This window comes from Nonomuraea sp. B10E15, from assembly GCF_039871615.1.
Lineage (GTDB): Bacteria > Actinomycetota > Actinomycetes > Streptosporangiales > Streptosporangiaceae > Nonomuraea.
Window position 1 is genome coordinate 110,139 of record NZ_JBDPMB010000014.1, and the last position, 111,787, is coordinate 221,925.

The following is a 111,787-nucleotide window of genomic DNA, read 5'->3' on the forward strand; positions in this document are numbered from 1 at the left end:
CTCCGTCGCGCAGCCGTACGAGCGCGTCCAGGATGATCGTGGCGTCGTGGTCGTGCACGCCCCGCTCGTAGCCCTCGTCGTACCGCGACTCGGCCGCCTGCCTGACCAGGTCGGCCAGGGGCGCGCCGGCCGTGACCGAGTCGAGCAGCGAGGCGGCCAGGTGCTCGGACCGGTAGACGTCGGGAGTTTCCGAGACCAGCAACTGGTCCCAGAAGGGCCGGGTGTCGGCGAACGACTCGGGTACGGGCGCGCGGTAGTCGGTGCCGGTGATCGCGAAGTACATGGAGGTGCGGTCGTCGTCGCGCTCCACGTGCGGCACCAGCGTCAGGTCGATCGGCTGGGTGTTGACGGCGAACCGGTGGTGGCCGAGTCGCAGGGTCTCGCCGCCGTCCGAGAACAGGTCCAGCCGGTCCCGCAGGGAACGCGCGGCCTCCTGCTGGGCCGACTTGATCCGCCCGTCCAGCTCCTCCGCGCGTACGGCGTCCCCCAGCGCGCGCAGCTCGCCGGCGACCGAGCGGATCTTGGCCACCATCGGGTCGGTCGCGAAGTAGGTGTTCACCTCGTCGAGCGACGACAACGAGCCGAGGCGGCGGGTGACGCTGACGAGGACCCGCTCGGCGGAGGCGAAGATGCGGTCGGCGCGCCGGGCCAGCTCGTCCAGCTGCGCCTGCTTGCGGGACGAGAACGCCTCATAGACGTCGTCCCGCTTGGCCGACAGCTGCGCGGCGAAGTCGTCGAACTCGCCGAAGCGCGACTCCAGGTTCTCCAGCTGGAGCATCAGCCGGCCGAGCTGCTCGTCGCACTTCTCCGGGCTGTCGGCGATCGCCAGCGCACCCGTGATGGCCTGCCCCAGCAGGGCGAACTCGGCGGCGAACGCGGCCCGCCCCTCGGCCCCCAGCAGCTCGCGGCGGCGGCCGTCCAGCACGGCCCTGGCGCGGTTGACACCGCCGAGGACCTCGGCGATGCGGCCCAGGATGGAGGTGCGCACGGTGGCGTCGGCGATCTCCAGGGAGCCGACGACCTCCGTCACCACCTCCAGCCCCTCCGACTGCTCGGCCAGCCGGTCGGCGACGGGCTCGGCCTCGGCGGCCGTGGTGATCGCGGCGGCTTCGGCGGCCAGCTGCTCGACGGCGGCGTGGTAGGCGGTGAACGCGTCCGCGCCCTCCAGGAACGCGACCGCCCGTCGGCCCACCGAGTCCAGTTCCTCCGCCACCGACGTGGCCAGCGCGTCGAGCGCGGCCAGGTCGACGTAGCGGACCTCGCGCAGCGTCACCAGGTGGCCCTGGGCCCTGCGCAGCGTGGCCAGCAGGCTCACCCAGGCGTCGGCGGTGACCGGGTCGTCGGCCTGGGCACGGCGGACCAGGCGGGTGGTCTCCTCCGTCGCGGTGGCGAGCGTCTGCTCGGCCTGCCTGGTGAGCTGCTCGACGTTCTCGTACTCGTCGAGGACCTGCTCGGCGGTGGCGCGTACGTCGGAGAGCGGGCCGCGCAGGCCGTGGTCGCCGAGCCAGTGGTAGGAGTCGAACGCCCGCGTGCACGCGGCGATGAGCCCTTCGAACGTCCCGGCGGACGGCGCCATCTCCTCGACCATGCGGGACACCGACAGGCAGTCGGAGATGCCGCGCACCAGCTCGGCGTTGCCGATGCGCTCCAGCGGCCCGGTGCCGGCGGGCTGGGCGGCGGCGTAGGTGTCGGAGACGTACGGGGTCTGCCAGACCTGCATGGGGTGGACCCGGGTCGGCTCCTCGGAGGTGGCGCGGAAGACCACCATCGTGCCGTCCTCGAACAACGAGTATCCGTGGCAGACGATGGGCGTGGCCACCTCCTTCCTGATCACGTTGTACGGCAGCAGCAGCGAGCGCCCGTCGCCTCTGGCGTGGAAGACGTACAGGACGTCCTCGCCGTTGGGGGAGCGGACCACCCGCTCGAACTCCAGGTCGGTCACGTCCGTGTCGAACGTCTTGCTGACCCCGGTCGCCAGGTAGTAGCCGCCGGGGAAGATCAGTCCCTGGTCCTCGGGCAGCCGCTGGCAGGCCTGCCCGATGCCGTCGAGCCGCACGACGGATCTGGTGCGCACGTTGAAGACGAGGTGCCGCCAGTCGGTCTCCTTGTACGGCTTGATCCGCATGAGGATGAGGGGCCCGACCCGGGAGTACTCGACGTCGGCGTCGGCGAGGCTCTGGAGGGGTTCGGTGACCGGCTCGGAGTAGATGCCGGCGCCGGTCTCCGTGTTGTCCTCGATCTTGATGGTGAGGTCGCCGCCGACGGTCTCGACGAACACCTCGCCGTCGATGGATATGTGCGGGTGGCGGCCGAGCACGTGGTCGTCGCGGGTGGTGGGGGTCCACTCGAAGTCGTGGGACGGGGGGAAGACGTGGTCACGCTCACCCCTGTTATCCAGATATTTCGGGGCTCCGCCGGTGCTGACTGCCCAGCGGAGCACCCGCAGATCCGCGGGACCCGTCTGGAACACCGCCAGCAGCTTGCCCTCCACCCGCCGCAGCTGCTGCAGCCGCGTCTCCTTGTAGTACCGGTAGAGCTCGGCGAAGTCCTTCCTGAACGCCGGATCCTCCAGCGCCTCCAGCTTGTCGGCGTCGAACCGGAAGGCGTCGCCGTCCCTGGAGAACCGGTGCACCGCGAACACGTCGGCCACCGTCGTCTCCGGCTTGAGCCCGATGAAGACGTTGTAGCCGAACAACATCACGTCACCCAGGGAGACGATGTCCCTGGGGACGCAGTTGTTCTCCGTACGGATCCGCTCGGTGCCCAGCAGGCGCAGCTCCGCGCCGCCGAACACGCGCAGCCGCTCCTGGTTGACCGCCTCGGCCTTCGCCGCGAGGGCCTCGGCCTGGGCCTGGAGCCGGTTCCTGAGGACTTCGTAGGTCCCCGCCTCCAGCTCGGGCCCGGCTTCGAGCGCAGTCACAGACGGTCAGCCCCTCGCCCCGGCGAGCGCGGCCACCGGCGAGTCGGCCACCCCCAGCCGGCGGGCCGTCTCCAGCAACTCGCCGAGCGCCGACGACTGCGGGCCGCCGTTGTTGATGAGCTGCATGAGCAGGGCGGACACGGTCAGGTTCTTCAGATCCTCGGTACGCACGCCCCTCACCACGTCGGCGAGGTCGGCCGCCAGGCTGGCCGTCCCGTTGACGTACGGCTCGGCCAGGGCGCCCGCGACCTGGGAGTGCCCGATGAACCCGTCGACCGCCTTGCCCGCGGTGATCGAGCCGACCACCTTGTCGAAGAACATCGTGTCGCCGCCGACGATGTCGATGTTGGCCTTGGCCAGCCCGGCGGCCAGGACGCTCGCCTGCGACTCGGCCACGTGCCGCGACACGTCGATGTGCTTGAGACGGATCTCCTTGTCGGCCTCCAGGCGCAGGCGGTACTCCTCGTGCTCCCTGCTGGCCTCGTCGAGCGCGGCCATCGCGGCCGCCTTCTCGGTGAGACCCTCGGCCTCGGCCTTGAGCTTCTCGCCGACCGCGGCGGCGTCGGCCAGCGCCATCGCCTGCTCGCCCTCTGCCCGCGCCTTGAGCCGGTCGCCCTCGACCAGCGCCATGGCCCTGGCGCCGTCGGCCTCGGCGGCCAGCTTCTCCTTCAGCGCCAGCGCCTCGGCGCGGCCGATCTTCTCGATGGCGTCCGCGTCGCGCTCCTTGACCTGGACCTGCGCCAGGCCGTCGGCGGCGGACTCGGCCTGGATGCCCTCGGCCAGTCGGATCTTGGCCCGCGCGTCCAGATCGGCGGCCTGCTGCCTGGCCTCGGCCAGCACGAGCTCCTCGCGGGCCTTGAACTTGCTGGCGGCCTCCGCGGCCTCGGCGGCCTTGATGTCCTTGACCAGGTTCTCCTGCGCCTCGGCCTCGGCGGCGATGATCACCTGCTGGCGGGTGCGCTCGGCCTCCTCGACCACGCGCAGCCGCTTGATGCTCTCCTCCTGCTCGGCCACGGTCCTGTCGACCGCGATGCGCTCGCGGATGACCTCGGCGATCGAGCGCTTCTCGGTCTCGACCTCCTTGTCCTTCGCGATGCGGGACAGCTCGGTCTCACGCTCCTTGGCGATGACCTCGAGCAGGCGGTCCTTGTCGATCCGCTCGGTCTCGATGGCGATCACGCGCTCGCGGTTCTTCTCGGCGACCGCGATCTCGCGGTGCTGGTTCTCCCGCTGCACGCCGATCTGCTCGTCGGTCTTGATGCCGGCGGTCTGGGCGCGCAGCCGCTCCTCGGCCTGCACGCGGGCGATCTCCGCCTCCTCGCGGGCCTTGACGGTCTCGATCTCGCGGCGCTGCTTGAGCTCGGCGTCGGCCTGGCGGCGCTCCAGTTCGAGGATGGCCTCGCGGGCGTCCACGTTCTGGCGGGTGATCTCCTTCTCCTCGTTGCGCCGGAACTCGTTCGTCCGCACGTGCTCGAGGGCCGTCAGCTCGGTGATCTTGCGGATGCCCTGCGCGTCGAGGATGTTGCTCTTGTCGAGCTGGGCCAGGGAGGTCTGCTCCAGGTAGTCGATGGCGGCGTCTTCGAGGCTGTAGCCGTTGAGGTCCGTGCCGATGAGCCGGATGATCTCGTCACGGAACTCGTCGCGCTTGGTGTAGAGGTCGACGAAGTCCAGGTGCTTGCCGGCCGTCTTCAGCGCTTCTGAGAACTTCGCGTTGAACAGCTCCTGCAGCGTCTGCTCGTCGCTGGCCCTGGCCGTGCCGATGGCCTGGGCGACCTTGATGACGTCTTCCGTGGTCTTGTTCACGCGTACGAAGAACGTGATCTTGATGTCGGCCCTGATGTTGTCGCGGCAGATCAGGCCCTCGCGACCGGTGCGGTGGATCTCGATCGTCTTCACCGAGATGTCCATGACCTCGGCCTTGTGGACGACGGGCAGGACGATCTTGCCGGTGAACGTCACGTCGACCTTGTTGATCTTGGAAACGATCAGTGCCTTGCCCTGTTCGACCTTACGGAAAAGGCGGCCGATGAGGACGAGCAGCCCGATGGCAATGATCGCGATAACCGCTATGAGTATGCCGAGTCCGGTAGAGATGACGTCCATCAATGCTCACTTTCATACGGCATGACCAAGAAGAATTCGCCGTCTTTGTCGTAGTCGAAGATGAGTGCGGTGGCGCCGCGGTCGAGGCGGTCCAGCCCGGTCGTGCGCACCTGCACGATCGCGGACGCGCCGTCCGCGGCGCTGACCTCGGCCTGGCCGAAGTCGGGCGTGGCCTCGCCGGTGCGGATCACGCACATCTGGCCGATGAAGTCCTTCCGCGAGGACCTGTCCCCTTCGCGGAAGAGCGGCCGCAGCGGAAGCAGCAGGCCACGGGCGGCGAACCAGCCGCCGGCCACGGCGACGACCGGCACGGCGAACAGCAGGTCGCCCCCCACCGTCTGGCTGCCGATCAAGCACAGCGTCCATGCCACCGCGATCAGCACCGAGAGCGTGATCCCTGCGGGAACTCCCCCGAGCCCCAGCCAGGCCGCGTCGTCGTCCACGTGGAACAGGCCGGTGATGACAGCCAGCCAATACCCCACGACCACGATGAGAAGGATGCTGAAAATGACAGTTGGAAAGCTGAATGCGGCGTCTGTGAACTCGGTCATCCCACCTAGGTGCCCCGTCCCCGTGTGTGTCCCTGTCGCACTATATCTAGATAAAGACCGAGTAAATGGAAAAGTTCCCATAACAGTATGTGACTTGACCTCAACTTCGCTTGAGGTAGCAGGCTCTGTCCCATGAGCGAACTGATGAGGGCCGCGGCCTTCGCCGAGCCCGGCGGCCCTGACGTGCTGAAGGTGATGGAGCTGCCCGCACCGCAGGCGGGCCAGGGAGAGGTACGGGTGCGGGTGCGGGCGGCCGGCGTACAGCCGTTCGACGCGGCCGTACGAGCGGGGTGGCTTCCTCCGTACATGTCGGACATCGGCTACCCCCGTATCCCCGGCAACGAGTTCGCCGGCGTGGTGGACCAGGTGGGACCCGGCGTGACGGGGGTGGCGCCGGGCAGCGAGGTGCTCGGGTTCTCGCGGCTGCACGCCTACGCCGAGTACATCGTCGTGCCCGCCGCGGACGTGGCCCCCAAACCCGCGAAAGTGCCCTGGGAGGTGGCCGGCGGGATGACCGCGGGCGTGCAGACCGCCGAGCTGGCCCTCGACGGCCTGCGTGTCACGGCGGGTGAGACGCTGCTCGTGCACGGCGCGGCCGGATCGGTGGGCACCGCGGCCGTGCAGATCGCCAGGAGGCGTGGGGCCACCGTGATCGGCACCGCCCGCGAGGTCAACCACGACCATCTACGCGAACTCGGCGCCATCCCCGTCGCCTACGGGGAGGGGCTGTCCGGTCGGGTGCGCGAGCTCGCGCCCGGCGGGATCGACGCCACCCTGGACGGGGCAGGAGGCCACGCGCTGGAGGTGTCGATCGAGCTGGTCGAAGACCGCACCCGCATCGTCACGCTGGTCGAGCACGGCAAGGCCGCCGAGCTGGGAGTCCAGGTCGTCCAGGGGGAGCGCACGGCCGAACGGCTCGGGCGCTACGCCGCGCTGTACGCCGCGGGCGAGTTCGCGTTCCCGGTGCGGCGGGCGTACCGGCTGGAGGAGGCCGCGGACGCCCACCGGGAGATCGAGACCGGCCACGGCCGCGGGAAGGTCGTGCTGACCCTGTGAGTCACTGCCGGTGCCGTACGGCCTCGGCCACCGCGAGCTGGATGCGCATCCACTCGCTCTCGGCATGGGTGCCGTCCTCGACCTCCCAGAGGAAGTTCTGCAGCACCCGGCCCAGGGTCCAGCCCGCCGCGCGCCGGGGGTCGAGCCCGAGCCGGTCGACCATCAGGTCGAAGCGCCTGAGCACCGTCCGCGTCACGTCACCCGACGCGACCACGTCGTCCCACCGGTTGTCCAGGGCGGGCATCAGGTCGAACCCGGGGTCGCCGGCCAGCGGCTTGGGATCGATGCTCAGCCACGGCTCCCGCCCGGCCGCCAGCACGTTGTCGTAGTGCAGGTCCCAGTGCAGCAGGCGGTCGCCGGGCTCGTGGACGAGCTCGGCGACCGCCGAGGCGCACCACGTCATCCAGTGGCGGTGGTGCTCGTCCGTCAGCCGCGTGAGCGCCTTGTCCACGTCGTCGAGCATGGCCTGCGCGATGTCGCCCAGCCGGCGCATCCCCGCGGGGGCGGGATGGGCCACCAGACGGGCCAGCAGGTCGGTGAGGATGCCCAGCGCCTCAATGTCGTCCGGCACCGCGGACAACGACCGGTCGGCCTCCAGCCGTTCGAGCAGCATGGTGCCGGTCGCCGGGTCGGATTCGAGCAGCAACACCGACGCGTCGCCCGCCCACGCGGCCAGCCCCATGGCTTCGGTGGCGTTCTCGTCGGTGACGGGCTGCAGCTTGAGGGCTGCCTTCGTGCCGTCGTCACGGACGACGGGCAGCACGAGCGACACCACGCCGTGCCTGGGCCCGCCGTCGAGCCGCAGCCGCCACTCCTCCAGGTAACGATCGGCGAGCGCGGGCAGCCCGGCCGACCAGGCACGCCCGGCCTCCCCGTCGTACTTCACATGAGAGGCGGTCAGCGCCTCCGGCACCGTGATCCGCATCGGCTCAGTAGTGCCAGGGGAACGGCGACCAGTCGGGCTCGCGCTTCTGCAGGAACGAGTCGCGCCCCTCGGCCGCCTCGTCCGTCATGTAGGCCAGCCGCGTGGCCTCGCCGGCGAACACCTGCTGCCCCACCATGCCGTCGTCGATCGCGTTGAAGGCGAACTTGAGCATCCGCTGCGCCGTCGGCGACTTTCCGTTGATCTTCCGGCCCCACTCCAGGGCCGTGGCCTCCAGCTCGGCGTGCGGGACCACGGCGTTGACCATGCCCATGCGGTGGGCGTCGGCCGCGGAGTAGGTGTCGCCGAGGAAGAAGATCTCGCGGGCGAACTTCTGTCCGACCTGCCTCGCGAGGTAGGCCGAGCCGAATCCGCCGTCGAAGCTGGCCACGTCGGCGTCGGTCTGCTTGAACCGGGCGTGCTCCGCGCTGGCCAGTGTGAGATCGGCCACAACGTGCAGGCTGTGGCCGCCGCCCGCGGCCCAGCCGGGCACCACGCAGATCACGACCTTGGGCATGAAGCGGATCAGCCGCTGCACCTCGAGGATGTGCAGGCGCCCGGTGGCCGGCGTGCCGTCGGCGTACTGGTAGCCGTCCTTGCCCCTGATGCGCTGGTCGCCGCCCGAGCAGAAGGCCCAGCCGCCGTCCTTGGGCGACGGGCCGTTGCCGGTGAGCAGCACGCAGCCGACGTCGGTGGTCTGCCGGGCGTGATCGAGCGCGCGGTAGAGCTCGTCGACCGTCTGCGGGCGGAAGGCGTTGCGCACGTCGGGGCGGTCGAACGCGATGCGCACGGTGCCCTGGTCGACGGCTCGGTGGTAGGTGATGTCGGTGAACTCGAATCCCTCGACCGCCTGCCACGCCTTGGGATCGAACAGCTCGGAGACCATGCCCGCAGCCTAACGGATCTGTCCTTTCCGCCCGCCTTGTCGATCCCGGGCCGGCTAGGTGACCTCGGCTCTCAGCTCCGCGAGGAGCTCGCCCTGGTCGGCCAGCATGTCGGTGAGGATGCGCCGGGCGGCGCCGAGCAGGTCGGCGAGCTCTGGAGTGGCCAGGGTGTAGACCACCGTGCTGCCTTCGCGGATGGCGCTCACGATCCCCGCCCGGCGCAGGACAGCGAGCTGTTGTGAGAGGCTCGAAGCCTCGATGTCGATCTGGGCCAGCAGGTCCCTGACGGGAAGTGGCCCTTCCTGGAGCAGCTCCAACACTCGGATGCGAGCGGGGTGGCCGAGCGTTCGGAAGAAGTCGGCCTTGGCCTGATGGACCTCCACGTGCATGTTGCCAGAGTAATCGAGTTCAGTTGCATAATTCTTCAAGTCGTAACGTTGTTGGATAGCATGGCAGCGGGGACGAGGGAGAGTAGCCATGGGCCGAGGTAGAGCCAAGGCGAAGCAGACGAAGGTCGCTCGCCAGCTGAAGTACACCAACCATCACATCGACTACGACCGGCTCCGCGAGGAGCTGGGCGCCGACCCGCGACGCGAGGACTCTCCTACTCCGTCCGAGCAGGAGTCCGAGCGCGGGCGATGACCCGGGTCAGCCGCGCGGGCGCGAGCGTCACGTTCGCCAGCCGCCTGGCCTCCGGCGCCTGATCGGGCGCCGCGAGTTCCAGGCGGCGCAGCACCTCCCGGATGATGACGCGCATCTCCAGGAGCGCCAGCTGCGCTCCGACGCAAAAGCGCCGCCCGCCGCCGAAGGGCATCCAGCCCCTGTTCTGGTGCCCCGCCAGGAAACGTTCCGGGCGAAACGCCCCGGGCTCGGCGAAGGCGGCGGGATCGCGGTGCACGAGCGGGATGTACGGTCCCGCGTACCACCCGGCCGGGATCTCGTAGTCGCCCAGCCGCAGGGGTGAGTCGAGCAGCCGTGGCGCCTCATAGACGACGGGCCGGACGCGCAGCACCTCCTTGACCACCGCGTCGAGATAGGGCTCGTCGTCCGGCAGGCGTTCCAGCACCTCGGGCATCCGCAGGATCCGCTCGAACGCCCAGGCCAGGCCGGTCGCGGTCGTCTCATGACCGGCGATCAGCATGGTGATCAGCTCGTCGCGGATCTCCTGGTCGTCCAGCCCGGTGTCCAGCAGCCGGCCGAGCACGTCGGTGCCGCCGGAAGTGCCGCGCCGGCGGCCGATCTCGTCGAACAGGATCGTGTCCACGGCGGCGCGCAGCCGCAGGAAGCGCGCGTACGGCGTGATCGGCACCCGTGCGGCGGGGCCGCGCAACCGGTCGGGCAGCATCGCCACCTGCATGGAGCCGCCGGTCTGGATCAGCGCCGGCAGCAGCGCCCGCAGCCTGCCGACGCGCTCGGCGTCGCTGATCCCGAAGATCAGCCGGATGATGATCTCCAGCGTGATCTCCTGCATGCGATCGCGCAGCGCGAAGGGCCTGCCCAGCGGCCACGTCGCGATCTTCTCCGCCGCGATCGTGGCGATGTCGTCGTGGTAGCCGGCGACCTGCCTGGCGCGGAGCGGCGGGTTGAGCGTCTTGCGGTGCCGCCACCACGGGTCACCGTCCAGCGTGAGCACGGAATGCTCGCCGACCAGATGCGCGAGGAAGTCGCGGCGCGCCGCGCCGGCGTGCCCGCCGCCCTGGTCGGTCCGGTAGACCTGCTCCGCCAGCTCCGCGGTCGTCACGTAGACCTCCGGGGGGAAGCCGGCGTAGCGAACCGTGAAGATCGGGCCGTACCTGCGGTGATAGGCCTCGAACGCGCTCGGCGCCGCGGCCATGAAACGCGCGGTCTGCGCCAGCGCGGGAACTCTCGGTCCCGGAGGGATCACTGTTCGTCCTCCATCTAGATATACGTACGTCATATACGGACGTATATCTGGATACCATGGATCGCGTGGCGCGAACAGAGGCCGGTGGATACCGGGAGAGACTGCTGGCGGGAGCCGTGAGCTGCCTGCAGGAGAAGGGCTACGCCCGCACGACCGCACGAGACCTGGTCGCCGCCTCCGGCACCAACCTGGCCTCCATCGGCTACCACTTCGGCGGCAAGGACGCGCTGCTCAACGAGGCCATCGCCGAGATCTTCGAGCAGTGGACGGAGCGGGTCGAGCGATCCATGTTCGGCACCGAGCCCGGCACCGGCAGGGAGATGCTCGAACGCGCCATGAGGGAGCTGATCGACGTCTTCGAGGAGCTCGGGCCGCAGCTCGTGCTCCTCGTCGAGGGCTATCCCGCGGCGCTGCGCGAGCCCGTGCTGCGGGAGAAGCTGGCCCAGGCCTACGCCCGCGCCCGCACCGCCGGGGCCGGCATGCTGCGCAGGGCCGCCGGCGAGCTCGGGGTCGAGCTGCCGATGAACCCCGAGGTGTTCGTGTCGGTGGTGGTGGCGATCGCCGACGGGCTGATGCTCCAGTGGCTGCTCGACCCATCGGCCACCCCCGACGCCCACCAGGTCGTCGACGCCCTCGCCGCGCTCTCCACCATCATCACCTGACGCCCGCGCCGTCCGTGCCCGTGGCGCTCGGACGGCGCGGGAGCCGCGTGTGGCGCGGATCGCTCCACCGCTTGGGGGGCGCCGGCCGGCCCGCCTTGGCCTGGCCGGCCTTGACGTCCCGAACGTTCCGTTCCGGGGCCAGGGCCTGGGATGACCTGCTGGCCCGGATGCACCGCATAAGGACGGTTAGAGGACGGTTCGAGGACCGGCGTGGCTAGCGTGTGCTGACGGTTCGTTCTGGCCGGTGGCCGCAGGCAACAGGCCGAAGCGCGTTGCCAGGGCGCACACGCACTCATGGTGATCTTGGAGGACGAATGAAGAAGGAAATGCCCGAAGAGGTACGACCGGAGGCCGAGGGCGAGAAGCTCGAGCTGCGCATCCGCCGGCTCGAGAAGCTTGAGACCACGATCTGGCGTGACATCAGCGGCGGCTGAATCTGAGCGCTACGGGAGCCGACCGGAATTGTCCGGCCGGCTCCCTCGTCTCCGTAACGCCGAAGAAAGGACGTCACGATGCGGATGCCAGCGATCAAACAGGTTCACCGGCCGATGGCGCTGCCCGGCAACCGGATTCTCATCGGGACCAAGCAGTTCGGCGTGGGCGCGGAGATACAGGATCATGCGGATGGCCGGATCGAGCGGCTACTCGCTCTGATGGACGGCACGAGAACCGTCGAGGAGATCATCGACGAGTTCACCGCGGCGTTTCCCTCCATGGATCGGCAGAGCGTCGGCGACGTCATCAACTCCGTCATCGACGGCGGCTTCGCAGAGGAGGCCGACGCGCCGCTGCCGGCCAACCTCACCGTCGAGGAAGCGGCGCGCTACAGGACGGCCCGCGACTTCTTCTCCTGGATCGATCTCGTCCCGCGCGAGTCGCCGTACGCGGTGCAGTCCGCCATCAAGGAAGCGGAAATCGCCCTGCTCGGCGTCGGCGGCACGGGGTCGGCGGTGGCTTCCGGGCTGGTCGCGGGAGGTGTCGGAGCGCTGCATCTCGCCGACTACGACCTGATCGAGGAGTCCAACCTCACCCGCCAGCTGCTCTACTCCGAGAGCGACATCGGCCGCTCCAAGGTGGACACCGCGGTCGCCTCCCTATCCTCGATGAACCGGCTGGTCGAAGTCACGGGAAGCGACGTGAAGGCGACCGGCCCCGACGACATCGCCGAGCTGATGACAGGCCGCGACGTGTTCGTGCTCTGCGCCGACAAGCCGTTCCCCGACATCATGCGGTGGACCAATGTGGCCGCGCTCCGGACAGGCACGCCGTGGTTCTTCAGCTTGTACGCGGGACCGATGGCCGTGGTCGGCTCCTTCCACCCCGGCGAGACCGGCTGCTGGACGTGCCTGGACCGCAGCGAGGCGCAGCGTGAGCACAAACGGGACGGCCGTTCTCTGATGCGGGAGGATCAGCCCAACGCGGTGGTCGCTGCCAGCGCCAATATCGGCGGGCACCTCTGCGCCCTTGACGTGCTGTATCACCTCGGTGGGCTGCCCCGCCAAACCCGTGGGCAGGTTTTCCACTGGAACTACGCTCGCTGGGACCACTCCTACGCCATCGAAGTCCCTTTCGACGCGGATTGCCCTGACTGCGGGTCGGCGAGGTGACACCGGCGGCCGCCGTCGGTGATCGGAGCGTCGTCGGACTGCATCCCCTGCTTGTCCGGCCCGATGACGACGACCCTCAGTACATCGTGGCCGGACGGCCCGAGATCGGTGAGTTCGCCGAGATGCCCGCCCTGTGCGGTGAGATCATCCGGTTGCTCGGCGACGGCTTGACGGTCGCCGCCGTGGAGGAGGAGATCGCCAGGAGACACGGGGTCGGCGTGGGCGTGGCCGGCGTCGTGGACACCATGCGGGAGATGGGATTCGTCGCGTCGATCGACGGACAGCCGCTGCCCGACCCGGCGCAGGGTGCGCCACGCCCTCATCTTGGCTCGCTCTCCCGGACGAGCGTGTCCTGGCTGTTCAGCAGGCCGGTCGTGCTGCTGTGGTGGGCGATCGTCGCCGCGGCCGTGCTCACCCTGCTCACCCGTCCTGATGTGTTCCCCGGCTACGAGGACTTCTTCTGGAACGAGCACGTGGGATTCGTGGTGCTGGTCAACACCGCGATGTTCTCGGTCGTCGTCACCGTCCACGAGCTCATGCATCTTTTCGCGGCGCGCTCGCTCGACGCGCCGGCGCGCATCAGCTTCGGCACCCGGCTCCACCACCTGGTCATGCAGACGGACGTCACGGCGATCTGGGGCGTGCCGCGGCGGGCGCGCTACCGCGTGTACCTCGCCGGCATGGCGTGGGACGTCCTGCTCATCGCCGCGCTGGTCCTGCTCCTCGCGCACGCCCCGCCACCCGAGCCGGTGGCCGCCCTGCTGCGCGCGCTCATGCTGGCCGTGCTGCTGAGCGTCGCCCTCCAGGCGCACGTGTACATGCGATCGGACCTGTATTTCGTGCTGCGCGATTTGCTTCGCTGCCGCAACCTGTTCGACCAGGGGTTGGCGTACGCGCGGTACCTGCTTGCGCGGGCCGTGTCCGCGGTGCGAGGGAGAGGCCGCCCGGCGGACCCGTCGACCGTCCTGCCCCCTCACGAGCGGCGGGCAACCCGGCTGTACAGCGTCTTCCTCGCCGGGGGCGCCGGCGTGGCTCTGGCCATGTACGCGTTCTACGGCGTACCGATCGTGGTCTCCTCGCTTGTGCGGGCGGTCACGGCGCTCGCCGCCGGTTTCCAGGGCGGTCCTCTGCTGACGGCGGTGGACGCGGCCATGTTCCTCCTCGTCGAGGGCGGCCTGCAGCTGTTGTACGTGGTGACGTTCCTTCGCAGCCACCGGCACTGGTTCCGGCGGCCAGCGCGGACCGGCTAGCGTGGCGTGACGATCAGGCGGCGCAGGAGTCGTGGGTCGCGTCGAAGCCCTTGATCGCCTCGTGGTCGTCGACGCGCAGCGGCTTGACCCCCTTCCAGTCGTCGCCGATCACCAGCACCAGCCGGTTGGTCTCGGCGGCGGGCACGTGCCTGGGCGCGGCCGTCACGAGGTCGCGGGCGAGGGTGGGCACGCGGGTCTCGCCGTTCGGGCCGTAGAGGATCGTGGTCCTCGCCTGCGGCTTGCGGGCCGTGTCGCCGATCTTGGCGATGTGGTAGCCGCGCTGTTCGAGGGAGGCGGCCACCTCACGGGCCAGCCCGCTGCGCCAGGTGCCGTTGCGGAGCTCGACCTGCACCTTCGACCGGGCGACCTTGGCCTGGCCGCCCTTGACGCCCTCCACGCTCTGGTCTCTGGCCACCACCCGGAACAAGCTGTCGGCCTGGGGCTGCACCCACTCGACCCGGCCCGGCTGGGTGACGGAGTAGTGCCACGGCGTGGTGATGAAACGGATGCGCCCGGCGTCCAGCCCGCGCAGGCTGAGCGCGAGATCCCTCATGACGGACGGGGTCAGGCCGCGGTCCGTCGTCACCGCCCTGGTGCCGGCGTCGAGGACGGCGAACAACCTGGCCGGGTCGGCCAGCGTCTCGCCGCTCATCACCTTCTTGACCATCGAGGCGATGAACATCTGCTGCCGCTGGATCCGCCCGATGTCGGAGCCGTCACCCATGCTGTAGCGGGCGCGCACGTAGCCGAGCGCCTGCTCGCCGTTGAGGGTCTGCCGGCCCGCGGGCAGGTGCAGCAGGGCCTTCTTGTCGCGCACGGGCTCGGGCAGGCACACCTCCACGCCGCCGACGGCGTCGACCAGGCTCTTGAAGCCGGAGAAGTCGACCTTCACGAAGTGGTCGATGTGGATGCGGGTGAGCGCCTCGATCGTCTTCCAGGTGCAGCCGATGCCGCCGGAGTTGAACGACTCGTTGATCATGCCGAGGTGCGGCCGCTGCCCCGGCAGGTCGCCGGTGGCCCGGCAGGCGGGCAGCTGCACGAGCGAGTCGCGCGGGAAGCTGACGACCATCGCATGGTCGCGCCGGGACGACACGTGGACCAGCATGATCGTGTCGGTGCGCTCACCCGCGACGCGGCCGTATTTCGCGTTGGCGCCGTCGCGCTGGTCCGAGCCGACGACCAGGATGTTGAGCGCGGTGCCGGCCACCTTGGCCGGCCGGGCGGTGCCGAGGTCGTCGGCGGTCACGTCGACGTGCTTGACGTTGCCGGTCAGCCTGGCCCAGACGCCCACGACCACGCCGACCACCAGCAGGACGACCGCCGCGGTGATGGCGATCGCCCCGCGCAGCCAGGGACGACGCCGCCGGCGGTGCGATCGTTTGCTCCGGTGGGAGGGCGGCACATCGCTCACGTGACTCCAGAGGGACGGGGCCGAGGGGCGCCGCCCATGGCCAAGAACCTCGCCGTTCAGATCTCGGCCGGTTGGACGTGCCTGAGTGTACTCAGACGAACACGCTCCGGGGCTCAGTCGGGAACGTTCCTTCGCGGGGTCACCAGCCCCGACTCGTAGGCGAACACCACGAGCTGGGCGCGGTCGCGGGCGCGCAACTTGGTCATCGCCCTGCTGACGTGCGTCTTGGCGGTGGTCGGGCTGATCACCATGTGGGCGGCGATCTCGTCGTTGGACAGGCCGCGGGCCACCAGGGCGGTCACCTCGCGCTCGCGGTTGGTGAGCGCGCCGAGGCCCTCCGGCCGCGGCTCGGGGCGGCGGGCGACGTACTCGCCGATCAGCCGGCGGGTGATGGCGGGGGAGAGCAGGGCGTCGCCGCGGGCCGCCACCCTGACACCCTGCAGCAGGTCGGCGGGCTCGGTGTCCTTGACCAGGAAGCCGCCGGCGCCCGCCCTGAGCGCGTCGTAGACGTACTCGTCGAGGCCGTAGTTGGTGAGGATCACGACGTGGACGTCGCTCAACCGCTCGTCGGAGGCGATCTGGCGGGTCGCCTCGATGCCGTCCATGATCGGCATCTGGATGTCGATGAGCGCGACGTCCGGCCGGTGCTCCAGGGCCAGGGCCACGGCCTGCCGGCCGTCTGCGGCCTCGGCCACCACCTCGATGTCGTCCTCCGCCTCCAGCAGGGCCCGGAAGCCGCCCCTGATGAGCGCCTGGTCGTCCACGAGCAGCACGCGGATCACGATGGTTCCCCCAGCGGTAGTTCTGCGCGTACGGTGAATCCGCCCTCGGGGCGCGGGCCTGCCCGCAGCCGGCCGCCGAGCGCCGTGACGCGCTCGCGCATGCCGCGCAGCCCCACGCCGGGCGTGGGCGCCGTGCCGGGGCCGGCCGTGCCGTCGTCGTCCACCTGCACGACCAGCTCGCCGCCGCCGTAGTCGATGCGCACCGCCGCCGCGGCCCCGCCCGCGTGCCGTGAGACGTTCGTCAGCGCCTCCTGCACGATCCGGTACGCCGCCCTGTCGACCTCGCGGGGCAGCTCGTGCCGCTCGCCGGAGATCGTCACCGTGGTGCGCAGGCCGGTCGAGCGGGCCCGCTCCACCAGGTCTCCGAGCCGGTCGAGGCCGCTGGCCGCGGGCTCGCCGCCGGCGTCGCGCAGCACTTCCAGCGTGGCGCGCAGCTCGCGCATGGCGTCGCCGCCCGCCTCCTGGATGGCCAGCAGCGCCGCGGGCACCTCCTCGCCCCGCTTGCGCGCCAGGTGGATGGCCACGCCCGCCTGCACCTTGATGATCGAGATGCTGTGGGTGAGCGAGTCGTGCAGCTCTCTGGCGATGCGCAGCCGCTCCTCGCTCGCGCGGCGGAGCGCGGCCTCCTCGCGGGTCCGCTCGGCCTCGGCGGCGCGCTCCTCCACCTGCTTCAGGTACGCCTGCCGGTGTCTGGCCACGGTCGCCGCCACCCCGGCCGCCAGGAACCAGCCGAGCAGCAGCGTCGTCGACTGGGTGATGGCCTGGGCGTCCTGCGGGGCGGCGGTGGCCAGGTTCGCAGCCAGGTCGACGCCCAGGTAGAGCGCGCCGGCCAGCGCCGCGAGCAGCCGGTGGCCGGCCCTGACCGCGCCGAAGACCGACACGAGCACGGGGAAGGCGGCCGACGGCCCCGGGTCGGCGTACTCGGAGAAGACGAGCATGCAGACCGTGGTCAGGGGCAGCGCGACCAGCGGCGCGCGGCGCCAGGCGACCAGCGCCAGCGAGCCGGCCAGGACCGCGGCCAGTCCGAGCGCGCCGGTGCCGGGGGCGACCAGCGCGGTGGGCGTCAGGATGGCGGCCACGGTCACGGCGAGCGCGCCGTCCATGGCCATGGGGCGCCATCGGGGCACAGAGCTCACTCCTGCACAGTAGGGCGTCGCCGCGGCCGGTTCGTCGGCGCCTGGTCGCACTTCGACGCTACTGCCGGGGAAGTAGGGGCGTCGATCCTGCTTCCCGGGGCGTAGCCGCAGGAGTCTCCGCAGCCACGACGACCGATGACCGGCCGGATACCACCATGGGGTGTCATGGATCCCATCAGAGACAGGAGCTGATGATGGCCGGCTCGTTCCGTTACGTCACCCCGGTGGAGCCGAAGGGCGCCACCGGGCGGGTGGGTGAGGTCTACGCGCAGCTCGCGGAGGACTTCGGCATGGCCCGCATGGCGGTGTTCCTGACGTTGTCGCCGTCTCCGGAGGTGCTCGCCGCGACCTGGGCCCTGCTGCGCGAGTCGCTGCTCGCGGGCGACGCGCCGAGGACCGCCAAGGAGGTTGTGGCGCTGGGGGTGTCGCTGGCCAACCGATGCCCGTTCTGCGTGGCCGCGCACACGACCCTGCTGCACGCGACCGGCGACCACCACCTCGCTGAGACCGTCGCCGCCGGTGGCACGCCCCGCGATCCCGAACTCGCCGGACTGCTGGCCTGGACCAGGAGCCGGGGCCCGGGGCCCTTCCCCGTCGTGCTCGCGCACGAGTACATCGGCACCGCGCTGACGTTCCACTTCGTCAACCGCATCGCCTCGGCGCTGCTCACCGAGAACCTGCTGCCCGCGAATCTGCAGAGGTCGCGCCTGGTGCGGAGCATGGGCGGCCGGATGATGTCCGGCGCGGTGCGCCGCACGCCGGCCGCGGGCGGAGGCCTGCCGCTGGTGGCGGACCTGCCCGTGGGGCCCGAGCCGGCCTGGGCGGCGGGCACGCCCGTCGGCGCCGCGTACGCCGCGCTGCGCGCCGCGGCGCAGGCGGGCGGCGAGCTGCTCGGGCCGGCCGCCCGCTCCGCCGTGACCCGGGCCGTCGCCGCCTGGGACGGCGAACATCCGCCGATGGGCGGCGCCTGGCTGGCCGGGCCGCTGGCCGGTCTTCCCGCCGGGGAACGGGCCGGGGCCAGGCTCGCGCTGCTCGTCGCGCTCGCGCCGTACCGGGTGACCGACGCCGACGTCGCCGCCTGGCGCGGTTCGGCGACGGACGAGGACCTGGTACGGCTCTGCGCGTTCGGCGCCATGACGGCCACGGAACGCGCCGAGGCCCTCATCACCGTCACACCCGCACTCAGGGAGGGTCGTTGACCGCGTCCCGCACCCTCGCCGTTCGGGGCCGGCGGGACTTTGGAAGGCGACCGGACTCGGCCGTCGCCTGATCAGGGTGGCAGGCGGTCCGAACGCGGCCAGACATAGTCGAGGTCGTCGGGCTCCTCGTCGCCGAAGACGGGCCGGTAGAAGCTCGGGTCCTTGCGCAGGAGCGCGGAGCGGTGGCTGAGGTGCAGCGACGGGTCGCCCAGCCAGGGCGGCAACTCGCCCGCCGCGCCGAGCTCGTCCTGCCCGCGTACGGTCGTCGTGCCGCGGGACCGGGCCAGGTCGTCCTGGATGGTGGCCGCGCAGGTGTCGGACCGGCCGAGGGCGCACCAGCGCGCGCACACCTCGAGGCCGTACCTGACGAGCGCCTCCTCGTAGCCGGCCCACATCTTCACGACCGGGTGGTGGCGCCAGCCGTAGCCGGGGACGGTGAGGGCGCGCAGGACCTGGAGCGCCTCCACGCGCTGCTTGCCGAGCCGGAGCGGGTCGAGGACCGCCGCTGTCGCGGAGAAGTCCGCATAAGGCAGGAACGTTTGCATCTATACCCCCGCTGACGTGCGCCTTCTCGCGGATGGTATGGACCGTCCGGCGGGCGGCGCGCACAATCGGGGCATGGGAGACGCGTATGTCGGCGCCAGCACGCCGCGACGGGAAGACGCCAGGCTGCTCACCGGAAGAGGAAAGTACGTCGGCGCGGTTCGTCTGCCCGGCATGGCCCACGCCCACGTGATCCGCAGCCCCATCGCCCACGGCAGGCTGCTCGGCTGCGACGCCAAGGCGGCCTGGGCGGCCGACGACGTGCTCGACATCATCACCCCCGCCGACGCCCCCGATCTTCGTCTTCCCTGCGTGAGCCTGTCGCCCGGCCAGCGCCTCCTGTCCTACCGGGCGCTGGACGACACGATCCGATACGCGGGACAACCCCTCGCCGTCGTCGTCGCCCGCACCGCGGAAGCCGCCAGGGACGCCGCCGACCTCATCGAACTGGAGCTGGACGAGCTGCCCGCGACGGTCGGGATCGAACATGCCCTGGAGGACCCCGCACCTCTGCTCTACCCCGACTGGGGCACCAACCTCTTCACCGACTTCACGCTCGGCGACGACGACTGCGCCGCCGCCGTCGAGCAGGCCGAGCACGTCGTCGAGATGACCTTCAGGATGGGCCGCCTCTCGCCGTACCCGCTCGAACCGCGTGGCGTGGTCGCGGTGTACGCCGACGACGAGCTGACCGTGCACACCTCGTCCCAGGCTCCGCACCACGTGCGCGAGCACCTGGCGGACGCGTTCGGGCTCACGCACGATCGGGTGCGCGTCGTCAGCGGCGACACGGGCGGCGGGTTCGGCGGCAAGGAGCACGTCTACCCCGACGAGGCGATCGTCTGCCTGGCCGCGATGCGCCTGGGCCGCCCCGTGAGCTGGTCGGAGACGCCGGGCGACCGGGTGCTCGCCACCCTGCCCGCGCGGGCGGCCGTGCACCGGGGGCGGCTGGCGCTCGACGGCGACGGGCGGTTCGTGGCCCTTTATGTCGACGTGCTCGGCGACATCGGCGCGCACCCGTCGAACGTCGGCGCCTCGACGTTCGCGGTGACGGCCACGACGCTGCCGGGCCCGTACCGGTTCGACCGGGCCGCGGTGCGCGTGCGCGGCGTCGTCACCAACACCACGCCGACCGGCTCCTACCGCGGCTTCGGCCAGCCGGAGGGCACCCTCACCAGGGAACGCCTGATCGACGAGGCCGCCCGCAGGCTGGGCATCGACCGGGTCGAGCTGCGGCTGCGCAACATGGTGGGGCCGGACGAGCTGCCGTACACGTCGCGCGTCCACCAGCCGTACGACTCCGGCGACTACCCGCTCGCCCTGACGACCCTGCGCGACCTGGTCACACCGGTGGAGAAGGACGACGGGCGGCGGCGCGGCATCGGCTTCTCCTGCCACGTCGAGTCCACCGGCATGGGCCCTTCGATGGACCTCAAGGCCAGCGGCATCCAGGCGGGCGGCTACGAGACGGCGATCCTGCGCATGGAACAGGACGCGTCCGTCGTCGTGTCGTCGGGGGTGGTCTCGATCGGCCAGGGCATCGAGACGGCGCTGGCCCAGGTCGCCGCCGACCGCGTGGGCGTGCCCATCGACCGGGTGCGGGTGGTGCTGGGCGACACGGCGGCGACACCGTACTCGTCGGTCGGGTCGGTCGCCAGCCGGTCGATGGCGATCGGCGGCGGGGCGCTCACCCAGGCCGCCGCCCGCCTGCGCGACAAACTCGTCGCCATCGCCGCGCACCGGCTGGAGGCGGCGCCCGACGACCTGGAGCTCGCCGGCGAGGCGGTGCGCGTGAAGGGCGACCCGCAGTCGTCGGTGACGCTGCGCGAGCTGGCCACGGCGGCCTGGCGCGGCTGGGACCTGCCGGACGGCGTCACGCCCGGGCTCGAGGAGCGCGTCAGCTACGACCCGAAGGCGTACACCTTCGCGTACGGCGCGCACGCCGCGGCGGTGGCCGTCGACCCCGAGACCGGGAAGGTCGAGCTGGAAGGCTACTGGGTGGTCAACGACTCCGGCGTGCTGGTCAACCCCACCCTGGTGGAGGGGCAGATCAGGGGCGGCGTGGCGCAGGGCATCGGCATGGCGCTGACCGAGGAGATCGTCTACTCCGAGGACGGCCAGCCGATCACCGACTATCTGCTGCCGACCACGCGCGAGGTGCCGGACATCGAGGTCGTGATGACCCAGACGCCGTCGCCGCTGACGCCCGGCGGCATGAAAGGCGTGGGCGAGTCGGGCACGATCGGCCCGCCCGCCGCCATCGCCAACGCCGTCGCGGCCGCCCTGCCGGAGATCGCAGACAAGATCACGGGCGTTCCCCTGACGCCCGCCGCTCTGTGGTCGTTGTGGTAGGCGCTGCCTCTAGGTGAGGTCTTTCAACTCCTTGCCCGCTTCGAGAAGTGCCTGCTCCAGGGCCTTCCGGCCGGCGGGCTTGGGCGCCTCCGGCCGCGCCGCGCGCCTGCGGGGCCGCTCGGCGGCGTCGAGGCGCGGTTCGGTGTCGGTCTTCGGTGCGTTCTCGTCTGGACTGCTCATGGCACAGTCCGTACCCCGTGCCGCACGCACCGTTTCCGCTCGGGCGGAAAAAGAATTCTGATTTATCGCCGAGGATTCGACCCGAACGGCCTTCTCGTGCGTACACGTTTCGACGGCGCCGAACGTCCACCCATAGGCAGGCCCTCGTGTCGAGTGAAACGTGCATTCGTTGCCCCGCCGCACCGGAAAGAGATGTCATGACCTCGCTGCGATCAGCTCGCCGGAGCCGTGTGCAGTACGCGTGGCCGCTGGTCGAAGACGTGCGCACGGTCGGCCAGGCGCGGTCGATCATTCGCGATGAATTAATCTCCCTGACGCTTTCCGACGATCTTATCGACGACGCCGTTCTCATGGTGAGCGAATTGATCACCAATGCGTTCATGTACGGCGACGGCCCCTACGAACTCGCGCTGCACGTGGACGCCAGAGAGATCATGATCGTGGTCGTGGACGGCAGCCCGTTGTTGCCCTCCCCGTCGCCGGACGACGTGTCGGCCGAGCACGGCCACGGGCTGCGGATCGTGGCCAGGCTCTCCGACGGCTTCTACGGTTGCCACCCCCAGCGCTACATCACCCATCCCGACCTCGTCGGCAAGGCCACCTGGTTCGCGCTGCCGCGCCGGGGCGCGCCCGGCAACGTGGTGCCGATCAGGTCGGGAACCTGACCGGCGGGCGATGAGTTCCGCCGCCGGCGGCGGTCTTTCCTCCGTCACCGTGACATCCGAGGAAGGACCTTCGCCATGACGACCACGCACATCCTCGAAGTCCCCGGCGTGCGGCTGCGTTACGAGGTGCGCGGCACCGGACCGCTGCTGCTCCTGCTGGGCGCGCCGATGGCCGCCGCGTACTTCGCCCCGCTGGCCGACGCGCTGGCCGGCGACCACACCGTGGTCACCCACGACCCGCGCGGCATCGCGGGCAGCGTGCTCGACGACCCCGCCGAGGACTCCACTCCCGAGCTGCGCGCCGACGACGCCGCCGCCCTCATGGACGCGCTCGGCGCCGAGTCGGCCGACGTGTTCGGCAGCAGCGGCGGCGCGGTGACGGGGCTGGCCCTGGCCGCCCGGCACCCGAAGAGGGTGCGCACCCTTGTCGCGCACGAGCCTCCCTGCCTGGAACTGCTGCCCGACGCCGCCGAGCGGCGGGCCGCGACCGAGGACATCATCGAGACCTTCCACCGCGAGGGTGTCGGGCCGGCGTTCGCGAAGTTCATGGCCACTGCCGGCTTCGACGGCGACGAGGTTCCCGACGGGGCTCCGGAGGAGCCGAGCGAGCAGGACCTGGCCGACAGCGCCCGCTTCTTCGCCCACGAGCTGCGCGGCACCACCCGTTACGTGCCCGACGCCGGCGCGCTCAGGGCCGGCCCGCCCCGGGTCGTGGTGGGCGTCGGCGCCGACTCGGGCCGGCTGCTCACCTACCGCACGTCCGTGGCGCTGGCCGGCCTGCTGGGCACGGCGCCCGTCGTCTTCCCCGGCGACCACGGCGGCTTCACGTACCAGCCGGGGGAGTTCGCGCAGACGCTGCGCAAGGCGCTGGCCGCTTCCTGACGGGCCGCCCGACGCGCGGACGCCCAGGCCGGCGCGGGGGCCTGGCCTGGGCGTCCGACTCGTACGAGTCGCGCCGCGGCTGTCAGCCGACGGGCGTGAAGTCGCGCGCGGCGATGAAGTCGGGCCGGCGCGAGGACGCGGCGTACGGCTCCACGCAGGTGTTCTCGACGCTGTTGAACACGACGAAGATGTTCGAGCGCGGGAACGGCGTGATGTTGCTGTTGGAGCCGTGCATGCAGTTGCAGTCGAACATGGTCGCCGAACCGGCGGCTCCGGTGAACACCTCGATGCCGTGCTTGTCGGCGAGGACGGACAGGCTGCTGGGGTCGGGGGTGCCGATCTCCTGCTGCTTCAGCGACGCCTTGTAGTGGTCGTCAGGAGTCTGCCCCACGCAGGACACGAAGCTCTTGTGCGACCCCGGCATGATCATCAGCGCGCCGTTGTGCAGGAAGTTCTCCGTCAACGCGATGGAGATGCTCACCGCGCGCATCCTGGGCATGCCGTCCTCGGCGTGCCAGGTCTCGAAGTCGGAGTGCCAGTAGAAGTCCTTGCCGTTGAATCCGGGCTTGAAGTTCACCCGGCTCTGGTGCACGTAGACGTCGGAGCCGAGGATCTGCCGGGCCCGGCCCACCACGCGCGGGTTGGCCACCAGGTCGGCGAAGACCTGACTGGTCTTGTGCACCTCGAAGATCGACCGGATCTCGTTCGACCCGGGCTCGGTGATCGTGCGCTCGTCCGAGAGGATCTTCTGGTCCTCCGACAGCCGGCGCAGCTCGGCGCGGTAGAGCTCGACCTCGTCGGGCTCTAGGAGCCGGTCGACGGACAGGAAGCCGTTCTCCCCGTAGGAGTTCAGCGTCTCGGCGTCGATGGGCCCGTCGTCCGGTCCGCCGTACACCACCGGGTCCTGCCGGTACAGCAGGGCGGGCTCCTTGGCGCTCCTGGTGGGGTACGGGTCGCGCTGGGTCGGGTTGAGTCCTTCGGTCAAGGTCATGCTTCCTCCTTGATCAATGGGTAGACGCCGTTCTCGTCGTGCACTTCCCTGCCGGTGCAGGGCGGGTTGAAGACGCAGACAGTGCGTACGTCGGTGTGCGCGCGGAGGGTGTGACGCTCGTGGCCGTCGAGGAGGTACATGGTGCCCGGTTCGATCCGGTGCTTCTCACCCGTCTCCTCGTTGGTGAGCTCGCCCTCGCCCTCGACGCAGAAGACGGCTTCGATGTGGTTCGCGTACCACATCGAGGTTTCGGTGCCGGCGTACAGAACGGTCTCGTGCAGCGAGAAGCCGACCTTCTCCCGGGCCAGCACCAGCCGCTTGCTGCGCCAGGTCGGCGCCTCCACGTCGCGTTCGGTCCCGGTGATGTCCTTCAGCGAGCGAACGATCATATTCTCTCCTTTCAGCCGGTTTCGGATTCTCAGACCAGGACGGCTTCGACCGAGTCGGCGATGATGTCCAGACCTTGCGCGAGTTCGTCGGGGGTCGAGGTGAGCGGCGGCAGGAGCTTCACCACTTCGCTCTCCGGGCCGGAGGTCTCCAGCAGGAGTTTCCGCTCGAAGGCCGCCGCGCAGACCGCGGAGGCGTGCGCGGGTTCGGTGAAGGCGATCCCCTGCGCCAGCCCGCGGCCCCGGGTGCCGCTCACTCCCTCGGGGTAGGCCGCCGCGAGCCGGTCCAGCGACTCCTGCACCTGCTCGCCCTTGGTGATGGTCTCCTTCTCCATCCCCTCGTCGGCCCAGAAGTGCCGCATCGCGGCGGTCGCCGTGACGAAGGCCGGGTTCGGGCCGCGGAACGTTCCGTTGTGCTCGCCCGGGTCCCATACGTCCAGCTCGGGCTTGAGCAGGGTGACGGCGAACGGCAGCCCGTAGCCGCTCAGGGACTTCGACAGGCAGACGATGTCGGGCGTGATCCCGGCCTGCTCGAAACTGAAGAACGGCCCGGTGCGCCCGCATCCCATCTGGATGTCGTCCACGATGAGCAGGATCTCGTGCTGCTTGCAGAGCTCGGCGAGGCCACCCAGCCATTCCGGGCTGGCCGCGTTCAGGCCGCCCTCTCCTTGCACGGTCTCGACGATGACCGCGGCCGGGGTGTCCAGCCCGCTGCCGCTGTCGGCGAGCAGCCGCTCGAAGAGCAGGAAGTCGGGCGTCTGGCCGTCGAGATAGTTGTCGAACGGCATCGTGAGGGTCTGCAGGGGGATCCCCGCGCTCTTGCGCTTCATCGAGTTGCCCGTCACCGCGAGCGCCCCGAGCGACATGCCGTGGAAGGCGTTGGTGAAGCTCACGATGGTGTTGCGGCCGGTGTATTTCCTGGCCAGCTTCAGCGCCGCCTCGACGGCGTTGGCGCCACCGGGCCCGGGGAACTGGACGCGGTAGTCGAGGCCGCGAGGTTTCAGGATCACATCCCGGAACGTCTCCAGGAACTCCCGTTTGGCCACGGTGTACATGTCGAGGCTGTGGACGATGTTGTCGCCGCTCAGGTACTGGAGCAGGTCCTCTTTCAGCTGCGGGTTGTTGTGGCCGTAGTTGAGCGTGCCGGCGCCCGCGAAGAAGTCGAGGAACGGACGCCCATCCTCGTCGTAGAGGTGGCTTCCCGTGGCCTTGCGGAACGTGGCGGGCCAGCCCCGGCAGTAGCTGCGGACCTCTGACTCGGTGCTTTCGAAAACGTCCATTATTTCAGCTGTCTCCTAATGGGCTTGCTGATCGAGGGGCCCGATTCGATAGAGCACCTCTGCTTGGTGATCCAGGGGGAACAACTCCTCGCCGAGGAGCGGCCGTCTCTCCAGATCCGCCCCTCGGTCACGGGCGAAGGCGGTGAACAGCCGGTCCGAGGCGAGGTTGTCCGGCGTGACGGTGGCCTCCATGAACCGGCACCCGCTGCCGGCCAGGTAGCCGAGCATGCGGCTGGCCAAGGAGCGGCCTCGCCACTTCTCGTCCACCGCGACCTGCCACACGAAGAGCGTCTGCGGCTCCTGGGGGCGGGTGAACCCGGTGATGAAGCCCCGCACGCCGTTCTCGCCGCGCGCCACGACCGAGGTGTCCGCGAAGTCCCGGCACCAGAGGACGTAGCTGTAAGGGGAATTGAGGTCAAGGATCTTTGATTCACGGGTGATGCGCCACAACTCCCGGCCGTCCTCGAGGCGGGGTGGTCCCAGTTCCTCCGTGGAGGGCGGAGAATCCGCTTGCGGTCGTGGGTGTGCTGACGACATGGACTCCGAATTTACGCGAAGAGGTAACACGGATTACCAGGCCGCCACAGCCTGACAGTTTGAGCTCCAGGTTCCGGGGTACGCCAGTTGGCTTTCCCGTTTTGGCTGGTCGGCGGGGTGGCGGAAGCCCGGCCGGCGGCTCCGCCATCGTCGCAACCGAGCAGCGAGTGCACCCTTTCGCGCGCCTTCGTGAGGAACGCCGCCGACGCCCGCCGGAGCGCCGGGGACATCGCTTGTACCGCTTGTTCGGTGCAATTTGGGGTGAAAACTATTGAGAGATTAGTCACACCCTACGTTTCATCGTGATAACAGATGGCGTGCTATCGGTTTGAATTCTCGCCATCGGTGATCGTTCCCGTTCTCCGCTGCCCACGCCGCGGGGACGCACACCTCACCGGTCCCCGCACCAGCCGGCGACGCCGTCGAGCAAGGACCGTTCGAGGACGATTCGAGGACCGGCACGGCTAGCCTCTGCTGGCGCTGCACTTGGCCGCGAAGGTGTCATCAACGGGGGAGGCTCGATGAGATCGCGCGGAGGCGCCGCCGTGCCCGGACCAGCGGAGGTCCTGGTGGCCGTCGGCGACGGGGTTCGTCTGCTGGACGTGGCAGGTCCCATGGACGTGTTCGAGGGGGTGACACGGCTGACGGCCGGCGGTTACCACGTACGCCTCGCCTCTCCTGGCGGGACGTACGTCCGCACGTCCTGCGGCGTACGGCTGGGTACCGACGTCGATCCGGCGGACATCCGGCACGAGTTCGACACGCTGCTGCTCATCGGCTGTTCCGGAGCCGCGACCGGTGAACCCGGCGCGGCCCGCCACGTACGGCGCCTGGCCAGGCTGGCCCGCCGGGTCGCCTCCATCGGCGCCGGGGCGCCGGCACTCGACGGCGTCCCGCTCCAGGGCGGCCGGCCCGCGGAACCGGGCGGATCCCGGCAGGTCGTCAAGGTGGTGCCGCACCCGATCCGCGACGGCAGGGTGCGGAGCGCGCAGGGCATCGCCTCGGCCGTCGACCTCGCGCTCACGTTCGTCGAGGACGACCACGGCGGGGACGTCGCCCACCGGGTGGCCCAATGGCTCGTACGCCGCCCCGACGGCCGGCCCGACAGCGTCGCGCGCCTGCCGCGCCTGGCGCGTGACCCCGCGCTGCGGAGCCTGCTCGGCGACATCGTGATGCGCCCGGAAGGCGAGTTCACCGTGCCCGCCATGGCGGACCGCCTGTCGATGAGCGTGCGGCACTTCAGCCGCCGCTTCTCCCGCGAGGTCGGAATGAGCCCGGGACGGTTCGTGGAACGCGCGCGGGTCGAGGCGGCACGGGCGGCCATCGAGGAGGGGAACGATCCGCTGGAGCTGATCGCGCGCCGCCACGGCTTCCTCACGGGCGAGACCATGCGGCGCTCGTTCCTCCGCCTGCTCGGAGCGCCGCCGAGCGCCTACCGCGCGCGCGACGACGCCGTCGTTTCATGGGGATGAACCCGGCGCGACCACCCTGAAACCTGCCAGGTCTCCTTTCGGGTTTCGGGCGATATGGTGTGCGAAATTCCGGGGAGGCACGGTGCATCGACGACCACATCGGCAACTCGCGTGTGGGATGCTCGCGCTCCTCGCGACGGCCTGCAGCGGGGGCGGCACTCCCGCGGAGACGGCGCCCAGCGCCCCCGTACGCACGATCGTCCCCGGCACCCCGCCACCGTCGCCCACACCCCCGCCCGCGACCGACACCGACTGGTCGATCACCATGGAGGACGACGGGGAGGCGCGATGGCGGGACGCCCAGCTCTTCGCCGCGGGTGGCCGCTTCATGGTGGCCGCCGGCAACCAGCTGCGCGCGATCACGGACAAGGGCAAGCAGGCCTGGAAGCGCACCTTCCGCGGTGACGCGGAGGTCTCGGTCGCCGACGGCGTGGTGATCGTCACCCACCGGAAGGGCGGCGCGTCCACGTGGCCGCCGCCCAACGTGGTCATGGGCCTCGATCCCGCGAACGGCAGGACGTTGTGGAAGGCCACCTCCTCGCCGTACGGGTCGGTGGTCGGCGAGATGGTGTACACCCCTGTCTGCCGCGGGGAGCAGACCGAGCGGCACGACGACTGCCGGCTCAGCGCCAGGGACGCGCGCACCGGGCAGGTCCGCTGGACGATCCTCGCCGAGCACGTCGCCACCGTGACCGGCAGGGCCGGCGGCGTGCTCACCATGACCACCCGGCCGAAGGGCTACCGGGGCAAACACTGGCTCATGACCCTCGACGCCTCGTCGGGCGGGCGGCTCGGCGTACGCGTCGAGAAGGAGCGGTTCGGCGGAGAGCTGCTCTACCCCCGCGGCCAGCAGCGGGTCTCCGGGCCCACCTACCTCACCGGCGGGTTGTTGATCATGAGCAGCAAGAAGGACCAGGTCAAGACGTTCAAGGAGATGTGCCGGCTGGACCTGGTCGCGCTGAACGCCAGGACCGGGGCCAGGAAGTGGAAGGGGCGCGTCAGGCTGGCCGACGCCGAGCGGGACAGGCAGTGCAGGTACGGCCTGCCCGACGTCTCGGCCGACGGCGGCGGCCTCTTCGGGGTCGACGAGCGCGGCCGCCCGCGGGTCGTGGACCTGGCCACCGGCCGGACCCGCTGGACGGGCGGCAAACCGGGCACGATCCTGACCGGCGACTCCAGGACGGTGCTGGTCAAGGAACTGGTCGACGAGAAGGAGACGCTCACCCTCTACGACCTCTCCTCGGGCAAGGCCCGCTGGAGCGACGGCGAGCCGCTCAAGGTCTGGGGCAGGCTCGGCGCCGTTCTCCTCGGAGACCGGCTCCTCGTCCGTCCCGCCGACTGCTACCGCGACAACTGCTACGTCCGGGTCTACGACCTGTCCAAGGGCCCTCTCGACACCGCGCCCGCCGGTGAGTACGCCGGCGCCGGCGACGGCTGGGTCGCCACCCGGGAGACCTCCGGCACGACCACGACGTTCAGCCTCAGCCGTACCGGCTGACGCTCAGCCCAACCCGCTGACCACCCCGGCGACGATCCGCTGGAGATCGTCTTCCTGCCGCGACTGCACCTTGACGACGAAGCGGCCCTTGCGCACGAGGACGACCTCGTCGCTGCTCTTCTGCACCTCGTCGGCGCCGTGGAGGCCCGCCTCGCCGTTGACCAGGCCGTCGGCCTCGGCGGCGGTCGCGGCCACCCACAGCACCTCGGCGATGGCCTGCCCGTCCTTTCCGTGCGCGGAGTAGTTCACGTGGCACCGGCTCCTGGCCAGCTCCTGGGAGCCGATCCTGACCGGCCCCTCCACCATGGGCGTGCGCGCTGTCGTCCTGCCCGGCACGTCCTTCAGCAGGTCGCACGCCTGCGGCCACTCGTCCTTGGCCACGCCGCCCAGCTCCAGCGGGCCGTCCGTGGGGGTGGAGGCGTACGCGACGAGGTCGTCCCCCTTCGACGTGGCCACCAGCAGGTGACCGCCGGCGGTCCCGAGCCACCGCAGGCCGCCGACGTCCGAGTCGAGGCTGAGGGGCAGGGGCATCGTGGCGACCTGTTCCGTCGCCGCGTCGAGGACGGTCAGGCGGGCGGGCAGCAGGGTGCCCCCGAGTTTGGCGCTGACGCCGTACAGCCGCCCGCCGGCCGTGACGGACATGGTGTCGTGGGGCGTGGTCAGGGTGCGTAGCTGCCCGCCGGTCACGTCGATCACCGACAGGGTCACGTCGCGCGACTCGTCGAGATGCATCAGCCCCAGGTCGTCTCCCACGCTCCGCAGCGAGCAGGGAGCAAGGCACCGGCCGATCCCGTTCAGGTTGGCGATCTCGCGGTCGTCGCGGCCGACCAGGGCGCGCGTGTGCTCGTCGAGCTCGATCAGGGTGGCGCCGGCGCGTACGGAGATCCCCACCAGGGAGTCGTCGGACGTGCCGGTGCGCGACCAGAGCGGCTTCCCGTCCGAGGGGTTGAAGGCGTACAGGTAGTGGTCGTCGCGGCAGGACTCCCTGAATACCAGGACGCTGCCGTCGGTGTCGGTGGCCGCCGACCGGGTGCCGACGTCACAGCCGCTCGGCGCGTGGTGCGGCCGGCGCCAGCGTTCCTCGCCCGTGGCGGCGTCGAGGGCCAGGAACTCGTCCGGCTCCTCCTCCTCGTCACGTCCGGAAGGCTCGGCTCTGACCAGGAGTGGTACGACTCCCTCGCCCACGGCCAGGCGCCGGCCGGGCCCGCCGGTGAACGGCTTGCCCTCGTCGTCGCCGCGCTCCCACCGCAGCCGGCCGGTGCCCGCCGCCAGCCCGGTCAGGTGGCTGCCTTCTTCGGATCGCGAGGCGACGACCAGGTCATCCTTGGTGACGGCGAACCCGGTCAGCTCGCGGCCCGGCTCGCGGTAGTGCCACCTCTTCCGGCCGGTGCCCGCGTCGTAGACGTCGAAGCCGTCGGCGCCGGCGACGAAGAGCTGGCCGCCCTCCAGCCTGATCTGGCGATCATCCCCCTGCCCGAGCCCTTTGACGCGCCAGGCCTCCCGCATGACGCCGGGAGCCGGGCCCGCGTCGGTGAGCTGCCGGGGGCCCGCCGTGGCGAACGTCTGCTCGCGCCTGACGTCGGGGACGTCCTCGGCGTCCTCGCCGAGGAGCGAGCAGCCGGTGGTCAGCAGCAGCAGGCCCGCCGCCGCGTATATCCGCCACGATGACATACGTCGAGAGGGTAGCGGCGGGGGAGCACCCTCAGTGCCTGTCACCTTCCGGGGAGGCGGCGAGCCGGCGCGCGACTTCGATCACCGTGTCGCGGCGGCGGGTCAGGGCGGCCCGGTCGCTCTCCTCGTCCAGGATGGAGCGGCACATCCGGGGCACGGCGAAGTTCCAGGCGATCAGTCCCATGATGGTGAACAGCAGGTCCTGGGCGGCGCGGACGCGCTCTTCCTCAGGGAGGTGGTGGCCCACGCCCCCTTCCACGAGGTGGTGCACCTTCCGGCGGAAGCCGTCATGGCGCTCGCGCTCGCCCTCCTCGTGTTCGCATGGGGCCTCGAGCGCCTCCCACAGCAGCAGCCTGATCAGCTCCGGGTGTTCCTGATACCAGTCGAACATCTGCCCGGCCGACTCGGCCACCGCGTCGGGGGTGATGGAGATGGATATGCGCACCTCGTCCAGCTTCGCCCGCAGAACGGCGGCGAACAGCTTCTCCTTGCCGCCGTAATAGAGGTAGATGGCCTGCTTGTTGGCCCTGGCGTTCGTCGCGATCCGGTCGACCCTGGCTCCCGCCAGACCGTGCTCCGCGAACTCTGCGGCGGCGGCGTCGAAGATCCGCCGTCTGGTGTCCTCCGCGTCGTAGGCCATGGAGGAATTAAACCATCCAGTTGACTTCGGGCGGCCCTGGCGGCAGGATCAGTAAAACAACTGGATGGTTTATTTACTGAAGGGTCTTTCCATGAGCGCTGCGCCTCCCATCCCCGTCCGTTCCCCGCTGCCCGGCTCCCTCTCCGGCGCCACCGCCGTCCTCATCGGCGCGAGCTCGGGCATCGGGCTGGCCGCGGGCGCCCTGCTGCGTTCCGTCGGCGCCAGGGTCGTGCTGGTCGGCCGCGACCCCGACCGGCTCAAGGCCGCGGTCTCCCGGGTGCGGAGCGCGAGCCGGGCCGACGCCCCCGACGACGCCGTGATGGGCGTTCCCGGCGACGGCGCGGACGAGCAGACCCTCGCCGAGGTCTTCGACCGGGCCGGCCCGGTCGACCACGTGCTCGTCACCGCCGGCGGCATCAGCGGCGCCGGCCCTGTGGCCGGGCTGTCGGCCGACGCCGTCCGCGCAACCTTCGACTCCCGCCTCGGGGCCGCCTTCGCCGCCGCCCGCGCGGCGGCGACCCGGCTTCCCGCGGGTGGCTCGCTCACGTTCAGCTCGGGGATCCTCGTGGTCCGCCCCGCGCCCGGGATGACCGCCCCCCTGGCGGTCACCGGCGCCGTGGAGACCCTCACCCGCGCGCTCGCGGTGGAGCTCGCCCCCGCACGGGTGCGCGTGAACACCGTCCGTTTCGGCCGGATCGACACCCCGCTGCTGCGCTCGCTGCCGGGGCTGGACTCCGACGAGGCGATCGCCGCCGCCGGGTCGACCGCTCCGCTCGGCCGCTTCGGCACCGCGGAGGAAGCCGCCGCCACAGCCCTCTTCCTCATGGCCAACAACTACGTCACCGGCCAGATCATCACCGTCGACGGCGGCGAGGTCCTGACCTGACTTGGCGGCTGCGCCGGCCCCATGCCGTGACGGCGGCCCGCGCCCAGGCCTGTTCGCGTTCCTCGAACCCCTCCGCGGGGAAGGTGCCGTCCACGGCGACGTCCTCGATGGTGACGGCGTAGCCCGTGGGCGGCGCTCCGGCCTCGGGGAACGGCGGCGCCCCCGGGAAGTCCTCGACGACGGGTTTGCGCCCGCCGTACCGGTGTGAGTTGAGCCGCCGGGCCCGCTGGGTGCCGTGATGCATCGCCTCGACCCCGTCACGCAGGTACATGTGCAGCAGGGCCCAGTAGAAGGACGGGCCTCCGTCGACGGCCCGCCCGGGATGCTGGAAGAAGTAGCAGCTCACCGAGACGGCGTGGAGGGGCGACCACGGCTCGCGCCGCGAGAAGTCGAGGATCAGCAGCCGGTGGAACAGCTCCTCACACCGGTCGCCGGCGGCGCCGCACTCCGTACATGTGGCCATCTGTTCACGGTTGCGCATGTCGGACCGGCACGGCAACCAGGTTTTCCGGCGGTCTTGCATCTCAAGTCGCTTGAGCTCCCATAGTGGCGGCATGGACGACAACGAGCTGTACCCGATCGGGGACGTGGCCCGCAGGACCGGGCTGAGCGTCAGCGCCATCCGCTACTACTCCGACGCCGGGATCATCGCGCCCACCCGCGTGACCGAGGCGGGCCACAGGCTGTACGACATCCGCGCCATCGCGCAGCTGGAACTCGTCCGCACCCTCCGCGACCTGGGCACCGGGCTGCACGACGCCCGCCGGCTGCTCGGCGGTGAGACAACCCTGCACGACCTCGTCGTGACGCACCTGGAGCTGGTCGAGCGCCAGGAGCGGGACCTGCGGGCGAGAAGGGCGGTGTTGAGGACGCTGGTCAAGCAGGGCGGCACGGCCGCGCAGGCGGCTCTGATGCACAAGCTCGTCTCGATGTCCGACGAGGAGCGCGAGCGGCTCGTCGACGACTTCTGGAACGAGGTCGGCGACGGTCTCGACGTCAACCCCGACTTCGTCGACCGGTTGCGGGAGGTGCGGCCCCATCTGCCGGAGGATCCAAGCGCCGCCCAGCTCGAAGCCTGGATCGAGCTGGCCGACCTGGTCCGGGACGAGGAGTTCCGCCGCGCGGTCCGCTCCTACCTCCAGGACGCGTTCTCCACGCCCCCGGGACGGCTCATGGCCGCCACACCGGTGCAGGACTTCATCTACGGGTCGGGGACGACGATCATGCGGGAGATCATGGACGCGTACCGTTCCGGGCTGCCCGCGGACGCGCCGCGTTCGCAGGAGCTGGCCGTCCGCCTCGTGGAGGCGGCCGCCCCGCTCGGCGGCCGCCAGGCCACCGTCGAGCTCCGGCGCGAGATGGCCGCGAAGTTCATCGAGGTCGACGAGCTCCTCCGCGAGGAGCCGCCGCTCGACGATTCCCGATTCGACCACACCCATGGCAGGTACCTGTCCCTGGTGTCCGCGATCAACGGGACACCTTCCGCCACGGACGAGCAGGCCATGCCCTTCGCTTGGATCTCGGCGGCCCTCCGCGCTTCGCTCCCGCGTACGAGCCTGCCGGGCGGGGCTTGAGTCTCAAGCCGCTTGAGACTCCATAGTTGCGGCATGGACGACGACGAGCTGTACGCCATCGGGGACGTGGCCCGCAGGACCGGGCTGAACGTCAGCACCATCCGCTACTACTCCGACGCCGGCGTCATCGACCCGACACGTGTGAGCGAGGCGGGCTACCGCCTCTACGACGTCCGCGCCATCGCGCGGCTGGAACTCATCCGCACCCTTCGCGACCTGGACGCCGGGCTGGACGACATCCGCCGGCTGCTCGGCGGTGAGACGTCGCTGCACGATCTTCTCGTGACGCACCTGGAGCTGGTCGAGCGCCAGGAGCGGGACCTGCGGGCGAGAAGGGCGGTGTTGAGGACGCTGGTCAAGCAGGGCGGCACGGCCGCGCAGGCGGCTCTGATGCACAAGCTCGTCTCGATGCCCGACGAGGAGCGCGAGCGGCTCGTCGACGACTTCTGGAACGAGGTCGGCGAGGGCCTCGACGTGCCGTCCGGCTTCGTCGACCGCCTGCGGACGATGCGGCCGCGGCTGCCGGAGGATCCCAGCGCCGCCCAGCTCGAAGCCTGGATCGAGCTGGCCGACCTGGTCCAGGGCGAGGAGTTCCGCCGCGCGGTCCGCTCCTACCTCCAGGACACGTACGGCGCCTTCCCGGGGAGAAGCCTGGCCGCCGCGCCGGTGTGGGACTTCATCCACAAGGACGGCGCGAAGATAGGGGAGGAGCTCGTGGCGGCGTACCGATCGGGGATGGCGCCGGACTCGCCACGGGCGCGGGAGCTGGCCGTCCGCATGGCGAGCGCCGCCGCCGAGGCCATGGACGCGCAGTCCACGACCGAGCAGCGTGAGCGGCTCGCCAGGGCTTTCCTCCTCGTCGAGCAACTGCGGCGCGAGGACTCCCAGGAGGAGGAGCGGTACGACGCCACCCACGGCAGGTACCTGTCCCTGGTGGAGCTGATCAACGACACCCCGCCAAGCACGGGCGAGGACGATCCGGCGATCTTCACGTGGATCGCCTCGGCCCTTCGCGCCTCGGCCCGGTGACCCACGGAGGGTGCGCGGCCCGTCGCAACCCGGGAGAAGCGGCTCAGCCGCCGACGGTGTCGTCAGCCGGCGAGGAGCCCGGGAGTCCACGCGCGTACGGCCGCCGCCACGTCCTCCGTCAGGTGCTGGCGCAGGCTGTCGTCGGGAGCGCCCGACGGGCCGATCAGCGCACCCGTACCGTGCGAGGGGCCGGTGCAGGCGGCGAGAACGGCGGCCGCGGCCTCCGCCACCGGGCGGGTGACCCACTCCTGGACCTGGTCCCAGAGCGGTCGCATCTGAGGCGGCAGGATGTCGATCGTCATCTGCGCCGCGTTGGGCGTCGCGGCGGGTCCCGGGTCGACGGCCACGACCTGCGTGCCCTGGCCGTCCAGCCGCTCGGCGAGGTCCATCGTGTAGGCGAGGTGGGCGAGCTTCGCCCGGCCCGTCGCGGCCATGCCGTAGTAGGGCCCCGGCGGCTCCGCCTCCTCGAACACCGGCACCGCGGCCATGATGGCGGAGGAGGTCACGTTCACGATGCGGCTGGGCGCGCCGGCCTTGAGCGCGTCCAGAAGGGCCTCGGTCAGCACGTACGGCGACAGGTGGTTGAGCATCAGGCTCGCCTCGATGCCGTCGGCGCCCTCCCAGCGCCGGGTCCACATGCCGCCCACGTTGTTGACCAGCAGGTGCAGGGGGCCTTCCGCGGCCAGCCGATCCGCGAGCGCGCGGGTGCCGGACAGGGAGGAGAGGTCGGCGCGGAGGAAACGGCCCGCGGGGCGCCCCGCTGCCGCCTCCAGCCGGGCCGTCGCGGCGGCGCCGCGGTCGGCGTCGCGGCCGACGACGGTGACGTCCCAGCCCCGTGCCGCCAGCCCCGCGGCCGTCTCCAGGCCGATCCCGCCGGTTCCCGCGGTCACGATCGCCTTGCGGGCATGCTCAGACATGCGTCATCCAATCAAGAGGGTGAACGGGTGCCGCGGGTGAGGTCGCGGGCCGAAGGGGCTCCGCGCCGCGGCGCCTGTCCAGCACACACCGGCCAGCCGGGGAAGGGAAGGTCCGATGCGGCAGACCGCCATGTCGCAGCGGCATAGCCGCACGTGAGAGACTGCGCGCGTGGCTGATGTGGAGATTCGCCAGTTGCGTTACTTCATCGCGGTGGCCGAGGAACGCAACTTCACCAGAGCCGCCGCCCGGCTCGCCATGACCCAGCCCGCGCTCTCACGCGCCATCCGCGCCCTGGAGCGGGACGTCGGAGCCCCACTGCTCGTCCGAGCCCCCGGCGACGTGAGCCTGACCTCCGCGGGGGAGGTCCTGCTGGGCGAGGCCAGGGGCCTGGTCTCCCAGGCCGGGCACGCCATGTCACGGGCGCGCAGGGCGGCGGGGACGCGGTCTCCGCTGACGGTGACAGGGCCCGGCTGCGACGCCTGGCTGCTCGACGAGCTCGTGCACGCGTACAACGAGACCCTGCCGCTGATGCCAGGACGTGTGGTGGTCGGCAACGCGGACGACCAGTTCGACCAGTTGCGCTCCGGCGCGGCCGACCTCGCGCTGCTGCGCGCGTCGCTCGACGACGAGACGCTGGAGAACGTGGTCCTGCACATGGAACAGGTGCACGTGCTGCTCGCGGCGTCACATCCGCTGGCCGGCAGCGAATCGATCGCCACGGCGGACCTGGCGGACGAGCAGGTGGTGCGCTGGCGGGGGAACAACCTCCAGCGCATGGCCGCCGAGCTCTGGCCGGACGGGCTGCCGGGGCGTCCGGGGCCGGTGGTGAGCGACGGCATGCAGATGCTGTCGGTCGTCCGCCTGGGGCAGGCCGTCGTCCTGTGCACGCCCCGCGCGGCGGCGGCGACGGGATCGGCGGACGTCAGGGCCGTCCCGCTCAGCGACGGGCCGCCGGTGCCGCTACGCCTGGCCTGGCTCCGCGACCACTCCCAGGTGCGGTCCGTACGCCGGTTCGCCCACCACAGCCTCGCCGTCTGCGCGCAGCCGGGACGGGCAGGCGGCTAGGGCTCGGGCGCGAGGGCCGCCAGGCGGGGGGCGAGCCGCCCGGCCATGAGGCGGTATCCGTCGGCGCTGGGATGCAGGCCGTCGGGGAGCAGGAGGTGAGCGTCGCCGGCTCCGAAGACGCCGGGCCCGTCGACGAGGTGGAGGTCGCTCTCGCCGCATCGGCGCAGCGTGGTCACGGCGTCCGTGACGGCGCCGCGGACATCGTCCAGGGTCATCATCGCCTGGTTGGGCAGCCGCTCACGGCTCGGCGAGACGATCGGCGAGATCACGGCGACGGGCGCCCGCGGATGCGCGTCGCGAACCGCCTGGATGAACCCCGACACCTGGCCGGTGAGCGTCCGCGGGCCGAGACCGGCGCTGCCGTAGACGTTGATGCCAAGACACAGCGAGATCAGGTCCGCGGGCGTACGCGCGATGGCCCTGGCGGCGATGGGATCGAGGTGGCACTCGCCGGCGAAGCCGAGGCAGGTGAGGTCCCAGCCGAGGCGCCGGGCGACGAGAGCCGGCCACGTCTCGCCGGGGCCGGCGGCCGAGCGGCACTGCGTGATCGAGCTTCCGTACGTGACCCAGCGCAGCCCCTCGTCGGCGGCGGTGGCGTACGTCGCGCCGTGCAGGACGAGGGGCCCGGTCCGGATCTCGCCGAACTGGGGCAACCACACCTCGACGGCCTTGGGCCCGGGCGGCAACGCGACGTGGCTCGTCGCCGCCCCCGCCGTCAGCGCCGTCCGCCGCCACAGCGCGCCGTCCACGACGACGTCCAGCGACGTCACATCGTCGTCCACCGCGTGGGTACGCAGTTCCAGTGCGGTCGCGTCGGTTCGGACGACCGCGCGGACGCCGGCGGGCATCCGCGCACGCGTGACCAGGCCTGGAGCGTGGGCGGTGGCGATCCGGTCCGGTGGCAGCCGCCACGGTTGCCATGAGCCGCCCTCCTCGGTCCAGGCCAGGCAGCCCCGCCAGACGTCCGGCCGGGCGTCGGGAGCGAGCCGGATCGCCTCCACGCGAGCCGGGTCAGACTTCGGCGCCGAGCACGACGTTCCGCCAGGATTCACCGTCGGAGAGTGCGAGGCCGCGCTTGCCGGTCTTGGGATCGCGGATCATGATGATTCCTCCGGTGTGGCCGGCCGCGTCCGGCAGCGTGTCGGGCGCCTGCTCGGCCAGGGCCACCTGGTGCGCGTACACGGTTCGCATCCGCCGGTCCGCGCTGCCCAGATCGCGTGCGTTGTCGGCGGGCGGGACCAGCCCGGTGGCGCTGGAGGTCATGGAGACCAGCCCGTTGGTGTTCGTGGTCGAGCAGAGCAACTCGGTGGCGGCCGATCCCGACTGGTTGACCGGGACCACCCGCAGCCCGCCCTTGACGCCCGGGTTGGCGTTGTTGCCCTCCACGACGAACGAGCCGTAGTGGTCCTCGCCCACCGTGGGCTTCTCGGTCGAGGTGCTGACCACCTTCGCCGCCGCTCCCAGCGGCTGGGCGACCTCCATCCGGTTGAACCGGCCCGGTTCGGCCTGCACGAACGAGTCGGCCGCCACCGGGCCCGCGACCAGCGGCACGTGCGCGGAGGCGTTGCCGATGACGTGTGACTCGTGCAGCCCGCCCGTGGTCATGATCGGCGGGCGGTCGGCGGGGTCGGCCGAGATGACGTTGCCGATGACGCTGAACGCGCTCGCCTTCCCGGCCACCCTGATCGCGGCGGCATCGGATTTGCCGTCGAGGTCCAGTGGTCGAACGAGTTGTTCGCGATGGTGATCTTGCTGGCGTCGTTCTCGAACCGGATCGGGGAGTGGTTGAGCCAGTTGAAGGTGTTCCCGCTGATGGTGACGTTCTGCGCCTTGACGCCGCTGGAGAACTGGATGGCGCTCGGGCCGTCGTTCAGCGGCGGTTCGAGCCCGCCGAGGACGTTGTCGGCGATGGTCAGGTTGTGGCCCCCGCTGGTGATCTCGATGATCGGCCCGTTGTCGCTTTTCTCCACCATGTTGCCGCTGATGGTGGAGTTGGTGAGGCTGCCGATCAGCAGGCGCCGGCCGATGTCGAGCAGGTTGCCCTGGATGATCGCGCCGCGGAAGTCGGCGTCCTCGGCTCCCTCGGTGACGATGGCCTGGAACGGGCTGTGGAAGTGGTTGTTGGTGATGAGCCACTTGCGCAACCCGTACGGCGGGACGTGCACGCCGCCGCCGTCGACGCCCTCGGTGGGCCAGGCGAGGCTGATGCCGGTGGTGCAGAGGGCGACGAGGTTGTGCGAGAAGTACAGCCCGCGGCCGACGTGCTCGACGGCGAGCTCGAACGAGATGAACGTGCACTCCAGGATGGCGGCGTCGGTGTCGTCGGTGTTGACCTCGCCGGCGAAGCGCAGCGCCCGGTTGTTCTCGGTCTTGGCGGGGGCGACGAAGGCGAGGCCGTGAATCGCGGCGAGCGAGCACCGCACGTCGATGCCCACGCCGTCGTGCTCCACCTGGATGATGGACGCGCGGTTCGTCATGGTGCTGTAACCGCGCAGCTGGATGCGGTTGTAGTTCTCGCCGGGCTGGTCGGGGATGACGACGGTCCGGGTGATCCGGTAGGTGCCCGGCGGGAAGACGACGATCCGGTACTGCGTGCGCTGGGCGTTGATGGCCTGCTCGATGGCCTCGGTGTCGTCGTGCTTCCCGTCGGCCAGCGCGCCGAACTGCTGGGGCGTGACGATCTCCGGCGGGTCCGCGGTCGCGGCGGCCACGGGGGAGGCCCTCCATGACGCGGTGGCCGCGGCCGCGCCCAGTGCCGCACCGCCGATCCGTAAAAGCGCTCGACGATCGGTGCCCTCGGGCATGGCCTCTACCTCCTGTGATGCGAGTTGATACGTATAGATCGTGGATCGTACAGACGTCATATGCGGCTTACAAGAGGCGGAAGATGCCCGTTCTGCGCCTGCTTTGCGACACCTCGACGTAATCTTGGGGAAATTTTCCCCTTGTGTGCACCCCCTTTTGGTCCCTAGAGTGCCTCGGAGTCGTTACGTATTAGTCAAGTGGATCGCCATGCGCAAACGAGCGGGGCCCCGTCGCCCCACCCAAGTCGAGATCGCCCAGCGGGCCGGAGTCTCCCAGGCCACGGTCTCCCTCGTGCTCAACGGGGGCCCGGGCGGGCCCGTGGCCGAGGAGACCCGCCGACGGGTCCAGCAGGCGATCGAAGACCTGGGGTACGCCGCCAACCCCGCCGCCCGCGCGCTGCGCGGGATGACCGTCAAGACCATCGGGCTCTACACGTTCGAATCGGTGTTCCCGGTCGACCAGCGAGACTTCTACCACCCGTTCCTGCTCGGAGTGGAGGAGGAGGCGGCGCGGCTCGGCTACGACCTGCTGCTGTTCACCTCGGCCAACACCGCCCAGGGCGGGGTCTACGCCAGAGGACGCAACGCGCTGCTGAAGGCCGACGGCTGCGTCCTGCTGGGCCGGCACATCTCGCGTGACGACCTGGCGAACCTGGCCAAGGAGAACTTCCCGTTCGTCTTCATCGGCCGGCGCGACATAGAGGGGACGGAGCTGTCCTACGTCGCCCCCGACTACGTCACCCCGACCGCGGCCCTCGTGGAGGAGCTGGCCGCCCTCGGACACCAGCGGATCCTGCTCCTGCGGCAGACCGACGGCGCCGAACCGGGCGACGATCGCGAGCTCGGCCTGCGGCAGGGGGCGCAGGCCGCGGGCCTGCGCCCCGATGACCTCGTCGTCGCGTTCTCCTCCGGCGCCGAGGACATCGGCACGGACCGGGTCGCCGGCTGGGTCCGGGAGGGGATCACGGCGGTCGTGGTCGAGCCCTCCGAGGACAACGCCACCGGCCTCGCCCTGGCCGACGTCGCCGAGGCGGCCGGACTGCGCATCCCGGACCACCTGTCGGTCGCCTTCCTCGGCTCCGCACCGCCGCCGACCGCGACCAGGATCTGGACGTCGTTCGAGATACCACGGGTGGAGATCGGCCGGGCCGCGGTGCAGCTGCTGGTCAACCTGCTCGAAGGCGCGGAGCAGCCGCCCCTCCAGCTGGTCGTGCCGTGCACGGACGTGCGCGGCAACTCGATCAGCCGGGTGGTGCGGCGATGACCAGGTACGCGTTGCGCACGGCGGCGACCGGCGTCCTGATCATCTTCGGGGCCGCCACCCTGGTGTTCTTCATCATGCGGGCCGCCCCCGGGGACCAGGCTCTGGTGCTGCTCGGACCGGACGCCACGGCGGCCGAGGTGGCGGCCGCCCGGACCCGGCTCGGCCTGGACCAGCCGCTGCCGATCCAGTACTGGCACTACCTGACCCAGCTGGCGACGCTCGACTTCGGAGAGTCCTACCGCTTCGGGCAGCCGGCGGTCGAGCTGGTGCTGTCCCGGCTGCCCGCCTCGGTGGAGCTCACCCTGACCGCGACCGTCATAGCGATGGCGGGCGTCGTGCTCGGCGCCCTGGCCGGCGCCCATCGCGGCCGGTGGATCGACCGCGGGATCTCCGGTTTCGCCCTGACCCTCTACTCCATGCCGCCGTTCTGGATCGGGATCATGCTGATCCTGGTGATGGCGTTGCAGCTCCGGCTGCTCCCCAGCGCCGGCGTCGGCACCCCGGCCCACATCGTGCTCCCGGCGCTCACGCTCGCGGCCCCCTTCACCGCGCTCCTCACCCGGATCACCCGGAGCAGCGTCGCCGACACCATGGCGGAGCCCTACGTGCAGCGGGCGTACGCCAAAGGGCTCAGCACACGCGAAGTGGTGACCGGACACGTGGTACGCAACGCGGCGACCCCCGTGGTGACCGTGGGGGCGCTGCACGTGAGCACGCTGCTGGGCGGCGCGGTGATCGTGGAGAGCGTCTTCACCTGGCCCGGTCTCGGCTCGTTGCTGGTGACGGCGGTCACCAACCGCGACTACTCGATCGTGCAGGCCGCCGTGCTCCTCATCGCGGTCATCGTGGTCTGCTGCAACGTCGCGGCGGACCTGATCGCCGCCCGGCTCGATCCGCGAGTCCGCCTGGGGGCACGCGCATGAGTGCGATAACCGTCCGGCCGCGGTTGTGGCCCGTCCGCCTGAGGTCCACGCCGACCGTCGCCACGATCGCCACCGTGGTGCTCGCCGGCTACCTGCTCGTCGGCCTGATCGGCCCGTTGCTGATCGCGTACGACCCGGTGGCGACCAGCGTGGCGGACCGGCTGCTGCCGATCGGGGCGGCGCGAGCGGATGGCACGGTCGCCCTGCTGGGCACCGACGGCGCCGGCCGCGACATGCTCGGCCAGCTCGTCTACGGCGCCAGGACGTCGATCATCATCGGGATCTCCGTGGTGGCCGCCTGCCTGGTGGTGGGGCTGGCCTTCGGGACGCTCGCCGGTTACCTCGCCGGCTGGACCGACGTCGCGATCTCCCGGCTGATCGACGTCCTGATGGCCTTCCCCGGCATCCTGCTGGCGATCGTGATCGCCGGCCTCTTCGAGCGCAGCATGCTGGTCGTGGTCCTGGCGTTGTCGGTGGCCGGCTGGGTCGGCTTCGCCAGGCTCGCCCGTGGCCTCACCCTCTCGCTGCGCGAACGGCCCTATGTCGACGCGGCGCGGCTGATCGGGGTCGCCACCCCGGTCGTGATCATCCGGCACGTCATCCCGTTCGTCATCGGCCCGGTGACCGCGTTGGCGACCACGGAGTTCGCCGGCGCGGTGCTGTCCGAGGCCGGACTCAGCTTCCTGGGCCTCGGCCTGCCCTCGGCCACGGTCTCCTGGGGCCAGGTCATCGCTCATGGCAAGGACTATCTGGACACCGCCTGGTGGATCTCCGCGCTACCGGGGCTGGCGCTGACCGGCCTCGTGGTGAGCACGGGCCTGCTCGGCGACCATCTCACCCAGCGTCTCGGCGCCAGCCGCTGACGGCTCAGCCAATGTCAGGAAGGATTCCCATGAGGCCCGTTCGGCTTCGTCGTGCGGTGGCCCTCGCCGCCGCGACAACATCCATCGTCGGGCTGGTGGCCTGCAGCACCACCACCGGCGGCTCGCCGACCGGTGGCGCCGTGCAGCAGGATCTGGCCGTCGCCGTCTGGACGCCGATCGAGAATCTCGACCCCCACGGCGCGTCCGCGATGGACAACGGCACCCAGGTGGCGGCCAAGGCGATCTTCAGCGCGCTGGTCCGCACGGCGGGGAAGGGCTCGTTCGAGGGCGTGCTCGCCGAGTCGTGGCAGGCCAACGAGGACGCCACGGAATGGACGTTCACGCTGCGGAACAACGTCAAGTTCTCCGACGGCACGCCGGTCACCAGCGCCGACGTCGTCGCCTCGTTCGAGCGGCTGCTGGCGCTCAAGGGCGCGATGGCCAGTAACTATGCCGGCCACAAGGCCAAGGAGAGCGGTGCGGACAAGGTCGTCATCACGGCCGAGGACCCTGATCCCGCGCTGCTCGGCAAGCTCATCACCTTCTACGTCACCCCCGCCGCGCACCAGGACGGCGATTGGGCCAAGCCGATCGGCTCCGGCCCGTTCGTCGTCGAGAAGTTCACGCCGGGCCAGAGCCTGGTGCTCGCCCCCAACCCCGGCCACTGGCGCGGCAAGCCGGCGCTGAACCGCCTGGAACTGCGCAGCATCCAGGAGATGGCGGCGCGGATGACCGCGCTGAAGACCGGCGAGGTGGACCTGACGTGGGCGGTCCCCGACGACCAGTTGCCCGGTCTGAAGGGCGACTCCGATCTCGTGGTCGACAAGGACTCGGGCAGCGGCGTCATCACCATGTGGATGAACGGCTCGGAGAAGGGCCTCAAGGAGGCCGCTGTCCGGCGCGCGCTGTGGGAGGCGGTCGACTTCGCCACCATCATCAAGTCGCTCTTCCCCGAGACGGGTTCGCCGGCGAACTCCGTGGTGACCCCCAACGTGCTCGGCTACGCGCCGCAGACTCCGGTGACGTACGACCCGGCCGCGGCCAAGAAGGCGCTGGACGACGCCGGCTGGGACTACGACCAGACGATTCAGATGCAGTTCTCCCAGCCGCAGTTCCAGCAGTTCGCCGACGCGGTGGCGAGCGACCTCGCGAAGATCGGGGTCAAGGCCGAGCCCACCCAGAAGGAGGCGGCGGTCTTCCTGCAGGATCTGCTGGCGCTGAAGTGGGACCTGAACATCCAGCAGCTCGGCACCGCCGGCTTCGACGCGGCGACCAGCCTCGGCCGGTTGTACACCTGCGCGGCCAAGCGCACGGGCTACTGCAACCCCGACCTCGACAAGCTGCTGGCCCAGGCGGGCTCGACCAGCGACACCGCCAAGCGCCAGGAGCTGTACGCGCAGGCCAACAAGGTCATCTGGGATGACGCGGTCGGTATGTACCCCATGTTCGTGCGGAACCTGTACGTCCGGAACAAGTCCGTGCAGGGCCTCGCCATTCCCCCCGACCTCACGCCGGACTTCTCCACCGTCAGGATCGGCAACGGCGCATCATGAACCGCTCCTCGAACGTCACCGATCCGGTGCCGGCGGAGCTCGACCCGGAGCAGGCGCCGCTGCTCCAGGTCGAGCACCTGTCCATCGACCTGCCCGGCCCGTCCGGGCCGGTCCGCGTGGTGGACGACGTCTCGTTCACCGTCGCCGCGGGCCGGACCACCGGCCTGATCGGCGAGTCGGGCAGCGGCAAGACGATGACGGCGAGCGCGATCATCGGCCTGCTGCCGGCCGGCGCGGCGGTCTCCGGCCGGCTGCTGTGGCACGGCGAGGACATGGCCGCCATGGCGGAGCAGGACCGCCGCCGGCTGCGCGGGCGCGGCATCGCCATGATCTTCCAGGACCCCCAGGCGGCGCTGGACCCGACGCAGACGATCGGCCGGCAGGTCGGCGAGATCCTGCGGCGCGGCGGGATGCCCGCGAAGGAGGTGCGCAGAACCGTGATCGACCTGCTCGACCGGGTGGGCGTCCCGGACCCGGAGAAGCGGCACGCGCAATATCCCCACCAGTATTCGGGCGGGCTGCGACAGCGGGCCATGGTGGCGACGGCGCTCGCCGGCTCGCCGGAGCTCATCCTCGCCGACGAACCGACGACGGCGCTCGACGTCACCGTGCAGGCCCGCATCCTCGCCCTGCTGAGGCGCGTCCGCGACGAGGAGGGCATGTCCATGCTGCTGGTCAGCCACGACCTGCGAGTGATGGCACACGTGGCGGACGAGGTCGTCGTCATGTACGCCGGCCGCATCTGCGAGGTCGGCAGCGGCAGGGAAGTGCTCAACAGCCCGGCGCACCCGTACACGCGGGCGCTCGTGGTGAGCGTCCCGGCCGTACGCAGCAAGACGGCCATCGCCGAGCCGCTGCCGGGCAGCCCGGCGAGCCCGGCGGAACGCCCGAGCGGATGCCCCTTCCACCCGCGGTGCGCCAAGGCGCAGGCCCGGTGCGCGAGCGAGGTGCCGCTGATGCGGCAGGTCGCCGCCGGCCGGCAGGTCGCCTGCCACTTCCCGGAGGAGACGTGAGCGCATCGGCTCTGGTCGAGGTCAGCGACCTCGTGGTCAACTTCCACACCCGGCGAGAGCGCAGGCGCGGCACCGCGCCGAACGCCGTCGACGGCGTCTCCTTCGCCCTCCGCCCTGACGAGACCCTGGCGATCGTCGGGGAGTCCGGCTCGGGCAAGACCACGGTCGCCCGCTGCGTCGTCGGGCTCCAGGCACACCAGGAAGGCGCGGTCCTGTTCGACGGGGCTCCGGTCGGCCCGGTGGCGAAGCGGTCACCGGCGACCCGGCGGGCGATCCAGATGGTCTTCCAGGACCCCGCCGCCTCGCTCAATCCCAGGATGAGCGTCCGGTCCATCATCGCCGAGACCTGGCGGACCCACCCGTCGGCCGCTCCGGACGGCCGCTCATGGGATGCCGCGATCGGCGAGCTGCTCGCGGACGTCGGCCTCGACGCCGACGTCGCCACCCGGCGGGCCACGGCCCTGTCCGGCGGGCAGTGCCAGCGGGTCAGCATCGCCCGCGCGCTCGCCCTGCGTCCTCGGCTGCTCGTCTGCGACGAAGCCGTCTCGGCGCTCGACGTCTCGGTGCAGTCGCAGATCCTGCGGCTGCTGGCCGGCCTGCGCGCCGCCCGCGGGCTCGCCATCCTCTTCATCACCCACGACCTCGGGGTGGTCCGGCAGATCGCGGACCGGGTGGCGGTCATGCACCAGGGCAGCCTGGTCGAGACGGCGACCGCCGACGACCTGTTCGAGCGGCCCGGCCATCCGTACACCAGGAAACTTCTCGACGCCGCCCTTGACCTCGAGGGCGCCTGAATTCACATGCAACCAGGGGGAACGTTGGAATCGCGGATCACTGATGCGGATCTGGCCATCATCGGCGGTGGCGTCGGCGGAGTCGCCGCCGCGCTCGCAGCTCTGCGCCGCGGGCTGCGGGTGGTGCTGACCGAGGAGGGCGACCGCGTCGGCGGGCAGTTCACCAGCCAGGGCGTGCCCCCGGACGAGCACCGGTGGATCGAGCAGTTCGGCTGCACCGCCTCCTACCGCCGGTACCGCAACGCGGTCCGCGATCACTACCGGACGTGGTACCCCCTCACCGTGGCCGCCAGGAGCCAGCCACACCTCAACCCCGGCCTGGGCCGGGTCGGTGCACTGTGCCACGAGCCGCGGGTCAGCGGTGCGGTGCTGCGCGCGCTCGTCGACCCCTACCTGAGCAGCGGCCGGCTGCGCGTCCTGCTCCGTGCGCGGCCGGTCGCGGCGGAGACCGACGGCGACCGGGTCAGCAGCGTGACAGTGGACCGCGCGGACGCCGGCCTGGTGCACATCGCGAGCCCGTACTATCTGGACGCCACCGAGCTCGGTGACCTGCTGCCGCTCGCGGGCGTGGAACACGTCACCGGGTTCGAGTCCAGGCACGAGACCGGTGAGCCGAGCGCGCCGGAGGCGGCGCAGCCCGGCAACATGCAGGCGTTCTCCTGGGTGTTCGCCGTCGATCACCGCGAGGGCGAGGACCACGTGATCGACCGGCCGGCGAACTACGACCACTGGCGCGCGTACCGTCCCGACTACTGGCCGGGACCGCAGGTCGGGCTGACCGCGCCGGACCCGCGGACGAGGGAGCCGCTGACGCGGACGTTCACCCCGAACATCCGCTCGGGGCCCGTGCTCGCCGACCAGAGCCAGGACCCGGGGGATCGCGAGCTGTGGGAGTTCCGCCGGGCCGTCGCCCGCGAGCTGTACGAGCCCGGCTTCGTGACCAGCGACGTCACCCTGGTGAACTGGCCCATGATCGACTACGTGGCGGGGGCCCTCATCGGCGTGAGCGAGGAGGAGAAGGCCCGCCACCTCGCCGGAGCGCGTGAGCTCTCCGCGAGCATGCTCTACTGGCTGCAGACCGAGGCGCCACGGCCGGACGGCGGCCGCGGCTGGCCGGGACTACGGCTGCGGCCGGACGTCATGGACACCCCCGACGGCTTCGCCGCCGCCCCCTACATCCGCGAGTCCCGGCGGATCAGGGCCGAGTACACCGTCGTCGAACAGGACGTGTCCCTCGCCGTACGCGGAGATGCGGGCGCGAAGCCGTACGACGACACGGTCGGCATCGGCATGTACCGGATCGACCTGCACCCCTCGACGGGCGGCGACAACTACATCGACGTTCCCAGCTGCCCGTTCCAGATCCCGCTCGGCGCCCTGCTGCCCGTACGCGTGCGGAACGTGTTGCCGGCCGGCAAGAACATCGGCAGCACGCACATCACCAACGGCTGCTACCGGCTGCACCCCGTGGAGTGGAACATCGGCGAGGCCGCCGCCTCACTGGTGGCCTACTGCCTGGGGGAGACGGTGGAGCCGCACGATGTCCGGCGCAAGGAAGCACACCTGCGAGCGTTCCAGGGCGCGCTGAAGGCCGACGGCGTCGAGCTGTCCTGGCCGGAGATCCGGGGGTACTGATGCCGGTGTCAGGTGTGATCGTCCCCGCCGTGACCCCGATCGGCGAGAGCGGGCGTCCGGACCTCGCGGCCGGCCTGGGATATTTCGGCGCGCTCGCCGCCGCGGGCATCACGAAGATCATGCTCCTGGGCACGAACGGCGAAGGGCCGCTGCACCAGACGGCGGAGATCGGCGCGTTCCTCGCCGATGCCGTCGGCCGCTGGCGGTGGCTGGTGCCGGGCGGCACCGTCGTCGTCAACGTCTCCGCCGCCGGCACCCGCGAATCGCTCAGGCGGGCCGAGCTCGCCGCGGCGGCCGGGTGCGACGCGGTCGCCCTCAGCCCGCCCTGCTACTTCCACCATGACGAGCACGACATCGTCGAGCACTACCGGGCGAGCCGTGCCGCGGCCGTGCCGGTGATCGCGTACAACATCCCGCGGTACGCGCCGCCGTTCTCGGCGGGCTCGATCGCAGCCGTCGCCGACATGGAGCACGTCGCCGGCGTCAAGGACAGCTCCGGCGACTCGGACATCCTGCGGCAGTGGCTCGACGTCAAGCGCCAAAGGCCGGACTTCGGCGTGAGCCAGGGAGCGGAGGGCAAGATGCTCGACGCGCTGTCCGCGGGCGCGGACGGGATCACCCCCGGAATCGCCAACCTCGCCCCGCGCGTCGCGCTCGAACTCGTCGCCGCGCACCACGCAGGCGATCAGGAGCGTGCCGCCCTGGCCCAGAAACGGGTCGTCTCGTTGCTCGGGGTGCACGGGATCCGGGCCGGAGTCCCGGTCGTCAAGGCGAGCCTCGCCATGCGAGGCCTGTGCGCCCCCACGGTCGCCCCGCCGCTGCGGACCCTCGACGACGGCGAACTGGCGGCACTGCGCGAGTTCCTGACGGAATTCGAGCCTGATCTGATCGGAGCCGCCGATGACTGACGTCGAGTGGTGGCGTACCGCGGTGATCTACCAGATCTACATCCGGTCCTTCGCGGACGGCGACGGCGACGGGATCGGCGACATCGCCGGGATCCGCAGCCGCCTGGGCTACCTGGCCGGGCTCGGTGTCGACGCCATCTGGATCACGCCGTGGTACGAGTCGCCGAACAACGACGGGGGCTACGACGTGGCCGACTACCGTGCCATCGCCCGCGAGTACGGCGACGTGCGCGGGGCCGAGCAACTCGTCGCGGAGGCGCACCGGCATGGCCTGAAGGTGATCCTGGACATCGTGCCGAACCACACGTCCACCGATCACCCCTGGTTCCAGGCCGCGCTCGCCGCCCCGCCCGGCTCCCCGGAACGCGCCCGGTACCACTTCATGGACGGGCACGTCGTCCCCAACGACTGGCGCAGCACGTTCGGCGGCCCGGCCTGGACCCGGGTGCCCGACGGGCAGTGGTACCTGCACCTCTTCGATCCCACCCAGGCCGACCTCGACTGGTCCCATCCCGAGGTCCGCGCGGAGTTCCTGGACCTGCTGCGCTTCTGGTTCGACCGCGGGGTCGACGGGTTCCGCGTCGACGTCGCCACCGGCCTGATCAAGCACCCCGGTTACCCCGATCTCGGCTACCGGGAGGAGGACCTGCTCGTTCTCACCGACGTGCCCGACCATCCGCACCGGGACCGCGACGAGGTGCACGCCGTCTACCGGGAGTGGCGCGAGGTGGCCGACGCCTACGACCCGCCGAGGATCTTCGTGGCCGAGGCGTGGGTGGCGGACCCCGAGCGGCTGGCCAGGTACGTGGCGCCGGCCCAGCTCCACACCGCCTTCAACTTCCCCTTCCTGCAGTCCGCGTGGGACGCCGGCGACCTCTTCACGGTGATCGACTCCACGCTCCGCACGATGTCTCTCTCCGGTTCCCCCTCCGGCGCGCCGCCCACCTGGGTGCTGTCCAACCACGACGTCGAACGCACGGTGACCCGTTACGGCCGTGCCTACACCCGCAAGCACCAGGGGAGATCCGGTCACGAGCTGGGCCCGGTCGACGAGGATCTGGGCCGCCGTCGCGCCAGGGCCGCGCTGCTGCTGATGCTGGCGCTGCCCGGCGTCGCCTACCTCTACCAGGGCGAGGAACTCGGGCTGCCCGACCACATGGACATCCCCGACGATCGTCTCCGGGACCCGATCTGGACCCGTTCGGGCGGGCGCCGCCGGGGACGCGACGGCTGCCGCGTACCGCTGCCCTGGACGCCGGCGCCGGACGGCGCCGGGTTCGGTTCGGCGGACCCGTGGCTTCCGCAGCCTCCCGGATGGGGGCGGCTCTCGGTGGCGAACCAGGTGGACGACCCGGCCTCCACCTACCACCTCGTGGCGCGGGCGCTGCGGATCCGGCGGGAGCTGGACGTCCCCCAGGAGCTCGAGTGGGTGGACCGAGCCGGCTCGGTCCTGCGCTTCCGTCGCGGACCGGACTTCGAGTGCGTCGTCAATCTCGGTGACACGGAGGTGCCGCTGCCCGCCGGCACGGTCACCCTCCTGCGCAGCGACGCCCACGCCGCCGCGGGCGACCCGCTCGGACCGGACACCGCCGCCTGGCTGCGGGTGCGGGGCGACGGTACGACATGAGCCGACCCAACATCGTGCTGATCCTCGCCGACGACCTGGGCTACTCGGACATCGGCTGTTACGGCGGCGAGATCCGCACGCCGAATCTCGACCGGATCGGCCGGGCCGGGGTGCGGCTGTCGCAGTTCGCCAACACGGCACGGTGCAGCCCGTCGCGCGCGTCCCTGCTGACCGGGCTGCATCCGCACCAGACCGGTGTCGGTGTCCTGGCCGGCAACGGCGCACCCGGAGGCTATCCGGGCAGCCTCGACGACCGCTGCGTGACCGTCGCCGAGCTGCTCGGAGCCGCCGGGTACGCCACCGCCATGTCGGGCAAATGGCACCTGAGCGGGCCGTTGTGGGAGCCGGCCGGCTCGTGGCCCACTCGGCGAGGATTCGGCGACTTCTTCGGAACCCTCAGCGGATGCGGGAGCTACTACGACCCGGCGACCCTGTACCGGGGCGAGGCGGACGCGAGCGCCGAAACCCGCGATCCGCGGTTCTTCTACACCGATGCGATCACCGACCACGCGGTGGAGTTCATCGGCCGGGAGGCCGCCGCCGGCCGTCCGTTCTTCGCGTACGTGGCCTACACCGCGCCGCACTGGCCGCTGCACGCGCCCGAGGAGGACGTCGCCGGGTACGACGGCGTCTACACCGCGGGCTGGGACGAACTGCGCGCCCGCCGGCTCGACCGGCTGCGCGCCGAGGGCCTGCTCGGCGCCGAGTCGGCACTGTCCCGGCCCGATCCGGCGCAACCACCGTGGGCGGCGCCGCCGGACCAGGCGTGGGAGGCCCGCCGCATGCAGGTGTACGCCGCCCAGGTGGAGCGGATGGACCGGGGCATCGGCCGGATCCTCGACCAGCTGGCGACCTCCGGGGTCTACGACGACACCGTCGTGGTGTTCCTGTCGGACAACGGCGGCTGCGCCGAGATCCTGCCGCTCGGCGACCCGGAGGAATTCCGGGCCAGGCGGCACATCGTGCCGGCGGCCACCCGGGAGGGCGCCGAGTTGCGTGTCGGCAACCTTCCGGGTGTCGATCCCGGCCCGGAGGACACCTACGCGAGTTACGGCCCCGCGTGGGCCAACCTGTCCAACACCCCGTTCCGTCTCTACAAGCGGTGGGTCCACGAGGGAGGCATCGCCACCCCGTTCATCGTGCACTGGCCCGCGGGAGGCCTGGCCGCGGGCCGGATCGTCCGGACCCCCTTCCAGCTCACCGACGTGCTGCCCACCCTGCTCGCCGCCGCCGGCGTCGAGTACCCGCGCGAGTTCCAGGGGCGGGATACGCCGCCCCTGGAGGGGCGCAGCATGGTGCCCGCCCTGCGCGGCGAGCCGGTCCCGGACACGTGGCTGTTCTGGGAGCACCTGGGCAACGCCGCCGTACGCCGGGGGCGGTGGAAGCTGGTCCGCGAGCACGCGGGGCCATGGGAGCTCTACGACATGGACGCCGACCGCTCCGAGCTGGCCGATCTCGCCGGACGCCACCCCGGCCGCGTCGCCGAGCTGGCCGCCGCGTACCGCCGCTGGGCGCGGCGGGTCGGCGTCATACCCCGCGAAGGGGCGGGTTGACGGGTGTGCTCAGGTCTGATTCGTACCGGTGACGCGTCTCGAAGTTTACTGAGACGCTCGTCTCGGCACCCTGACCGGGGGCGCGTACGCGACCGCTAGCCGGTGCGTCGCGGGACGATTTTTCGCCACCCGCCCGGTCGTCGCTCGCGCGCTGAGCCGGTGGGGTCACCTCCTGTTGCCGACCGTGCTGATCGGGCTCGGGGTGCTCATTCTCGTGGAGGGCGGCGCCTTCGGCCTGTAGGGGTCAGCTGACGCGCGTGCTCGTGGTGGACGCCCGCACTAGCCGGCGACCTGCGTGGTGACATGCTGGACGGCCTTGACGGCGGCGTCGGGCTGGTCGGTGTAGATGTAGTGGCCGCTCTTGGCGGCGGTGCTCAGCCTGCTCCTGCTGGAGATCGCGAGCCACCTGCGCTGGCCGGCGCTCCACGCCTGCTCCAGGTGCTCGCCGTAGGTGGGGATGGCCGCGAGGTACGGCCGGCCGTGCTTGATCACCTCGACCGGGATGTCCCCGGCGGAGCGGACCTTGCCGTCGGCCATGACGAGCTGCTCCGGGTTCTGCCCCTTGAAGATCGCCAGGTTCTGCGCGCGCACCTCGGCCGCCGGGCCCTTGGCCGAGGCCGGGATGACCTTGGCGACGTCGCCGGCCATGGTCGAGGGGGTGGCGTCCATCAGCACCAGCCCCTTGACGCGGTCCTGGTGGTCGGGGGCGTAGCGGGCGGCGATGAGCCCGCCGAGCGAGTGGCCGGCCAGCACGACCGGGCGGTCACCGGCGACCTGGTCGAGCACGCCGGTGAGGATCTTGCCGGTGCTCGCGAAGTCCTGCGGGCCCTGCGGCTTGTCGCTGGCGCCCGCGCCGAGCCGGTCGTAGGAGCAGACCCGGTTCTTGGCGCTGAGCGTCTTCTGCAGGGCGGCCATCTTGGTCAGGTCGTCGCCGCCGCCGTGCATCAGCACGATCACCGGCGCACCGTCGGCCGCCGCACCCGAGCAGGACACGTTCACCGACCTGCCCGCGACCTCGATCTTCTTGGTCCCGTAGCTCAGGTCGGCCTCGATCTGCTGCTCGGCGGAGGCGATGGGGTCCCAGTTCTCCAGCGCGTCGCCGTTGCAACCGGTGGCGCCCGCGCCGATCACGGTGCCGCACAGCGCGGCGAGAACGGTTGCCTTGATCTTGCGGGGCATGGGGGTCCTCCGGTGACTCGCAGGGTGGTGTGGTGGGAGAGCGGCGGAGCGCCGTAACCACGCCTCAACGTTATGGATCAGGCCGTCCCCGAAGCGTCCCCGCACGGTGGACATTCGCCGGTAGCTCGCACGGGGGACAAGCGCGCCCGCCGCCGCGTCACCGCCGATCGCGGCCGGTCAGCGCTTCGACCGTCCCGCGGCCCGGTGCCGCACCGCGTAGAGCAGGCCCGAGACGCCGAAGAGCACCAGGGTGATCGACAACCACCGCCCGAGGTAGGGGGAGGTGCTCAGCCCGACCGCTGCCTGGTAGTTGCGCTCGGCACCGCGCAGGACGAGGGGGAACCACACGAGCAGCAGCAGGCAGGACAGCCCGGCCGGCACCCGTACGTGATTGACCACCGCGGGCCGCCGCCCGGCCGGCCGAGCCGGGCCGGGGCGCGCAGGAAGCTTCGGCAGGGATCGGATCGCGGTGTCGGCCGCCGAGTACAGCGGCCACAACACCAGGTCGTGGAAGATGACGGCGCCGACGAACCACACGGCGAACCCCATCCAGATGCCGGCCTCCACCACCCGGGTGGCGGCGTAACCGGCCACCGCGAAGCAGGCCGCCAGCCCGAGAAGGTGCAACGGGCCGGCACCGTAGGCGCTCGCCCACCGGCTCGCGCCGCGACCGCGGCGGTTCACCGTCCCTCCCGGCGGAACTCGAGTTCGCGCACCCACTTGGTGTTGTGCACGCCCGGGGCGTTCGGCACGATGACGCGCGCGGGGAATCCGTGGTCGAGGGAGAGATCGGCGCCGTTGACCCGCAGCGCCAGCAGCGAACGCGGGTCGGCCACCTGCCCGGCGCTGAGCGAGGCCTGGCCGAAATAGCCCACGCGCTGCAGCGATTCGGCCGTGACCGCCGCCGCGCCGGGCGGGACGCCGGCCAGGCGGGCCAGGTCCGCCAGCCGCACACCCGTCCAGACCTGCTCGGTCGACCACCCCTCCACGCAGGCGATCGGCAGCGCGTAGGTGTGCAGCGGCATCGCCAGCAGGTCCGCACGGGACAGGTGCACCGGGCTCGCCCCCACGACCGCCAGCCGCCACCCGTCGCCCGTCTCCGCCGCGGTGACGCCGAGGCCGGCCGCCGTCTTGTTGACCTGGAAGTCGTTGGGCCCCGTCCCGTACTCGCGCCCGTGCGGAGCCAGCAAGGCCGTTCGGCGCAGCGGCCCGTCCAGCGTCTGGCCGGCCGACAGGCCGAACATCAGCGCCGAGCCACCGCCGACGAACGCCAGCAGGCCGCGCCGGGACATGGTGGGCGGCGCCGGATCAGCCGGGACCAGGCCGTCGGGGTCGGGAGGTTCCGGTCGCGTGTCGGCCAGGCGCGTACGCAGCTCGCGCCGCAGGTCCCGGGACCGCACCGCGCGGACCGCCCGGGGCAGCCGCATGGCGACGTGGACGGCCAGCGCCGCCAGAAAGATCCACGCACCGTACAGATGCGCCGGATAGAAGGAGAAGGGGAAGACGTAGAAGAGCTGGATGTTGAGGATCCCGGTAGCGAACTGGAACCCCGCACCGCCGACCAGCAGCACCAGGCTGGCGCGGTCGACGGCCTGCGCGATCGAGCGCACCGGCGGCCACTGGAACAGCTTGGGGATCACCGACCACAACTTGGCCAGCAGCACCGGTACCAGCGTCAGCCCCAGGATGACATGGGTGCCCTGGGTGACCCGGTACAGCCAGGCCGGGTGCGTCGGCCAGTCGAAGAGATAGAAACCCAGCAGACCCTTGCCCGGCGTCGTGTCGTTGCCCGGCAGCCGGGGCTCGTAGGCGGCGTACGACACCAACCCGGTGACCGCGACGACGGTGAGCCCGACGAGCAGGACGAGACCGAGCACCGACGTGAGCCAGGGACCGCGCAGCGGGCTCCGCCAGAAACCCGGGCGGAACGGCCCGGGGGGCGCGGTCGCCTTCGGCCGTCCGGCCCGGCGGCTTCCCGTAGCGGACGCGTTCCGGGCATGGGCGTGCCCATGCGGCGTATCCGGCACTGATCCCCCCGAAGCCGGTAGTCGGATGCTGAGCTCCTTACCGGGAGTGCCGCCTTCAACACGGGACGACGGTAAACATCCCGCCATGCCGCGATCGCCTTGTCCGGGTCCCCCGCGTTCTCGACGGCCCCACGACGGACGTCCTGCCGATCATGACCGCTCCGGCGGCGCCGCGTGATTCACGCGTGTTCGTATCCCTCGTCACACGCGTCACATGGAGCAATCGTGCCAATTGCGACGCAATATGCCCGATCTTGACCTAATCTTGTGCAGTCTATGAACGTTTCTCACAGATTCGCAGCGCTCGCATCCACCGGTGTGGCCCTCACGATGGCCGTGACCTCGCAGGTGTTCGTCTCGCCCGGCGTGGCTTCGGCGGCCGTGGCACCCAGCAACCAGATCCAGCACGCTGCCCAGCCGCTCGGGGGAGCCGCGGCGAGCACGCTGAGCCGGAGCGCCAGTGCGAACAAGTCGCTGGCCACCAAGAACCGGATCTACCGGACCGGCCGCCTCACCGACGTGAACTGCAGGCCCGGTGCGCTGCCGTCCGGGAGCACGGCAGCGTACAAGCGCTTCCTGACCCGCGTGACCAACTGCCTGAACAAGGCGTGGGGCGCGCAGTTCCGCAAGGCGCGGATGCCCTTCTCCAAGCCGCGGCTGCGCATCATCACCAGCAAGGTGAACACGCCCTGCGGCAGGTGGAGCACCGGCGCCGACGGCTACTACTGCTCCGCCAACCGCACGATGTACATGCTGATCACCAAGAAGCAGCTCCGCCAGCCGTTCCCGCTGGGCATCGCGCGGCTCATGGCTCACGAGTACGGCCACCACGTGCAGCAGACCTCGCGGATCTGGAGCTACTACTGGACGGCCCGCAACTCGGCCGGCCGCTCCCAGCGCCTGGCGCTGTCGCGCAGGTCCGAGCTCCAGGCCGAGTGCTTCTCCGGCGCCTTCATGTCGACGCTGCGGGACGGTTCGCAGTTCTCGGACCGGCAGTGGGACTACACGGTGAACTGGTTCAGGAAGAACGGCGCCAAGGCGTGGCCGCAGAACGACCACGGCAGGGGGCCCACGCAGGCGACCTGGATGACGCGCGGCTACAACAGCGGCTCTCCCGGAGCCTGCAACACCTGGGCCGCGTCGGCCCGCAGCACCACCTGACGTCACGCCACCCTCGGTGATCGTGCTTCGAGCGGACTGACACCGCGTTCAAGGCGATCTCCGTGCTGTCCACCACGTTCTCAAAGGGGAAGGGCCGGGCCCGTCACGGGTCCGGCCCTTCCCTTGTGTCATCACGGGTCCCGGCTCCGTGACAGGTCTCGGACGCACGGTACAGAAGGTCTGCATCCGGTGGTAACGACATTCGTACGCCGGCCACCGATCATCGTTCGTGGACCAGGACAGGAGGAACCGGATGACCATGCGCAGAGGCGTTCTCCGGACCATGGCGGTGGCAGCGACCGGGATCGTCGCGGTGGCGGTGAGCACCACCCCGGTCATCGCCCACAGGAGCGGCAACGGCCTGCAGACCCCCCAGCTCAGCGTCTATCCCTACAACTACAACGACGTCTGGCAGCCCGCGATGAACAAGGCGGGATCCAACTGGAACGCGACCAGCACCCCGGTGCGGGTCTACAAGGACAGCGACTCCGGGTCGACGATCACCGCGAAGAGCTACAGCAACACCTGGTACGGCACCTACACCCGGTGCGGCCCCAGCTGCTTCTACATCAAGCTCAACTCCCGCACCATCGCCAGGGACGCGTCCAACACCTCCAACTTCATCACCAGCGTTCTCGTGCACGAGCTCGGCCATGCCCTGAACCTGGCGCACAACACAGTGACGTCCATCATGAACCGCAGCCGGAACCGGAACTCCACGACCTACACCAAACCCCGGCCCCATGACGTCAGCGACGTCAACGCCTATTACTGATGACCGGATGCGTGGGAAAGGCAGATCACATGAAGGCGTTGACCCGGCTGCTGGCGGCCTCCGCGACGGCGGCCCTTCTCGTGACGGGATGCTCCGGGGCCGAACCGGCCACGATGGTCATCGAGGCCGAATATCCCGAGTACAAAAGCGCGGAGGAGCTTTTCGCGCAAGCGACGCTGGTGGTCGAGGCCACGTTGTCGACGACGTCACGCGTTCGGCGCGAGGCGGAGCCCGTTCCTGATCCGTCGGACACCGACCCGTTGTCGAACCCGATGGCGGGCGCCCCGCAGCAGGCGGATCCCTCGGCCGCCGCGCCGCCAGGCGACGTCGTGACCGTCCACGACGCGAAGGTGCTGAAGGTGTTCAAGGGGTCGGCGAAGCCCGGGCAGACCGTCGAGGTCAAAGAACTCGGCGGCACCATCGACGGCGTGAAGTACGAGGTGGAGCACGCCACGCCGCTGAAGGGCGGCGGCAGCTACCTGCTCTTCCTGGAGACGTACGCGGACTCCCCGGCCGCGATGCTCAACTCCGACCAGGCCCAGTACGCGGTGAGCGGCACGGGCGACTACGTCGCGCTGCCGGCGAACTCCATCAAGCTGACGGCCGACGACGTCTCCAGGTTGTCGGACAAGGACTGACCCCGCAGCCCTGGCGAGCTTCGCGACAGGCTGTTCGACCGTGGCGTAGCCGGCGATCAGGAACCGGCCGGCTTGTGGAACAAACCTCTGCTGGGCAGAATGCACCCGAGGGAGCCCGGCGAGGAGGAGCGCGTGACGGAGTGGCGCCCCCGGCTGCGGGAAAGCGTGATCGTCCAGGCCGAGGGCCGGGAGTTGCTCTTTCTGTGCACGGCGGACAGGACCGTGAAGAGATTCGCCGCCGACGATTTCGTGAGACACGTGATAAAGCTCCTCGACGGCACGCGCACGTATGCCGAGATCGAGCGTTCCGTCGGTGATGCGCAGGCGCTCGGTGAGGTGCTGCAGATCCTCACGGAAGAAAGGCTGCTGAGTCGTGTCGGGGATTTGGCGTCGTCCTTTTCGAAGCTCGGGGAGGAGCGTGCCGAGTTCTACGACCGCCAGTTGCGGTTGCTCCAGGATTTCTGTGACCAGGGCCGTGCCGACGTCGTTTCCGGCGTGCGGTTGCAGGAGCGTGTGGACCGCTCGACGGCGGTGGTGTGCGGCGTTGGCGGGCTCGGGGGCTGGGTCGCGCTCTGTCTGGCGAGCGCGGGTGTGGGCACGATCCGCCTGTGCGATTTCGACCGGGTCGAGCCGTCCAATTTGACCCGGCAGAGCCTGTTCGCCGTCGCCGACGTGGGGGCGTCCAAGGTGGAGGCGGCCGCTGCCAGGCTGCGGGCGGCCAATCCTTATGTCATGGTCGAGACCTTCGACCGGCGTGTGACGTCGTCCGCCGATCTGGCTGACCTGGTGGACGGGGCGGGTGTCGTGGTCAACGCGATGGATTTGCCCACGCCCAATGACACGGCCGCCTGGGTGAGCGAGGCCTGCTGGCCGGATGTGCCGCACATCCTGGGCACCGGCTATGCGTACCATATCGGGGTGCTCGGCGCGACGGTTCTTCCGGGCAGAACGGCCTGCTGGGCGTGTGTGCGGGCCGAGACGTTCGCAGATCACGGGCGTCATCGGATGGAGTCGCTGATCGGCAAGAGGCAGAGGGCGGGCGCCATCGGGGCGTTGTGCGGGCTGATCGGCACCATTCTGGGTTGGGAGGCGATCCGGGTCCTGGCGGGGCTGGAGCCGGCGCTGAGCGGCAAGTGGAGCGAGGTGGACTTCTGGCCGCTGGAGATCCGTTCGCGTCCCGTCCCGCGGCGATCCGACTGCCCGACCTGCGGTCCCTGACGACACACCGCCGGAGGGGTTCCGCGCGTTGTGCGCCTGTGCCCGGTCGTTTCTGGAACGCTGGTGGCGGAGGACGCTGCGGGCGAGGTGGTTCGGAGGCGACATGAACGAGGCGACCGCGCATCTGCTGTTCGATGCGGTGGAGCGCTTGGAGAAGAACATCGTGGCCCGGGAGTGCCCGGCCATCGTCGCCATGGAGGGCACGGACAAGGTCGTCCTGAGCGAGTACGACTACCTGCGCGATCCCGTCACGGCGGAGGCGTTCGAGATCAGGGCGGCGGAGAAGGGCCTGGAGATCGACGTCGTCCGCTGGGTGCTGGGCGTTCCGCAGGTGTGGTTGTTCAAGCCTCCGGGCACGATCGCCGTCCGGCCCGTCTCCTCCCAGCCGCTCCAGGAGGGAGAGCAGGAGGCCATCACCTGGATGAGCTTCGACCGCGACGACGGCGTGGACTACGGGCGGGTCGCGTACGTGCGCCGCCCGAACGGGGAGCCGGTGTTCTCGGACCCGGAGGTCTTCGACGTCGCCATCCGGCCGGCGCAGACCATGCCCGGTTTCGTGCTGCTGCAGCGGTGCCTGGCCGAGGACTGAGGGCCGGCCCTCGACAGACCGGCCCTCGCCCCGGTGGCTGCCGTCAGCGGTGGCCGTTCTCCTTCAGTTCGATGACCCAGGCACGACGCTCGGCGATCCTGCCGTCGCGCATGACGAACACCTCCGCCATGGACATGCGCATCTCGCCGCCCGCGACTCGCTTCACCGTCCCGGTGAGTTCCGCCATGACGACGTCGCCCTGCTCGACCATGCGCACGACCTCCAGGTGAGGAGGGTTGACGAACTCGGGCGGGCCGTCGATGGCCCGGTCGTAGGCGTCCTTGCCGGTCAGATGGAAGGCGCCGAAGACGGTCCACTCGATGTCGTCCGTCAGGCAGGACAGGATCTGCTCGTGATCGTTCTTGCGGAAACCGTCCAGATAGGTGTTGACGGTCTCGATGTTCCGTGACATGTCTGCTCCTTCATGTCGGATGTCGCACTTCAAGGGGGCGTCACGCCGTCCTCACCGGAAAGGTCGGAGCGCCCGGAGCGTTCTTGACATCGCCCCGGCATCCGATGTCCAACTCGCCAATGCCGCCGGGGATCGAAGAGTTCGCAACCGTTTCTTCACCCAGTGGACCGCCGGAACGGGCCGTCCAGGTTTACAGTGCGTCCATCCAAGGGAGCACGATGAGGTTTGGGATATTAGGTCCACTGACGGTGTGGCGCGAGGAGGAGCCGCTCGATCTCGGCACGCCCAAGGCGCGCGTGCTGTTGGCGGTCTTGCTGTGCCAGGCGGGCAACCCTGTTTCGGAAGACCAGCTGCTTGTGGCGCTGTGGGGGGACACCCCTCCGAAGAGCGCCACCAAGAACGTGCAGACCTACGTCCACCGGCTCCGGCGGCACCTGGACGACCCGGCTCGCGTCGTGCGGCAGGGCTACGGCTATCTGGTGACGGTCTCCGCGGACGAGCTCGATGCGGGGCGGTTCGAGAACCTGGCGAGCTCGGGGCAGGCGGCGGAGGCCGCCGGTGAGCCGGAGGCGGCGACCCGCCTTCTGCAGGACGCGCTGGATCTCTGGCGCGGGCCCGCGTTCGCCGGCATGGCCGATGTCCCGATGCTGGCCACGGAGGCCGCGCGGCTGGACGAGGTGCGCATGTCGGTCCTGCAGTCGCGGATCGCCGTGGACCTGAGCCTGGGTCGCCACGCCGCGCTGCTGGGCGAGCTGACCGCGCTCACCGGCGAGTACCCCCTGCGGGAGCGGTTGCGCGCGCAGCTGATGCTGGCGCTGTACCGCTGCGGCCGGAGGGCGGACGCGCTCGCCGAATACACGCGTGCCCGCAGGACCCTGGTCGAGGAGACCGGCCTGGACCCGGCGGAAGAGCTGCACGACATGCACCAGAGGATCCTCACGGAGGACCCGTCACTCGACCTCGTTCCTCGCGCCCAGGCGAAGATCACGCGCTCGCCTGGAGGGCCGGGCCCGTACAGGCCGGCGGAGGCAAGGCCCCACCGTGAACGGGCCGCGCGCCGGCCGGACGGAGTGAGCACCGAGCCGGGCGAGAAGGCGCGGCACGCGCCCGGGCGTGTCCTGCCCGCCTACCGTCGCGTCCATGCCACGGCCCTGACGCCCGAGCTTCGAACGGCCCCCATCCCCGCGGAGCTGCCCCCGGACATCGCGGAGTTCACGGGCAGGGACGGCGAGGTGGCGGAGCTGACCGAGGCCCTCACCAAGCCGCGGCCGGGCACCGTCGCCATGGCCGGCGTCGCGGGTATGGGAGGCCTGGGCAAGACCACGCTCGCCGTGCACGTCGCGCACCGGATCGCGGGTCGTTTCCCCGACGGTCAGCTCTACGCGGACCTGCGCGGCGCCTCCGCCGACCCCGCCCGCCCGGAGGACGTGCTCAGCCGCTTCCTGTTCGCCCTGGGCATCAGCGCCACCGGCATACCCGAATCCCTGGAAGAACGCGTGGCGCTCTACCGGAGCTGCCTGGCCGGACGGAGAACTCTCATCCTGCTGGACAACGTCGCGGGGGAGGAGCAGGTGCGGCCGCTCCTGCCCGGGGCCCCCGGCACGGCCGTGCTGCTCACCGGGCGTGTCCGGCTGGTCGGCCTCGAGGGCACGAGCCTGCTGGAGCTCGACGTCCTGCCGTCGGCCCAGGCCATGGACCTGCTGAGAAGGATCATCGGTGACGAACGCGTCCAGGACGATCCGGACGCGGCTCTGGAGATCACCCGGCTGTGCGGTCGCGTCCCGCTGGCGGTCCGCATCTCGGCGGCCAGGCTCCTCGGCAGGAGGCAGTGGAGCCTGGCCCACCTCGCCGGCGTCCTCGGGGAGGAACGCCACCGGCTGGACGAACTCGTGGCGGGCGACCTCGACATCCGCGCGGGATTCGAGATGACCTACCGGACGCTTCCCGCGGGCGCGCAGCGGGCCTTCCGGCTCGCCGGGCTGCTCGACGCGCCCGACTTCGCCTCCTGGGCGGTGGCCGCCCTCCTGGACGTGCCGGTACGGCAGGCGGAACGCGAGATCGAGACCCTGGTCGACGCCCATCTGCTGAACCTCACGGGGACGGACGAGACGGGCAGGCTCAGGTACCGGTTCCACGACCTGATCCGGTTGTACGCGCGCGAGCGGGCGCAGCGCGAGGAATCCGAACCCGAGCGCCAGGCCGCGCTCCGGCGGGCCCTGGGCGCGTGGCTGGCCCTGGCGGAGGTCGCGGCGGAGCACGTCCCGGGCCCCTGCTTCGCACTCATGCACAGCAGTGCGCCGCGCTGGCGGCTGCCCGCGGCGGTGTCCGGCCCGCTGCTGGCCGACCCGATGGCCTGGTTCGGCGCGGAGCACGCCGCGCTGATGGCGGGGGTGGCCCAGGCGTGCGAGGCGCGCCTGACCCAGCTCGCGTGGGACCTCGCGGGGTCCACCGAGACGTACCTCAACGTGCGCGGCCTGTACGACGGCTGGCTGCGCATGCACGAGCAGGCGCTCGCGCTCTGCCGTGAGACCGGCGACAGGCGCGGCGAGGCCGTGCTGATGCGCGGCCTCCTGGAGGTCACCACCTGGAGTTCGCCGGCGGGCCCCGGACCGGCGATGACGCGGATGCGGGCCGGCGCCTCGCAACTCCTCGACCTGTTCACCATGCTGGACGATCCGGTGGGAATGGCCGACGCCCTGGCGACCCTGGCCTGGAGCATGACGGCCGACGGGAACGGCGGTGCGCAGGCGCTCGCCCTGGCGGAGCGCGCCCTGCGGACGGCCGCCGACGCGGGCTACCTCGGCGGCCAGGCGCGGGCCTACCACGTGATGGCGATCATCTACGGCGAGGACGACCCGCGGGCGGCGCACACGGTCCTGGAGCAGGCGACGAAGGTCGCCGAGGCGCTCGGCAACCCCCACTACACCACGACGATCACCCAGTTCCTCGGGGCGGCGAAAGCGTTCAGCGGTGACTTCGCGGGCGGCCAGCGACTGCTGGAGAGGTCCCTGGACATGGCGCGGCGGTTGAACTACCGCTATCTGGAGACGTTCTCGCTGCTCTACCTCTCGAAGTTGTTCCTCGTCACCGGGGACGAGCGGGCCAGGGCGACCGCCGAGCTGACGCTGGCCCACAGCGAGGACGGCAACTTCGGCCATTACCTCGCCGACGCGCTCAGCCTTCTCGGGCAGGTGAACCTGGCCGAAGGAGACCTGCCCGCCGCCATCGCCGCCCTCGAACGCTCGGTCCGGGTCTGGCGGACCCGCGGCTCGATCCCCTACCTGGCGCGGACGCTGCGCGCCCTCGGCGACGCCCACGACGCCGCCGGCGACCACCGCACGGCCAAGGCCATCTGGGAAGAGGCTCGCGAACTGTTCCACGGGATCTCGCACGAGGACGGCGTGGGAACGCTGGACGCCCGGCTCGGCCGCTGACCCGCTCATGTCGCCGCGAGACGAACCGGCCACCACGAATGTTGTCATCCACCCGGTCCGTCCGTACGCCGCTCCGGCGGGCGCGAAAGGGGTGCGGTCTTTCTCGCCGCGCAGCCGTGCGCATTTCACGCCGCGCACAAGTCAACCTGTCCCCGGACATTGATGGATCTGATGGAGAGATACCTGACCGCCGAACGCAGAGGGTGGGAAATGTCGGATACCCGACACGCGTGTGGCGATTCTCCTTTGCGCTGCACTTGGATGGTCACCATTCCGGTTCATTGATGGGAGGAACCGCATGGGTTCGGTTCGTGTGGCCATTGTCGGTGTCGGCAACTGCGCGTCGTCGCTGGTCCAGGGCGTTCACTATTACAAGGACGCCGACCCGGACGTACGGGTCCCGGGCCTGATGCACGTGAAGTTCGGCGATTACCACGTCGGCGACATCGAGTTCGTCGCGGCCTTCGACGTCGACGCCAAGAAGGTCGGCCGCGACCTGTCCGAGGCGATCGTCGCCAGCGAGAACAACACGATCAAAATCACCGACGTGCCACCCACCGGAGTGACCGTCCAACGCGGCCACACCCACGACGGCCTCGGCGAGTTCTACCAGGACATCATCGAAGAATCCGACGAAAGCCCCGTCGACGTGGTCCACGTGCTCCGCGACAACCAGGTCGACGTCCTGGTCTCCTACCTACCCGTCGGCTCAGAAGACGCCGACCGCTTCTACGCCCAATGCGCCATCGACGCCGGCGTCGCCTTCGTCAACGCCCTGCCCGTCTTCATCGCCTCCGACCCCGCCTGGGCCGCCAAGTTCACCGAAGCCGGCATCCCCATCATCGGCGACGACATCAAATCCCAGGTCGGCGCCACCATCACCCACCGCGTCATGGCCAAACTCTTCGAAGACCGCGGAGTCGAACTCCTGCGCACCTACCAGCTCAACTTCGGCGGCAACATGGACTTCATGAACATGCTGGAGCGCAAGCGCCTGCAGTCCAAGAAGATCTCCAAAACCCAGTCAGTCACCTCCCAGATCCCCCGCGAAATGGGCAAAAGCGACGTCCACATCGGCCCCTCCGACCACGTCCCATGGCTCGACGACCGCAAATGGGCCTACGTCCGCCTCGAAGGCCGCTCCTTCGGCGACACCCCCCTCAACCTCGAATACAAACTCGAGGTCTGGGACTCCCCCAACTCCGCCGGCATCATCATCGACGCCGTCCGCGCCGCCAAGATCGCCCTCGACCGCGGCATCGCCGGCCCCATCCTGTCAGCGTCCTCCTACTTCATGAAGTCACCACCCGAGCAGTACTCCGACGACCAGGCCCGCGACTACGTCGAGAAATTCATCCGCGGAGAGGTCGAACGCTGATCGTCACCGCCGCCCGGAACCCGGGCGGCCCCGGTATGTCCCCTCAGCCGGTCACCGGTTCAAGAGCGAATGACTGCCGGTTCGTCCGGGCCCTGCGGATCGCCCATGACTGCGCGCGGCTGGACAGCAGAACGCCGAGCTCGAGGCGGCTTCGCGCGCCCACGAGGGTCATGGTGCGGGATACGTGCCGCTGGACAGTGCGCGAGGAGATGTCCAGCTTGTTGCCGACGGCCTCATCGGTCCATCCGGCGGCGAGCAGCAGGATGACCTCCTGCTGTTTCCTGCTGATCAGTCCACCACGCATGCAGGCGTTGAGCCATTCAACCAATGCGTACACGTGTCTCCTCTCGAATGCAGACCTCGAACAGCTGGGCCGAGACATACGGACGGCTCACGTCGCTGGCTGGACTTACTGGCCTTCGCCGCTGGATCGCCCGGGCGCACGGGGCGCAACACCTGGAGTAAATGCTTTCTAACAGCCCCCGGTATAACGCAGGTATCTTTCTAGCGGCCCCTGGTATAAAGCGGGTATGCGGTAACACGACCGCTCAGGAGGCCCGGCTCCGGTCCGACGGCATGCGTCGCCGCGATCGCGCGGGGCCGTGCTCCGGGTCCGCGCGGCAGGCCTGGGCGGAAGGCCGTCTCCCTAGCGCAGGTTCTCCGCGACGGTCACCCAGCGCAGGGTCTCCGAGAGGGGGATGCGAAGGTCCGCGGCTCCCCTGACCACCGCGGTGAAGTGCTCCACCTGGGTCCGGAACTGGTTGGCCGCCGCGGGGGTCCACGTCCGGTCGCCGTGAGCGGTCGCGAGGCGGATGGAGCCCGCTCCGGACGCCAGGAAGGGCAGCTCCAGATCGAGGACACCGGCGGTGCCCACCAGCAGGAGCCGTTCGGCGAACGTGCCGGTGAACCCCCAGGACGCCGTGCCCGTCGCGCCTGACGCGAAGCGCAGCGACGCGGAACCCGCGACGTCCGGACGGCCGGTGAACGTGCCGTGGGCCTCCGCCACGTCACCGAGCAGCCACATCAGAGCGTGAACGCAGTAGCAACCGAGGTCCCAGAACGCTCCGCCGCCCAGCTCGGCGGAGAGGCGGAAGTCGTCCGGCTCTCCGAGCGGAACGGAGAAGTGCGCGTGCGCGGTGGTGATCTCGCCGATTTCGGCGAGGAGCGTCGTGAAGGCGGGGGCGTCGTACTGGGGGTGGAAGCGGTACATGAACCCCTCCATCACCACCCGACGGCCCCGACCGGCAGCGGCGGCGGCGATCTCCTTCACCTCGGCCGACGATCTGGCCATCGGCTTCTCGCAGAGCACGTGCTTGCCGGCCTCCAGCGCGCGCACGGTCCACTCGGCGTGCAGGGAGTTGGGCAGCGCCACGTAGATCGCGTCGACGGCCGGGTCGGACAGGACCTCGTCATAGGAGCCGTACGCCCGGGCGCCGGGATGGCCTTCGACCATCTCCGCGGCCCTGCCGAGATCGCGGGCGCCGACGGCGGCGAGGCGCGCCACGGAGGAGGCCGCCACCGCCGGCAGGAAGTCCGAGCGAGCGATGCGGGCCGCCCCCAGCACTCCCCAGCCGAGCGCCGTCATGCCGGAAGCCCCGCCCAAGGCATGGGTGTCACGGGCTCGAACGCGGACTCGATCTTCGTTGTGCCGCACTCCGTCATGGCGAGGATGATCTCCAGTACGTGCAGGGCCTGGCGGGCTGACACGCGGGCCCTGCGGCGCTCGATGACGGCGTCGGCCACTTCGGCCACCCCCCGCGCGAAGTCCATGTCGTGCATGTCCTCGCCGGGCTCCCGGTAGCGGTGGGGGTAGTCGGCCGGCCGGACCAAGGGGAAGGTGACCGGCGGCTCGAGATAGTGATCGCACGTCTCCCGCCGCTCGGCGGGCACCACCGCCCGCAGGGTGACACCGGCACCGTAGTCCCAGCACTCGGTGACGCTCAGCACGCCGTCGTCGCCGATGATCCGCAGCGCGCGGTCCTCGGGGGCCAGCGTGGAGCAGGTCAGCCTGGCGATCACACCCGAGGCGAAGCGCAGGGTCGCGGTCGTGAAGTCGGGCGCGAAGTCACAGCCGGTCATGCCGGGCACCTTGCCGGGGACCACCAGCGCCGAGAACGACGTGACCTCCGTGACCGGGCCGAAGAAGGCGGTCAGCCAGTTCAGGTAGTACGCCGCGTGTTCCAGGGCCGGACCCACGCGGAACTCGTCCAGGTAGGGCCACGGCGCACCGGACTCGCTGACCCAGGTCCAGTACGGCATCTGATGGATGGCCCCGTCGTCGAGTTCGGCGTAGACCAGCCTGGGGCGCCCCACGACGCCGTCGCGCAGCGCACGCCACAAGGTCTGCGCCGTCTCCCCGAGCAGGGTGCACGGGCCGGCGCCGAGGGTCAGGCCGCGGGACTCGGCCAGTTCCACGAGCTCGCGCGCCTCGGCGAGAGAAAGGGCGAGAGGCTTTTCCGAATAAACGTGCCGGCCCGCCTCGAGAGCAGACCTGGTCACGTCCGCATGGCTTCGCGGATTGGTGAGGTTGACCACGATGCGGACGGATTCGTCGGCCAGCAGGTCGGCCATGGACGCGAAAACAGGAATGCCGTGGTGGCGGCTGAAATCCGCGGCCCGCTCCGGAACGGCGTCATGGACGCCGACGGCTCTGAGCTGCGGGTGGTTGGGGAGAGTGGTCGCATAGTAGTCGGCGACATATCCACATCCCACTATCGCGATGCCCATTGGTTCCTGCATGCCCAGCACCTTAACCCGTTCCCTATTACGGTAATAGGACCCTGAACGGGCATAGCCGTTCAGTCAGCTGGTCGCCCTTCTCCGCCATGGCTATGGTTGCCGAAATGCAGCGTGTTTTGCATTCACCCGGAAGGGGAAATCGTGGCGCAGGTCGTTCGTCCACCTGAGTCCGTGCCGTGGGCGGGCCGCCTCGAGATCGCCCGCCTGGCTTTTCCGATCCTGTACGGCGAGATCGTGGGTGTCGTCACGCCGCTCATCATCCTGGCCATCATGGGCCGCGTGGACGAGGAGGCGCTCTACCTCAGGTCGCTCTACATGCCGCTCGCCTTCCTCTTCATCGCCTTGCAGATGGGCCTGGACATCAGCAACCAGGTCGCCGCCGCGTTGAGCCGCGGCCGGGGACGACCCCAGGACGTGCCGCCCTCGGCGGCGAGCATGGCCGTCGTGGGCGGCGCGGTGTGGGGGGTCGTCGCTCTCGCCGTCATCGCGGGCGCACCCTGGATCGCCTCGCTGCTCGACGTGCCGCCCGGTTCCACGGCGAACTTCGTGTCCTTCGTGCGCTGGATCTGCTGTGCCAACCTGTTGTGGTTGCCGGTGTCCTTGTGCTCGTCCAGCCTCAGGGGCTACGGCCACGCGCGCAGCGCGGCAGGTGTGGTCCTGCTGGGCGCCGGTGCGGAGATCGCCACGGTGGCCGTCCTCGGGTTCGGCACCGGCCTCGGCATGTACGCGCTGCCGATCGCCATGGCTACCGGAGCCGTCGCCGCGCTCTCCTACGCCGTCGTCGCGCTGGCCAGGACCGACGTATGGCGATCGAGGGGGACGTTCGGCTGGCGGCCGGAGGCGATCGGCCACCTGGCCGGCGCCGGCGGGCCTATCACGATCTCGTTCCTGGTGATCGCGGCGAGCAACTTCGGCCTGATGTGGGTGGTGGCGCCGTTCGGTCCCGACGTCGTCTCAGGGTTCTCGGTAGCCGTGGCCCTGGAGACGCTCATCCTGGTCCCGTCCACCGCCATCGGCTCCGCGACGGCGATCACGATCAACCGGTTGCGCGGAGCCGGCCGGCCCGATCTGGTGCTGCCGGTCATGAAGGCGGGCATGGGGCTGGCGTGGCTGACCTACGCGGTGCTGGCCCTCGCGGTGTGGCTGCCTCGCGCTCCGCTGGCCTCGCTGGTCGCTGGGACGCCCGACGTCGCCGCGCAGACCGAGCTCTTCCTCGGCATCGTCGGGCTCACGTACGGGTGCATGGGGATCACGGTCACCGCCATCGTGGTCGTCGAGCAGATCGGTGGCGGGGTCCTCGCGCTCCTGCTGAACATCCCGTATTTCCTGGGAGGCGTCGTCGTGGGAGCGCTGCTCGCGCGGGAGGTCGGCGTCCAGGGCTTCTACTGGACGCTCGCCGCCCTGAACACCGTGGGCGTGCTGGTCGCGCCCCTGCTCACGCGCGGATTCGTCCGCCGCCGCTTCCCCGAGGGGGACCGATGAAGGTCAGCGTCGCCATCATGCATCATCCGGCCCGCGCCCACCTGGTGGACGCCCTGGTCAGAGCCTGCCTGCCGCTGGTGGCCCGGGTGGTGACCGATCCGGACCCGTCGGGCGTCCGCAGCCCGCTGCGCACGGCCAAACGCGCGTGGGCCGCCGTGGCCGAGGGCGCCACCCACCACCTGGTCATCCAGGACGACGCGCTGCTCTGCGACGGTTTCGCCGCGCAGGTCATGGCCGCCGTCGCGGCCAGGCCGCGGCACGTGGTGGCCCTCTACTCCGACTGGAACAGCCCGCAGAACTCCTATCTCGTACGCCGGGCCGCGGCGGCGGGCGCCGCGTGGGCCCCGCTCTCCCGCACCGACTGGGCGCCCGCCGTCGCCCTCATGATGCCCGCCGACCAGGCCCGCGCGCTGGCCCGCTATCTCGCGCCGATTCCCGACGAGGTGATCGACGACGACGAGATGATCGCCCGGTTCTGCCGCGAGCGGCGCTCGCCGATGCTGGCCACCATCCCGCACCTCGTGGAGAAGGGGAAGGTCGAATCCCTCACCGCGCACGAGGACCTGTATCACGCGACCGTGTTCGCCGGCCGGACCCCGCCGCCGGCGGCTCACTGGGCGCGCGATCCGGCGCAGGACGCCGCGCTGGCGGCCAGGTTCGAGCGGGCGGATCCCTGGGAGCACGTGGTCGAGCTCCGCGGCTCGCGCTGCTACCTCCGCTTCACCCGCCCGCACACGGAGGAGCCGGCCGGACACGAGTACGGCTGGTACTGGCACGACTGGGCGCCGCTCGTCGGCATGGATCCGGGCGCGGTCCCTGGGCAGGGCGTGCGGGCCGAGGTCTGGGCGGCGGGATACCTGCTCGGCGCGGACACGCCCGCGTTCGGTCCCGCGAACTGGCTCCGGCCGGCCCTGGCCACGTGGGTCGAGTCCGGCCTGCGGCCCGCCGACCGGTCGCGGCTCGGCCGTGAAGAGCGCGCCGCGCTGACGGAGGCGTGCCTGGAAGGCTTCTCGGTCAGGAGGACCGCCGATGTCGCCGGCTGAGGACCTGCGGGCTGTGGCGGAGCGGATGGCCCGCAGGGAGGCGCGGCTGAACCGCCTCATCGCCCCCGACCAGCCACCGGGTGTCATCCGCCCGCCCGCTCCCGACGTGGTGATGCGGGTGGTGCCGTGCCCGGTCTGCGGTGCCGCGGGCGCCGATCCGCCGTTCGACCACTGGAGCGTGAGCGGCGAGGAGAGCGAGCTGCCCACGCTCGCCGTGCTCGGTTGCGAATGGCTGACCCCGCGGGCGGTGTTGCCCATGGCCGTCGCGATCGAGCATGGGACAGGGCCGCTCGCGTACCGGACGCGGGCCGTGGCGCGGCTGGGCCTTCAGGACCTGCGGGCCGTCGACCGGAGCGAGACCTGGGCGGACGCCCTCGCGGACGGGCGCGGCGCCGCGGGCGACGACGGCGAGGCGACGTTGCCCGCCGTGACCAGGGCGCGGGACGGCGACCTCCGGCCGATGTTCACCGGCCCGCACGCGCCGGAGTCCGAGACGCGGCTCAACGCCATGTATCTGGAAGTCCGGCTGACGACCATGACCGAGGAAAGCATATGAAAGACGTGACCTGGCACAAGGTCCCCTTCACCGGGAACCGCGCGGAAACAGGGCCCGCCACGTGGGGCCAGCGGCAGGTCTGGCGTGACCTGCGCCAGATGCCGGGCGGCACGCCGTACAACGTCGCCTGCCCGCTGACCGTCGCCGAGGGCATCGGCCTGGACGACGTGCTGGAGTTGACGGCCGAGCTGGTCGGGCGGCACGAGTCCCTCCGCACGGTCTTCACCGACGAGGGCGGGCTCACGCAGCGGGTGCTCGCCTCCGGCGAGATCCTGGTCGGCGTCCTGGACGAGCGGGGAACAGGCCAGGACGAGGTGGACGCGCTGGCGGAGCGGCTGCGTGAAGAGGATTTCGACCACGCCGCCGACGCGCCCTTCCGCGCGGCCGTGGCGGCGCGCGACGGCGTGCCGTACGCGGTCGTCGTGTGCGCCACCCACATGGCGACGGATCTGCAGAGCATCCGGCTGCTCGCCGCGGAGCTGGAGCGCATGCTCGGCAGCCGGGCGGAGGGAGGCCCGCTGCCCGAGCCCGTGCCGGCCGCCCAGCCGCTCGATGTGGCGGCCGCGGAGCAGTCCGACTCCGGGCGGCGGATGGAGTCGGCCGCGCTGGCCAACGTCCGCTCCACGCTGAGCGCCTTCCCGCGCGCCAACTTCTCGCGGCCGGCCGGGCCCGCTCAGACGCCCCGCTACCGGCAGGCGGGCCTGAGCTCGTACGTGGCCGCCGCCGCGCTGGACACGCTGGCCGCCCGTCACCGGGTCGGCAGCTCGACCGTGGCCCTGGCCGCCGCGGCCGCGATGCTCGGCACGGTCACCGGCCGTGACGAGGTGGGCCTGCTGCTCGTGGCGGGCAACCGCATCCCGGCCGAGTTGCGGCATGCCGTGGGCACCCTCACGCAGGACGTCCCGGCGCTGATCGAGGTGGCCGGCCCGGCGTTCTCCGACGTGATCCGGGCGACCTGGAAATCGTCGATCCGCGCCTACCGCCACGGCAGGTTCGATCCGGACAAGGCCTGGGACGTCATCGCCGACCTCGGCGAGGAGAGGGGCGGGCATCCGGAGCTGCGCTCCTTCTTCAACGACTACAGGACGCCCTCCGCGCCGGTGATCCGCCCCGGCGCCCCGGCCGCCTCCGAGCTCGGCTGGGCGGACAGCACCGACGAGGACGGCATCACCGTTTTCGTGCAGGTGGGAGACATGCCCGGGCATCCCGGCGCGGTCCTGCTGTCGCTGTGCGCCGACACCACGTACATGCCTCCCGACGCCATCGAACGGTACCTGTGGGGCGTCGAACGGCTGCTGGTCGACCAGCTCTCCCACGACGTGCAGGTGGCTCGGCTCGGAGAGTACGCGTGATCCCGCGTCTGGACCCCGGCACGCGGGTCCTGGGGCAGGGACGCGTCCTGGTGGGCGGCCATCCCCGCCGGGTGATGCACCTCGATCGGGCCCAGGCCGGCGAGGTCGCCCGCTGGCGGGCCGGGCGGCCGGTGTCCGGCCCGCATCGCGCACTCGCCCGCCTGCTGGTGGAGGCGGGGCTGCTGCGGCCGGAGCCGGGAGCGGGGGGACCGGCGGAGGCGGAGGTGACCGTCGTCGTCCCCGTGCACGGGCGCGCGCGGGAGCTGGCCGCGTGCCTGGCCGGGCTGCGCGGGCTCGCGGTGATCGTGGTGGACGACGGTTCTCCGGACGACGAGGCCGTGTCGAAGGTCGTCTCCGATGCCGGGGCCGCCTACGTGCGCCGGGACACGCGAGGCGGCCCGGCCGCCGCCAGGAACACCGGGCTGGCCGCTGTGACCACGCCCTACGTGGCGTTCGTGGACTCCGACTGCGTCCTGGAACCCGGCTGGCTGGACCGGCTGCTGCCGCACTTCGCCGACCGGGAGGTGGCGGCGGTCGCCCCGCGGATCGTGTCGTACGGAGTGGAACGCGGCTGGTTGTCGCGTTACGAGGCCACCCGTTCCGCGCTCGACATGGGTGACACCGCCGCGGTGGTGAGGCCCGACGGCCCGGTGCCGTACGTGCCGACGGCGGCGCTCGTGGTCCGGCGGTCGGCGGCGGGCACCGGTTTCGACGAGCGGCTCCCGCTGGGGGAGGACGTCGACTTCGTCTGGCGGCTGGTCGGTTCGGGGTGGCAGGTCCGCTACGAGCCCGGCGCCGAGGTCGCTCACCGTCACAGGGTCCAGCCGGGCAACTGGCTGGCCCGCCGCGTCGAGTACGGCACCTCGGTGGCGGCGCTGGAGCGCAGGCACCCCGGCGCCGTCCCGGCGCTCGACGCGTCCGCGTGGGGCGTCCTGGCCTGGGCCGCCGCGGTGTGCGCCCCTGGCCGGGCGGCCCGCGCGGGCCTGGCGGCCGCCTGCGTGGCCGTCCACGCGGCCGGCCTGGCCAGGGAACTGCCCGGCGAGCCGGCGCGGGCGGCCGCGCTGGCCGCCGCCGACACGCTGACGGCGGGCCGCCTGGCCGGAACGTCGGTGGCGCAGGTGTGGTGGCCGCTGGCGCTGCCCGCCGCGATCGCCGTCCCCCGGCTGCGCCTCCCGCTCGTCGCCGCGCTGGTGCTGCCCGCGCTGGCCGAGTGGGTGGAGCGCCGCCCGCCGCTCGACCCGGTCAGATACGTCGCCGCGCACGTGCTGGACGACGTCGTGGGCGCGGTCGGGGTGTGGAAGGGGATGGTGCGCGAGCGGATGTTCCGGCCGCTGTTGCCGCGTCTCAGGCGTACTCGATCAGGCGGGCCTTGATCGCCGTGACGACCGCCGCGGTCCTGTTGGGCGAGTCCAGCTTCAGCAGCACGCTGGCCACCAGCCTTTTCGCGCCGTGCTCCGAGATCGACAGGCGACGCGCGATCTGCCTGTTGCTGAGGCCGTCGGCGAGCAGGGACAGCGTCACGCTTTCCCGTGCGGTGAGGCTGACCGGCGGACGGCGCTGTGGCGCGTCCGCCGCGGACGGCGGGCCTGACGCGCGCGTGAGCAACTCCCGCGCCAGCCGGTCGGGAATGGCGAGCTCGCCCGCGACCACCCGGTGCAGGGCGTCGCGCAGATGATTCGCCGTGATCTCCTCCTGGATGAGGTAACCGTCGAACTGCGAGGAGAGGGTGAACTCGGGGCGGGTCACCTGGGCCTCGTCGAGCAGGAGAATGGTCTTGACGTCGTTTTCGCGCGTGCCGGGCAGCGCTTCCGTGGTGATCAGGACATCACAGGCGTCGCCGTCGACCGTGAGGTTCACCATGGGGACCTGCCGCAGAACGGTCTCCAGACCTCGATGAAGCAGCTCGCTGCCGACGAGAATCGCGACGTTGATCGGTGCGGTATCTGTGCCTTCAGGAAAGGTCGGCGTCATGACTCGCATCAAATACGGTCGTTGTTGGGCAGGGCCAGGCATTTGACGAGTTCCGGACAGCGAGCTCCGCGAATTCCGCGAGGCGGTCCGACAGGCGCCTCCCGTGCGCGGCGAAGAGCGGACCCCAGGCCACGAAACCGGACCGGCGCCCCGTTCCCGGCTCCCCGGGCACTCCCGCGAAACCCCCTCCCGCCGCCCTGACCAGTGACCGCCCGGCGGCCACGTCCCAGACGAACACGTCCGCGTTCACGGCCAGGTCGGCCCGGCCCGCGGCCACGTAGGCGAGCGCCAGCGCCGAGGACCCGATCCTGCGCACGTCCGCCGTCTCCACCAGCTCCGCGTGCAACCGGGCCTCCGCGGGGTCCCGGACGCCCGGCGTCGGGATGTCGGTCAGGACGACGGGCAGCGGATCAGGCTCCACGACGCGCGGGGGCGCCGGACGGCCGTCGATGCGGAGAACGCCGCCGGCCGCGGTGAACAACTCGCCGCGCGTCGGCTCGTAGACGGCTCCGCCCACCGGCTCGCCGCGCACCGACACCCCGATCGACACCGCGTACAGCCCGAGACCGCGCGCGAAGTTGTGCGTGCCGTCGATGGGATCGACGTACCACTCGACCTCGCCCGCTCCGCTCGAGCCCGTCTCCTCACCGACGATCACGCTGTCGGGGCAGGACGCCGACAACATGGAGCGGATCAGCGACTCGGCCTGCCCGTCCGCCTCCGTCACCACGTCATGCCGGCCGCTCTTGGCCCGGGTCTCGACGCCGGGGCCGTAACGGGTGACGAGGAGCGAGCCGGCTTCGACGGCGGCCGCGGCGGCGAGGGCGACCAGCCCGACGTGATCCATCTCCTCACCCTAGGCGGGTGAGGGGCCCGTGGCACCGGCTCGTTCGGGTATGCCCTCTCGCCCGGCCGATCGCCGCTTATGTCCCGTCCGGACCGGTCGGCACGCTGGAGCACACACACCTGGAAGGGCCTGAAAAATGGCAATGGGACTGACGTCCGAGCGCAGCAGGTCGGACGCTCACTGGGCCGCGGAGCAGCGGGTCATCGGGCCCGGTCTGCAAGCCGTGATGTTGTGGTCGAAGCTCTGCGTCGAGCATGCGGAAGGCGCCATGCTCACGGACGCCGACGGGCACGAGATCGTGGACTTTCAGGGCGCCGGCGGCGTCAACTCGATCGGACACTCCCACCCCCGATACGTCGCGGCGCTGGCCGCCCAGCTCACCGGCACCCCCGCGGGCGCGTTCGGCTCGCCCGCCCGACTCGACATGGTGAACGCCCTGAGCCGCGTGCTCAGCGCGCCCCTCGACCGCATCCAGCTCTACAGCGGCGGCACCGAAGCCGTGGAAGCGGCCCTGCGACTGGCCAAGTCGGTCACCGGGAAACACGAGTTCCTGTCCTTCTGGGGCGGCTTCCACGGCAAGACGATGGGCAGCCTGGCGCTCACGTCAGGAGCCAGGGCCGGGCTGGGCCCGCTGCCCGCGGGAAACTTCAGCGCACCCTACGCCAACTGCTACCGCTGCCCGCTGAAGCTGAAGAGCCCCTCCTGCGGATTCGCGTGCGTGGACCTGGCGCGGGACGTCATCAAACGCGAATCGACGGGGGCGCTCGCCGCCATCGTCGTCGAGCCCGTGCAGGGCCGGTCGGGCAACGTCGTCCCGCCCGACGGCTACCTCGCGGCGCTCAAGGAGGTGGCCGAGGAGTTCGACGCCCTGCTCATCGCCGACGAGATGATGACCGGCTTCGGCCGTACGGGAGCGCCGATGGCCTACCGGCACGAGGACGTCACCCCGGACATCGTGACAGTGGGTAAGGGAATGGGCGGGGGGTACCCGGTCACCGGGGTGATCTCCACCTCCGACCACATGTCCGCCGCGCCCTTCTCCGACCCGAGCGCCAGCTCCTCCAGCTTCGGCGCGTTCCCCATGGCCTGCCGGGCGGTGGCCGCCACCACGGACGTGCTCGTCGAGGAGGACCTCGCGGAACACGCGCGCAAGCTCGGGGCCGAGCTGTTGGAACTGCTGCGCCCGCTGGCCGACGAGGCGCCGCTGGTGGGAGACGTACGCGGGCTGGGCCTGGCCATCGGCATCGAGCTGGTGGCCGACAAAGCCACCAAGGAACCCGTGTCCGGCCAGGTGTTACGCGAGACGTTCCGCGCCCTGCTGGAGGCGGGCGTCCTGGTCATGACGGGCGGCAACACGTTACGGCTCTACCCGCCGCTCAACGTCGACGACGACCTCGCCCGCGAAGCCGCCGGCGTGATCCGCGCGACTCTGGCAGGAGGGACCCGATGAAGGTGGCGATCGCGGGCTTCGGCGTCGCCGGCGCGGCCCGGCTGTCGGCCTACCGCCGCCTGGCGGGCGTGGACGTGGTCGCCGTCGTCGACCCGTCGCCGGCCAGGCAGGAGACGGCCAGGCAGGCCGGCATCCGCGCGTACGCCGAGCTCTCCGAGCTGAGCGCCGAACACGCGCCCGACGTCGTGGACGTGTGTGCCCCGCCCGGTCACCACCGCGGCCTGGCCCTGGCCGCGCTGGGATCCGGCAGCCACGTGATCTGCGAGAAGCCCGTCGCCTTCCGCGCGGCCGACGCGCTCGACCTGACCGAAGCGTCGAGGCGGGCCGGACGGCTGCTCTACCCGGCGCACAACTACCTGTTCTCGCCGATGATGCGGCTGCTGGAGGAGTGCGCGGCCGGCGCCGGGACACCGCGGACGTTGTGCTTCCGCATCGAGCGGCAGACCCACGCCAGGGGCAACGACTCCTACCGGCCTGACTGGCGGCGTGACCCGGAGATCGCCGGCGGCGGCATCCTGCTGGACCACGGCTCGCACTGCGTCTACATGGCCGCCCGCCTCTTCGGGGAACGACCAGCCAAGGTCTCCGCCGTGGCCCGCTGGCAGAGCGAAGGCCTCGACGAGGCCATCGAGGTGCGGCTGCACTTCCCCTCGGGCATCGCCGACATCGAGCTGAGCTGGGTCGGCGACCGGCGTACGAACCTCTACACCCTGGCGGGCCCCGCCTCCTCGGTGACCATCACGGACGGCACCGCCGTGCTGACCGGGCCCGGCGGTGACGAGGAACGATCGCTGGAGTCGCCCACGCGGAGCTCCACCCACGAGGAATGGTTCGCTGACCTCTTCGCCGACTTCACCGACCGGCTGGCGCGACCCGCGTCGTGGGCGGAGCCCCTCCACGACGTCGTCTCGACCGCCGAGGTCATCGAGGCGGCGTACACGTCGGCCCGGCGGGACGGCCAGCCCGTCCAGCTCCGGCAGGGCTGACCGATGTGGTACGCGGGCATCGGATGGGAGAAGGACGCGTACGAGCTGGCCGTCCTGGATCACGCGGGAGCCCACGTCGTGCCCCCGCTCCGCCTCGAGACCGTGGGGGTGGGGGACGTCGTGGCCCGCCTCCTCCGGCTGGCCGGACGCGAACCGCTGATGTGCGTCATCGACGCCACCAACGGGGTCGTCGACGGTCATCTGACGGCCGCGGGACTCGACGTCTACCGCGCCGACGGCGACGTCGCACCGCTGAGGCGGGCGTTCGGCTCGCCGGACGCGGCCGTCCTGGCGGAGCTGGGCCGTACCGACAGGTCACGCTTGACCAGGATCGTCCTCGACTCGGGCACGCTCACCGGGCTCGACCAGCGGATCGAGGAGGACCTGGAGTCGGCCGCGCTCGTCGAGGCCGAGCAGGTCGCCTCGGGCCGGTGCCTGCCGCACGGCAGCCGCGTGCACCCGAGGGTGGCGCTCACCTTCGACGACGGCCCTCACCCCGACCACACGCCGCGCGTGCTCGACCTGCTCCGCCACTACCGCGTGCCCGCCACCTTCTTCTGCCTCGGGCTGCACGCCGCGGCCCATCCCCACCTGGTGGCGCGGATCGCGGAGGAAGGCCACGGCGTGGGCAACCACACGTGGTCACATCCCTACCTGCCCGACCTCACCAGGCAGGAGGTCCTCGCCCAGGTGGACAGGACGGCCGAGGTGCTGGCCGGGATCACCGGGCAGGTCACGACGTTGTTCCGGCCGCCCTTCGGCGGCCGCGACGCCGACGTGCTCGGGTGGCTGGCCCGGCACGGACAGACCACCGTGCTCTGGGACGTCGAGGCCGCGGACTGGGCGCTGCCCGGCGCTTCGGCGATCGCCCACCAGGTGATCGGCGACACGGACTTCGGATCCGTCGTGCTCCTGCACGACGGCGGCGGCGACCGTTCGCAGACGATCGAGGCGCTCCCGCTGATCCTGGAGACCCTCATGGTGAGCGGGTGCAGATTCGTGCCCGTCGAGGACCTGATCGACGCCGACGAGCAGAAAGAGCGCGTGGGATCTTCATGGACATCCGCATAAGCGTCGCGATCATGCATCATCCGCGCCGGGCCGACCGGGTCACCTCGCTGCTCGCCTCGTGTGCCCCGCTCGACGCGCGGGTGATCGTGGATCCGGACCCGTCGGGAACCCCCAGCCCGCTGCGTACGGCAAAGCGCGCCTGGGCGGCCGTGCCCGACGGCGCCACCCACCATCTCGTCCTGCAGGACGACGTACGGCTGAGCGCCGGATTCGCCGCCCACCTGGCCGATGCCGTCCGCGCGCGGCCGCGGCACGCCGTCGCCCTCTACTCCAACTGGAACAGCCCGCAGAACTCGTACTTCGTCAGGCGGGCCGCGGCGGCCGGCTCCGCGTGGGCGCCGCTGTCGCAGGAGGAGTGGATCCCGACCCAGGGGCTCGTGCTCCCGGCCGAGCGCGCCAGGGAGCTGGCCGCGTACCTCGCTCCCATCAGCGACGACATCCGCGACGACGACGAGATGGTCGCGCTCTTCTGCGCCGAGCGCGGACTGCCCGTGCTCGCCGCGGTGCCGCATCTGCTCGACCATGAGGACACGCCCAGCCTGGCCGGACATCCCGGTTCCTTCCACGCGACCGTCTACGCGGGCGACACGCACCTCGCCCCCGGACACTGGCGCACGTGGGACGACCGGGAGCGGGGGACGTTCGCGGTCGAGCTCATCGACTCCCGGTGCTTCCTGCGGCTGTTTCGTGCGGGAGAGCCCGTGGAGCATCCCTTCGGCTGGTACTGGGCGGACTGGTCGGCCCTGATCGGCATGGATCCGCGGCGGATCCTCGCCGCCCTGCCGCGCCGGGACGTCCCCGCGTACGCGCGGGAGTTGTGGGCCGCCGCGTACATCCTCGGGGCGGACGCGGGTGAACGCGCGGGCCCCGGCGCGGACTGGATGCTCCACCGGGCGATCACCTCGTGGGTCGCCTCAGGGCTCGGCGCCGCCGACCGTGCCCGCCTGGACGAGCGTTCGTCCGCGGCTCTGACCGGGCTCGGCGTCCAGGCCGTCGAACGCGGTCGGGCGGCGGCCCGGCCGCGTCTGGAGGAGCTCGTCCGTGCGTGAGGCAGCGACCATCACCGAGCGGATGGCCCGGCGGGAGGCACGGGCGCTGCTGCTCATCCCGCCCTCGATCCCCGCGCCGCCAGGGGTGCTCGATCCCCAGGTCAGCCTGCGTTCCGTCACCTGTCCCCTGTGCGGCGCCCGACCCGAGCAGGCGCTCGCCGAGCGGCCGGACGACCGGCCGGTCGTGACGACCCTGGCCTGCGAGACGCTCGCCGACCGGGCCCTGCTCGCGGTGCTCGCCGCCGGCTCCGGGCGCTACCTGTCGCGGGGGGTGTTCGTGGCCAGGCGACCGTCGTCCGCGAACGTGACCGAGTTGCTGACCGCCCTGGACGCCGCCGAAAGCTGGGCGGATCCGGGCAGGAGCGGCCCGGGCGCCGACGCGGTGGTGCCCGCCTCGACCCGGGTGGCGAACGAGGTGCCTTCGCACTTCCTCTCGCCCCACGCCGAACTCGACGACCTGAACACCCTCTACACGCGGGTCCGGTACGCGGCCGTCCGGGCGGGGCTGTGAAGCCGATCAGGCATAGCCCTTGGGCCGCCCGAACGCGGCTGTCGCCTCCGAGAACCGGACGAAATCATCCCATCAAGTTCCCATCAGGGAGGGTTGCATGCCTGACCACGACACCTTGACGGCGCTCCTGCGGGACTGGGCCGTCGTCCGCGGCGATCAGGAAGCGGTCGTTTTCGCGACGGACCCGACGGACGCCGCCGGCGACCAGTGCCTCACCTACGCCGAGCTGGATCGAGCCGCGCGCCGCGTGGCCGCGCTGCTCCACCTGCACGCCGACCCGGGCGATCGGGTCCTGCTGCTCAACGAGCCGGGCCTCGGCTTCGTCACGGCCTTCTTCGGCTGCGTCTACGCGGGCATGATCGCGGTTCCGGCGCCGCCGCCCGGCGGTCACCGCAGCCACCAGGCCCGCCTGGCGGGCATCGCCAGAGACGCGGGCGTCAAGGTGGCGCTGGCCGAGCAGGCAGGGCTGGACGGCGTACAGGAGTGGGCCGCCGACGCCGCTCTGGAGACGATGACCTGCCTGGCCGTCGACGGAGCGCTCCCGCCGGCCGAGCAGTGGGCCGACCCGGGGACGACCGGCGCGGAGAGCCTGGTCTTCCTGCAGTACACGTCCGGTTCCACCGGAGACCCCAAGGGCGTCATGGTCGACCACGGCAACGTCCGGGCGAACACCGAGCTCTTCTGCCGGCTGACCGGCGCCACATCAAGGACGCGCTTCGGCGGCTGGCTGCCGACCTTCCATGACTTCGGGCTGATCGGCCTGCTGCTGACCCCCCTGTGCCTGGGCGCCACGACGGTGCTGATGTCCCCCCTGGCCTTCGTGAAACGGCCGTACGCCTGGCTGCGGCTGCTCGACCGGCACCGCGTCAACCTCACCGCCGCCCCCAACTTCGCCTTCGACCTCTGCGTGCGAGCGGTCACCGAGACGCAGGCGGCCGGGATCGACCTCTCCTCGGTCACCCAGGTGCTGAACGGGTCGGAGCCGATCCGCGCCGCGACCCAGCAGGCCTTCATCGAGCGCTTCCAGCCTCATGGGCTCGATCCCGTGGCCATGCTCCCCGCCTACGGCCTGGCCGAGGCGACCCTGGCGGTGAGCTGCTCCGACCATCGGCGCGGCCCGGTGACCACCGGCGCGGACGCCTTCCAACTCGCCCTCGGCCACTTCGTGCCCGCCCTGCCGGCGGGTACGGAGGAGCACACCCGGCACCTGGTCTCCAGCGGGCCCGCCCGCGACGAGATCGTCATCGTGGACCCCGTGGACGGCGAGATCCTGCCGGACGGGCGGATCGGCGAGATCTGGGTGCGCGGTCCCCAGGTGGCGCGCGGCTACTGGAACCGTCCTGACGCGACCAGGGCCGTCTTCGGAGCGACCACCGGCCGGGGCGGCGGCGACTACCTGCGCACCGGCGACCTCGGGACGATCCACGACGGTCAGTTCTACGTGACGGGCCGCATCAAGGAAGTGCTGATCGTCCACGGGCAGAACCTCTACCCCCAGGATCTGGAGGCGACGGTGCGCGCGGCGCACCCGGCGCTCGCTCGCGGGGTCGGCGCGGTCTTCACGGTGCCCACCCCGGACGAGGAGATCGTGATCGTCCAGGAGTGCCGCGCGCACGCCCTGGAGGACATGACGCCGTCCGGCCTCGCCGCGCAGATCCGCAGCGCCATCCGGCGTGACTTCGGCGTCGCGGTCGGCGGCGTGGTCCTGGTCAGGCCGTCCCAGGTCCGGCGGACCACCAGCGGGAAGATCCAGCGCGGGCTGACGCGCGACCTGTTCACCAAGGACGAGCTCAAGGCCGTGCACGAGGAGCTCACGCCCGCCGTGCGCGCTCGCTACCGGGTGACATGAACGAAGGAGACGTCCGTGGACGATCTGCGTAGCTGGCTGACCCAGCGGGTCGCGTCCTACCTCGGCAGGGATCCGTCGGAGATCAGTCCTTCGGTGTCGCTGGCGACGTACGGGCTGGACTCGGTCTACACGTTCGCGATGTGCGGCGACATCGAGGACCATCTGGATCTGCGGATAGAGCCGACCGTGGCCTGGGACTACGAGACCATTGACGCGCTGGCCGAGCACTTGAGCACGCTGGTGGAACAGCGATGACCGACCTGCGGGAAGTCGCGGTCCACCTTCCGCCGCAACGCGTGGCGATCGCCTCGCTCCAGGACGAGCTGGGGCTGACGGACGCGCAGCTCAGGGCGTTCGAACGGTTCTTCGGTCTCTCGCACGTCCGCCGCGAGCCCGGCGGCACCGGCTACGACCTCATGCTCGCCGCCGCCGGCAAGCTCAGCGAACTGCACGGCCAGGAGGACCGCGTTCGCTACGTGATCCAGGCACGGAGCATGCCGGTCGCGACCGTCTACCCGAGGAGCGACGTTCACGAGGTGAGGCGGGCGCTCGGGCTGCGCCGGGCGCAGGCGTTCGCCATCGTCCACCAGGTGTGCGCGTCGGGGCTGCTCGCGGTCGACCTCGCCGGCCGGCTGCTGGCGGCCGACGGCGATCCCGACGCCCTCGCCCTGATCCTGACCGGCGAGAAGACCTTCACCACCATGGCGAGAACGGTGCCCGGCGCGGCCGTGAACGGTGAAGGGGCGGCGGCGCTCCTGGTCGGCGTCGGGGGCGGGCACGATCGGGTGCTCGGATACGCGACGCGCACGTACGGCAGGTTCCACTCCGGTTACGTGCTCCCTGACGAGTTGAACGCCGACTTCCAGCAGGTCTATCCGAACGCGGTGGCCGACGTCCTGACGGCCGCCGTGGACCGGGCCGGGATCTCCCTCGACGACGTGGCCCTGATCCTGCCGCACAACGTCAACCGCGTCTCCTGGGTGCGGGTGTGCCGGCTCATGGGCTTCCCGCTGGAACGCGTCCTGCTGGACAACGTCCCGGAGACCGGCCACTGCTTCTGCGCCGACTCCTTCATCAATCTCCGTACGGCTCAGGAACTCGGCCGGTTGCGGCCGGGCGACCGGTACGTGATGGCCGCCGTGGGCTTGGGCGGGTTCTTCTCCGCCATGGTGTTCGAACACTGAAAAGGCATGCTCATGTTTCTCCAACGCGTCAAGTCGGCGCTGACGGGTTCGCCGGACACGCCGCTGGCCTTCGTCGGCAATTTCGAGGTCGAGGACCAGTGGGCGGTGGGGGAGAAGGGTCTTCCCCGCCCGGGATTCTCCGCCGGAGCCGCCGTCGTCAACCGGATGGACGAGTTCACCCTGCTCCTGGCGGGCCCTCACGACCACGTGATCCTCAAGGAGGCTCCCGACGAGGACTACGTCGCCCATCTCGCCGAGCTGGGCGTCGACCTGCCCCGGATCCACACGGTCGCGCGCAACGACCCGGAACGCACCGTGACGCTCGACGCGCTCGACGACCCTGACCTTGTGGCGACCCTGTCGGCGCTGGAAGGCGTCCGGCTGGCCCCGCACGGCACCTCGATCCTGGAGGAGCGGCTGTCCGCGGCGACCGGGTTGCCCCTGGTCACGCCGCGGGCCGACGTGTGCAAGGTGGTGAACAGCAAGATCTACAGTCGCCGGGCCGCCGACGACGCCGGCCTGCGCCAGGTGGCCGGGCGGACGGCCGAGACCATGGCCGAGCTGGAGGCCGCGCTGGACGAGGCGCTGCCCCTGCTCGACCAGGGCAGGAGCCTGGTGATCAAGGACGCCTTCGGCGTCTCGGGCAAGGGCATCGTGGTGGTCGAGGACCGGCGGAGACTGGAGCGCCTGCACGCGATGATTCGGCGCCGGGCCGCCAAGTCCGGCGACGACACGGTCGCGCTGGTCATCGAGGAGTGGGTGGCCAAGTCCGCCGACCTCAACTACCAGTTCACCGTCGGCCCGGACGCGAACGCGCACTTCGACTTCGTCAAGGAGGCCATCACCGAGAACGGCGTGCACAAGGGGCACCGCATCCCGGCGACGATCACGGCCGCTCAGGTGGCCGAGCTGGAGGAATCCTCCCAGCGGCTGGCGAAGATCCTCGCACGGGACGGCTTCCACGGCGTGGTCGGCGTGGACGCCATGGTGGACACGAGCGGGCGGCTGTATCCCGTGGTCGAGATCAACGCGCGCCACAACATGTCGACCTACCAGCTGCCCCTTCAGGAGCGCTTCATGGCGCCGGGGCAGGTCGCGCTGGCCAGGCAGTACCCGCTACGGCTCAGCGAGCGCCTGCCGTACCGGGTTCTGCGCGGGAAGCTGGCAGGGCTGCTGCTGGAGGGCCCGGGCGGCGCCGGTCTGCTCGTCAACAATTTCGCCACGGTGAACGCCGCCGCACGGGAGAGCTCCTCCTTCGACGGGCGCCTGTACGGCCTGCTGATCGCCGACGACCACGATGCGCGGACCGCCCTCGACCACGAGATCGTGAGGAGACTGACATGACGGCGTACCAGGTCCAGGGGATCGGGATCGGTGAGCTGGCCGGCCAGTACGGCACACCGCTCTACCTGTACGACGGTGACGCCCTGCGAGACCAGTACGAGAGGTTGCGCGCCCGCCTGCACGCACGGCTCGAGCTCTTCTTCTCGCTCAAGTCGAACCCGAACCTGTCCATCTGCGCCCTGCTCGGTTCGTACGGCGCGCGGGCCGAGGTCTCCTCCCTGGCCGAGCTGACCACCGCCGTGCGGGCCGGCATCGCGCCCGCGAACATCATCTTCCTCGGCCCGGGCAAGAGCGAGGCGGAACTGCGCGCCTGTCTCGACACGCCGGTGCGCGCCATCGTGTGCGAGTCCTTCGGCGAGCTGGACCTGATCGACCGCCTCGCCGCCGAACGAGGCCAGACCGCGGCCGTGGTGCTCCGCGTCAATCCCGCCTTCTCCGTCAAGGGCTCGAAGCTGACGATGGGAGGCAAGCCCCGCCAGTTCGGCATCGACGAGGAGCAGCTCCTGGGAGCGCCGGACCTCGTGGGCGGACATGCGAACGTGCGGATCGTCGGTGTCCAGGCGTACATGGGGACCCGCATCCTCAGCGAGGACGTCGTCGCGCAGAACACGGCGCTCATCCTCGACATGGCGGAACGGCTGTCGGAGAAGCTCGGCTTTCCCCTCGACATCGTCGACGTCGGCGGCGGGCTCGGCGTGGCCTACTTCGACGGCGAGCGGGACCTCGACGTGGACGTCCTGGCCGGCCTGCTCAACCCAGTCATCGAGGGGTTCGCCGCACACCATCCCGGGACCCGGATGATCATGGAGCTGGGCCGCTACCTCACCGCGCCGGCCGGTGTCTACGTCGTACGCGTGCGGTACGTGAAGTCCTCGATGGGGGAGCGGTTCGCGATCGCCGACGGCGGCACCAACCACCACATGGCGGCTGTGGGCATCGGGTCGTTCGTCAAGCGCAACTTCCCGATGCGGCTGCTCAACCGGACCGACCCGCCATCGGGACCCTGGAACGTCACCGGCCCGTTGTGCACGCCCAACGACACGATCGGCAAGGCGGTCGAGCTGCCAGAACTGCGCCCCGGCGACCTGCTCGGGGTGTTCAACTCCGGCGCGTACGGCCCCAGCGCGTCACCGGTGCTCTTCCTCAGCCACGGGCATCCCGCGGAGGTCCTGGTGGTCGACGGTGTGGCCCACCTCGTCCGCGACCGCGACCGTGTCGGCGACCTGCTGGACAGACAGCGACTCATCCCACGTAAGGAGACCAGCTCATGAGCAGAACCCAGGAGATCGAGCGTTCCGCGATCACCGGCGCCATCGCGGGCGCCCTCGCCGCCATGCTCGGCAGGGAAAGCTCGGAAATCCACGAGCCGACCCGCCTGTTCGACGACCTCGGACTCGATTCGACGAGCGTGCTGGAGCTGCTGATGCGGCTGGAGGACGACCTGCGGATCGAGTTCGACACCGACACTCTGGAGCAGCGGCATTTCGAGACGGTCGGCTCGCTCGCCGACTACGTCATCGAGCAGGGCTAGCGTGCGGCTGCATCGCATCGAAACCCGGATGTTCGACGAGGGGCGGCCGTTCTCCCCCGGCCGGGCCCACGCGCTGATGGACAGCTACGTCCAGGACGTCACCGGCCTGTACGGCCTGCCTCCGCGCCCCGGCTACCTGTCCACCCGGCTCAACAGTTACGCGGAGATGGCAGCGGCCGTGGTCCCGGAGCTGGGGCCGTTGCCGGTGCCGGTCGACGTGTTCGCCCTGGCGACCGCCGTGCCCGACACCGATCTGATCCGGTCGCCGACCTCGCTCCTCGCGGACCTGCTCCCCGGAGAGCCCTTCCCGCTCGGGGTGACGGATCAGGGGGTGGTCGCGCCTTTCACCGCCCTGAAGATCCTTCGCACGTACGGGGCGCCGGCCTGCGTGCTGATGGTGATGGACCAGCGGAGCCTGCCTTATGACGTGGCCGGGACGGAAGAGGTCGTGCCGCTGCGGGACTGTGCCGCGGGCCTGGTGTTCACCGGCGGCGGCGAACTGGCGGAGGGCTTCGAGGTGCGTCAATGGACCGAGATTCCGCCCGGGCGGGTGGCCGGCCTGCTCGCCGCGGAGCTGGGAGGGCGTACGGCGCTGGTCGCGGGACGGGGCCTGGCCGCGACGCTCCCGACCGAGTTCGAGGACATCAGGGTCGCGCCGACCGGATTGCCCTGCACCGGGGTCTGGGTGGCGCTGGCCGCCGCGCTGCCCGGGTGGCGCCGCCGGCGAGTCGCCGTCGCCGACTACGACCGCACGATGGGCAACCTCAGCATCTGCACACTCGACACCCAAGGCGAGGCGTGATGACTTCCCACGACGAATCCCCCTACGCGACCATCCGCGCCACCGCCAGGACGGAAGGGCTGGTCGCCGCGGCTCTCCTGCTGCACGCGGGGCCGGCGGCGGGCAGGGTCGTCTACGGTCCTGCCGGTCACGCCCTCGTCCCGCGCGAGGTGGCGGGCGCGCAGGCCACGGCCACCAGCCTCGGCGAGGTGGCGCTGCACGGGCGGTCACTGGTGGCCCTGCGCGAGCCGGCGAGGGCGGAGGCGAACGCCGCATGGACCCTGGGGCTGGCCTGGCTGCGCTACGGCCTGTCCGAAGGGCTACTCGAACACTGCCGTTCCTATCTGGGCGGGCGCACGTCTGACGGGTCGCCGCTGCTGCTGCTCCAACTGGTCAAGGCCCAGCTGGCCGAGGCGGTGATCGAGCAGTTGGAGGTCCTCACGGTGCTCGAGGGAGCGCAGCCCGGCGATCTCGACCACGACCATCTGACGGCGCTCCACCAGCGGATCACGCTGGCGGACCGCATGTTGCTGAGGTTGCTCGGCGGCAGCGGCTTCCGCGCCGACGGCCCCGGCCAGAGCGCCCACGTCTCCGAACTCCTGGCCGACGCCTACACCGGAAAGGCAGCGCGATGATCGAGCTGAACGAGCAGCAGTCGGTGCTGCGTGCCCATGCCCGCGAGTGGGCGCAGGACCTCGCGAAGTGGGCGCTCGACCTGGAACGCACTCCCGGCCTGGTGCACGAGCTCCTCGACCTGCCCGCCATGCGGTTCCTCGCCAGGTTTCCGGTTCCCGAGGAGTACGACGACGATCCGATCGTGCTCGACGGCCACCCCTTCCGCGGAAGCGGGATGGAGCGGGTCACGCTCTGCGAGGAGTTGGCAGCCGCCGACGCGGGCATGATGCTGGCCGCACCAGGCCCCTCGATGTCCGGGGTGCTCGTCAGCCACCTCGGCAGCAGGGCGCAGCAGGAGCTCTTCTTCGGGCGCATCACCGAACGTCCCACCTGGACCTTCTTCGCGCTCACCGAGCCCGAACGCGGATCGGACGCGGGCGCGCTGCAGACCACGCTCACCCAGGACGGCGATCGCCTGCTGCTCGACGGCGCCAAACGCTTCATCGGCAACGCCGCCCGCGCCGACCTCGGCGTGATCTTCGCCCGGGTCAAGCCGGGACCGCTCGGCATCGTCGCGGTGCTCGCCGACACGGGCCACCCCGGCTTCACCGCCACGCCGATTCCCACGGTGGGGCTGCGCGGCAACCAGGTCACCGATGTGCGCCTCACCTCCGTCGAGATCCCGGCCGGCCGGCTGCTCGGAGCGCACCTGTCCCCGTCCAGGCGCGGGCTGCTCGGCGCCGTCCGCGCGCTGAACCAGCTGCGACCCGTTGTGGCCGCCCTCGGACTGGGGATCGCCCGCGGCGCCCACGACTACGTACGCGCGCACCGGCGTGAGCTCACCGCATGGGAACGCGCCGAGCTCGACGGCATCGGCCTGCGCATCGAAGGCGTGCGGCAGCTCGTCCGCCGGGCCGCCCTCGCGTCGGACCAGGATGGTCCGGGTGTGGGCCCGCTCGCCTCCGCGGCGAAGTCGCGCGCGGCCCGCCTGGCGGAGGACGTGACCCTGCGCACGCTCGACTTCTTCGGGCCCGGTGCGCGCCTGGAGCATCCGCTGCTCGACAAGTTCGCACGCGACGCGCGCGGCATCGAGTACATGGAGGGCACGCGGAACGTCCACCATCTCAACGTGTTCCAGGGCATCTCCCAAGGCACGCTCCTCCGCGGCTGACGCGATCGCCGGTGGAAGCGTTGACCTTGTGGCGGGGCGTGGAGATCTGGCGGATCTCCACCGCCCGGACGGCGGACCTGGACGAACTGTCGAGCCGGCTCGACGAGCACGAGCAGGCCAGGGCGGCGGACCTCACCGACGCGGACGCCAGGCGGCGCTTCATCGTCTCCCACGGGGTCGTGAGACGGGTGCTCGGCCGACGCATGGGCGTTCGCCCCGACGAGGTGCGGATCGCCGCCGGCAGGCACGGCAAGCCGTACGTGCCGGGCAGGCCCGACGTGCAGTGGAACCTGTCGCACTCGGGGGACCTGGCCTTGCTGGTCGTGGCGTACGGGCGCAGCGTGGGCGTCGACGTGGAGCGGCTGCGTCCTGAGCTCGACCGGGCGGCGTTCGCCCGCAGGTTCTTCCCGGCGGGGGAGGCCGAGTTCGTCGACGGGTCGCCGGAGCGTTTCGCGTGGCTCTGGACGCGGCGCGAGGCCTGCGTCAAGGCGGCCGGCGGGCGGCTGGCTCAGGGTCTGCGGCTACCGGTCAACGGGCCGTCACCCGCGCTCGTCCGGGACCCGGCCGGCAGCCTGCCGGGAACGTGGCTGGTGCTGGACGTACCGGTGCCGCCGGGATTCCGGGCGGCAGCGGCGATCAGCGCTCGAACTCTTCCGACCTGGCCGAATTCCACCATTTAGGACCTCTGCGTACCTTTTTGAGGGTCTGGGAAGCCGGCCACAGGTCTTTTGATTCGACTTTCGATCCCTTTCGCGGAGAACGATGTTCGGGGCGAAAAAATTTGGCAACGCTCCGAACCTTCCTTCCTCGGGCGCATCTAACCCATATGTACGGCGACCATAAAGAAAAAGAGACCCGGAAGGGCATTCACAGATGCGATCGAAGCTGGCCACCCTTTTCCTCGCCACGCTCACCGCCGGCGGCTGCGTGCTCGCCGGCGCCTCACCCGCCTCGGCCACGTCGTACTACGGCAAGAGCAAATGGATCAGCGCCGAGAAGGGCTGGCAGCACGCGGGCGTGTACGTCGAGCCCGGTGACATGATCCGGACCCGCTACGCCGGCGGCCGGTGGACGGTCGACCACCGCAAGTTCCCCTACGTGTCCTCGGCCGGCTACCCCAGGCACATCGACCGCAGGATCTACCAGCCATGCAAGATCCTCAGCAGGCACCCGCACGGCTCGATGATCGCGAAGATCAACGGAGACCTCTACAGGGTCGGCAGCAGGGGCTTGATCCGGGCCCGCGAAGCGGGCTTCCTCCAGCTGCGCGTCAACGACGCCGACGGTTGCCTCCGCGACAACGACGGCTCCGTCCGCATGAAGATCACAGTCTCCGACCACTGAGAGCTGCCGACGGCGATGAGGTGATACGCCTCCCGCAGAAGAGCGCGCAGGGCTCCATCTGACTGCGCCAGACACATCGAACAGGCACCGGTTCCGGCCGGTGCCTGTTCGTTTTCTGCCGGTCTGGCGCTGCTGAGCCGGGGGGACGTGGTCGGAGCGCGTCAGCGGGCGGCGTTCTCCAGAAGTTTCAGGGCGTACTTCTGCAGGTCAGGTCCTGCCTTCTCCGGGCTGCCGGTGTCGAAGGGCGGCTCCGGGTCGTACTCCACGGCCAGTTGGAGCGCCTGCGCCGTCCTGTCGTCGGTGAGTTTGGACGCCAGATGCAGGGCCATGTCGATGCCGGCGGACACTCCACCGGCCGTGATGATCTTGCCGGACTCGACGAAGCGGCCAGGCGCGGGCAGGGCGCCGAACGTGGTCTCCAGGTAGTCCCGTGACGCCCAGTACGTGGTGGCGGGCACGCCGCGCAGCAACCCGGCGGCGCCCAGGATCAACGCGCCCGTGCACACGGAAACCGTCCAGGTCGTGCCCTTGTGCAGGCGGCGTACCCAGTCAACGGTCTCCTCGTCCTCCATCGCGGCGATGACCCCGCGGTTGCCGGCGCCCGGCACGAGCAGCACGTCCGCCTGCCGCACCTGGCGCAGCGTGCGGTCGGCGACCAGGCCGAGCACGCCGGTGTCGGTGCGCACCGCGCCCTTTCTTTTGGCCACGGTCACCACGGAGGTGTCCGGCACCCGGCACAACACCTCGTACGGGCCCACCGCGTCCAGCGCGGTGATGCCGTCGTACAGCAGGATCGCCACCCGCCGGCCGCGCGGCGGCGCTGCGGCCGCCGCCGGTGCGGGCGCCTGCAGGCCCAGCAGCCCGACGCCGCCGACGGCCGCCGCTTTCAGAGCGGTTCTTCTGTTCATGGTTCATCTCTTCCTGGGAGCTGTGATGTGTCAGGAGGCGCGCACGCCACAGACGGCCGCGACGGCGGCCGGGTGCGGCGGCGGGAGGACCCGCGGACAACACGAATGATCATCACGCGGTCGTCGCCGGCCGGGTCCGGTCTCCAGGGGGTCCCCTGAGCACGAGAACGTGGCGCAGGAACAGCCGGATGCGCGCGCTCTCGTCCGGGCGCGCCCGCGTGATCGTTCGTGGCGCGCCGGACACGCATCCGGCCGTCAGGAAGTACAGGACCAGCAGCGGGCGCAGCACCCATCCGGTCAGCTGTCGCACCAGGGAGCACAGTGCAGGATCACCTGCGAGGCGGCCGTCGCGGGCAGGATGGAGGCGAGTGTGCGTTCGCGTCCGGTCAGGGCCAGCGCGGGCGGCAGGAGGAGCAGGAAACCGCCCAGCGCCGCCGCCGAGTCGAAGGAGCCTCCGCCGGCCAGGTGTCCGAGCGTGGCCAGGACGGCGCACGTGGCAGCGAAACTCGCCGCGCGCACCCACCGCACCACGGAGAACGGACCCATCGTGGCCAGATCCTTCCACATGGTCGCCGCGCTCCCGGATCAGGGCCGACGTACATTGGCCGCGCCCGCCGGCGGCACGACCGCTCCCGATGGGCGGGAAGAGTTCGGGTCCGGTGGTAATCGAGGGACGGCTGGCGGGACTACTGGGTGTGGACGATCCCCAAGAGCGATTCACCATGCTGTACGACCGGCACTACCGGAATGTGCTGGGCTATGTGCTGCTCCGAGTCGAGCAGAACGTGGCCGAGGACGTGTGCAGCGAGACATTCCTCGTGGCCTGGCGCCGGCTCGACGAACTGCCCGAGCAGGTGCTGCCGTGGTTGCTCGGTGTTGCCCGCAACAAACTCGCCAAGCAGCGCGAGGTGCGGTACCGGCGCAACAACCTGGTCGAGCGGATCGCCGTGCTGACCAGTGAGCGGGAGCACGTCGCCTGGGATGTCGCCGAGCACGTGGTGGACCGGGAGCAGGCCATCTCCGCTTTGCGCGCCCTTCCCGAGAAGGACGTGGAGGCGATGATCCTGGCCACCTGGTACGGCCTGACGCCCGATCAGGCCGCGACGGTCATGGGCTGCTCGGCGCGAGCGTTCAACGTCCGGCTGCACCGGGCGCGCAAGCGGCTCAACGGCAGGCTGCGCCAGGAGGTGGAGGCCGCGCGACGACCGGTGCGACCGACCTGCAGCCGCTTCGCCGAGGAGAGCTGACGTCCGCAGGATCCACCCGTAGGGGGAAGACATGACCGATCGTATGTTCGCTCGGCTCAGGCCCGATGAGCTGGACGAACGTGCCGAGGCGAGCTACCGCCGGCGCCGCCGCGAGGACCTCGCCAGAACGTTTCGCAGCACCAGGAACCCGACACCCACGTGGAGAGCGATCATGGCTCGCCGTCCCATGTTCCTCCTGGCCACCGGCGCGGTCGCCGCGGTCGCCGCCGGAGCGGTCGTCGTCTCCACAGGCGTGCTGTCCGGCGCGCCCGCCGGTGACACCCCGCCGGTGGCGGCGGACCCTTCGCGCACCCCGCGGAGCACGACCGGCGACACAGGGGCGTCGCCGGCCACCCGGATCGACGCCCGGTCCTTCCTGCTCGCCGCCGCGGACACCGCGCTGCGTGAGACCGCCACGTCCGGCGACTACTGGTACGTCCGCCGGCGGACGACGCATCCCACCTTCCACTGGCCCGAGAAGTTCTGGGCCGGGGCGGAGAAGCTCCGGCACCAGGAGCAGGCGGAGGTCGACAGGACCGGCGCGGAGGACGACGAGCTGGTGGCGATCAACGAGAAGTACAACAAGAAGCTGGAGCAGCTGTGGAAGAGCATCTACCCCGACGGGCCGCCGTACAAGGCGTACATCGTCGAGACCGAGGAGCGGTGGCGGCCGAAGCGGACGGCCGGCACCCACCGCGTGAAGAGAGCGGACCGCGAGGTCGTCTTCCCCTCGCCGCAGGACGAGGCCGAGTGGAGGGAGCAGGGTTCGCCGAAGCTGCTGGAGGACAGACCCAAGAGCGTCGACGACAACCTGCCGCGGCCGCTGTCGATCCCCAACATGGACATCACCATGCAGAACGTCGGCGAACTGCCCACGTCGAAGAAGGCGCTGGCCGGCCGCCTGCGCGCCCAGTTCGCGAAGCTGCCGGACCCAGACAAGGAGTTCGACCTCCACCTGTGGCAGACCACCGTCGATCTCATGACCGCCCCCACCACTCCCGGCACCCGGGCGGCCCTCTTCCGTATCCTCGCCGACCAGCCCGACATCATCTCGAACGGCGAGGTCGAGGACGCCGCCGGGCGTGAGGGGGTCAGCCTGGCGGTCAAGAGCGACGACGGGTACGAGTTCCAGCTGATCGTCAACAAGGACACGGCGGAGCTGCTGGAGTACGCGGTGACCGAGAAGAGCGAGGACACGACGCGGGTGACCTTCGAGGAGTTCGGCTGGACCGACAAGCTGGGCCGCCGCCCGCAACGCTGACCGGCTCCGCGCGGGCCGACGAAGATGGCCGAAGATGACGCGGTGACCGGAACGGCGGGAAGGCCTTGCCGAGGCGTAGGCGGCCTCCGCCGCCCACGAGTTCAGGAGCGGCACGCTGTTCCGGACCTGAACTCGCGCGGCGACACGCCATAGGCCGTGCGGAAGGCCCGGCTGAAGTCCCCTGGCTGGCCGAACCCCCAGCGGGCAGCGATCTCGTAGATCGGCACGTCGGCCATTGCGGCGTCGGCGAGGTCACGGCGTATGCGCCCGAGGCGCTGGTCGCGGATCCACGCCGAGACCGTGTCGCCCTGCTCCTGGAACAGTCGGTGGAGGTAGCTGACCGAGATGTAGTTCGCCGCCGCGACCGTCCGCGGGCTGAGCTCGGGGTCATGCAGATGGCGCTGCATGTAGGCGCGTAGGCGCAGGCTCAGGGCCTCCCGTTGAGAGCTCGACCGTGGGTCATGTTCGGATTCGAGTGGTCCGGACAGACACGCGGCCACGAGATCCACCAGCACCACCCCGAGCCGTTGCCGGTCCGCCGGGCTGAGCGACAGTTTCTCGTCGGACAGGTCGTCGATGAACTGTTTGAGCAGCCCGCCCATGCCGCCGTCGGCGGACACGCCGTGCCCAAGGAGAGCAGCCATCGCGTCCCCGCGTAGTGGCAGCAGCGGCTTCGGGACGGTGAGCATGACCAACTCCAGATGGTCACGTCCGTCGGCCTGCAGGTTCATCTCCTCCAACCCGGCGAGGTCGAGCGCGTAGATATCGCCGACGGTCACGGTGTCGCGCAGCCCCGACCAGGTCGCGTTCACGGTGCCGTGCTGCGGCACGATGAGATGGACCACGTCGTCATGTTCGGTGCCCGCCCGGCACGGCTCGCGTTGAGCCGTCAACGGATGAAACCTCTTCACCTCCAGCCCGGCCACGCCGAGATCGAGCATGCGTGCGCCGGCGCAGAGATCCCCTCTGTCGATCTCACGACTCATAACCGCGCCGGCGCCCCAGTCTCTCAAGGTCGTCACACGCGAACGAGACATTTGCTCTCCGTTCACCCGTATCCTCATTTCCCAAGGCAGGGCAGAAGTCAGCGTTACCGGCGTATTCCAGGATGTCCAGCGCAGAGAATCGCCGAGATCTCAGCGCAGCATCCACAATTTCGATCGCGAGGTTCCTCCCAGTTGTGAGATCAGCGGATCGGGACGTTCGCTTTCGCGGCGGCCGCGACGTGGGCCGTATGGGTGATGTCGGCTGAGACGACGGTGAGTGCGTGGTCGCCGACGTCGTGTTCGCGGAGCCACGTGCGCAGGGTGTCCCCGCGGGCAGGTCCGCCACGGACGGCCGCAGCGACGTCGTAACGGCAGTAGAGCCAGAGACCTCCAGGCTCAGGTGGTGGGTATGTCGCGTCGGGTGAATCCGGCCAGGCCGACCGCGACGAGGGCCGCCGCGACGACGGTCATGACGATGAGTGGCGTGGCCGTCATGACCCCGCCGGGAAGTTTCGGTACGTGCTCGAAGACCGACAGGTTGATGACCCACTGGTCGAGCTGCAACTCCAGGCCGACCCAGCCGAACAGCAGGCTCACCATGGCCACCGCGAACGTGCCGGCGACCCGCCGGGGCAGCAGCCCGAACAGGGCGAGCGCGACCCCGGTGAACACCCATACGACAGGGAGTTGCACGAGAGCGGCGGCCAGGAGGCGGGACAGCTCGCGGGCGACGTTGCCCGTGTTGAGGCCGTGCGCCAGACCGGCGGCCGTCCCGAAGGCGATCAACCCGAGCGCCGGGCCGAGCAGTATGAACACGAAGTGGCTGCCTGCCCAGCGCAGCCGACGCACCGGGGTGGCCAGCAAGGGCTCGGCCCGCCCGTCGCGCTCCTCGTCTCTGAGCAGCAGCGCGGCCTGGATGGCGAAGCCGACGCTGACCAGGCAGAGCATGGTCATCATGGGGGCGAGGAACTGGTCGACGAGCGTGCCGGGACCGCCGAGCCGGGCCAGCGCCTCTCGGGCCGCGGCGCCGCTGTTGTCCATCAGCGTCCCGAGACTCGCCGACATCGCGCCCCCCACGAGCCCGACCACGGCGAGTCCGGCGATCCTGCTGATCAGCGGGCCGCGGTGCAGCCGCCAGGCCAGCGCCAGCGGGCTGCTCAGGCGAGGTCCGGCGGCGGCCGGGCCCCGGCGGGCGTGGAACATGCCGGCGCCGAGGTCGCGCCGCTCCGACAGTGCCACGCCCAGCACGATCAGGGCCACCACCGCGCCGGCCGCGAGCGCGAGGATCCACCAGCGCTCTCCGGAGTAGGGCCGCAGCGCCTCCGCCCAGCCGAGCGGTGTCAGCCACGACACCCATGCGGGCCCGCCACCGGACTGCGCGGCGATGTCGCCGACACCTCGCAGGATGAGTGCGGCACCGAGCACGCTGATCCCGATGGCCCGCGCGCCGCCCGCGCCCGTCGTGAGCTGCGCGGTCACGGCGCCGATCGCCGCGAACACGCAGCCGGCCATCGTGAACCCGAGCCCCAGCGCCAGGGAACCGGCGGCGGGCAGGCCCTGGCCGATCAGCGCCAGCGCCGATGCCACACCAAGGACGAGGACGGCCCCGCAGGTGACGATCAGAGTGGCGGCCAGGTCGGCATGCCGCGACAACGCGGTGGCTCCTACCAGTTCGCGTCGCCCGGCCTCCTCTTCTGTACGCGTGTGCCGGATGACCGTGAGCAGCGCGAACAGCGCGACCATGAACGTCACGAACCCCGACCGCCACGAGACGAGCTCGCCGAGGCTGGAGCCGTTCAGCACGCCGTACACGACGGTGAAAGCCCTGGTGTGGACGCTGGTCTCGTAGTAGTGCTGGCGGGCCTCGGCCGTCGGGTACGCCCCGGTGAACGCGCCGACGAACACCACCGGGATCGCGCAGATGAGGGCCACCCACAGCGGTAGCAGCACACGATCGCGCCGCAGCACCAGGCGGATGAGCTTTCCCGTGCCGGCGAACGCGTTCATCGCCCTGCCTCCGCGTGCCGGCCCTTGACGTTCGCGGTCGCGCGGTCGTAGTGCCGCAGGAACAGCTCCTCCAGCGTCGGAGGCCGGCTGACGAGGCTGAGCACGCCGGCCTGGGTGAGGTGGCGAAGCGCGTGGTCCAGCGCCGCGGCGTCGACGCTGAAGCGTACCCGGCAGCCGTCGGCGCGCAGGTCGTGCACGCCCGGCAGGCCGGCCAACCCGTCCGGTGGGGTGGCCAGCTCGGCGTCGATGGAGGTGCGGGTGAAGTGCCGCAGCTCGGCCATGGTGCCGGTCTCGACGGTGCGGCCGTCGCGGATGATGGTGATCCGGTCGCAGAGCGCCTCGACCTCGGAGAGGATGTGGCTGGACAGTAGTACCGTACGGTCATCCGCGTGTCGCACCTCCTGGACCGTCTGCCGGAAGACCTCCTCCATCAACGGGTCCAAACCGGAGGTGGGCTCATCGAGGATGAGCAGCTCGGCGTCGGAGGCCAGCGCCGCGACCAGGGCCACCTTCTGCCGGTTGCCCTTGGAGTAGGTGCGGCCCTTCTTACGCGGATCGAGGTCGAAGCGCTCGATCAGCTCGTCACGGCGCCGCCGGTCGAGCCCGCCGCGCAGCCGGCCGAGCAGGTCGATGGCCTCGCCGCCGGACAGGCCGGGCCACAGGGTGACGTCGCCGGGCACGTAGGCCAGGCGGCGGTGCAGCTCAGCGGTCTGTGTCCAGGGGTCGCCCCCGAGCAGCCGGGCGGTACCCGCGTCGAGGCGCATCAGGCCCAGCAGGATCCGGATCGTGGTGCTCTTGCCCGCGCCGTTGGGCCCGAGGAAGCCGTGCACCTCGCCAGTCCGTACGGCGAGGTCGAGGCCGTTCAGTGCCCGTGCCGGGCCGAACGACTTGACCAGTCCGGCCATGGAAATGGCATCGGTCGCAGTCATCATGGGTGTCCTTGTGTGGTGGTGATGCGGAGAGGACTAGAGGTCGTCTCCCGGCTGGGCGTCCCAGACGGTCTGGGCGGCTTTGAGCATGGTGTCGTCGGTGTACAAGCCGTGGGTGTAGATCTCGAGCATGGGCAGCCCGATGCGCCGCAGCACGTCAGGGCCCATCCGTTCGAAGCCGAGCGCGCGGGTCAGGGGCGGCGCCATGGTGAGCGTGGCCAGGCTCACCAGCACGGTGAGCACGGCCAGCGCCCGCACGTCGGAGGACTGGCGCATCGAGCCGCTGGCGATCCCGTCCAGGAAGATCTGCTCGGTCTCCTCCACCAGCGTGTTGACGAACGTGCTGGCCGCGGAGGAGTCGTCCTCGATCGCGCGCACCATGTACTGGACATGGAGGCGGTACTCCTCCGAGTGCGACAGATGTTCCTCGGACAGATCGCGCACGCCGACGGGGTCAGCCGCGGTCCGGGCTCTCCGCACCAGAATCTGCAGGACATGCTCGTCGCAGACACTCCGCAGGTTGTCCTTGCTGCCGAAGTGCCGGATGACCAGGGCGGCGCTCACCCCTGCGGTGGCCGCGATGGCGCGCAGGTTCGTCTTCTGGAAGCCGTCGCGGGCGAAGTGCTCGATGGCGGCGTTACGGATCTTGGCTTGGGCGGTCAGATCCGCCGAAGGTGCTGAACACACGTTTACTATAGTAAACGTGTGTTCAGTGGCGTGGCAACCGGGGTCCTGGCGTCGTTCCACCGGCTCTCAGCAGGCGGTGGTGGCCCGGCTGTCGTAGTCCGGCAACGGGTCGGTGTTCTTGGGGCTCATGACGCGTTCGATGCCCGCCAGAGAGTCCAGGAGCGGTGACCGGGCGATGGCGTTCCTGATGCGGGCGCCGAGTCGGCTCTTGGGAATCATGAGCCGGAGGTTGGGGCCGACCTGTTGCATGCGCCGGACGGCATTTCGGAAACCGTCCTCGTATCGGCGGAAGGCGATCTCGTGGTCGCCGTCGGCGGTGGCGAGCTCGCCTGCCAGGCGGTAGGCGCCGACCATGGCCAGCCGGGCGCCGCAGCCCGACACCGGGGAAGCGCAGTAGGCGGCGTCGCCGACCAGAGCGATGCGGCCCGACGACCAAGAGGGCATACGAACCTGTGCGAGCGAGTCGACGTACAGGTCGGGGTCGGCCAGGGCCCGGTCGAGCAGCGCGGGCACATGCCAGCCGAGGCCGGTGAATGCCTCGCGCAGGAGGTCCTTGTGCCGGTCGATGTCGCGGTGGTCGTAGAGGAGCGGTTCGCGACGGTTGAACATGAAGTTGGCCTTGGCGCCCGTGTGGTTGCCCGAGCGATAGACGCCGGCCATCCTGCCTGGCTCGTTGTAGGCCGTGACCCAGCGGTTCTCGCCCAGGGCGGGATCGGCGTCGGCGAAGGCGAAGTAGTGGCCCAGGTACCGCAGGAACCGCGTCTCCGACCCGAAGGCGAGGCGGCGGACCGTGGAGTGAATGCCGTCGGCGCCGACGACCAGGTTGAACCTGCGCGGGGATCCGTGCTCGAAGGTGACCGCGACGCTGTCATCGTCCTGGCGCAGGCTCTGGATGGAGTCGCCGAAGACGTATTCGACGCCACGTTCGGCGGCCGCGTGCAGGATGGCCGCCAGATCGGCGCGCATGATCTCGACTTCGTCGCCTCTGGCCCGCAAATCCATCCGGGCCAGGGGCTCGCCGCTGGCGTCCAGGAACGCCATACCCACTACGTCGGCCCTTGCCGCTCTGACGCGTGGCATGACCCCCATCCGCTCGGCCACCTCGATGGCCTGGTCGCGGACATCGACGCCATTGCCGCCGGCGCGCAGACGCGAGGAGCGCTCGATCACTGTGGGTTCGAAGCCGCGCCTGCTCAGCCAGTGCGCGAGGGTGAGCCCGGCGATGCTCGCGCCGGAGATCAGGATGCGCCGGCTCATCGGAGCGTCACCGTCATCCGACGGGGAGTGCCCGTCGCCCGCAGCCTCCGGGCGAGCGTGTCGATGTCGTGCCGGTCGGCGCGTTCGCGTGTCTCGTCGAGCCGTACGCCGGCGGCGGAATCAGGGGCGGTGAGCAGTGCTTGCATGGGCCCTCCCCAGGCACATAAATTACTGAAATGGGCATTCCAGTTAATGATGTGGAAGGGGCATTCCAGATGTCAACACCGAAGGCGGTCGAGGGCCAGCCGCGCCGGGCGGACGCCGTACGCAACCGGCGCCTTGCCCTGGAGGCCGCCAAAACGCTGCTCGCCCGGCCCGGGACGACTCTCAAAGTGGAGACCATCGCCCGCCAGGCCGGGTTGGGGGCCGCAACGGTCGTACGAGCCTTCGGCACCAAGGACGCGCTCATTGACGCGGCCGTCACCGACCTGCTCGGCCCTCTCCTTCGACGAGCCCAGGAGGCGCTGGCCGAAGACGACCCGGGCGCGGCGCTGCGCGGTTTCCTGCTCGAACTGATCAACTTTCAAGCGGCCCACTGGATCATGAGCGAACAGCTCGAAGGCCTGCAGGTCCCCTTGACCACCTTGCGGCGCGCCGAACTCCGCAACACGTTGCACGACCTGATCGGCCGGGCGCAGGATGCCGGAGCGATCAGAGCCGACCTTCACCCGGCCGTCACCACGGTGTTGCTGGGCGAGGCGGCCTACGCGATCGCACGCTCGAACGAGAGCTCCCCGGAACTGGCCGCCGGCTTCGTCACGGTCATGATGGACGGCCTGCGCCCACAACCTTCGGCACCTCATGCCCCATGACCAGGGAATCCTCGTTGCTCGCGTTCCAGATGCGGGCCGCTTCTCTCATGGCGTCGCACCTCCTCGTGAACCGCGGTCAGAAGGTGGCGATCGGGTTGACCGGGCTCCCGGACGTACCGGCGAAGCGGACCGGCGCGACTGCGAGGTGGAAGTCCCACTGGCCGAACTCGGCGGCCGTCGCCGCGCACGTCTCCAGGTCGCAGTTGTCGAGCATCCACAGACCCATCGCGACGAGGCTCACCGCGTGAACCGGCATCAACACGTCTTCGTACCCCGATGGCTGGACGTCCTGGGGGGTGTCGGCGCCGATCAGCGCGACCTCCCGTTCATGCAGCCACGGCAGGCAGGACGCGTGCCACCCGGCCTGCGTGAAACCGCTGACCGCGCCGGTCTCGTGCCGGACGCGGCCGTAGCCGGTCCGCAGGAGCACCGCATCGCCGGATCGTACCCGCACACCCTGGCGACGCTCGGCCTCCTCGAGATCGTCGGGGAACACACCCTGTCCCGGTTCCAGCCACGGCACATCCCGCACGCTCGCAACGTCCAGCAGGACACCACGCGTGATGATGCCGTTCGCGGCCGCCGTGACGGACGCCCACGCCGATCCCGTCGCGGCGTCGACCAGCGAGTGCGACCGCCCGTTGTACATCGTGCCGTCCCAGAAGATGTGGCACGGCGAGTCGATGTGGGTGAGGGTGTTGCCGTGGAACGTGACGCCGATCCGCTCGGACGAGAAGCCCCACCGCCGGTCGGCGTGGAATGCGGCCACCGGCATGTTCTCGGCCCCCGGCATGTCGGCGGCGCACGGGCACGTCGTCGTCGACCGCTCCATCTCCTCCGGTACGGCAACCTCCCATGCGCACGACACGCTCCTGCCGTGGCGCACGGCTCGCGCCGCCGCCAGCCGGACGTCGTCGGTGATGTGGTTCAGGGTGCCGAGCTCGTCGTCGTCGCCCCACCGTCCCCAGTTCGACAGCGTGTCGAAGTAGCCGAGCACGTCGTCCTGTGTGGGCATCGGTCGCTCTGCCGTCATCCCAGCATCGACTCCTCCGGTCACGTGGTTCGAGGCGCCGCAGGCAGGGTATCCCGCCCTCTCCTTTGACACGACCTCGCCACGGCCGTCGACAACACCGAACCTCACGCGACAAGCACGTGGCCGGGCCGAAGGACGATCAGGAGGGATGCCGCAGGTCGTAGGCGATGTGCCTGACCGCGTTGTGCAGGACCCGCACGCGCAGCTCGTCGGCGCGGGGCAGCGACAGGTTCACGGCCACCGCGGTCGCCGCCTCGGCCGCCGTCATGGGCTCGTCGTGGAGGGCTTCGGCCAGCACGAACGTGGCGTCGGCCATCGATTCCAGCCGACCCGCTTCTTCGGCGCTTCCCGGAGAGTGTTCGTGGCGCAGGCGGCCGGCGCGGCGCCTGGCCTCGGTGACGCGCTCCAGCAGCCGCGTCTGCAGGGCCTCCCTCCGGGCGGTGTCCTGTTCGCCGCGCGCCGCCACCTCGCGTGCCAGGCCGTCCTCCAGGGCGGCCATCGGGAGCACGGTGGCCACCACCATCTCGACGATGTCCGGCGCGCAGGCGGCCGAGGGGCCGGCCAGGATCCGGGCGAACGCCGGCTCGTCCATGAAGGGCATCCGCGGGTTCAGGCACGAGGCGGGCACGAGAGCGTCCGGGCGCGGATCGGCCAGGGGGAAGACGAGCTGCGGCGCGCGCAGCCAGTCCGGCGTGAGCGTCCGCCCGCTGATCAGTTCGCCGAGCGCGAGGCTGCGTGCCTTGCGCGCTTGCGTCGGCAGCCCGCCGTCCAGGCCGATCTGGGACAGCAGGGGGTCGAGCGCGTGCGGGTCGTCGCCGGTGCGCTCGCCCGGGTTCACGAGATCGAACGTGGTCAGCATCCGCCCGCCGGCGGCATAGGCGACGGCGCTGTCCATCTCGGCGTTCCAGTAGACGCTCAAGGCCCGCCCCGAGCGTGACAGGCGCGTCAGCACCTCTTTCCTGCTGCCTTCGAACCCCCGCGGTTCGAGCGCGACCACCCACCCGTCCGCGAGGGTGAGCTGCAGCAGCTCACCCTGATCCCGATACTCCTCCTCGAGCTCCTCGAGCTCGTCAGGATCAGCCCACAGCCCGCCCGCCGGGTCGGCGCCGAAGTCCCCGGCCACCGCCCCCAGGTCGTTCCCCTGGCACCAGGTCAGGCAGAGCTCCCTCGGCAGCCCGGCCTTCAGCAGCAAGGCGAAGTGCTCATCAACGGGATCCACACGCCGCTCCTCGAAGTCGCGCCACGATGATGCCGGATCACAACGTGTTCGCCAGTATCGCGCTCCGGAGCGGGCCGGCATGAGCCCGGAAGTCAGGACCCCTGCGGCGGGAGCGGTGCGGAAGCTAGGGGCGCCGGCGGCTGGTCAGGGGTCTCCTCCAGCCGCTGATACGCGGCTTCGATCACATCGTCGGCGTCGATGGACGCCTCCAGCAGCGTCATGCCCCGGTCGGTGCGTCTGGTCACGGCCCGCCGCCAGCGATCAAGGTTCTCCCTGCTGAGTTCGAGGAACCGGCGGGCCGGTATCGACAGCGGGGAGGTCGAGGTGATGGCGTAGATCGCCCGTACGGCCAGCGGTTCGATCATGCGCAGGCTCGCTCCCCTGCGTCGAGCGTCCAGGGCCTGGCGCATCGGCAGGACAGCGGCTCCTGCGCCGGCGATGATCAGTGGCACCAGTCCGGCGGGTTCGCTGACGTCGACGACGACGGTGGGCTCGACGCCGATGGAGTCGAGGTAGGCACGCCCGAACCCCCGATCGACGATCATGGGCAGGCCGTCGAGCAGGGCGGCCGGGATCGGGTCGGGGAACTCGGCGCGCCAACTGGGCGGCAGGGCCAGCACGACCTCGCCCTCCCCGATGCGGAAGCAGTCGATTCCCTGCCGGGACACGGGCGCGACCGCGTAGGCGAGCTCGGCCTCGCCCGACCTGATCAGGTGCACGATCTCGTCGGTGTCGCCGTCGTGCTGCTTGAGCCGGACCGTGAACCCGGGATGTTGGCGGCGGAAGTGACCTACCCACGCGGCCAGGAAGTTGGACGTGAGGGAGGTGGAGATCGCCAGGTCGACCCGTCCGCGTTCGAGCCCCCGGTAACCCTCGGCGACCTGGCGGGCATGGTGCAGGTCACGGACGACCTGGCGGGCCGGCCCGACAAGCGCCTCACCGGCCGGGGCGAGCACCAGTCCGCGCCCGACCCGGCGGAACAGTTCCACGCCGAGGTCGCTCTCCAGGCGGCGGATGATCTGCGACAGGGACGGCTGTGCCAGGTAGAGCGCGGAGGCGGCCCGGGTGATGCTGCCCTGGTCGACGACGGCGAGGAAGCATTCGAGCTCGCGGACGTTCATGGTGCGATCCAATGTGCGCCCTGCTCACCAGGTCAAGCGCCGCGCCAGCCGGGCCCGCCCGAGTCGGCCCCGGCGTGGGGCACCGTCTTGTCCGCCTCGACGGTGACTCCGTCGAGGGTGAAGGGCAGTGATGGAACGGTGTAGCGGTCACCGTCCGGCCCGACCCCCGTGGTCAGGACTCCGCAGGCAAGCACGTCCGGCGCCTCGGCCACGTCGTGGTAGGTGCGCACCTCCGCGGCGACGATGCCGTGGTCGGCCAGCATCGCGAGGCACTCCTCCGTTCGCAGGACGCCGATGGCCTGCGAGATCTCCGCCAGGAGCGCCTCCCGATTGGCGACCCGGGCGGGGTTGTCGGCGAAGCGCGGGTCGTCGAGCATCCACTTCCTGTCGATGAGCCGGCACAGCCGCGCGAAGTGGTCGGCGGTGTAGGCCGACAACACGATGGTCCCGTCGGCGGTGCGTACGAGGTCGGCGGCGGGAGCGACGGTCGCCTGGCCGTTTCCCTTGCGCCGCGGCTCCTGGCCGGAGGCGTGCCATTCGCCCCACATCGCCGACTGAAGGTGGATCGCGGCATCCAGCAGCGAGACCTCGGCGACCCCGCCCTCGCCGGTGCGCTCCCGGCGGAGGAGCGCGGCGAGGACGACCTGGACGACCGCGTAGCTGGCGGCGACATCGGCGATGGGGAAGCCGACCCGGAGCGGATCACCGTCGAGCTCGCCGTTGATCGACATCAGTCCGCTCTCGGCCTGCGCGGCGATGTCGAGGCCGGCCCGGTTCGCCGAGGGGCCTCGGGAGCTGAAACCGCGGATCGAGACGTAGATGAGCCTGGGGTTGGCCGGCCGCAGGTCGTCGGGGCCGAGACCGAGGCGGGCCAGTGCGTCGGCCCGCAGGTTCTGCACGACGACGTCCGCCTCCGCGATCAGGCCCAGGGCGGTCTCCCTGTCGCCGGCCTGCTTGAGGTCGAGCACGATCGAGCGCTTGCCGCGGTTGTAGGCCAGGACGATGCCCTCGCCGTAGGCGCCGATGCCGCGTGCCTGGTCGCCGGCGGGCGGCTCGATCTTGATGACCTCGGCGCCGAGGTCGGACAGCATCTGCGTCGCCGCGGGTGCGGCGATGTAGTGGCCGAACTCGACGACGCGAACTCCCGCGAGAGGGGGGATCATGCCACTCCTACTCTCCGGTGAACACCGGTCTGCGCTTTTCCAGGAAGGCTTGGGCGGCCCGCCGCGCATCGCCGCTGCGGGCACAGTCGACCATACGGGGCACCTCCCGCCGCAGGTATTCGGGCAGCGTGGCCGTTCCGGCGTCCGCCAGGTTCTGCTTGGCGTAGCGCATCGCCTTCGGTGCCTGCGCGGCGAGCTTGCCGGCCAGCGACCCGATCCGTGCCGCCAGATCGGTCGTGGTCTCGGTCACGAGTCCCAGGTCGGCCGCCTCGGCGGCGGTGAGCTTGACCGGGTCGAGCAGCAGCGCCCGCGCGCGGGCGCCGCCCACCGCGCGGGTCAGCAGCCAGGCGCTGCCCAGATCACCGGACACCGCGGCGCTGATGAACGCGGTGTTGAACACCGCCTCCCGCGCCGCGAGCCGGAAGTCGGCGGCGAGCGCGAGGCAGAGCCCCGCACCGGCGCAGGCGCCGTTGACGGCGGCGATCGTCGGCGAGGGGAAGTGCACGAGCGTCTCCACGATGGCCGAGGCCCGGCTCAGCCGTTCGCGGTCGTCGGCCACCGAACGTCCGCGCAGCGTGCGCGTCTCCTGGTCCTGGACACTGTCCGACCCGACCCGCGCGAGGTCGGCGCCGACGCAGAAGTCGTCGCCCGCACCCGTGAGGACGAGGACGCGCAGGTCCTGTTCGGAACCGGCCCGCTCGATGGCGGCGAGCAGGTCCTGCACGAGGTGCCAGGAGATCGCGTTGCGGCGCTCCGGCCGGTTGAGGGTCACCGTGCCGACCCCGTCGCGCAGCTGGAACAGCACGGTTCCCGAGCCGATCGCCGTCCCGCTCACCGGGGGAGGCCCAGCAGGTCGCGGGCGATGATCGTGCGCTGGATCTGCGCGGTGCCGCCGGCGATCCGCTGGCCGCGTACGTGCAGGTGGCGCCAGCGGAGATGGCTGAGATGCCCGCCGTCGGCGCTCAGCTGGCCGTCCGCACCGAGGACGTCGGCGCCCAGATCGGCGATCGCCAACCTGGTCCGTGACCACAGCAGCTTGGTGACCGAGGCGCCGGCGCCCAGGTCCTGACCCCGCGCCACGCGGGTCATCGCGTCGTAGCCGCGAACGCGGAGCAGCTCCAGGTCGGCCCGGCAGCGTGCGATCCGTGTCCGGATCGCAGGGTGTTCGATGGCCGGGCGGCCGTCTTTCCTGGTGTGCCGGGCCGCGGCGATCACGTCGTCGAGCTCGTGGCTGAACTCCACGTACTGGCTGATCGGCGAGGCGTTCCGCTCGACCGAGAGCAGGTAGCGGGCCACGGCCCAGCCGTCGCCGATCCGGCCGACCACGTTGCCGTCGACGGGCACGCGTACCTCGTCGAAGAACTCCTCCCCGAACTCGTGCGAGCCGGACATCTGACGGATCGGGCGCACGTGCACCCCCGGCAGCGTCAAGTCGATCAGCAGAAAGGTGATGCCGCGACGTCGTTCCGCCTTCGGATCGGTGCGGACGAGGGCGAACATCGCATCGGCGTGGCGCGCCAGCGAGGTCCAGGTCTTCTGGCCGGAGACCACCAGGACGTCGCCGTCACGCCGGGCGGTGGTCGAGAGGCCGGCGAGGTCACTGCCGCTCTCCGGTTCGGAGAACCCCTGGCACCAGATCGTGTCGCCGGACAGGATCCGCGGCAGGATCGTGCGTTTCTGCCCGTCGCTGCCGTAGCGCAGCAGCGTGGGGCCGAGCAGCGCGGTGCCGAGGTAGGTCAGGCCGAGGAAGGGGCCGATCGGCGCGCGGGCCCGCGCCATCTCCTCGTCGTGCACCGCCCGGATCTCGTGATCGGCTCCGCGCCCGCCGTGCTCGACGGGCCAGTCGACGCCGGCGAAGCCGTTGTCGAACCGGTCCTTCTCCCAACGGCGCCGCAGCTCCAGGGACTCCTCACTCCCGTCCCGGTCGATCCAGAAACGCGGCTGGCGCCACCTCGCCGGCACGGACTCCTCCAGCCACCGGCGGATCTCCCGCCGGAACCTCTCCGCCGCCGACGAGTATCGAAGATCCATGCCGTGCACCACTCCTTGTCCGATCCGGCCCTGCGCGCACGCCCATCCTGAGCACCGCCGTCCTGGAGCGTCAAAGAGCAAAACCCATGACCGACTCATTGCGAAATGCAATGAGTCGGGTTGATTTCACGTCTTTGACGTACTTCACACATGCACTGTGGACTGTGTGCCATTCGCGTAAGTGGACCGGTGACATGGACTTTGGGCTCAGTGAAGAGCAGGTGGCGATGGGCGACGCCGTACGGCGCTGGCTCGATCGCCACCTGGACCTGGCGCGCGTGGCGCAGCACGCCGACACGCCCTCCGCCGGGCTCGACGCCGGCCTGCGACGTGCGGCGGCAGACCTCAACTGGCTCGGGGTGACGGCCGCGCCGTCGGACGGCGGTCTCGGACTCGGGCTGCTCGACCTCGCCGTGGTCGCCGAGGCGCTGGGGGCCGGCCTCGCGCCGGCGGGCGTCGGAACGGCCATGGCAGCCTGCGACGTCCTCGCGACCTCGACCGACCCGGAGCAGCGGCGCCGCTGGCTCGCGCCGATGGTCGCGGGCGAGCTCGTCGGAGCGACCGCCCTGCGCGCTCCGGGCGGCTCGTGGAACCGCGACGGCATCGCCGTCACCGCCACCGCCGACGGCATGCTCAACGGCGACGCCGGAATCGTCGGCCATGCGGAGGACGCCGACATCATGCTGGTCGCCGCCATGTCGGCGAGCGGCCCCGCTGTGTTCGTCGTGGCGGCCGGACATCCCGGGGTGTCGATCCGCGCGGTCGAGCCCGTCGACCGGACCATGCGAGCGGCCCGGGTGACCGTGGCCGATGTGCCCGCCGAGCCGCTGAGCTGGGCGCACGACGACGTCTTCGAGCGCATCGTCCAGCGGCTGACCGTGCTGGTGAGCGCGGACCTCGTCGGCGCCGCGGGCACGGCGATGCGGATCACTCTTGATCACCTTCGCGGGCGGCGGCAGTTCGGCCGGGCGATCGGCGGCTTCCAGGCGATCCAGCACGAGCTGGCCGAGCTGCACGTCGCATGGACGACGATCACCGACGCGTTGTGGTACACCGCCCACGCCCACGACACCGGGCGCGACGACGCCGCGCTGATGACGTCGGTGGTCAAGAGCCGCGCCGCCGACCTGGCCCGCCGGATGTCGGCCGCGATGGTGCAGTTCCATGGCGCGATCGGCTTCACCTGGGAGCACAGCGCGCACCTGTTCTTCAAACGGCTCCACCGAGACGCCCACGACTTCGGCGACGACGGCTGGCACGACTCGATCGTCGCCACGGCCACCATCGGGCCGGGAACCCATCCTCCCCTGCCCCCTCCAGGAGGTGCCCCATGAGTATTCGTCCGGCCGGCAGGCGCGGCCGTGCGCCCGCGCTCCTCGCGGCCGTCGTACTCGTCGCCGCGGCATGCGGTGCGCCCGCGTCCCAGGGAGGCTATCCGACACGGGACATCCAGCTCATCGTGCCCTATCCAGCCGGAAGCGCCATCGACGCCACATCCCGTTCGCTGGTCGAGGTCGTCAACGACGAGGGCAAGCTCGGCCGGCGCGTCCAGGTGGTGAACAGGGAGGGCGGCGCGGGCTCGGTCGGCACCACGGCGACGCTGCGCGCCAAACCGGACGGGCACACGATCGGCCTCGTGCCGGACGGCCCGCTGACCTTGCTCCCGCGTACCGAGGAGGTCTCCTACGACCCGGTGGCGATCTCGGTGATCAGCGAGGTCACCACGTCGCCGGTGCTGTTCGTGGTTCCCGGCGACTCGCCGTACAAGAGCATCGGCGATCTGGTCGCAGCCGCCAAGGCCCGCCCAGGGGCCATCACGATCGCCGAGGGTCCGCTCAATTACGCCATCCCGGCCGGGAAGTTCGAGCAGCTGACGGGGACGCGGTTCAAGCACGTCAAGTTCGACGGCGACCAGGCGACCGTCACGGCCCTGCTCGGCGACAACGTCGAGGTGGGCGTCATGCAACTGGCCGGCGGGATGGCGCAGTTGAAGGCCGGGAAGCTCCGCGCGCTTGGGATCGCCTCCGCCGAGCCCGTCGAGCTCGCCCCCGAGATCCACACCTTCGCCCAGCAGGACGTCGCCCTGGAGTGGGAGGCGTACAACGTGTTGATCGCGCCGCGGGGACTGCCCGGCGACGTCCAGCGGAAACTGAGCGAGGTGTTCGGCTCGGCCGTCAAGAGCCAGAAGTTCGCCGAGGCAGCGCGGAAGCTGGGGCTGGTCGTCAGCGGGGCCGACGGTGAGACGGCCAAGGCGCGGCTGGCCGAGAAGACCGCGGAGGCGGCGAACCTGATCGCGCCGAAATGAGGGGAACGGGTCCTGTGCGAGGGATCGCCAAGCCGGATGCGATCGCCGCCGGGGCGCTGCTGGTGCTGGGCCTGCTGTACGGCGTGCTGGCCCTCGATGAGGGCCTGGGGACGTTGGCGGACAGCGGGGCGGGCTTCTTTCCCTTCGTCGTCGCGCTGGTGCTGGTCGCCGCCAGTGGCGTCGTCCTTCTACAGAGCCGCCGACGGACGCCGAGCGGCGTCACCCCACCGGAGGACGACGCGGAAGGCCAGGGCGACGGCGAGGTGCGCTGGTGGCGGATCGCCGGCGTGCTGGCCGCCGCCCTGCTGGTGCCGGCGGTGGGCGACACCGTGGGGATGATCGTGACGTTGGCGATCTCCCTGGTCCTGATGGCCAAGGTCATGGGGGTCTCCCGATGGAGCAGCGCCGTGATCTTCGGCTTCGCCTTCGGCGCGGCCACCTGGTTGATCTTCGTGCGCTGGCTGTCGGTCCCCCTGCCGGGCGGCACGCTCGGCCTGTTCTGAACGGAAGGACGCCCCGTGGGCGACGCGATCGACAACCTCGGCGCGGGCTTCGCCGCCTTCGCCGATCCGGCCTACGTCATCCTCGCGCTGGTCGGCGTGGTCCTCGGCACGATGGTCGGCGTGCTGCCCGGGATCGGGCCGATCGGCGCGATGTCGGTCCTGCTCGGGATGACCACGCAGTTAGGCCCGACAGGATCGCTGATCCTTTTCGCCGGCATCTATTTCGGCTCCACGTACGGTGGGTCGACGACCTCGATCCTGCTCAACGTACCCGGTGAGGCGTCGTCGGTGGTCACAGCGCTCGACGGCCACGAGATGACAAAACGGGGCAGAGCGGGGCCCGCGCTGACCATCGCGGCGCTCTCGTCGTTCCTGGCAGGCACCATCGCCATCTTCGGTCTCATGATGTCGGCGCCGTGGCTGAGCGGGCTGGCGGTCAAGCTCGGTCCGCCCGAATACCTGGCACTGTGCGTCGCGGGACTCCTGCTGCTGGCGGCGCTCGCCGACGGCTCCGTCGCGAAAGCGATCGTCATGATCTGCGCCGGCCTGGCGATCGGCACGGTCGGAATCGACCCGGCCGGCGGTGACCTGAGGTTCACCATGGGATCCGACACCCTGGCCGAGGGCTTCAGCTTCATCGCCCTGGTCATGGGGGCCTTCGGCGTGGCGGAAGCGCTCACGATGGTCGGCCGGCGCCGGCGCCCGAAGCCCGTCAAGGCCCCACGGCTCAGGGAACTCCTGCCCAGCGGGCAGGAGGCCCGCCAGGCGGCTCCGGCGGCGGTGCGAGGCTCGGTGATCGGCTTCCTGCTGGGACTGGTGCCCGGCCCCGCCGCCGTGCTGTCGACGTTCGCCTCCTACGTCGTCGAGCGGAAGATCTCCAGGAACCCTGACAAGTTCGGCAAGGGCGCCGTCGAGGGGGTGTCCGGCCCTGAGGCGGCCAACAACGCCGCGGCCGGCGCGGCGTTCGTTCCGCTGCTGGCGCTCGGGATCCCGTTCGCGCCGACCATGGCACTCGTACTCGCAGCCCTGCTGCTCAACGGCATCGTTCCCGGCCCGACGTTCGTCGAGGACCAGCCCGACCTGTTCTGGACCGTGATCGCCGCGATGTACATCGCCAACCTGATGCTGCTGGTGCTCAACCTTCCGCTGGTGGGACTCTTCACCCGCCTGCTGTCCATCCCGCCGCAGACGTTGATGCCGCTCGTGATCGGCCTGTGCGTCGTTGGCGTGTACGCCGAGAACAACTCGATGTTCGACGTCGTGGTCATGCTGGTCGCGGGACTGCTCGGATTCATGCTGCGCCGGGCAGGGTTCAGCATGGCGCCCTTCGTGCTGGCAGTCGTCCTCCAGCCCACGCTCGAAGTCTCGCTGCGCCAGACCCTGGCCTACTCTGACGGAAACCCCGGATACGTCCTCGGACGGCCCGTCACGATGGTGATCCTCGGCCTCGTCGTCCTGGCCGTGATCGTGTCGGCGCGGCGAGCGCTCCTCGCGCGAAGGGACACGGGGCAACGCCCCGCTCCGGTCACGGACCAGCGCACGCCCACACCCGGCGGGTGACCGTTGACCCCGCTCTGCCATGGACGTCGTCGTTCCCAAGCGTGCGCCGCACAGGTGCCCAGGAACAACTCGGCTCAGTCCGGATCCTCCCATATCAGCCGGCGGTGCCGGCGGTTCAGCCAGTCGCTGTCGAGACGCTCACCTGTCATCCGCGCGCAAACTGCGAGAGCAGACGCTTTCACAAGAAGATCGTTTTCGGTGAACTCCAGGCCGTCGACATATGGATCCAGCTCGCTGCTCTCGATGGCCGACCTGTGCGAATAATCCCAAAGTCGAAGGTCTGCGACCATCTGGGAGCGTACGACGTAGCTCAGATTGTACGTTCCGTGACCGCATAACACGCTGATCGCTCGGTCGAACCGTGACAGGCGCTGCAACACGTGCCAGAGATTTCCCTTGTAGCCGTCGGGCTCCACGGTTACTACCCACTCGCCCAGTTCGCCCACGATGGCCGCGCATCCGATGCCGGCGGCCTCGAACGCCTCGTAGCTCTCCTCAACCGCTTCGGGGTAAGTGAGGTAGCGGCCGGTGTCGAGGTCGTCGAAGGCTGTGGCCACCTCGTCGATGCTGATGCCATGGGAGAAAGTGATGCTCATGGATTCGGTGAACCACTCCGACACAATGTCGCGATAATCAGTATCGATGTCATGCATCGCGACTTCGATCCGTCCGAGCGGTGCCGCCAGATCCAGAAGCTGGTCCTGATTGTTTCGTCATCGCGGTGTGGTGACGATCGCTCCTTCGGCCAGTTTCCGCAAGACGCTCGACGCCGGCCGCTTTCGCACAGGCATCAAGCAACTCGGCTAGCTGTTCACGAGCCGTGCCGGACACGGCATCCCCCTTTTCTTGCCGCGGAAGTAGCAGCTCCGCCTCCGGCCGGCCCGCGACCACGAGACACGGCCAGGCCACGCCGCAGCCATGCTCACCTCGACGGACGATCGCGGTTCCGGACCATGCTGGACGCGTAACCCAGCAGAGGAAGGAAGACTTCGTCGGTGACCGCGGCCAGGTCGGCGTCGGATGGCCGGATTCCGAAGACCACGAAGTCGTCCCGCAGCAGGCTGATCGGCAGGGTTATCACGCGTCGCGGCCAGGGGCCGGGTGAAATCTGACCGCGCTCGGCCGCGCGTTCCAGCACCGTGGACATGGCGTCCGACAGGGTGGAGCCGGCGATGAGGTCCCGCAATCGCTGCGCCA

General features: G+C 70.8%; 109 protein-coding genes and 1 pseudogene (2 of these 110 only partly in view). 61 read left to right on the forward strand and 49 right to left on the reverse strand.

The window, feature by feature from the left end; genetic code table 11:
- The 3 genes in view from ABGB14_RS32245 to ABGB14_RS32255 are tightly spaced (at most 6 nt apart) and all read right to left on the reverse strand, a layout consistent with a single transcriptional unit that may run on beyond the window.
- Nucleotides 1-2,920 carry the 5' portion of a DNA repair ATPase gene (locus ABGB14_RS32245; RefSeq protein WP_347647601.1) on the reverse strand. The gene continues 1,916 nt to the left of window position 1, outside the view, so the window shows 2,920 of its 4,836 coding nt (coding positions 1-2,920); the start codon lies at nt 2,918-2,920; its stop codon lies off the left edge, out of view.
- A 6-nt stretch (nt 2,921-2,926) separates the two neighbouring features.
- A complete protein-coding gene (locus ABGB14_RS32250) occupies nt 2,927-5,023 on the reverse strand; it encodes a flotillin family protein (protein WP_347647602.1) in 2,097 nt (698 codons plus the stop codon).
- Entirely contained in the window at nt 5,023-5,511 is a 489-nt protein-coding gene (locus ABGB14_RS32255; protein WP_347647603.1) for a hypothetical protein, read from the reverse strand. Before ABGB14_RS32255 ends, ABGB14_RS32250 begins: the two co-directional genes overlap by 1 nt.
- Before the next feature lie 195 nt (nt 5,512-5,706).
- Here ABGB14_RS32255 and ABGB14_RS32260 point away from each other — a divergent pair, with 195 nt between their 5' ends.
- A complete protein-coding gene (locus tag ABGB14_RS32260) occupies nt 5,707-6,630 on the forward strand; it encodes an NADP-dependent oxidoreductase (RefSeq protein ID WP_347647604.1) in 924 nt (307 codons plus the stop codon).
- Between the two features lies 1 nt (nt 6,631).
- Here ABGB14_RS32260 and ABGB14_RS32265 read toward each other — a convergent pair whose 3' ends face one another.
- Genes ABGB14_RS32265 through ABGB14_RS32275 form a run of 3 tightly spaced genes read right to left on the reverse strand, consistent with a single transcriptional unit; the run spans nt 6,632 to nt 8,825 of the window.
- Entirely contained in the window at nt 6,632-7,555 is a 924-nt protein-coding gene (locus ABGB14_RS32265; protein WP_347647605.1) for an aminoglycoside phosphotransferase family protein, read from the reverse strand.
- 4 nt (nt 7,556-7,559) lie between these two features.
- The gene (locus ABGB14_RS32270; RefSeq protein ID WP_347647606.1) at nt 7,560-8,438 is read right to left on the reverse strand and encodes a 1,4-dihydroxy-2-naphthoyl-CoA synthase; all 879 of its coding nucleotides are present in this window, start codon (nt 8,436-8,438) and stop codon (nt 7,560-7,562) included.
- 54 nt (nt 8,439-8,492) lie between these two features.
- The gene (locus ABGB14_RS32275) at nt 8,493-8,825 is read right to left on the reverse strand and encodes a metalloregulator ArsR/SmtB family transcription factor (protein ID WP_090938046.1); all 333 of its coding nucleotides are present in this window, start codon (nt 8,823-8,825) and stop codon (nt 8,493-8,495) included.
- A gap of 88 nt (nt 8,826-8,913) precedes the next feature.
- Between ABGB14_RS32275 and ABGB14_RS32280 the strand changes: the two genes are divergently transcribed.
- Nucleotides 8,914-9,078 carry a DUF3073 domain-containing protein gene (locus ABGB14_RS32280; RefSeq protein WP_132515731.1) on the forward strand — a complete coding sequence of 55 codons (165 nt, stop codon included), beginning with the start codon at nt 8,914-8,916 and terminating at the stop codon, nt 9,076-9,078.
- Here the strand turns inward: ABGB14_RS32280 and ABGB14_RS32285 are convergent.
- A complete protein-coding gene (locus ABGB14_RS32285; protein WP_347647607.1) occupies nt 9,041-10,321 on the reverse strand; it encodes a cytochrome P450 in 1,281 nt (426 codons plus the stop codon). The two genes, ABGB14_RS32280 and ABGB14_RS32285, sit on opposite strands and share 38 nt — an antisense overlap.
- 65 nt (nt 10,322-10,386) lie before the next feature.
- Between ABGB14_RS32285 and ABGB14_RS32290 the strand changes: the two genes are divergently transcribed.
- The 3 genes from ABGB14_RS32290 to ABGB14_RS32300 all read left to right on the forward strand — a co-directional run bounded on the left by ABGB14_RS32290 (nt 10,387) and on the right by ABGB14_RS32300 (nt 13,840).
- Nucleotides 10,387-10,983: a TetR family transcriptional regulator gene (locus ABGB14_RS32290; RefSeq protein ID WP_347647608.1), complete on the forward strand. Its 597-nt coding sequence runs from the start codon at nt 10,387-10,389 to the stop codon at nt 10,981-10,983.
- Between the two features lie 548 nt (nt 10,984-11,531).
- On the forward strand, nt 11,532-12,590 hold the full coding sequence (locus ABGB14_RS32295; RefSeq protein WP_347647609.1) for a ThiF family adenylyltransferase: 1,059 nt from the start codon (nt 11,532-11,534) through the stop codon (nt 12,588-12,590).
- A complete protein-coding gene (locus ABGB14_RS32300) occupies nt 12,587-13,840 on the forward strand; it encodes a hypothetical protein (protein WP_347647610.1) in 1,254 nt (417 codons plus the stop codon). The genes ABGB14_RS32295 and ABGB14_RS32300 overlap by 4 nt, the downstream gene beginning before the upstream one ends.
- Before the next feature lie 13 nt (nt 13,841-13,853).
- Here ABGB14_RS32300 and ABGB14_RS32305 read toward each other — a convergent pair whose 3' ends face one another.
- The 3 genes from ABGB14_RS32305 to ABGB14_RS32315 form a co-directional block, all read right to left on the reverse strand.
- Nucleotides 13,854-15,251 carry an LCP family protein gene (locus ABGB14_RS32305; protein WP_347647611.1) on the reverse strand — a complete coding sequence of 466 codons (1,398 nt, stop codon included), beginning with the start codon at nt 15,249-15,251 and terminating at the stop codon, nt 13,854-13,856.
- Between the two features lie 113 nt (nt 15,252-15,364).
- On the reverse strand, nt 15,365-16,033 hold the full coding sequence (locus ABGB14_RS32310) for a response regulator transcription factor (RefSeq protein WP_347647612.1): 669 nt from the start codon (nt 16,031-16,033) through the stop codon (nt 15,365-15,367).
- Complete coding sequence (locus ABGB14_RS32315; protein ID WP_347647613.1) at nt 16,030-17,169, reverse strand: sensor histidine kinase; 1,140 nt, start codon at nt 17,167-17,169, stop codon at nt 16,030-16,032. Before ABGB14_RS32315 ends, ABGB14_RS32310 begins: the two co-directional genes overlap by 4 nt.
- Before the next feature lie 194 nt (nt 17,170-17,363).
- Here ABGB14_RS32315 and ABGB14_RS32320 point away from each other — a divergent pair, with 194 nt between their 5' ends.
- Nucleotides 17,364-18,368, forward strand: coding sequence for a carboxymuconolactone decarboxylase family protein (locus ABGB14_RS32320; protein ID WP_347647614.1), 1,005 nt, complete (start codon nt 17,364-17,366; stop codon nt 18,366-18,368).
- A gap of 71 nt (nt 18,369-18,439) precedes the next feature.
- Here the strand turns inward: ABGB14_RS32320 and ABGB14_RS32325 are convergent, their stop codons facing one another.
- Nucleotides 18,440-18,913 carry an MSMEG_6728 family protein gene (locus ABGB14_RS32325; RefSeq protein ID WP_347647615.1) on the reverse strand — a complete coding sequence of 158 codons (474 nt, stop codon included), beginning with the start codon at nt 18,911-18,913 and terminating at the stop codon, nt 18,440-18,442.
- A 73-nt stretch (nt 18,914-18,986) separates the two neighbouring features.
- Between ABGB14_RS32325 and ABGB14_RS32330 the strand changes: the two genes are divergently transcribed.
- Entirely contained in the window at nt 18,987-21,263 is a 2,277-nt protein-coding gene (locus ABGB14_RS32330) for a xanthine dehydrogenase family protein molybdopterin-binding subunit (protein ID WP_347647616.1), read from the forward strand.
- Nucleotides 21,264-21,272: 9 nt separating this feature from the next.
- Here the strand turns inward: ABGB14_RS32330 and ABGB14_RS32335 are convergent, their stop codons facing one another.
- Nucleotides 21,273-21,443, reverse strand: coding sequence for a hypothetical protein (locus ABGB14_RS32335; protein WP_347647617.1), 171 nt, complete (start codon nt 21,441-21,443; stop codon nt 21,273-21,275).
- 197 nt (nt 21,444-21,640) lie between these two features.
- On the opposite strand from ABGB14_RS32335, the gene ABGB14_RS32340 reads away from it, so the two are divergent.
- Both ABGB14_RS32340 and ABGB14_RS32345 read left to right on the forward strand, forming a co-directional pair.
- Nucleotides 21,641-22,108 (forward strand): ATP-binding protein, encoded by a 468-nt coding sequence (locus tag ABGB14_RS32340; RefSeq protein WP_347647618.1) that lies wholly within the window; start codon nt 21,641-21,643, stop codon nt 22,106-22,108.
- Between the two features lie 75 nt (nt 22,109-22,183).
- A complete protein-coding gene (locus ABGB14_RS32345) occupies nt 22,184-22,990 on the forward strand; it encodes an alpha/beta hydrolase (protein ID WP_347647619.1) in 807 nt (268 codons plus the stop codon).
- An 82-nt stretch (nt 22,991-23,072) separates the two neighbouring features.
- Here the strand turns inward: ABGB14_RS32345 and thpD are convergent, their stop codons facing one another.
- From thpD to ectA, 4 genes are read right to left on the reverse strand one after another with little or no spacing between them, the layout of a single operon-like run.
- Nucleotides 23,073-23,981 (reverse strand): ectoine hydroxylase, encoded by a 909-nt coding sequence (gene thpD, locus ABGB14_RS32350; protein WP_347647620.1) that lies wholly within the window; start codon nt 23,979-23,981, stop codon nt 23,073-23,075.
- On the reverse strand, nt 23,978-24,370 hold the full coding sequence (locus ABGB14_RS32355) for an ectoine synthase (RefSeq protein WP_347647621.1): 393 nt from the start codon (nt 24,368-24,370) through the stop codon (nt 23,978-23,980). The genes thpD and ABGB14_RS32355 overlap by 4 nt, the downstream gene beginning before the upstream one ends.
- Before the next feature lie 29 nt (nt 24,371-24,399).
- Nucleotides 24,400-25,647 carry a diaminobutyrate--2-oxoglutarate transaminase gene (gene ectB, locus ABGB14_RS32360; protein ID WP_347647622.1) on the reverse strand — a complete coding sequence of 416 codons (1,248 nt, stop codon included), beginning with the start codon at nt 25,645-25,647 and terminating at the stop codon, nt 24,400-24,402.
- A 15-nt stretch (nt 25,648-25,662) separates the two neighbouring features.
- Nucleotides 25,663-26,184 carry a diaminobutyrate acetyltransferase gene (gene ectA / locus ABGB14_RS32365; RefSeq protein ID WP_347647623.1) on the reverse strand — a complete coding sequence of 174 codons (522 nt, stop codon included), beginning with the start codon at nt 26,182-26,184 and terminating at the stop codon, nt 25,663-25,665.
- Nucleotides 26,185-26,705: 521 nt separating this feature from the next.
- Between ectA and ABGB14_RS32370 the strand changes: the two genes are divergently transcribed.
- Complete coding sequence (locus ABGB14_RS32370) at nt 26,706-27,656, forward strand: helix-turn-helix domain-containing protein (protein WP_347647624.1); 951 nt, start codon at nt 26,706-26,708, stop codon at nt 27,654-27,656.
- Nucleotides 27,657-27,774: 118 nt separating this feature from the next.
- On the forward strand, nt 27,775-29,154 hold the full coding sequence (locus ABGB14_RS32375; protein ID WP_347647625.1) for a PQQ-binding-like beta-propeller repeat protein: 1,380 nt from the start codon (nt 27,775-27,777) through the stop codon (nt 29,152-29,154).
- 3 nt (nt 29,155-29,157) lie between these two features.
- Here ABGB14_RS32375 and ABGB14_RS32380 read toward each other — a convergent pair whose 3' ends face one another.
- Both ABGB14_RS32380 and ABGB14_RS32385 read right to left on the reverse strand, forming a co-directional pair.
- The gene (locus ABGB14_RS32380; RefSeq protein WP_347647626.1) at nt 29,158-30,825 is read right to left on the reverse strand and encodes a PQQ-binding-like beta-propeller repeat protein; all 1,668 of its coding nucleotides are present in this window, start codon (nt 30,823-30,825) and stop codon (nt 29,158-29,160) included.
- A gap of 31 nt (nt 30,826-30,856) precedes the next feature.
- The gene (locus ABGB14_RS32385) at nt 30,857-31,465 is read right to left on the reverse strand and encodes a TetR family transcriptional regulator (RefSeq protein WP_347647627.1); all 609 of its coding nucleotides are present in this window, start codon (nt 31,463-31,465) and stop codon (nt 30,857-30,859) included.
- 91 nt (nt 31,466-31,556) lie between these two features.
- Here ABGB14_RS32385 and ABGB14_RS32390 point away from each other — a divergent pair, with 91 nt between their 5' ends.
- Nucleotides 31,557-32,351, forward strand: coding sequence for an SDR family oxidoreductase (locus tag ABGB14_RS32390; protein ID WP_347647628.1), 795 nt, complete (start codon nt 31,557-31,559; stop codon nt 32,349-32,351).
- Here the strand turns inward: ABGB14_RS32390 and ABGB14_RS32395 are convergent.
- The gene (locus ABGB14_RS32395) at nt 32,320-32,814 is read right to left on the reverse strand and encodes a DUF5946 family protein (protein ID WP_347647629.1); all 495 of its coding nucleotides are present in this window, start codon (nt 32,812-32,814) and stop codon (nt 32,320-32,322) included. The two genes, ABGB14_RS32390 and ABGB14_RS32395, sit on opposite strands and share 32 nt — an antisense overlap.
- 91 nt (nt 32,815-32,905) lie before the next feature.
- Between ABGB14_RS32395 and ABGB14_RS32400 the strand changes: the two genes are divergently transcribed.
- On the forward strand, nt 32,906-33,925 hold the full coding sequence (locus tag ABGB14_RS32400; protein WP_347647630.1) for a MerR family transcriptional regulator: 1,020 nt from the start codon (nt 32,906-32,908) through the stop codon (nt 33,923-33,925).
- A gap of 33 nt (nt 33,926-33,958) precedes the next feature.
- Nucleotides 33,959-34,954, forward strand: a complete 996-nt coding sequence (locus ABGB14_RS32405; protein WP_347647631.1) for a MerR family transcriptional regulator — start codon at nt 33,959-33,961, stop codon at nt 34,952-34,954.
- Between the two features lie 62 nt (nt 34,955-35,016).
- On the opposite strand, the gene ABGB14_RS32410 is transcribed toward ABGB14_RS32405, so the two are convergent.
- Nucleotides 35,017-35,871: an SDR family NAD(P)-dependent oxidoreductase gene (locus tag ABGB14_RS32410; RefSeq protein WP_347647632.1), complete on the reverse strand. Its 855-nt coding sequence runs from the start codon at nt 35,869-35,871 to the stop codon at nt 35,017-35,019.
- Between the two features lie 169 nt (nt 35,872-36,040).
- Here ABGB14_RS32410 and ABGB14_RS32415 point away from each other — a divergent pair, with 169 nt between their 5' ends.
- Nucleotides 36,041-36,937 (forward strand): LysR family transcriptional regulator, encoded by an 897-nt coding sequence (locus ABGB14_RS32415; protein WP_347647633.1) that lies wholly within the window; start codon nt 36,041-36,043, stop codon nt 36,935-36,937.
- Here ABGB14_RS32415 and ABGB14_RS32420 read toward each other — a convergent pair.
- Genes ABGB14_RS32420 through ABGB14_RS32430 form a run of 3 tightly spaced genes read right to left on the reverse strand, consistent with a single transcriptional unit; the run spans nt 36,934 to nt 39,741 of the window.
- A complete protein-coding gene (locus ABGB14_RS32420) occupies nt 36,934-37,938 on the reverse strand; it encodes a GDSL-type esterase/lipase family protein (protein WP_347647634.1) in 1,005 nt (334 codons plus the stop codon). The genes ABGB14_RS32415 and ABGB14_RS32420 overlap by 4 nt on opposite strands.
- Nucleotides 37,939-37,948: 10 nt before the next feature.
- Complete coding sequence (locus ABGB14_RS32425; protein WP_347647635.1) at nt 37,949-38,617, reverse strand: hypothetical protein; 669 nt, start codon at nt 38,615-38,617, stop codon at nt 37,949-37,951.
- Entirely contained in the window at nt 38,539-39,741 is a 1,203-nt protein-coding gene (locus ABGB14_RS32430) for a glycosyl hydrolase family 28-related protein (RefSeq protein WP_347647636.1), read from the reverse strand. The genes ABGB14_RS32425 and ABGB14_RS32430 overlap by 79 nt, the downstream gene beginning before the upstream one ends.
- Before the next feature lie 208 nt (nt 39,742-39,949).
- On the opposite strand from ABGB14_RS32430, the gene ABGB14_RS32435 reads away from it, so the two are divergent.
- From ABGB14_RS32435 to ABGB14_RS32485, 11 genes and pseudogenes are all read left to right on the forward strand, one after another.
- Nucleotides 39,950-41,005, forward strand: coding sequence for a LacI family DNA-binding transcriptional regulator (locus tag ABGB14_RS32435; RefSeq protein ID WP_347647637.1), 1,056 nt, complete (start codon nt 39,950-39,952; stop codon nt 41,003-41,005).
- A complete protein-coding gene (locus tag ABGB14_RS32440; RefSeq protein WP_347647638.1) occupies nt 41,002-41,928 on the forward strand; it encodes an ABC transporter permease in 927 nt (308 codons plus the stop codon). Before ABGB14_RS32435 ends, ABGB14_RS32440 begins: the two co-directional genes overlap by 4 nt.
- A complete protein-coding gene (locus ABGB14_RS32445) occupies nt 41,925-42,791 on the forward strand; it encodes an ABC transporter permease (RefSeq protein WP_347647639.1) in 867 nt (288 codons plus the stop codon). The genes ABGB14_RS32440 and ABGB14_RS32445 overlap by 4 nt, the downstream gene beginning before the upstream one ends.
- 29 nt (nt 42,792-42,820) lie before the next feature.
- Nucleotides 42,821-44,344, forward strand: a complete 1,524-nt coding sequence (locus ABGB14_RS32450) for an ABC transporter substrate-binding protein (RefSeq protein WP_347647640.1) — start codon at nt 42,821-42,823, stop codon at nt 44,342-44,344.
- A complete protein-coding gene (locus tag ABGB14_RS32455; RefSeq protein WP_347647641.1) occupies nt 44,341-45,357 on the forward strand; it encodes an ABC transporter ATP-binding protein in 1,017 nt (338 codons plus the stop codon). Before ABGB14_RS32450 ends, ABGB14_RS32455 begins: the two co-directional genes overlap by 4 nt.
- Entirely contained in the window at nt 45,354-46,151 is a 798-nt protein-coding gene (locus ABGB14_RS32460; RefSeq protein WP_347647642.1) for an ATP-binding cassette domain-containing protein, read from the forward strand. Before ABGB14_RS32455 ends, ABGB14_RS32460 begins: the two co-directional genes overlap by 4 nt.
- Nucleotides 46,152-46,175: 24 nt before the next feature.
- Nucleotides 46,176-47,786, forward strand: a complete 1,611-nt coding sequence (locus tag ABGB14_RS32465; RefSeq protein ID WP_347647643.1) for an FAD-dependent oxidoreductase — start codon at nt 46,176-46,178, stop codon at nt 47,784-47,786.
- Nucleotides 47,786-48,694 carry a dihydrodipicolinate synthase family protein gene (locus tag ABGB14_RS32470; RefSeq protein ID WP_347647644.1) on the forward strand — a complete coding sequence of 303 codons (909 nt, stop codon included), beginning with the start codon at nt 47,786-47,788 and terminating at the stop codon, nt 48,692-48,694. The genes ABGB14_RS32465 and ABGB14_RS32470 overlap by 1 nt, the downstream gene beginning before the upstream one ends.
- Nucleotides 48,687-50,321 carry an alpha-amylase family glycosyl hydrolase gene (locus ABGB14_RS32475; RefSeq protein WP_347647645.1) on the forward strand — a complete coding sequence of 545 codons (1,635 nt, stop codon included), beginning with the start codon at nt 48,687-48,689 and terminating at the stop codon, nt 50,319-50,321. The genes ABGB14_RS32470 and ABGB14_RS32475 overlap by 8 nt, the downstream gene beginning before the upstream one ends.
- Nucleotides 50,318-51,874 carry an arylsulfatase gene (locus ABGB14_RS32480; protein WP_347647646.1) on the forward strand — a complete coding sequence of 519 codons (1,557 nt, stop codon included), beginning with the start codon at nt 50,318-50,320 and terminating at the stop codon, nt 51,872-51,874. The genes ABGB14_RS32475 and ABGB14_RS32480 overlap by 4 nt, the downstream gene beginning before the upstream one ends.
- Before the next feature lie 115 nt (nt 51,875-51,989).
- Nucleotides 51,990-52,115: pseudogene (locus ABGB14_RS32485) on the forward strand (cadmium transporter); the annotation flags it as partial.
- A gap of 38 nt (nt 52,116-52,153) precedes the next feature.
- Here the strand turns inward: ABGB14_RS32485 and ABGB14_RS32490 are convergent.
- The 3 genes from ABGB14_RS32490 to ABGB14_RS32500 form a co-directional block, all read right to left on the reverse strand.
- Nucleotides 52,154-53,053, reverse strand: coding sequence for an alpha/beta fold hydrolase (locus ABGB14_RS32490; protein WP_347647647.1), 900 nt, complete (start codon nt 53,051-53,053; stop codon nt 52,154-52,156).
- Between the two features lie 177 nt (nt 53,054-53,230).
- Nucleotides 53,231-53,737, reverse strand: a complete 507-nt coding sequence (locus tag ABGB14_RS32495) for a hypothetical protein (protein ID WP_347647648.1) — start codon at nt 53,735-53,737, stop codon at nt 53,231-53,233.
- Complete coding sequence (locus ABGB14_RS32500) at nt 53,734-54,930, reverse strand: molybdopterin-dependent oxidoreductase (RefSeq protein ID WP_347647649.1); 1,197 nt, start codon at nt 54,928-54,930, stop codon at nt 53,734-53,736. The genes ABGB14_RS32495 and ABGB14_RS32500 overlap by 4 nt, the downstream gene beginning before the upstream one ends.
- A 468-nt stretch (nt 54,931-55,398) precedes the next feature.
- Here ABGB14_RS32500 and ABGB14_RS32505 point away from each other — a divergent pair, with 468 nt between their 5' ends.
- The 5 genes from ABGB14_RS32505 (at nt 55,399) to ABGB14_RS32525 (ending at nt 59,461) form a co-directional block, all read left to right on the forward strand.
- The gene (locus tag ABGB14_RS32505) at nt 55,399-56,241 is read left to right on the forward strand and encodes a neutral zinc metallopeptidase (protein ID WP_347647650.1); all 843 of its coding nucleotides are present in this window, start codon (nt 55,399-55,401) and stop codon (nt 56,239-56,241) included.
- A gap of 253 nt (nt 56,242-56,494) precedes the next feature.
- Complete coding sequence (locus tag ABGB14_RS32510; protein WP_347647651.1) at nt 56,495-57,016, forward strand: matrixin family metalloprotease; 522 nt, start codon at nt 56,495-56,497, stop codon at nt 57,014-57,016.
- A 29-nt stretch (nt 57,017-57,045) separates the two neighbouring features.
- Nucleotides 57,046-57,654, forward strand: coding sequence for a hypothetical protein (locus tag ABGB14_RS32515; RefSeq protein WP_347647652.1), 609 nt, complete (start codon nt 57,046-57,048; stop codon nt 57,652-57,654).
- A gap of 132 nt (nt 57,655-57,786) precedes the next feature.
- Nucleotides 57,787-58,872: a ThiF family adenylyltransferase gene (locus ABGB14_RS32520; RefSeq protein ID WP_347647653.1), complete on the forward strand. Its 1,086-nt coding sequence runs from the start codon at nt 57,787-57,789 to the stop codon at nt 58,870-58,872.
- Nucleotides 58,873-58,975: 103 nt separating this feature from the next.
- Entirely contained in the window at nt 58,976-59,461 is a 486-nt protein-coding gene (locus ABGB14_RS32525; protein ID WP_347647654.1) for a hypothetical protein, read from the forward strand.
- Between the two features lie 43 nt (nt 59,462-59,504).
- Here the strand turns inward: ABGB14_RS32525 and ABGB14_RS32530 are convergent, their stop codons facing one another.
- Nucleotides 59,505-59,873, reverse strand: coding sequence for a nuclear transport factor 2 family protein (locus tag ABGB14_RS32530; protein WP_347647655.1), 369 nt, complete (start codon nt 59,871-59,873; stop codon nt 59,505-59,507).
- 218 nt (nt 59,874-60,091) lie between these two features.
- On the opposite strand from ABGB14_RS32530, the gene ABGB14_RS32535 reads away from it, so the two are divergent.
- A complete protein-coding gene (locus tag ABGB14_RS32535) occupies nt 60,092-63,307 on the forward strand; it encodes a BTAD domain-containing putative transcriptional regulator (protein ID WP_347647656.1) in 3,216 nt (1,071 codons plus the stop codon).
- A gap of 298 nt (nt 63,308-63,605) precedes the next feature.
- On the forward strand, nt 63,606-64,685 hold the full coding sequence (locus ABGB14_RS32540; protein ID WP_347647657.1) for an inositol-3-phosphate synthase: 1,080 nt from the start codon (nt 63,606-63,608) through the stop codon (nt 64,683-64,685).
- A 43-nt stretch (nt 64,686-64,728) separates the two neighbouring features.
- On the opposite strand, the gene ABGB14_RS32545 is transcribed toward ABGB14_RS32540, so the two are convergent.
- The 3 genes from ABGB14_RS32545 to ABGB14_RS32555 all read right to left on the reverse strand — a co-directional run bounded on the left by ABGB14_RS32545 (nt 64,729) and on the right by ABGB14_RS32555 (nt 67,424).
- A complete protein-coding gene (locus ABGB14_RS32545) occupies nt 64,729-65,022 on the reverse strand; it encodes a helix-turn-helix transcriptional regulator (protein WP_347647658.1) in 294 nt (97 codons plus the stop codon).
- A gap of 309 nt (nt 65,023-65,331) precedes the next feature.
- Entirely contained in the window at nt 65,332-66,270 is a 939-nt protein-coding gene (locus ABGB14_RS32550; RefSeq protein ID WP_347647659.1) for a Gfo/Idh/MocA family oxidoreductase, read from the reverse strand.
- Entirely contained in the window at nt 66,267-67,424 is a 1,158-nt protein-coding gene (locus ABGB14_RS32555) for a Gfo/Idh/MocA family oxidoreductase (protein WP_347647660.1), read from the reverse strand. Before ABGB14_RS32555 ends, ABGB14_RS32550 begins: the two co-directional genes overlap by 4 nt.
- 141 nt (nt 67,425-67,565) lie before the next feature.
- Here ABGB14_RS32555 and ABGB14_RS32560 point away from each other — a divergent pair, with 141 nt between their 5' ends.
- The 5 genes from ABGB14_RS32560 to mftF are packed head-to-tail and all read left to right on the forward strand — an operon-like array spanning nt 67,566 to nt 73,230.
- On the forward strand, nt 67,566-68,906 hold the full coding sequence (locus ABGB14_RS32560) for an MATE family efflux transporter (protein ID WP_347647661.1): 1,341 nt from the start codon (nt 67,566-67,568) through the stop codon (nt 68,904-68,906).
- Nucleotides 68,903-69,949, forward strand: coding sequence for a hypothetical protein (locus ABGB14_RS32565; RefSeq protein ID WP_347647662.1), 1,047 nt, complete (start codon nt 68,903-68,905; stop codon nt 69,947-69,949). Before ABGB14_RS32560 ends, ABGB14_RS32565 begins: the two co-directional genes overlap by 4 nt.
- On the forward strand, nt 69,936-70,505 hold the full coding sequence (locus ABGB14_RS32570; protein ID WP_347647663.1) for a hypothetical protein: 570 nt from the start codon (nt 69,936-69,938) through the stop codon (nt 70,503-70,505). Before ABGB14_RS32565 ends, ABGB14_RS32570 begins: the two co-directional genes overlap by 14 nt.
- On the forward strand, nt 70,502-71,857 hold the full coding sequence (locus tag ABGB14_RS32575; RefSeq protein WP_347647664.1) for a condensation domain-containing protein: 1,356 nt from the start codon (nt 70,502-70,504) through the stop codon (nt 71,855-71,857). The genes ABGB14_RS32570 and ABGB14_RS32575 overlap by 4 nt, the downstream gene beginning before the upstream one ends.
- A complete protein-coding gene (gene mftF / locus ABGB14_RS32580) occupies nt 71,854-73,230 on the forward strand; it encodes a mycofactocin biosynthesis glycosyltransferase MftF (protein ID WP_347647665.1) in 1,377 nt (458 codons plus the stop codon). Before ABGB14_RS32575 ends, mftF begins: the two co-directional genes overlap by 4 nt.
- Here the strand turns inward: mftF and ABGB14_RS32585 are convergent.
- The gene (locus tag ABGB14_RS32585; RefSeq protein ID WP_347647666.1) at nt 73,202-73,828 is read right to left on the reverse strand and encodes a LuxR C-terminal-related transcriptional regulator; all 627 of its coding nucleotides are present in this window, start codon (nt 73,826-73,828) and stop codon (nt 73,202-73,204) included. The genes mftF and ABGB14_RS32585 overlap by 29 nt on opposite strands.
- The gene (locus ABGB14_RS32590; RefSeq protein ID WP_347647667.1) at nt 73,809-74,675 is read right to left on the reverse strand and encodes an inositol monophosphatase; all 867 of its coding nucleotides are present in this window, start codon (nt 74,673-74,675) and stop codon (nt 73,809-73,811) included. The genes ABGB14_RS32585 and ABGB14_RS32590 overlap by 20 nt, the downstream gene beginning before the upstream one ends.
- Nucleotides 74,676-74,811: 136 nt before the next feature.
- Between ABGB14_RS32590 and ABGB14_RS32595 the strand changes: the two genes are divergently transcribed.
- The 16 genes from ABGB14_RS32595 to ABGB14_RS32670 all read left to right on the forward strand — a co-directional run bounded on the left by ABGB14_RS32595 (nt 74,812) and on the right by ABGB14_RS32670 (nt 89,561).
- Nucleotides 74,812-76,125 carry an aspartate aminotransferase family protein gene (locus ABGB14_RS32595; RefSeq protein WP_347647668.1) on the forward strand — a complete coding sequence of 438 codons (1,314 nt, stop codon included), beginning with the start codon at nt 74,812-74,814 and terminating at the stop codon, nt 76,123-76,125.
- Entirely contained in the window at nt 76,122-77,111 is a 990-nt protein-coding gene (locus tag ABGB14_RS32600) for a Gfo/Idh/MocA family oxidoreductase (protein WP_347647669.1), read from the forward strand. Before ABGB14_RS32595 ends, ABGB14_RS32600 begins: the two co-directional genes overlap by 4 nt.
- Nucleotides 77,112-77,114: 3 nt before the next feature.
- Nucleotides 77,115-78,182, forward strand: a complete 1,068-nt coding sequence (locus ABGB14_RS32605) for a polysaccharide deacetylase family protein (RefSeq protein WP_347647670.1) — start codon at nt 77,115-77,117, stop codon at nt 78,180-78,182.
- 11 nt (nt 78,183-78,193) lie between these two features.
- Nucleotides 78,194-79,231, forward strand: a complete 1,038-nt coding sequence (locus ABGB14_RS32610; protein ID WP_347647671.1) for a hypothetical protein — start codon at nt 78,194-78,196, stop codon at nt 79,229-79,231.
- Entirely contained in the window at nt 79,224-79,742 is a 519-nt protein-coding gene (locus ABGB14_RS32615; RefSeq protein ID WP_347647672.1) for a hypothetical protein, read from the forward strand. The genes ABGB14_RS32610 and ABGB14_RS32615 overlap by 8 nt, the downstream gene beginning before the upstream one ends.
- 97 nt (nt 79,743-79,839) lie before the next feature.
- Nucleotides 79,840-81,591, forward strand: a complete 1,752-nt coding sequence (locus ABGB14_RS32620) for a fatty acyl-AMP ligase (protein WP_347647673.1) — start codon at nt 79,840-79,842, stop codon at nt 81,589-81,591.
- Nucleotides 81,592-81,606: 15 nt separating this feature from the next.
- Nucleotides 81,607-81,846, forward strand: coding sequence for an acyl carrier protein (locus tag ABGB14_RS32625; RefSeq protein WP_347647674.1), 240 nt, complete (start codon nt 81,607-81,609; stop codon nt 81,844-81,846).
- On the forward strand, nt 81,843-82,775 hold the full coding sequence (locus ABGB14_RS32630) for a 3-oxoacyl-[acyl-carrier-protein] synthase III C-terminal domain-containing protein (RefSeq protein WP_347647675.1): 933 nt from the start codon (nt 81,843-81,845) through the stop codon (nt 82,773-82,775). Before ABGB14_RS32625 ends, ABGB14_RS32630 begins: the two co-directional genes overlap by 4 nt.
- A 6-nt stretch (nt 82,776-82,781) precedes the next feature.
- Nucleotides 82,782-84,119 (forward strand): ATP-grasp domain-containing protein, encoded by a 1,338-nt coding sequence (locus ABGB14_RS32635; RefSeq protein WP_347647676.1) that lies wholly within the window; start codon nt 82,782-82,784, stop codon nt 84,117-84,119.
- Nucleotides 84,116-85,390 carry a type III PLP-dependent enzyme gene (locus tag ABGB14_RS32640; RefSeq protein WP_347647677.1) on the forward strand — a complete coding sequence of 425 codons (1,275 nt, stop codon included), beginning with the start codon at nt 84,116-84,118 and terminating at the stop codon, nt 85,388-85,390. The genes ABGB14_RS32635 and ABGB14_RS32640 overlap by 4 nt, the downstream gene beginning before the upstream one ends.
- The gene (locus ABGB14_RS32645) at nt 85,387-85,650 is read left to right on the forward strand and encodes an acyl carrier protein (RefSeq protein ID WP_347647678.1); all 264 of its coding nucleotides are present in this window, start codon (nt 85,387-85,389) and stop codon (nt 85,648-85,650) included. The genes ABGB14_RS32640 and ABGB14_RS32645 overlap by 4 nt, the downstream gene beginning before the upstream one ends.
- A 1-nt stretch (nt 85,651) precedes the next feature.
- Nucleotides 85,652-86,452 carry a hypothetical protein gene (locus ABGB14_RS32650; protein WP_347647679.1) on the forward strand — a complete coding sequence of 267 codons (801 nt, stop codon included), beginning with the start codon at nt 85,652-85,654 and terminating at the stop codon, nt 86,450-86,452.
- Nucleotides 86,452-87,066: a hypothetical protein gene (locus ABGB14_RS32655; protein WP_347647680.1), complete on the forward strand. Its 615-nt coding sequence runs from the start codon at nt 86,452-86,454 to the stop codon at nt 87,064-87,066. The genes ABGB14_RS32650 and ABGB14_RS32655 overlap by 1 nt, the downstream gene beginning before the upstream one ends.
- Entirely contained in the window at nt 87,063-88,217 is a 1,155-nt protein-coding gene (locus ABGB14_RS32660; RefSeq protein WP_347647681.1) for an acyl-CoA dehydrogenase family protein, read from the forward strand. Before ABGB14_RS32655 ends, ABGB14_RS32660 begins: the two co-directional genes overlap by 4 nt.
- A gap of 11 nt (nt 88,218-88,228) precedes the next feature.
- A complete protein-coding gene (locus ABGB14_RS32665) occupies nt 88,229-88,897 on the forward strand; it encodes a 4'-phosphopantetheinyl transferase superfamily protein (protein WP_347647682.1) in 669 nt (222 codons plus the stop codon).
- Between the two features lie 193 nt (nt 88,898-89,090).
- Complete coding sequence (locus ABGB14_RS32670; protein WP_347647683.1) at nt 89,091-89,561, forward strand: hypothetical protein; 471 nt, start codon at nt 89,091-89,093, stop codon at nt 89,559-89,561.
- A 161-nt stretch (nt 89,562-89,722) separates the two neighbouring features.
- Here ABGB14_RS32670 and ABGB14_RS32675 read toward each other — a convergent pair whose 3' ends face one another.
- From ABGB14_RS32675 to ABGB14_RS32685, 3 genes are all read right to left on the reverse strand, one after another.
- The gene (locus tag ABGB14_RS32675; RefSeq protein WP_347647684.1) at nt 89,723-90,469 is read right to left on the reverse strand and encodes a DJ-1/PfpI family protein; all 747 of its coding nucleotides are present in this window, start codon (nt 90,467-90,469) and stop codon (nt 89,723-89,725) included.
- A 112-nt stretch (nt 90,470-90,581) separates the two neighbouring features.
- Complete coding sequence (locus ABGB14_RS32680; RefSeq protein ID WP_347647685.1) at nt 90,582-90,779, reverse strand: hypothetical protein; 198 nt, start codon at nt 90,777-90,779, stop codon at nt 90,582-90,584.
- Entirely contained in the window at nt 90,767-91,036 is a 270-nt protein-coding gene (locus ABGB14_RS32685) for a hypothetical protein (RefSeq protein WP_347647686.1), read from the reverse strand. The genes ABGB14_RS32680 and ABGB14_RS32685 overlap by 13 nt, the downstream gene beginning before the upstream one ends.
- A gap of 128 nt (nt 91,037-91,164) precedes the next feature.
- On the opposite strand from ABGB14_RS32685, the gene ABGB14_RS32690 reads away from it, so the two are divergent.
- Together ABGB14_RS32690 and ABGB14_RS32695 are read left to right on the forward strand one after the other, a co-directional pair.
- Nucleotides 91,165-91,716: a sigma-70 family RNA polymerase sigma factor gene (locus tag ABGB14_RS32690; protein ID WP_347647687.1), complete on the forward strand. Its 552-nt coding sequence runs from the start codon at nt 91,165-91,167 to the stop codon at nt 91,714-91,716.
- 31 nt (nt 91,717-91,747) lie between these two features.
- Nucleotides 91,748-92,977, forward strand: coding sequence for a hypothetical protein (locus tag ABGB14_RS32695; protein ID WP_347647688.1), 1,230 nt, complete (start codon nt 91,748-91,750; stop codon nt 92,975-92,977).
- A gap of 101 nt (nt 92,978-93,078) precedes the next feature.
- Here the strand turns inward: ABGB14_RS32695 and ABGB14_RS32700 are convergent, their stop codons facing one another.
- From ABGB14_RS32700 to ABGB14_RS32725, 6 genes are all read right to left on the reverse strand, one after another.
- On the reverse strand, nt 93,079-93,918 hold the full coding sequence (locus tag ABGB14_RS32700; protein ID WP_347647689.1) for a helix-turn-helix domain-containing protein: 840 nt from the start codon (nt 93,916-93,918) through the stop codon (nt 93,079-93,081).
- 441 nt (nt 93,919-94,359) lie between these two features.
- Nucleotides 94,360-95,970 carry an ABC transporter permease gene (locus ABGB14_RS32705; protein ID WP_347647690.1) on the reverse strand — a complete coding sequence of 537 codons (1,611 nt, stop codon included), beginning with the start codon at nt 95,968-95,970 and terminating at the stop codon, nt 94,360-94,362.
- Nucleotides 95,967-96,899 (reverse strand): ABC transporter ATP-binding protein, encoded by a 933-nt coding sequence (locus ABGB14_RS32710; RefSeq protein WP_347647691.1) that lies wholly within the window; start codon nt 96,897-96,899, stop codon nt 95,967-95,969. Before ABGB14_RS32710 ends, ABGB14_RS32705 begins: the two co-directional genes overlap by 4 nt.
- A gap of 36 nt (nt 96,900-96,935) precedes the next feature.
- Nucleotides 96,936-97,586 (reverse strand): TetR family transcriptional regulator, encoded by a 651-nt coding sequence (locus ABGB14_RS32715; RefSeq protein ID WP_347647692.1) that lies wholly within the window; start codon nt 97,584-97,586, stop codon nt 96,936-96,938.
- Between the two features lie 66 nt (nt 97,587-97,652).
- The gene (locus ABGB14_RS32720) at nt 97,653-98,843 is read right to left on the reverse strand and encodes an FAD-dependent monooxygenase (protein ID WP_347647693.1); all 1,191 of its coding nucleotides are present in this window, start codon (nt 98,841-98,843) and stop codon (nt 97,653-97,655) included.
- Nucleotides 98,840-98,989: a hypothetical protein gene (locus tag ABGB14_RS32725; protein WP_347647694.1), complete on the reverse strand. Its 150-nt coding sequence runs from the start codon at nt 98,987-98,989 to the stop codon at nt 98,840-98,842. The genes ABGB14_RS32720 and ABGB14_RS32725 overlap by 4 nt, the downstream gene beginning before the upstream one ends.
- A gap of 69 nt (nt 98,990-99,058) precedes the next feature.
- On the opposite strand from ABGB14_RS32725, the gene ABGB14_RS32730 reads away from it, so the two are divergent.
- The gene (locus ABGB14_RS32730) at nt 99,059-99,655 is read left to right on the forward strand and encodes a TetR/AcrR family transcriptional regulator (protein WP_347647695.1); all 597 of its coding nucleotides are present in this window, start codon (nt 99,059-99,061) and stop codon (nt 99,653-99,655) included.
- Between the two features lie 76 nt (nt 99,656-99,731).
- Here the strand turns inward: ABGB14_RS32730 and ABGB14_RS32735 are convergent, their stop codons facing one another.
- The 6 genes from ABGB14_RS32735 to ABGB14_RS32760 all read right to left on the reverse strand — a co-directional run bounded on the left by ABGB14_RS32735 (nt 99,732) and on the right by ABGB14_RS32760 (nt 106,222).
- Complete coding sequence (locus ABGB14_RS32735; RefSeq protein WP_347647696.1) at nt 99,732-100,688, reverse strand: cyclase family protein; 957 nt, start codon at nt 100,686-100,688, stop codon at nt 99,732-99,734.
- A gap of 139 nt (nt 100,689-100,827) precedes the next feature.
- Nucleotides 100,828-101,907 (reverse strand): DUF6461 domain-containing protein, encoded by a 1,080-nt coding sequence (locus ABGB14_RS32740; RefSeq protein ID WP_347647697.1) that lies wholly within the window; start codon nt 101,905-101,907, stop codon nt 100,828-100,830.
- A gap of 92 nt (nt 101,908-101,999) precedes the next feature.
- The gene (locus ABGB14_RS32745) at nt 102,000-103,028 is read right to left on the reverse strand and encodes a LysR family transcriptional regulator (RefSeq protein ID WP_347647698.1); all 1,029 of its coding nucleotides are present in this window, start codon (nt 103,026-103,028) and stop codon (nt 102,000-102,002) included.
- A gap of 32 nt (nt 103,029-103,060) precedes the next feature.
- Nucleotides 103,061-104,191: a CoA transferase gene (locus tag ABGB14_RS32750; protein ID WP_347647699.1), complete on the reverse strand. Its 1,131-nt coding sequence runs from the start codon at nt 104,189-104,191 to the stop codon at nt 103,061-103,063.
- A gap of 7 nt (nt 104,192-104,198) precedes the next feature.
- Nucleotides 104,199-105,026 (reverse strand): enoyl-CoA hydratase-related protein, encoded by an 828-nt coding sequence (locus ABGB14_RS32755; protein ID WP_347647700.1) that lies wholly within the window; start codon nt 105,024-105,026, stop codon nt 104,199-104,201.
- Complete coding sequence (locus ABGB14_RS32760) at nt 105,023-106,222, reverse strand: acyl-CoA dehydrogenase family protein (RefSeq protein ID WP_347647701.1); 1,200 nt, start codon at nt 106,220-106,222, stop codon at nt 105,023-105,025. Before ABGB14_RS32760 ends, ABGB14_RS32755 begins: the two co-directional genes overlap by 4 nt.
- A 194-nt stretch (nt 106,223-106,416) precedes the next feature.
- On the opposite strand from ABGB14_RS32760, the gene ABGB14_RS32765 reads away from it, so the two are divergent.
- Genes ABGB14_RS32765 through ABGB14_RS32780 form a run of 4 tightly spaced genes read left to right on the forward strand, consistent with a single transcriptional unit; the run spans nt 106,417 to nt 110,590 of the window.
- Nucleotides 106,417-107,556: an acyl-CoA dehydrogenase family protein gene (locus ABGB14_RS32765; protein ID WP_347647702.1), complete on the forward strand. Its 1,140-nt coding sequence runs from the start codon at nt 106,417-106,419 to the stop codon at nt 107,554-107,556.
- Nucleotides 107,553-108,527: a tripartite tricarboxylate transporter substrate binding protein gene (locus ABGB14_RS32770; protein WP_347647703.1), complete on the forward strand. Its 975-nt coding sequence runs from the start codon at nt 107,553-107,555 to the stop codon at nt 108,525-108,527. The genes ABGB14_RS32765 and ABGB14_RS32770 overlap by 4 nt, the downstream gene beginning before the upstream one ends.
- Nucleotides 108,528-108,541: 14 nt before the next feature.
- Complete coding sequence (locus ABGB14_RS32775; protein WP_347647704.1) at nt 108,542-109,030, forward strand: tripartite tricarboxylate transporter TctB family protein; 489 nt, start codon at nt 108,542-108,544, stop codon at nt 109,028-109,030.
- Between the two features lie 15 nt (nt 109,031-109,045).
- Entirely contained in the window at nt 109,046-110,590 is a 1,545-nt protein-coding gene (locus tag ABGB14_RS32780; protein ID WP_347647705.1) for a tripartite tricarboxylate transporter permease, read from the forward strand.
- 74 nt (nt 110,591-110,664) lie between these two features.
- Here the strand turns inward: ABGB14_RS32780 and ABGB14_RS32785 are convergent, their stop codons facing one another.
- Nucleotides 110,665-111,243 carry a DUF6461 domain-containing protein gene (locus ABGB14_RS32785; RefSeq protein ID WP_347647706.1) on the reverse strand — a complete coding sequence of 193 codons (579 nt, stop codon included), beginning with the start codon at nt 111,241-111,243 and terminating at the stop codon, nt 110,665-110,667.
- A 269-nt stretch (nt 111,244-111,512) separates the two neighbouring features.
- On the reverse strand, nt 111,513-111,787 hold the end of the coding sequence (locus tag ABGB14_RS32790) for a TetR/AcrR family transcriptional regulator (protein WP_347647707.1). It continues 331 nt past the right edge of the window; only the last 275 of its 606 coding nucleotides appear in the window; its start codon lies off the right edge, out of view — the gene reads right to left on this strand; the stop codon is at nt 111,513-111,515.

Excerpts from the sequence above, each read along its gene's own strand:
- ABGB14_RS32250 (WP_347647602.1), bottom strand. The coding sequence starts at position 5,023 with ATGGACGTCATCTCTACCGGACTCGGCATACTCATAGCGGTTATCGCG.
- ABGB14_RS32260 (WP_347647604.1), top strand. The coding sequence starts at position 5,707 with ATGAGCGAACTGATGAGGGCCGCGGCCTTCGCCGAGCCCGGCGGCCCT.
- ABGB14_RS32265 (WP_347647605.1), bottom strand. The coding sequence starts at position 7,555 with ATGCGGATCACGGTGCCGGAGGCGCTGACCGCCTCTCATGTGAAGTAC.
- ABGB14_RS32270 (WP_347647606.1), bottom strand. The coding sequence starts at position 8,438 with ATGGTCTCCGAGCTGTTCGATCCCAAGGCGTGGCAGGCGGTCGAGGGA.
- ABGB14_RS32275 (WP_090938046.1), bottom strand. The coding sequence starts at position 8,825 with ATGCACGTGGAGGTCCATCAGGCCAAGGCCGACTTCTTCCGAACGCTC.
- ABGB14_RS32280 (WP_132515731.1), top strand. The coding sequence starts at position 8,914 with ATGGGCCGAGGTAGAGCCAAGGCGAAGCAGACGAAGGTCGCTCGCCAG.
- ABGB14_RS32295 (WP_347647609.1), top strand. The coding sequence starts at position 11,532 with ATGGCGCTGCCCGGCAACCGGATTCTCATCGGGACCAAGCAGTTCGGC.
- ABGB14_RS32320 (WP_347647614.1), top strand. The coding sequence starts at position 17,364 with ATGGCCGGCTCGTTCCGTTACGTCACCCCGGTGGAGCCGAAGGGCGCC.
- ABGB14_RS32325 (WP_347647615.1), bottom strand. The coding sequence starts at position 18,913 with ATGCAAACGTTCCTGCCTTATGCGGACTTCTCCGCGACAGCGGCGGTC.
- ABGB14_RS32330 (WP_347647616.1), top strand. The coding sequence starts at position 18,987 with ATGGGAGACGCGTATGTCGGCGCCAGCACGCCGCGACGGGAAGACGCC.
- ABGB14_RS32335 (WP_347647617.1), bottom strand. The coding sequence starts at position 21,443 with ATGAGCAGTCCAGACGAGAACGCACCGAAGACCGACACCGAACCGCGC.
- ABGB14_RS32340 (WP_347647618.1), top strand. The coding sequence starts at position 21,641 with ATGACCTCGCTGCGATCAGCTCGCCGGAGCCGTGTGCAGTACGCGTGG.
- ABGB14_RS32345 (WP_347647619.1), top strand. The coding sequence starts at position 22,184 with ATGACGACCACGCACATCCTCGAAGTCCCCGGCGTGCGGCTGCGTTAC.
- thpD (WP_347647620.1), bottom strand. The coding sequence starts at position 23,981 with ATGACCTTGACCGAAGGACTCAACCCGACCCAGCGCGACCCGTACCCC.
- ABGB14_RS32355 (WP_347647621.1), bottom strand. The coding sequence starts at position 24,370 with ATGATCGTTCGCTCGCTGAAGGACATCACCGGGACCGAACGCGACGTG.
- ectB (WP_347647622.1), bottom strand. The coding sequence starts at position 25,647 with ATGGACGTTTTCGAAAGCACCGAGTCAGAGGTCCGCAGCTACTGCCGG.
- ectA (WP_347647623.1), bottom strand. The coding sequence starts at position 26,184 with ATGTCGTCAGCACACCCACGACCGCAAGCGGATTCTCCGCCCTCCACG.
- ABGB14_RS32370 (WP_347647624.1), top strand. The coding sequence starts at position 26,706 with ATGAGATCGCGCGGAGGCGCCGCCGTGCCCGGACCAGCGGAGGTCCTG.
- ABGB14_RS32375 (WP_347647625.1), top strand. The coding sequence starts at position 27,775 with ATGCTCGCGCTCCTCGCGACGGCCTGCAGCGGGGGCGGCACTCCCGCG.
- ABGB14_RS32380 (WP_347647626.1), bottom strand. The coding sequence starts at position 30,825 with ATGTCATCGTGGCGGATATACGCGGCGGCGGGCCTGCTGCTGCTGACC.
- ABGB14_RS32385 (WP_347647627.1), bottom strand. The coding sequence starts at position 31,465 with ATGGCCTACGACGCGGAGGACACCAGACGGCGGATCTTCGACGCCGCC.
- ABGB14_RS32390 (WP_347647628.1), top strand. The coding sequence starts at position 31,557 with ATGAGCGCTGCGCCTCCCATCCCCGTCCGTTCCCCGCTGCCCGGCTCC.
- ABGB14_RS32395 (WP_347647629.1), bottom strand. The coding sequence starts at position 32,814 with ATGGCCACATGTACGGAGTGCGGCGCCGCCGGCGACCGGTGTGAGGAG.
- ABGB14_RS32400 (WP_347647630.1), top strand. The coding sequence starts at position 32,906 with ATGGACGACAACGAGCTGTACCCGATCGGGGACGTGGCCCGCAGGACC.
- ABGB14_RS32405 (WP_347647631.1), top strand. The coding sequence starts at position 33,959 with ATGGACGACGACGAGCTGTACGCCATCGGGGACGTGGCCCGCAGGACC.
- ABGB14_RS32410 (WP_347647632.1), bottom strand. The coding sequence starts at position 35,871 with ATGTCTGAGCATGCCCGCAAGGCGATCGTGACCGCGGGAACCGGCGGG.
- ABGB14_RS32430 (WP_347647636.1), bottom strand. The coding sequence starts at position 39,741 with ATGCCCGAGGGCACCGATCGTCGAGCGCTTTTACGGATCGGCGGTGCG.
- ABGB14_RS32435 (WP_347647637.1), top strand. The coding sequence starts at position 39,950 with ATGCGCAAACGAGCGGGGCCCCGTCGCCCCACCCAAGTCGAGATCGCC.
- ABGB14_RS32440 (WP_347647638.1), top strand. The coding sequence starts at position 41,002 with ATGACCAGGTACGCGTTGCGCACGGCGGCGACCGGCGTCCTGATCATC.
- ABGB14_RS32445 (WP_347647639.1), top strand. The coding sequence starts at position 41,925 with ATGAGTGCGATAACCGTCCGGCCGCGGTTGTGGCCCGTCCGCCTGAGG.
- ABGB14_RS32450 (WP_347647640.1), top strand. The coding sequence starts at position 42,821 with ATGAGGCCCGTTCGGCTTCGTCGTGCGGTGGCCCTCGCCGCCGCGACA.
- ABGB14_RS32455 (WP_347647641.1), top strand. The coding sequence starts at position 44,341 with ATGAACCGCTCCTCGAACGTCACCGATCCGGTGCCGGCGGAGCTCGAC.
- ABGB14_RS32470 (WP_347647644.1), top strand. The coding sequence starts at position 47,786 with ATGCCGGTGTCAGGTGTGATCGTCCCCGCCGTGACCCCGATCGGCGAG.
- ABGB14_RS32475 (WP_347647645.1), top strand. The coding sequence starts at position 48,687 with ATGACTGACGTCGAGTGGTGGCGTACCGCGGTGATCTACCAGATCTAC.
- ABGB14_RS32480 (WP_347647646.1), top strand. The coding sequence starts at position 50,318 with ATGAGCCGACCCAACATCGTGCTGATCCTCGCCGACGACCTGGGCTAC.
- ABGB14_RS32490 (WP_347647647.1), bottom strand. The coding sequence starts at position 53,053 with ATGCCCCGCAAGATCAAGGCAACCGTTCTCGCCGCGCTGTGCGGCACC.
- ABGB14_RS32510 (WP_347647651.1), top strand. The coding sequence starts at position 56,495 with ATGACCATGCGCAGAGGCGTTCTCCGGACCATGGCGGTGGCAGCGACC.
- ABGB14_RS32515 (WP_347647652.1), top strand. The coding sequence starts at position 57,046 with ATGAAGGCGTTGACCCGGCTGCTGGCGGCCTCCGCGACGGCGGCCCTT.
- ABGB14_RS32525 (WP_347647654.1), top strand. The coding sequence starts at position 58,976 with ATGAACGAGGCGACCGCGCATCTGCTGTTCGATGCGGTGGAGCGCTTG.
- ABGB14_RS32530 (WP_347647655.1), bottom strand. The coding sequence starts at position 59,873 with ATGTCACGGAACATCGAGACCGTCAACACCTATCTGGACGGTTTCCGC.
- ABGB14_RS32535 (WP_347647656.1), top strand. The coding sequence starts at position 60,092 with ATGAGGTTTGGGATATTAGGTCCACTGACGGTGTGGCGCGAGGAGGAG.
- ABGB14_RS32540 (WP_347647657.1), top strand. The coding sequence starts at position 63,606 with ATGGGTTCGGTTCGTGTGGCCATTGTCGGTGTCGGCAACTGCGCGTCG.
- ABGB14_RS32550 (WP_347647659.1), bottom strand. The coding sequence starts at position 66,270 with ATGACGGCGCTCGGCTGGGGAGTGCTGGGGGCGGCCCGCATCGCTCGC.
- ABGB14_RS32555 (WP_347647660.1), bottom strand. The coding sequence starts at position 67,424 with ATGCAGGAACCAATGGGCATCGCGATAGTGGGATGTGGATATGTCGCC.
- ABGB14_RS32565 (WP_347647662.1), top strand. The coding sequence starts at position 68,903 with ATGAAGGTCAGCGTCGCCATCATGCATCATCCGGCCCGCGCCCACCTG.
- ABGB14_RS32570 (WP_347647663.1), top strand. The coding sequence starts at position 69,936 with ATGTCGCCGGCTGAGGACCTGCGGGCTGTGGCGGAGCGGATGGCCCGC.
- ABGB14_RS32575 (WP_347647664.1), top strand. The coding sequence starts at position 70,502 with ATGAAAGACGTGACCTGGCACAAGGTCCCCTTCACCGGGAACCGCGCG.
- ABGB14_RS32585 (WP_347647666.1), bottom strand. The coding sequence starts at position 73,828 with ATGACGCCGACCTTTCCTGAAGGCACAGATACCGCACCGATCAACGTC.
- ABGB14_RS32590 (WP_347647667.1), bottom strand. The coding sequence starts at position 74,675 with ATGGATCACGTCGGGCTGGTCGCCCTCGCCGCCGCGGCCGCCGTCGAA.
- ABGB14_RS32595 (WP_347647668.1), top strand. The coding sequence starts at position 74,812 with ATGGCAATGGGACTGACGTCCGAGCGCAGCAGGTCGGACGCTCACTGG.
- ABGB14_RS32600 (WP_347647669.1), top strand. The coding sequence starts at position 76,122 with ATGAAGGTGGCGATCGCGGGCTTCGGCGTCGCCGGCGCGGCCCGGCTG.
- ABGB14_RS32605 (WP_347647670.1), top strand. The coding sequence starts at position 77,115 with ATGTGGTACGCGGGCATCGGATGGGAGAAGGACGCGTACGAGCTGGCC.
- ABGB14_RS32610 (WP_347647671.1), top strand. The coding sequence starts at position 78,194 with ATGCATCATCCGCGCCGGGCCGACCGGGTCACCTCGCTGCTCGCCTCG.
- ABGB14_RS32620 (WP_347647673.1), top strand. The coding sequence starts at position 79,840 with ATGCCTGACCACGACACCTTGACGGCGCTCCTGCGGGACTGGGCCGTC.
- ABGB14_RS32630 (WP_347647675.1), top strand. The coding sequence starts at position 81,843 with ATGACCGACCTGCGGGAAGTCGCGGTCCACCTTCCGCCGCAACGCGTG.
- ABGB14_RS32635 (WP_347647676.1), top strand. The coding sequence starts at position 82,782 with ATGCTCATGTTTCTCCAACGCGTCAAGTCGGCGCTGACGGGTTCGCCG.
- ABGB14_RS32640 (WP_347647677.1), top strand. The coding sequence starts at position 84,116 with ATGACGGCGTACCAGGTCCAGGGGATCGGGATCGGTGAGCTGGCCGGC.
- ABGB14_RS32645 (WP_347647678.1), top strand. The coding sequence starts at position 85,387 with ATGAGCAGAACCCAGGAGATCGAGCGTTCCGCGATCACCGGCGCCATC.
- ABGB14_RS32655 (WP_347647680.1), top strand. The coding sequence starts at position 86,452 with ATGACTTCCCACGACGAATCCCCCTACGCGACCATCCGCGCCACCGCC.
- ABGB14_RS32660 (WP_347647681.1), top strand. The coding sequence starts at position 87,063 with ATGATCGAGCTGAACGAGCAGCAGTCGGTGCTGCGTGCCCATGCCCGC.
- ABGB14_RS32670 (WP_347647683.1), top strand. The coding sequence starts at position 89,091 with ATGCGATCGAAGCTGGCCACCCTTTTCCTCGCCACGCTCACCGCCGGC.
- ABGB14_RS32675 (WP_347647684.1), bottom strand. The coding sequence starts at position 90,469 with ATGAACAGAAGAACCGCTCTGAAAGCGGCGGCCGTCGGCGGCGTCGGG.
- ABGB14_RS32685 (WP_347647686.1), bottom strand. The coding sequence starts at position 91,036 with ATGTGGAAGGATCTGGCCACGATGGGTCCGTTCTCCGTGGTGCGGTGG.
- ABGB14_RS32695 (WP_347647688.1), top strand. The coding sequence starts at position 91,748 with ATGACCGATCGTATGTTCGCTCGGCTCAGGCCCGATGAGCTGGACGAA.
- ABGB14_RS32700 (WP_347647689.1), bottom strand. The coding sequence starts at position 93,918 with ATGCTCGATCTCGGCGTGGCCGGGCTGGAGGTGAAGAGGTTTCATCCG.
- ABGB14_RS32705 (WP_347647690.1), bottom strand. The coding sequence starts at position 95,970 with ATGAACGCGTTCGCCGGCACGGGAAAGCTCATCCGCCTGGTGCTGCGG.
- ABGB14_RS32710 (WP_347647691.1), bottom strand. The coding sequence starts at position 96,899 with ATGACTGCGACCGATGCCATTTCCATGGCCGGACTGGTCAAGTCGTTC.
- ABGB14_RS32720 (WP_347647693.1), bottom strand. The coding sequence starts at position 98,843 with ATGAGCCGGCGCATCCTGATCTCCGGCGCGAGCATCGCCGGGCTCACC.
- ABGB14_RS32725 (WP_347647694.1), bottom strand. The coding sequence starts at position 98,989 with ATGCAAGCACTGCTCACCGCCCCTGATTCCGCCGCCGGCGTACGGCTC.
- ABGB14_RS32730 (WP_347647695.1), top strand. The coding sequence starts at position 99,059 with ATGTCAACACCGAAGGCGGTCGAGGGCCAGCCGCGCCGGGCGGACGCC.
- ABGB14_RS32735 (WP_347647696.1), bottom strand. The coding sequence starts at position 100,688 with ATGACGGCAGAGCGACCGATGCCCACACAGGACGACGTGCTCGGCTAC.
- ABGB14_RS32745 (WP_347647698.1), bottom strand. The coding sequence starts at position 103,028 with ATGAACGTCCGCGAGCTCGAATGCTTCCTCGCCGTCGTCGACCAGGGC.
- ABGB14_RS32750 (WP_347647699.1), bottom strand. The coding sequence starts at position 104,191 with ATGATCCCCCCTCTCGCGGGAGTTCGCGTCGTCGAGTTCGGCCACTAC.
- ABGB14_RS32760 (WP_347647701.1), bottom strand. The coding sequence starts at position 106,222 with ATGGATCTTCGATACTCGTCGGCGGCGGAGAGGTTCCGGCGGGAGATC.
- ABGB14_RS32765 (WP_347647702.1), top strand. The coding sequence starts at position 106,417 with ATGGACTTTGGGCTCAGTGAAGAGCAGGTGGCGATGGGCGACGCCGTA.
- ABGB14_RS32770 (WP_347647703.1), top strand. The coding sequence starts at position 107,553 with ATGAGTATTCGTCCGGCCGGCAGGCGCGGCCGTGCGCCCGCGCTCCTC.
- ABGB14_RS32785 (WP_347647706.1), bottom strand. The coding sequence starts at position 111,243 with ATGCATGACATCGATACTGATTATCGCGACATTGTGTCGGAGTGGTTC.